Source organism: Enterovirga rhinocerotis (genome assembly GCF_004363955.1).
Lineage (GTDB): Bacteria > Pseudomonadota > Alphaproteobacteria > Rhizobiales > Beijerinckiaceae > Enterovirga > Enterovirga rhinocerotis.
The window spans coordinates 391,479-474,099 of the sequence record NZ_SNZR01000014.1; the positions used below are offsets into that span (position 1 = coordinate 391,479).

Annotated in this window: 73 protein-coding genes, 1 pseudogene and 1 riboswitch (1 of these 75 running past the window's edge); of the genes and pseudogenes, 34 read left to right on the forward strand and 40 right to left on the reverse strand. The window is 68.7% G+C overall.

Annotation, left to right across the window (positions count from 1 at the left end; translation table 11 throughout):
- On the forward strand, window positions 1-29 hold the 3' portion of the coding sequence (locus EV668_RS18540; protein WP_133772827.1) for a histidine kinase. Its footprint begins 1,108 nt before the window's first position; the window shows 29 of its 1,137 coding nt (coding positions 1,109-1,137); its start codon lies off the left edge, out of view; its stop codon occupies window positions 27-29.
- Between the two features lie 27 nt (window positions 30-56).
- Here the strand turns inward: EV668_RS18540 and EV668_RS18545 are convergent, their stop codons facing one another.
- Entirely contained in the window at window positions 57-812 is a 756-nt protein-coding gene (locus EV668_RS18545) for a M48 family metallopeptidase (RefSeq protein ID WP_133772830.1), read from the reverse strand.
- Between the two features lie 54 nt (window positions 813-866).
- Window positions 867-2,189 carry a polyhydroxyalkanoate depolymerase gene (locus EV668_RS18550; protein ID WP_133772832.1) on the reverse strand — a complete coding sequence of 441 codons (1,323 nt, stop codon included), beginning with the start codon at window positions 2,187-2,189 and terminating at the stop codon, window positions 867-869.
- Window positions 2,190-2,403: 214 nt separating this feature from the next.
- On the opposite strand from EV668_RS18550, the gene EV668_RS18555 reads away from it, so the two are divergent.
- The 3 genes from EV668_RS18555 to EV668_RS18565 are packed head-to-tail and all read left to right on the forward strand — an operon-like array spanning window position 2,404 to window position 5,238.
- Window positions 2,404-3,258: a prohibitin family protein gene (locus EV668_RS18555; protein ID WP_133772834.1), complete on the forward strand. Its 855-nt coding sequence runs from the start codon at window positions 2,404-2,406 to the stop codon at window positions 3,256-3,258.
- 19 nt (window positions 3,259-3,277) lie between these two features.
- Window positions 3,278-4,639 (forward strand): ActS/PrrB/RegB family redox-sensitive histidine kinase, encoded by a 1,362-nt coding sequence (locus EV668_RS18560; RefSeq protein WP_133772836.1) that lies wholly within the window; start codon window positions 3,278-3,280, stop codon window positions 4,637-4,639.
- Between the two features lie 23 nt (window positions 4,640-4,662).
- Window positions 4,663-5,238 (forward strand): ActR/PrrA/RegA family redox response regulator transcription factor, encoded by a 576-nt coding sequence (locus tag EV668_RS18565; RefSeq protein ID WP_133772838.1) that lies wholly within the window; start codon window positions 4,663-4,665, stop codon window positions 5,236-5,238.
- Between the two features lie 49 nt (window positions 5,239-5,287).
- Here EV668_RS18565 and EV668_RS18570 read toward each other — a convergent pair whose 3' ends face one another.
- Window positions 5,288-6,133 (reverse strand): oxidoreductase, encoded by an 846-nt coding sequence (locus EV668_RS18570; protein WP_133772840.1) that lies wholly within the window; start codon window positions 6,131-6,133, stop codon window positions 5,288-5,290.
- A gap of 110 nt (window positions 6,134-6,243) precedes the next feature.
- Between EV668_RS18570 and EV668_RS18575 the strand changes: the two genes are divergently transcribed.
- On the forward strand, window positions 6,244-7,140 hold the full coding sequence (locus tag EV668_RS18575; protein WP_133772842.1) for a LysR family transcriptional regulator: 897 nt from the start codon (window positions 6,244-6,246) through the stop codon (window positions 7,138-7,140).
- 15 nt (window positions 7,141-7,155) lie between these two features.
- On the opposite strand, the gene EV668_RS18580 is transcribed toward EV668_RS18575, so the two are convergent.
- Window positions 7,156-8,106: an MBL fold metallo-hydrolase gene (locus tag EV668_RS18580; protein WP_133772844.1), complete on the reverse strand. Its 951-nt coding sequence runs from the start codon at window positions 8,104-8,106 to the stop codon at window positions 7,156-7,158.
- Window positions 8,107-8,254: 148 nt separating this feature from the next.
- Here EV668_RS18580 and EV668_RS18585 point away from each other — a divergent pair, with 148 nt between their 5' ends.
- The 3 genes from EV668_RS18585 (at window position 8,255) to EV668_RS24900 (ending at window position 10,242) form a co-directional block, all read left to right on the forward strand.
- Entirely contained in the window at window positions 8,255-9,076 is an 822-nt protein-coding gene (locus EV668_RS18585; protein ID WP_166652542.1) for an outer membrane protein, read from the forward strand.
- A gap of 333 nt (window positions 9,077-9,409) precedes the next feature.
- Complete coding sequence (locus tag EV668_RS18590; RefSeq protein WP_133772848.1) at window positions 9,410-9,844, forward strand: BA14K family protein; 435 nt, start codon at window positions 9,410-9,412, stop codon at window positions 9,842-9,844.
- 254 nt (window positions 9,845-10,098) lie between these two features.
- Complete coding sequence (locus EV668_RS24900) at window positions 10,099-10,242, forward strand: hypothetical protein (RefSeq protein ID WP_166652543.1); 144 nt, start codon at window positions 10,099-10,101, stop codon at window positions 10,240-10,242.
- 108 nt (window positions 10,243-10,350) lie between these two features.
- Here the strand turns inward: EV668_RS24900 and EV668_RS18595 are convergent, their stop codons facing one another.
- From EV668_RS18595 to hemP, 5 genes are all read right to left on the reverse strand, one after another.
- Window positions 10,351-12,624 carry a TonB-dependent hemoglobin/transferrin/lactoferrin family receptor gene (locus EV668_RS18595; protein WP_133772850.1) on the reverse strand — a complete coding sequence of 758 codons (2,274 nt, stop codon included), beginning with the start codon at window positions 12,622-12,624 and terminating at the stop codon, window positions 10,351-10,353.
- A 306-nt stretch (window positions 12,625-12,930) separates the two neighbouring features.
- On the reverse strand, window positions 12,931-13,755 hold the full coding sequence (locus tag EV668_RS18600) for a heme ABC transporter ATP-binding protein (RefSeq protein ID WP_133772852.1): 825 nt from the start codon (window positions 13,753-13,755) through the stop codon (window positions 12,931-12,933).
- A complete protein-coding gene (locus EV668_RS18605) occupies window positions 13,752-14,873 on the reverse strand; it encodes a FecCD family ABC transporter permease (RefSeq protein WP_133772855.1) in 1,122 nt (373 codons plus the stop codon). The genes EV668_RS18600 and EV668_RS18605 overlap by 4 nt, the downstream gene beginning before the upstream one ends.
- On the reverse strand, window positions 14,870-15,757 hold the full coding sequence (locus tag EV668_RS18610) for a heme/hemin ABC transporter substrate-binding protein (RefSeq protein ID WP_133772857.1): 888 nt from the start codon (window positions 15,755-15,757) through the stop codon (window positions 14,870-14,872). Before EV668_RS18610 ends, EV668_RS18605 begins: the two co-directional genes overlap by 4 nt.
- Entirely contained in the window at window positions 15,754-15,936 is a 183-nt protein-coding gene (hemP, locus tag EV668_RS18615; RefSeq protein ID WP_133772859.1) for a hemin uptake protein HemP, read from the reverse strand. The genes EV668_RS18610 and hemP overlap by 4 nt, the downstream gene beginning before the upstream one ends.
- Window positions 15,937-16,097: 161 nt before the next feature.
- Between hemP and hmuQ the strand changes: the two genes are divergently transcribed.
- Window positions 16,098-16,433: a heme-degrading protein HmuQ gene (gene hmuQ, locus EV668_RS18620; RefSeq protein WP_133772861.1), complete on the forward strand. Its 336-nt coding sequence runs from the start codon at window positions 16,098-16,100 to the stop codon at window positions 16,431-16,433.
- Window positions 16,430-16,957, forward strand: coding sequence for a heme utilization cystosolic carrier protein HutX (gene hutX / locus EV668_RS18625; protein ID WP_133772863.1), 528 nt, complete (start codon window positions 16,430-16,432; stop codon window positions 16,955-16,957). The genes hmuQ and hutX overlap by 4 nt, the downstream gene beginning before the upstream one ends.
- A 12-nt stretch (window positions 16,958-16,969) precedes the next feature.
- Here hutX and EV668_RS18630 read toward each other — a convergent pair whose 3' ends face one another.
- Complete coding sequence (locus tag EV668_RS18630) at window positions 16,970-17,530, reverse strand: regulatory protein RecX (protein ID WP_245513302.1); 561 nt, start codon at window positions 17,528-17,530, stop codon at window positions 16,970-16,972.
- A 284-nt stretch (window positions 17,531-17,814) separates the two neighbouring features.
- Here EV668_RS18630 and EV668_RS18635 point away from each other — a divergent pair, with 284 nt between their 5' ends.
- The 3 genes from EV668_RS18635 to EV668_RS18645 all read left to right on the forward strand — a co-directional run bounded on the left by EV668_RS18635 (window position 17,815) and on the right by EV668_RS18645 (window position 20,738).
- On the forward strand, window positions 17,815-18,798 hold the full coding sequence (locus EV668_RS18635; protein ID WP_208111578.1) for a Bug family tripartite tricarboxylate transporter substrate binding protein: 984 nt from the start codon (window positions 17,815-17,817) through the stop codon (window positions 18,796-18,798).
- A gap of 140 nt (window positions 18,799-18,938) precedes the next feature.
- Complete coding sequence (locus tag EV668_RS18640; protein ID WP_133772868.1) at window positions 18,939-19,835, forward strand: NAD(P)-dependent oxidoreductase; 897 nt, start codon at window positions 18,939-18,941, stop codon at window positions 19,833-19,835.
- Between the two features lie 99 nt (window positions 19,836-19,934).
- Window positions 19,935-20,738, forward strand: a complete 804-nt coding sequence (locus EV668_RS18645) for an N-acyl homoserine lactonase family protein (RefSeq protein WP_133772870.1) — start codon at window positions 19,935-19,937, stop codon at window positions 20,736-20,738.
- A gap of 52 nt (window positions 20,739-20,790) precedes the next feature.
- Here the strand turns inward: EV668_RS18645 and EV668_RS18650 are convergent, their stop codons facing one another.
- The 9 genes from EV668_RS18650 to EV668_RS18690 all read right to left on the reverse strand — a co-directional run bounded on the left by EV668_RS18650 (window position 20,791) and on the right by EV668_RS18690 (window position 29,907).
- On the reverse strand, window positions 20,791-21,573 hold the full coding sequence (locus EV668_RS18650; RefSeq protein ID WP_133772872.1) for a VOC family protein: 783 nt from the start codon (window positions 21,571-21,573) through the stop codon (window positions 20,791-20,793).
- A gap of 40 nt (window positions 21,574-21,613) precedes the next feature.
- Complete coding sequence (locus tag EV668_RS18655; protein WP_245513303.1) at window positions 21,614-21,913, reverse strand: type II toxin-antitoxin system RelE/ParE family toxin; 300 nt, start codon at window positions 21,911-21,913, stop codon at window positions 21,614-21,616.
- Window positions 21,910-22,179 (reverse strand): ribbon-helix-helix domain-containing protein, encoded by a 270-nt coding sequence (locus EV668_RS18660; RefSeq protein WP_133772876.1) that lies wholly within the window; start codon window positions 22,177-22,179, stop codon window positions 21,910-21,912. Before EV668_RS18660 ends, EV668_RS18655 begins: the two co-directional genes overlap by 4 nt.
- 34 nt (window positions 22,180-22,213) lie before the next feature.
- On the reverse strand, window positions 22,214-23,875 hold the full coding sequence (locus EV668_RS18665) for an ABC transporter ATP-binding protein (protein ID WP_166652519.1): 1,662 nt from the start codon (window positions 23,873-23,875) through the stop codon (window positions 22,214-22,216).
- The gene (locus EV668_RS18670; protein ID WP_133772880.1) at window positions 23,872-24,714 is read right to left on the reverse strand and encodes an ABC transporter permease; all 843 of its coding nucleotides are present in this window, start codon (window positions 24,712-24,714) and stop codon (window positions 23,872-23,874) included. Before EV668_RS18670 ends, EV668_RS18665 begins: the two co-directional genes overlap by 4 nt.
- A complete protein-coding gene (locus EV668_RS18675) occupies window positions 24,711-25,688 on the reverse strand; it encodes an ABC transporter permease (protein WP_133772883.1) in 978 nt (325 codons plus the stop codon). The genes EV668_RS18670 and EV668_RS18675 overlap by 4 nt, the downstream gene beginning before the upstream one ends.
- A 116-nt stretch (window positions 25,689-25,804) precedes the next feature.
- Window positions 25,805-27,406 carry an ABC transporter substrate-binding protein gene (locus EV668_RS18680; protein WP_133772885.1) on the reverse strand — a complete coding sequence of 534 codons (1,602 nt, stop codon included), beginning with the start codon at window positions 27,404-27,406 and terminating at the stop codon, window positions 25,805-25,807.
- Window positions 27,407-27,695: 289 nt separating this feature from the next.
- On the reverse strand, window positions 27,696-28,838 hold the full coding sequence (locus tag EV668_RS18685) for an acyl-CoA dehydrogenase family protein (RefSeq protein WP_133772886.1): 1,143 nt from the start codon (window positions 28,836-28,838) through the stop codon (window positions 27,696-27,698).
- 13 nt (window positions 28,839-28,851) lie between these two features.
- Window positions 28,852-29,907 carry an acyl-CoA dehydrogenase family protein gene (locus EV668_RS18690; RefSeq protein WP_133772888.1) on the reverse strand — a complete coding sequence of 352 codons (1,056 nt, stop codon included), beginning with the start codon at window positions 29,905-29,907 and terminating at the stop codon, window positions 28,852-28,854.
- A 237-nt stretch (window positions 29,908-30,144) separates the two neighbouring features.
- Between EV668_RS18690 and EV668_RS18695 the strand changes: the two genes are divergently transcribed.
- The 8 genes from EV668_RS18695 to EV668_RS18730 all read left to right on the forward strand — a co-directional run bounded on the left by EV668_RS18695 (window position 30,145) and on the right by EV668_RS18730 (window position 42,796).
- Complete coding sequence (locus tag EV668_RS18695; protein ID WP_133772890.1) at window positions 30,145-31,278, forward strand: CaiB/BaiF CoA transferase family protein; 1,134 nt, start codon at window positions 30,145-30,147, stop codon at window positions 31,276-31,278.
- Entirely contained in the window at window positions 31,278-31,979 is a 702-nt protein-coding gene (locus EV668_RS18700) for a nitroreductase (protein WP_133772892.1), read from the forward strand. Before EV668_RS18695 ends, EV668_RS18700 begins: the two co-directional genes overlap by 1 nt.
- 378 nt (window positions 31,980-32,357) lie before the next feature.
- Complete coding sequence (locus EV668_RS18705; protein WP_133772894.1) at window positions 32,358-32,675, forward strand: hypothetical protein; 318 nt, start codon at window positions 32,358-32,360, stop codon at window positions 32,673-32,675.
- 3 nt (window positions 32,676-32,678) lie between these two features.
- Window positions 32,679-35,135, forward strand: coding sequence for a glycosyltransferase family 4 protein (locus EV668_RS18710; RefSeq protein WP_133772895.1), 2,457 nt, complete (start codon window positions 32,679-32,681; stop codon window positions 35,133-35,135).
- A gap of 122 nt (window positions 35,136-35,257) precedes the next feature.
- Window positions 35,258-36,505 (forward strand): UDP-N-acetyl-D-mannosamine dehydrogenase, encoded by a 1,248-nt coding sequence (gene wecC / locus EV668_RS18715; RefSeq protein WP_133772897.1) that lies wholly within the window; start codon window positions 35,258-35,260, stop codon window positions 36,503-36,505.
- Between the two features lie 111 nt (window positions 36,506-36,616).
- Window positions 36,617-38,350 (forward strand): class I SAM-dependent methyltransferase, encoded by a 1,734-nt coding sequence (locus EV668_RS18720; protein WP_133772899.1) that lies wholly within the window; start codon window positions 36,617-36,619, stop codon window positions 38,348-38,350.
- A gap of 405 nt (window positions 38,351-38,755) precedes the next feature.
- The gene (locus EV668_RS18725) at window positions 38,756-41,974 is read left to right on the forward strand and encodes a glycosyltransferase (protein ID WP_133772901.1); all 3,219 of its coding nucleotides are present in this window, start codon (window positions 38,756-38,758) and stop codon (window positions 41,972-41,974) included.
- On the forward strand, window positions 41,975-42,796 hold the full coding sequence (locus EV668_RS18730) for an ABC transporter permease (protein WP_133772903.1): 822 nt from the start codon (window positions 41,975-41,977) through the stop codon (window positions 42,794-42,796).
- Window positions 42,797-42,821: 25 nt separating this feature from the next.
- On the opposite strand, the gene atzF is transcribed toward EV668_RS18730, so the two are convergent.
- The 7 genes from atzF to EV668_RS18765 form a co-directional block, all read right to left on the reverse strand.
- Window positions 42,822-44,636 (reverse strand): allophanate hydrolase, encoded by a 1,815-nt coding sequence (gene atzF, locus EV668_RS18735; protein WP_133772905.1) that lies wholly within the window; start codon window positions 44,634-44,636, stop codon window positions 42,822-42,824.
- Window positions 44,636-48,235: an urea carboxylase gene (gene uca / locus EV668_RS18740; RefSeq protein WP_133772907.1), complete on the reverse strand. Its 3,600-nt coding sequence runs from the start codon at window positions 48,233-48,235 to the stop codon at window positions 44,636-44,638. Before uca ends, atzF begins: the two co-directional genes overlap by 1 nt.
- A gap of 113 nt (window positions 48,236-48,348) precedes the next feature.
- Window positions 48,349-49,362, reverse strand: coding sequence for a DUF6925 family protein (locus EV668_RS18745; protein ID WP_208111579.1), 1,014 nt, complete (start codon window positions 49,360-49,362; stop codon window positions 48,349-48,351).
- The gene (locus EV668_RS18750; protein ID WP_133773012.1) at window positions 49,343-50,101 is read right to left on the reverse strand and encodes an ABC transporter ATP-binding protein; all 759 of its coding nucleotides are present in this window, start codon (window positions 50,099-50,101) and stop codon (window positions 49,343-49,345) included. Before EV668_RS18750 ends, EV668_RS18745 begins: the two co-directional genes overlap by 20 nt.
- A gap of 47 nt (window positions 50,102-50,148) precedes the next feature.
- Entirely contained in the window at window positions 50,149-51,156 is a 1,008-nt protein-coding gene (locus tag EV668_RS18755) for a FecCD family ABC transporter permease (protein WP_133772909.1), read from the reverse strand.
- Window positions 51,153-52,028: an ABC transporter substrate-binding protein gene (locus EV668_RS18760; RefSeq protein ID WP_133772911.1), complete on the reverse strand. Its 876-nt coding sequence runs from the start codon at window positions 52,026-52,028 to the stop codon at window positions 51,153-51,155. Before EV668_RS18760 ends, EV668_RS18755 begins: the two co-directional genes overlap by 4 nt.
- A gap of 8 nt (window positions 52,029-52,036) precedes the next feature.
- Window positions 52,037-54,136: a TonB-dependent receptor plug domain-containing protein gene (locus EV668_RS18765; protein ID WP_166652544.1), complete on the reverse strand. Its 2,100-nt coding sequence runs from the start codon at window positions 54,134-54,136 to the stop codon at window positions 52,037-52,039.
- A 105-nt stretch (window positions 54,137-54,241) separates the two neighbouring features.
- Window positions 54,242-54,433: riboswitch (cobalamin riboswitch) on the reverse strand.
- 196 nt (window positions 54,434-54,629) lie between these two features.
- Between EV668_RS18765 and EV668_RS25615 the strand changes: the two genes are divergently transcribed.
- Complete coding sequence (locus EV668_RS25615) at window positions 54,630-54,758, forward strand: hypothetical protein (protein ID WP_280960127.1); 129 nt, start codon at window positions 54,630-54,632, stop codon at window positions 54,756-54,758.
- Between the two features lie 211 nt (window positions 54,759-54,969).
- Here EV668_RS25615 and EV668_RS18770 read toward each other — a convergent pair whose 3' ends face one another.
- The gene (locus EV668_RS18770) at window positions 54,970-56,064 is read right to left on the reverse strand and encodes an acyltransferase family protein (protein ID WP_245513305.1); all 1,095 of its coding nucleotides are present in this window, start codon (window positions 56,062-56,064) and stop codon (window positions 54,970-54,972) included.
- Window positions 56,065-56,311: 247 nt separating this feature from the next.
- On the opposite strand from EV668_RS18770, the gene EV668_RS18775 reads away from it, so the two are divergent.
- Window positions 56,312-57,940 (forward strand): AMP-binding protein, encoded by a 1,629-nt coding sequence (locus tag EV668_RS18775; protein WP_208111580.1) that lies wholly within the window; start codon window positions 56,312-56,314, stop codon window positions 57,938-57,940.
- Window positions 57,937-58,542 carry a 2-hydroxychromene-2-carboxylate isomerase gene (locus tag EV668_RS18780; RefSeq protein ID WP_133772914.1) on the forward strand — a complete coding sequence of 202 codons (606 nt, stop codon included), beginning with the start codon at window positions 57,937-57,939 and terminating at the stop codon, window positions 58,540-58,542. Before EV668_RS18775 ends, EV668_RS18780 begins: the two co-directional genes overlap by 4 nt.
- A 55-nt stretch (window positions 58,543-58,597) precedes the next feature.
- On the opposite strand, the gene pyk is transcribed toward EV668_RS18780, so the two are convergent.
- Both pyk and EV668_RS18790 read right to left on the reverse strand, forming a co-directional pair.
- Window positions 58,598-60,019 (reverse strand): pyruvate kinase, encoded by a 1,422-nt coding sequence (pyk, locus tag EV668_RS18785; RefSeq protein WP_133772916.1) that lies wholly within the window; start codon window positions 60,017-60,019, stop codon window positions 58,598-58,600.
- A gap of 26 nt (window positions 60,020-60,045) precedes the next feature.
- Window positions 60,046-60,687 carry a phosphatase PAP2 family protein gene (locus tag EV668_RS18790; RefSeq protein ID WP_133772918.1) on the reverse strand — a complete coding sequence of 214 codons (642 nt, stop codon included), beginning with the start codon at window positions 60,685-60,687 and terminating at the stop codon, window positions 60,046-60,048.
- Between the two features lie 176 nt (window positions 60,688-60,863).
- Here EV668_RS18790 and EV668_RS18795 point away from each other — a divergent pair, with 176 nt between their 5' ends.
- Entirely contained in the window at window positions 60,864-61,370 is a 507-nt protein-coding gene (locus tag EV668_RS18795; protein WP_133772920.1) for a CAP domain-containing protein, read from the forward strand.
- Between the two features lie 12 nt (window positions 61,371-61,382).
- On the opposite strand, the gene EV668_RS18800 is transcribed toward EV668_RS18795, so the two are convergent.
- From EV668_RS18800 to lgt, 6 genes are all read right to left on the reverse strand, one after another.
- Window positions 61,383-62,630 (reverse strand): URC4/urg3 family protein, encoded by a 1,248-nt coding sequence (locus tag EV668_RS18800; RefSeq protein ID WP_133772922.1) that lies wholly within the window; start codon window positions 62,628-62,630, stop codon window positions 61,383-61,385.
- Window positions 62,631-62,688: 58 nt separating this feature from the next.
- Window positions 62,689-64,644, reverse strand: a complete 1,956-nt coding sequence (gene mutL / locus EV668_RS18805) for a DNA mismatch repair endonuclease MutL (protein WP_425359636.1) — start codon at window positions 64,642-64,644, stop codon at window positions 62,689-62,691.
- Between the two features lie 177 nt (window positions 64,645-64,821).
- The gene (locus tag EV668_RS18810) at window positions 64,822-65,412 is read right to left on the reverse strand and encodes a L,D-transpeptidase (protein WP_133772925.1); all 591 of its coding nucleotides are present in this window, start codon (window positions 65,410-65,412) and stop codon (window positions 64,822-64,824) included.
- A 149-nt stretch (window positions 65,413-65,561) separates the two neighbouring features.
- A complete protein-coding gene (pgeF, locus tag EV668_RS18815) occupies window positions 65,562-66,332 on the reverse strand; it encodes a peptidoglycan editing factor PgeF (RefSeq protein ID WP_133772927.1) in 771 nt (256 codons plus the stop codon).
- An 8-nt stretch (window positions 66,333-66,340) separates the two neighbouring features.
- Window positions 66,341-67,444, reverse strand: coding sequence for a class I SAM-dependent methyltransferase (locus EV668_RS18820; protein WP_245513306.1), 1,104 nt, complete (start codon window positions 67,442-67,444; stop codon window positions 66,341-66,343).
- On the reverse strand, window positions 67,441-68,340 hold the full coding sequence (gene lgt / locus EV668_RS18825; RefSeq protein WP_133772929.1) for a prolipoprotein diacylglyceryl transferase: 900 nt from the start codon (window positions 68,338-68,340) through the stop codon (window positions 67,441-67,443). Before lgt ends, EV668_RS18820 begins: the two co-directional genes overlap by 4 nt.
- Window positions 68,341-68,493: 153 nt before the next feature.
- On the opposite strand from lgt, the gene EV668_RS18830 reads away from it, so the two are divergent.
- The 4 genes from EV668_RS18830 to EV668_RS18845 all read left to right on the forward strand — a co-directional run bounded on the left by EV668_RS18830 (window position 68,494) and on the right by EV668_RS18845 (window position 71,557).
- The gene (locus EV668_RS18830) at window positions 68,494-68,787 is read left to right on the forward strand and encodes an accessory factor UbiK family protein (RefSeq protein WP_133772931.1); all 294 of its coding nucleotides are present in this window, start codon (window positions 68,494-68,496) and stop codon (window positions 68,785-68,787) included.
- A gap of 96 nt (window positions 68,788-68,883) precedes the next feature.
- Entirely contained in the window at window positions 68,884-69,681 is a 798-nt protein-coding gene (locus EV668_RS18835; RefSeq protein ID WP_133772933.1) for an outer membrane protein, read from the forward strand.
- A 263-nt stretch (window positions 69,682-69,944) separates the two neighbouring features.
- Window positions 69,945-70,736 carry an outer membrane protein gene (locus EV668_RS18840; protein WP_133772934.1) on the forward strand — a complete coding sequence of 264 codons (792 nt, stop codon included), beginning with the start codon at window positions 69,945-69,947 and terminating at the stop codon, window positions 70,734-70,736.
- A 137-nt stretch (window positions 70,737-70,873) separates the two neighbouring features.
- Complete coding sequence (locus EV668_RS18845) at window positions 70,874-71,557, forward strand: glutathione S-transferase family protein (protein WP_133772936.1); 684 nt, start codon at window positions 70,874-70,876, stop codon at window positions 71,555-71,557.
- A 5-nt stretch (window positions 71,558-71,562) separates the two neighbouring features.
- Here the strand turns inward: EV668_RS18845 and EV668_RS18850 are convergent, their stop codons facing one another.
- From EV668_RS18850 to EV668_RS18860, 3 genes are all read right to left on the reverse strand, one after another.
- Window positions 71,563-71,880 (reverse strand): hypothetical protein, encoded by a 318-nt coding sequence (locus tag EV668_RS18850; RefSeq protein ID WP_133772938.1) that lies wholly within the window; start codon window positions 71,878-71,880, stop codon window positions 71,563-71,565.
- A gap of 128 nt (window positions 71,881-72,008) precedes the next feature.
- Complete coding sequence (locus EV668_RS18855; protein ID WP_133772940.1) at window positions 72,009-72,428, reverse strand: FKBP-type peptidyl-prolyl cis-trans isomerase; 420 nt, start codon at window positions 72,426-72,428, stop codon at window positions 72,009-72,011.
- A gap of 89 nt (window positions 72,429-72,517) precedes the next feature.
- A complete protein-coding gene (locus tag EV668_RS18860) occupies window positions 72,518-74,515 on the reverse strand; it encodes an adenylate/guanylate cyclase domain-containing protein (protein ID WP_166652545.1) in 1,998 nt (665 codons plus the stop codon).
- Between the two features lie 221 nt (window positions 74,516-74,736).
- On the opposite strand from EV668_RS18860, the gene EV668_RS18865 reads away from it, so the two are divergent.
- A complete protein-coding gene (locus tag EV668_RS18865) occupies window positions 74,737-75,909 on the forward strand; it encodes a TRAP transporter substrate-binding protein (protein WP_133772944.1) in 1,173 nt (390 codons plus the stop codon).
- Between the two features lie 28 nt (window positions 75,910-75,937).
- On the opposite strand, the gene EV668_RS18870 is transcribed toward EV668_RS18865, so the two are convergent.
- A complete protein-coding gene (locus EV668_RS18870) occupies window positions 75,938-76,855 on the reverse strand; it encodes a LysR family transcriptional regulator (RefSeq protein ID WP_133772946.1) in 918 nt (305 codons plus the stop codon).
- A gap of 115 nt (window positions 76,856-76,970) precedes the next feature.
- On the opposite strand from EV668_RS18870, the gene EV668_RS18875 reads away from it, so the two are divergent.
- Window positions 76,971-77,513: a GNAT family N-acetyltransferase gene (locus tag EV668_RS18875; RefSeq protein ID WP_133772948.1), complete on the forward strand. Its 543-nt coding sequence runs from the start codon at window positions 76,971-76,973 to the stop codon at window positions 77,511-77,513.
- 10 nt (window positions 77,514-77,523) lie between these two features.
- Window positions 77,524-78,696, forward strand: coding sequence for an MFS transporter (locus EV668_RS18880; RefSeq protein ID WP_133772950.1), 1,173 nt, complete (start codon window positions 77,524-77,526; stop codon window positions 78,694-78,696).
- Between the two features lie 6 nt (window positions 78,697-78,702).
- On the opposite strand, the gene EV668_RS18885 is transcribed toward EV668_RS18880, so the two are convergent.
- A complete protein-coding gene (locus EV668_RS18885; RefSeq protein ID WP_133772952.1) occupies window positions 78,703-80,889 on the reverse strand; it encodes a primosomal protein N' in 2,187 nt (728 codons plus the stop codon).
- A gap of 358 nt (window positions 80,890-81,247) precedes the next feature.
- Here EV668_RS18885 and EV668_RS18890 point away from each other — a divergent pair, with 358 nt between their 5' ends.
- Both EV668_RS18890 and EV668_RS18895 read left to right on the forward strand, forming a co-directional pair.
- Window positions 81,248-82,273, forward strand: a complete 1,026-nt coding sequence (locus tag EV668_RS18890; RefSeq protein ID WP_133772954.1) for a tyrosine recombinase XerC — start codon at window positions 81,248-81,250, stop codon at window positions 82,271-82,273.
- Between the two features lie 92 nt (window positions 82,274-82,365).
- A pseudogene (locus EV668_RS18895) lies at window positions 82,366-82,539 on the forward strand (MaoC family dehydratase); the annotation flags it as partial.
- Window positions 82,540-82,621 lie beyond the last annotated feature (82 nt).

The window sequence follows — 82,621 nt, forward strand, 5'->3', positions numbered from 1 at the left end:
AAGCCTATAAGGCCTGGGGTCAGCCCTGACCGCACGAGGCCGAGGAGCCTGGGTCGTCACCCATATCGGTGCAGCCCGCTCCCGTTGCCATTGAGCCAGGCTTCCGCCTCGTCCGTGCGCGGGCAGAGGCGGTGGACGTGGCGCCAGAACCGCGACGAATGGTTCAGCTCCTTGAGATGCGCCACCTCGTGGGCGGCGAGGTAATCCAGCACGAAGGGCGGCGCCAGGATCAGGCGCCAGGAGAAGCTCAGCGACCCCGTCGAGGAGCACGAGCCCCAGCGGCTGCGGGTATCGCGCAGCGAAAGCCGTGTGAACGAGACCCCGAGCGCGGCGGCGTGGCGGCCGGCCGCCTCCCTGAGATCGGTCTCGGCCTCGGCGGCGAGGAAGCGGCGCACGCGGCCCGGAACCGCGGCTTCCTCGCCCGACACGGCGATCACGATGTCCCCGTCCGGATCGGAGGCAAGCCGCGTCAGCCCCCGGACGCGCGACCAATGAACGATCCGGTGGGGTTCGCCGCGAAGCGGGATGCTGGTTCCCGCCGTGAAGGGCACCCGCTCCGGCACGCGCGCGAGACGGTTGGCGATCCAGCCGCCATGGGCATCGAGGAACGACTGCGCAGAGCGAAGATCGGCGCGCGGCGGCAGCGTCAGCAGCACCTCTCCGGTCGCCGACGAGACGCGCAGGGTGATGCGCCTCGCGCTATCCCGGCGCCGGAGCCCGACGGCGACCGGTCGGCCGCCGGCCGTGACCGTCAGGCTGTCCGGCTCCGCGGGGGAGGCGCCGAATCGCAGGAATCGCCGAAGCCGGAGCATGGCCGGAATCTGCCTTCGGACGCCCGGCTTGTCACCTCGCCCCGTCGGGGCAGGTCAGCGCGAGCCGGCGGCTTCAGCCGGGTGCGGGAACAGTTCCGGCTCGTCCGAGCGAGCCGGCGCCGCGGCACGGATCGGCACGCCCCGCGCCGCCATGTCGTGCGTGATGGTGAAGTCGGTGATGCGCGGCGCGATCTCGGCGCGGAAGCGCGAGCCGTTGAAGACGCCGTAATGGCCGACCCGCGGCTGAAGGTGATACGCCTTCTTGTCCGAGGACAGGTTGGGCGTCAGATCCAGCGCCGCGAGCGTCTGGCCGATCCCCGAGATGTCGTCCTTCTCGCCTTCGACGGCCATGATGGCACAGCGGCGGATGGCCATCAGGTCGATCGGCTGCCCGCGATGCGTCATCTCCCCCTTGGGGAGGCAATGCTCGACGAAGACCTTCTCGACGGTCTCGAGATAGAACTCGGCGGTCAGGTCCATCACGGCGAGATACTCGTCGTAGAACTCGCGGTGCTTCTCCGCCGCGTCGCCGTCGTCCCGCACGAGGTGGTTGAACATGTCCCGGTGCGCCGTCACGTGGCGGTCGAGGTTCATGGCCATGAAGCCCGAGAGCTGGAGGAAGCCCGGATAGACCTGCCGCATCGCGCCCGGATAGCCGAAGGGCACGGTGTGGATGCAATGGCGCTTGAACCAGTCGACCCCGCGCTCCTCCGCGAGCAGGTTCACGGCGGTGGGGGACCGCCTCGTATCGACCGGCCCGCCCATGAGGGTCATGGAGAGCGGAATATGCGGGCTGTCCTCCGCCTCGAGGCGGGCGACGGCCGCGATCACCGGCACCGACGGCTGGCAGACGCCGAGGAGGTGGAGATCCGGACCGAGGTCCCGGCACATCTCCTTGACGTAGTCGATATAGTCGTCGAGCCCGAAGAAGCCGTCCGTCAGCGGCACCATGGACGCGTCGGCCCAGTCCGTGATCATCACGTCGTGGGTCGGCAGGAAGGCCTCGACCGTGCCGCGCAGCAGCGTGGCGTAATGGCCCGACATCGGCGCGACGATCAGGAGCTTCGGCTGCTTGCGGATCCGGCCGCCGCGCCGGAAGCGGATCACGTTGCCGAAGGGCCTCGACCAGACGATCTCCTCGGTCACGGCGACCCGCTCTCCGCCGACCATCGTCGAGGCCAGCCCGAAGGCGGGCTTCTCGTAGCGGCGGGTCATCCGCTCGAACATCTCGCAGGCCGCGAGGAGCGAGCGCGCCGCAGGCGTCCCGCGCAGCGGATTGAGGGGATTGTCGATCATCAGCCGGGCCATGTCGTTGGCCGCACGGGCCGGCGCCAGCCACATCTGGGCGGCGTCGTACCAGAAATACGCGTTGTCCATCTCGACTCCGACTGACGCGCCGTCCGGGCCATCGGAGGCCGGACGGTCAGGAGACCTCAGTTCAGCAAGCCTGTCCAACATCTTTCGCCTTGATCCAAGGTGAACATGGGGGCGGCGCGACATTTCGGTCACGGGATCGCTCAGCAATTTCGCTGACGCGGCCCGGTTCCGCCCTTAAACAGCGCCCGGGTCTTCCAACTGGCCGGGGGGTGGCATGAATCGGATTCTGAGCATCGTCGTTGCGACGGTTGTCGTGCTGGCGGGTCTGTCGGTCCTCTTCGGCACCTGGTACACGATCGACCAGGGTGTCCGTGGCGTCATCTTGCGGAACGGAGCGCTCATCGGCGTCGCGCAGCCGGGGCTCGGCTTCAAGCTCCCGCTGATCGATACGGTCCAGAAGATCTCGGTGCAGACGCATGTCGAGAACTTCGACAACATGCATACCTATTCGAAGGACCAGCAGCCGGCGCTGCTGAAGCTGTCGGTGAACTACCGGGTGTCGCCGGACCGGGTGGCCGACCTGTACTCCCTCTACGGATCGGTCGAGGGGGCGCTGGCCCGCATGATCCGCCCCTACGTCAACCAGCAATCGAAGATCGTCTTCGGCGGCTATACGGCCGTCAGCGCGATCCAGGATCGCGGCAAGCTGAATGCCGAGGTCGCGCAGGCCATCGAGAACTCCGTCAAAGGACCGATCGAGATCGAATCCGTGCAGATCGAGAGCATCGATTTCTCGAAGGCCTACGAACAGTCGATCGAGCAGCGCATGCTGGCGGAGGTCGAGGTGCAGCGGCTGCGCCAGAATGCCGACCGCGAGAAGGTGCAGGCCGAGATCACGGTCACGCAGGCCACGGCCCGCGCCAATGCGGTCCGTGCCCAGGCCCAGGCCGAGGCCGATGCCATCCGGGTGAAGGGTGAGGCCGAGGCGACCGCCATCCGCGCGCGCGGCGCGGCGCTCGGCGACAATCCCCACCTCGTCAATCTCGTCCAGGCCGAGCGGTGGAACGGAGTCCTGCCGACGACGATGGTCCCCGGCGGGGCCGTGCCGATGATCAGCATGAACCGCTGACGGGGAAGGCGAGGGTGTGATGATCGACCACGAGATCCTGGCCTTCGGCCGCGAAGCGCGTCGACTGAAGGTCGACACGCTCGTGCGGCTGCGCTGGCTCGCGGTCACGGGGCAGTGCCTCGCCGTGGCGCTGGTCAAGTTCCAGCTCGGCTACAAGCTGCCCTTCGCCTTCTGCGTGCTCGCGATCGCGGCGTCGGTCGCGGTCAATCTCTGGCTGCAATTGCGCTCGCCGGCGAGCTATCGCCTGAGTGACGATTTTGCCTTCGCGCTGCTCGCCTTCGACATCGTGCAGCTCGCGGTCCTGCTGTTCCTGACCGGCGGGCTGCAGAACCCCTTCGCCATCCTCTTCCTGGCGCCGGTCCTGATGTCCGCCGCCTCGCTCTCGCCGATGCGGACCCTGGGGCTCGGCCTCGTCGCGGCGGCCTGCGCCAGCATCCTCGCGCGCTACCATATGGCGCTGCCCTGGAGCCCGCCCGGGGGCCTCGACCTGCCCTGGATGTATGTCGCCGGGATCTGGGCGGCGATCCTCCTCGGCCTCGCCTTCACTGGAGCCTTCGCCTACCGGATCGCGGAGGAGGCGCGGCAGCTCGGCGACGCGCTCGCCGCGACCGAGCTCGTCCTCGCGCGCGAGCAGCATCTCTCGCAGCTCGACGGCCTCGCGGCGGCGGCGGCGCACGAACTCGGCACGCCGCTGGCGACGATCAGGCTCGTCGCCAAGGAACTCGCCAATCAGGCTGAGCCGGACAGTGCCATCGCCGAGGATATCGCGCTGCTGCGGGGGGAGGTCGAGCGCTGTCGGGTGATCCTGTCGAAACTGACCTCGCTCGGGGACGACGACGAGGCCGGCTTCTTCGCCATCATGTCCCTGGGGCAGCTTCTGGAGGAGGTCGCGGGCCCGGACCGGGCGCTCGATGTCGAGATCGAGGTCGAGCGCTCCGGGGAAGGGACCGAGCCGATGTGCCGACGCTCGCCGGGCCTGATCTACGGACTCGGCAACCTTCTCGACAATGCCGCCGACTTCGCGCGCACGAAGGTGTCGATGACCGCACGCTGGACGGACGAGACCGTGTCGATCGAGATCGCCGATGACGGGCCCGGCTTCGCGCCGGATGTGCTCCTGCGCATCGGAGAGCCCTATGTCACGACGCGCGGACGAGGGCGGGACGGCGAGGGGTCGGGCCTCGGCCTCGGCCTGTTCATCGCGAAGACGCTGATCGAGCGATCGCGGGGCAACCTGACCCTGCTCAATGCCGGCCCGCAGGGCGGTGCCGTGGCCCGCATCGTCTGGGCACGGGAGGAATTCGAACGCGATGTGCGCAGCAACACGGACGATGCGGCCGATGGCCTCACCAACGCCGAAATCGTTCCTATATCTCCGTAAGCTCAGAGCCCAGGAGCGTTCCCATGGCGCAACCGCAGACCCTGATGTCAGAATTGCCGATCCCCTTCTCAGGCACCGAAATGAGCCTTCTCATCGTCGACGATGATCGGCCGTTCTCCAGCCGGCTGGCCCGGGCCATGGAGGGCCGCGGCTACGATGTTCGCGTCGCCGAGAGCGTGCAGGAAGGCCTCACCGCCATCGAGCAGAAGGCCCCGACCTTCGCCGTGATCGACATGCGCCTCGGCGACGGCTCCGGCCTCGACGTGATCGCGAGGCTAAAGGAGCGCCGGCCGGATGCCCGCGGCGTGATCCTCACCGGCTACGGCAATATCGCGACCGCGGTGACGGCCGTGAAGCTCGGCGCGTTCGACTATCTCGCCAAGCCGGCCGATGCCGACGAGATCCACGCCGCGCTGAAGGCCGAGCCGGGCGAGAGGGCGAACCCGCCCGAGAACCCGATGTCGGCCGACCGGGTCCGCTGGGAGCATATCCAGCGCGTGTACGAACTCTGCGGCCGGAACGTCTCGGAAACGGCGCGGCGCCTCAACATGCACCGCCGGACCCTGCAGCGCATCCTGGCGAAGCGCGCACCGCGCTGAAGCCTTCCGGCGGACGGGCGACATCGCCCTCCGCCGCAGCTTGCCGACGTCACACCGCCGCGTCCTGCTCCTGGAAGTCGGTGCTGACCGCGACCTCGCGCCACGTCGCGAGCCCTTCGGCGACGGAGACGTTCTTGGCCTCGATCGCGGCGACGGTGTCGCTGCCGTAGGGCATTCGCAGGGGCGCGTCCGGTCGACCTCCCAGTTCCACCAAGGCGGCCGCGAGCTTGACCGGGTCCCCCGGCTGGCGATGGCTGAGACCGGCCGCGTGCTCGCGGACGGCACCTGCCGTCTCGGCGTAGTCCTCGATACGGTTGCCGCTGACGCTGAGCGAGCGTGCGTCGAGGAAATCCGTGCGGAAATAGCCCGGCTCGACGATCGTGGCCCTGATGCCGAGGGGCGCGAGTTCCGCCGCCAGCGCCTCGGTCAGACCCTCCACGGCGAATTTGGTCGAGCAGTAGACGCCGAAACCCGGGCCGCTGCGATAGCCGCCCACCGACGACATGTTCAGGATGTGGCCGCTGCGAGCGCGCCGCATCGAGGGTAGCACCGCCCGGCAGACGTTGAGGACGCCGAAGACGTTGGTCCGGTAGAGGGCCTCGATCTCCGCGGCGGTGGCTTCCTCGACCGCGCCGAGGAGGCCGAAGCCCGCGTTGTTGAGCAGCACGTCGATGCGGCCGAAGCTCCGGATCGCCTCGCCCGCCGCCGCATGGGCCTGTGCCTCGTCGGTGACGTCGAGGCGCACGGCCAGCAGGTCGGGATGCTCGCCGAGCGCCGCTACGATGCTGCGCGGGTCGCGCGCCGTCGCCACGACGGCGTCTCCCTTCTCCAAAGCGCGTTTCGCGACGAGAGCGCCGAAGCCGCGCGATGCGCCGGTGATGAACCAGGTTCTCATGATCCTCTCTCTCGGATGCTCGGCCCAGCGCCGATGGAGGAAAGGTAGGCCTGCCGCTCAGATGACTGTATCCATTCAATCGTCATCGGCTTGATGAGCTGAGCTCAGCAATGAAAAACGATACGGGATCGCTGTCGCTGTTCATGGCGGTGGCGCGGCATCGCAGCCTTCGGCGTGCGGCCGACGAACTCGGCTGCACGCCCTCCGCCGTCAGCCATGGCCTGAAAGTCCTGGAAGAGCGGTTGCGGGTCAGGCTGGTCAACCGCACCACGCGCAGCGTCGCACTGACGGAAGCCGGAGCGCGGCTCTACGGGCGCATCGAACCCGCCTTCCGCGACATCGCCGATGCGCTGGACGACCTCAACACCTATCGCGACGAGCCGATCGGACATCTACGCCTGAACGCGGCGCATCTGGCGACGCAGATGGTGCTGCTCCCCTATGCGACGCGGTTTCTGGAGCTCCACCCCGCGATGACGCTCGAGATCGTGGCCGACAACGCGCTCGTCGATATGGTGTCGGAGGGTTTCGATGCCGGCATCCGCTTCGGGGAGACGGTCGCGCAGGACATGATCGCGGTGCCGATCGGGCCTCGCCAGCGATCGGCCGTGGTCGCGACGCCGGATCTTTTCGCGCGCCACGGCTTGCCCTCGTCGCCGGAAGACCTGCGCGATCTGCCGTGCCTGCAACTGCGCTTCACGAGCGGCCGCCTCTACGACTGGGAATTCGAGCGGGGCGGCATCGCCTTCAATGTGTCGGTGCAGGGGCCGCTCGTCCTCAGCGACCAGGGCCACATCCTGCAGGCGGCGCTCGAGGGCGCGGGCGTCGCCTATCTGTTCGAGATCCAGGTGGAGCGCCTCGTCGCCGAGGGCCGGCTGATCCGGGTTCTCGAGGATTGGTGTCCCCACTATCCCGGCTTCCATCTGTACTATCCGAGCCGGCGGCAGATGCCGTCGACCCTGCGCGCGTTCATCGACTTCGTTCGCGGCGAGCGCGCCGTGCCGTAGCGGATCGCGTCGTCCTCAATCCTGGAGCTTCGCCCACATCTCGCGGTCGCGCTCGGCCGTCCAGATGATCGGATCGTCGATGCCCGACGCTTCGTCATAGGCGCGGGAGACGTTGAACGGCTGGCAGTGCTCGTAGATGGCGAAGGACGAGAATTTCGGGTCCATCGTCTCCCGGCACGCGGCGAAGGTGTCCTTGAGGCTGCGCCCCCGCGCGACGGCGAGTTCGGCCGTGCCGTAGAGGGTCGAGACGAAATCGCGCGTCATCGCGACCGCCTCGGAGACCTGCCCCTTCCCGACGAGAGCGTCGCCGCGGCCCGGCACGATCGCCTTGGGGTCGAAATCCAGGATGCGGTTCAGGGTCGAGGGCCATTGCCGCAACTTGGCGTCGCCGCAATAGCAGGCGGAATGGTACTCGACGAGATCGCCCGTCAGCATGATCTCCGCGTCCGGCACCCAGGCGACGATGTCCCCCGAGGTGTGGCCGGCCCCGAGACTCATCAGCGTCACCTCGCGCCGGCCGAGATAGAGCGAGAGGGAGCCCGCGAAGGCGAGGCTCGGCCAGGTCAGGCCCGGAATGCTCGACGCGTCGCGGAAGAGGCGCGGAAAGCGGCCGTATTCGGAATCCCAGTCCTCCTTGCCGCGCTCCGCGATCAGCCGATAGGTCTCGGCCGAGGCGACCACGCTCGCGCCGGCGAAGGCCGAGGCGCCGAGCACGCGCACGGCGTGGTAATGCGACAGAACGACGTATTTGATCGGCTTGTCCGTGACCTCCGCGACGCGCGCGATCACCTGCCGCGCCATGGCGGGCGTCGCCTGCGCATCCATGACGAGGCAGGAATCGTCGCCGACGACCACCGCGGTGTTCGGATCGCCCTCGGCCGTGAAGCCGTAGATGCCGGGGCCGATCTCGGTGAACGACACCGTCTTCTCGGCAAGATCGCCCGTCGATGCGAATCCGCGTGCCATGTCGTGTCCTCCGCCTGTTGCCGCCGTTCTGCCATGCCGCGGCGTCGGTGCAAAAGGGGCCGCCGGCAGGGCACGGTTTACAAACCGGAAAGACCTTCGCTCTAATTCCATCGGTCTGACCCCGATGTTGCGTATGGGAACCAGACCGATGACCAAGCTTGCGTTTCTCGCGGGCGCCTCGGCGCTCGTACTCTCGACTGCCGCTTTTGCCGCCGACCTGCCGTATCGTAGCCAGGCGCCCGCCTACGATGCTCCCCCTCCCGTGTTCACCACGGTGGGCTGGAACGGCTTCTATGCCGGCGGCACCTTCGGCTGGCGCGCCGCCAATTTCGATCCCGTCGTCAATTCCTTCGAGAGCGAGGGCAAGACGCGGCACTCGCTCGCCGGCGCGGTCCATGCGGGCTACAACTTCCAGGTCTCGCCGAGCATCGTGCTGGGCGTCGAGGGCGATATCGGCTACGGCCGCAACCGTGCCAGCGGGCCCGGCGCCGTGGGCGCGAGCTCCTTCACGACTCCGGACACGCCGCAGCCGGGCCGCGACACGATCACGACCGTCGGCTCGCAGAGCGGCAGCAAGGCCGAGATCGGCTGGGCCGGATCGGTCCGCGGCCGTATCGGCTATGCCTTCGACCGCGTCATGATCTACGCGACGGGCGGTCTCGCCTTCGCGAACCTGAACCTCCAGGGCACCTCGTCCACCACGGTCACCCAGCAGGTCGTGGCCGGCCAGAACGTGATCTCCACGAGCACCGCGTTCGGGCCGAGCTACATGACCCGGTCCGACAAGTGGACGGCGGGCTACACGGTCGGCGCGGGTATCGAATTCGCGATGACCGAGAATATCCTGCTGCGCGCCGAGTACCTCTATGCCGATTACGGCCGCCACACCGTGACGGTGCCGAGCGGCGCCACCATGGCCGTCGACGTCGACACCCATACGGCCCGCGCCGGCGTCAGCTACAAGTTCTGAACCGTCCGCATCGCGCGGTCTCGGCCCGGCGGAGCGCTCCGCCGGGCCTTTTTCGTTTCTCGGGGACCGCGGGCTGCGGCCCTCGCGCATCGACCGGTCGAACGATGCGCGGTCGATCAGAAGACGGCGGCCTGCTTGGCTATGCCGCGCGCGTCGCCCGTCGACGGCTCAATGTCGGTGAACGAGGCCGGAAATCCGCCACGATGTCGCGCGAAGACATCTGATAGAAACGATCATATGGTGCATTCGCGTGCGAGCCGCGTCGCGAATGATCGAACCATTTTCTTTTTGCGGTATTTCATCATCTTTGGCTAAATCCTGAGGTCATGACAAATGAGACGAGTTTCGGTTCTTGCATCGGCTGCGTTGCTTGGATTCGCGCTGACGAGCGCAGCGTCCGCCGCGCCCGCTCCCCAGGACGTGCTGCGCGGAGCGCAGGCCCAGGCCTATCCGTCTGAGGCGTTCTCGCAGCACCGCCATTACGGTCATCGCCATCACGCCCCGCGCTACCACGCCGCGCCCCGCTATCACGGTCATCGTCATTACGGTCATCGTCATTACCGCCGGAATGGCGGGGCCGTGGCGGCGGGCGTCGCCGGCGGGCTGGCCCTTGGCCTTCTCGGCGCGGCCATCGCCGCACAGCCGGGACCGGCCGTCGCGGGAGGTCCGGGCTGGTACGATTACTGCGCCCGTCGGTTCGGACCGACCTTCGATCCCCGCTCCGGCACCTATCTGGGCGCCGACGGCTACCGTCATCCCTGCCGGTAAACGGTCGATCATCGACGAAACGGGCCCTGCGGGGCCCGTTTCTGTTTCTGCTCCCGATGCCGCTCGCGCGGTTGTCCGGCATCGTCCGCGGGACGAGCATCCCCGGCGAGGGCGCCCCGCCGCGCGGAGCGATTCAAAAATGTTAGTGCCGCTTTGAAACTTCGGTCGAATCTTCCCGTTAAGGGGGGATGAGGACGTTCCGCCCGCGGTTGGATTTCAGCACGACCTCGCCCGAGGCTGCGTGCGAGCATCTGATGCTCGGCCGCATCGGCTCGGAACTTGCCGCGCTTTATCTCGATACCTTCGAATCGTCGCTGCCGCCGCGCCTGAAACGTCTCGTCGAGCGGCTCGAGGACGTGGACGACGTGTCCCACGAGGTGGCCGGGCAGGACGCCTGACCGGCCCTCATGGCGGCCTTGGCGCGCCGGCTCCGCGTCAATAAAAAAAGGGCGACCCGGCCAGCCGGATCGCCCTTTTTGGGTCGGGGCGGTGTCGCCGCGTGTCGTTCAGCGCGTCGCGAACTTGATCGTCAGCGCGCCGCGGGCCTGGAAGCCCGGGCTGGCCAGCGCGTCGAGGTAGCGCGTGTAGCGGACGTCGCCGATATTCGCGAGCACGACATCGCCGCGGATCCAGTCGTTGTACTGGTAGGAGGCGAAGAGATCGACCAGCGCGTATTCCTTGGTCGACGGGAAGGTCGTGTTGATCGACCTGCGGGCGTCGTAATAGGTGACGCGGGTGCCGACCGTCAGCCGGTTGTCGAGGAAGCGCAGGCCGAACGTGCCGCCGACCCGGTCCGGCGGGATCGTCGTCAGCGTCTCGTGGGTCGCTTTGTTCTTGCCCTCGACGTGGGAGTACATGGCGGAGACGAAGCCCGTGCCCCAATCGTAGGCGCCTTCGACCTCGACGCCCGAGATGCGCGCCTTGGCGATGTTCACGAATTGCTGGCTTTGCATCGGCGCGCAGGGCGCATTCGGGACGATCGGGCAGAGGAACGCCGGGAAGCCCGGTGCCACGGGCACTGAGTAATAGGGTCCGACGCCCTGCATGCCGATATAGTTGTCGATGGTGTTCTGGTAGGCGACCACCTTGCCGCGGAACTTGTCGCCTTCCTTCAGGACGTCGTCGAACTTGATGTTGATGCCGCCCTCCCAGTTATGGGCCGTCTCCGGCCGGAGACCGGGATTGGGAAGGATGTTGAAGGCGGGGAAGGGGTGCGTGCCGGAGATCAGCGTCTCGCTGATGGCGGGGGCACGGTAGCCCTCGGCATAGGTGCCGAAGAACTCGATCCACGGGAACGGCGAGACGCCGATCGTGCCGCGCGGGGAGACCCGGTCGCCCTCCGACTTGTAGGCGCCGCCCTTCAGTTCGTACGAATCGTAGCGTACCGCCGCGACGGCCCGCAGCCAGCCGCCATAGCGCATCTCGTCCTGGACGAAGGCACCGAGGAGGGAGCGTTCGCCCGAGGGCGTGAAGGCGCCGGTGAAGCCGCCCGCGTTGTCGCGCGTGCGGACATGGTCGAACACGCCGTCGCCGCCGATCGTCAGCGTATGGCTGATCGGGCCGGTGTCGAAGCGGGAGGTGTTGAAGACGTCGAAGCCCGTGGTCTCGAGATCGACCTTGATCTGGCCGCCGGGCCGGGCTCCGATCGCGGTGTAGGTGCGGGTCGGACTGAGCAGCGTCTGGAGCGAGTCCGTCGTCGAGTAGTAGCCCTTCACGTTGAAGTCGATCAGGGGCATGTCCGGCGGCGTGTAGCGATAGCCGAGCGTGTAGGTCGAGGTGTCGAGCTCGTTCCGGAAGCGCGCGCCGGTGATGGCCGAGCCGTTATTGGTGAAATCGAAGGACTGGATGAGCGCGGTGGCGCTGATCTGGTGTCCCTCGGCCGGGTTGATGTTGACCTTGATGTTGCCGGCGCGCAGCTCTTTGCCGGTATCGGAAATGATCAGGCCCGCGCCGTCCTTGTAGTTGTAGCCGTCGCGCAGGACGAATTGCCCGAACACGTTCGCAGCGTTGTCGGGCAGGCGAAAACCACCGGCCGTCGAGGAGACGATGCCGTAGCCGTTCGTCCCGGCGCCGATGCGCTGCTCGAACCCGGCAGTCTCCTCCGGCTTCAGGATGTCGTCGATCCCGCGCGTCCGGAACGATACGACGCCGCCGATCGCGCCCGAACCGTAAATGGTCGAGACCGGTCCGCGCGTGACGTCGACGCCGCCGATCAGTTCCGGGTCGAGGAAGAAGGTCCCGTTGGGGCCGTGGCCGGTCGACTGGAAGTTCTGGCGGGCGCCGTCGACGAGGACGTTGACGCGCCCGAAATCCTGCATGCCGCGGATGTTGATCGCCTGGCCGGGATTGTTCGAGATCTCCTGGGTCGAGACGCCCGGGATCTGGCGCAGGATGTCCGACACGCGGTCGGGCTGGGTCTGCTGGATCTGCTGCTGCGAGATGACGCTCGTGCCGCCGAGCGAATCGATGACCGGGGTCTCGGTCTTGGTGTTGGTAACGCTGAACTCGTCGAGCGGGTTCGGCGGGAGCGTCGGCACAGCCGCGGGAGACACGGTGGGCGTCCGGCGCTCGCTGACGCGGCCCGCAGGGCGCTGCGAGGCCGGGGCCCTTCTCTCGGCCGAGGCCGGCCTCACGGCGCCTCGGGAGGCCGCGCTCGGCGCGACCGTGACGGGAGGCAGTACGGTGCCGGCGGAATTCGTCGGGCCGGTCTGGGCCTGGGCGGCCGAGACGGCGAGAGCGGACACTCCGACGAGTGCCCAGAAGCGGCGAGCGAGCAGCATGACCCAGGTTCCAAGGGCGAGCGAAAAGGCTGGCTGGCTTGCCGGGGTAGCGGCGTGGCTGGCTGGCGGGACCGCAAAAGCGGCAACAGGGAGGCAGTTGCGCGGCAGCCCCGTGACGGGTCAAGCGTCGTGTTTTTTGTTCAGAATAATTCGAAAGTCTCGATGGGTCCTTATTTAGATTAGACGGACTTCAATTTGCGTCTTAAATCGATGACTTGCATGCGATAATTTTCGTCGCCGGCGACGGCGCTCGCGCCCGCTACGCATGCCGAACCCTTAACATCGCGCGATTGTGTGGCGACGAAGTCACGGCGCAGGGGACGCAGAGGCCGTGCGCCGACGCGGCGGGATCAGGAACGGCTGTCCCGGACCGGGGCTGGCCCCGACCTTGAGCGCGACGTCGAACACCTCCGAGACCATCGAATCGGTGATGATCTCACGCGGGGGACCGAAGGCCGCCGCCCGCCCTCGGGACATGACGAGGACGTCGTCGGCATAGGCCGCCGCGAGGTTGAGGTCGTGCAGCACCGCGAGCACGGCGACGCCGTCCGCGGCGAATTCCGCCGCCGCATCGAGAAGCGCGATCTGATGCTTGAGGTCGAGGCTGGCGATCGGCTCGTCGAGGAGGAGCACCTGCTCGCGCGAGACCGACCTGCCGGCCGCAAGCTGCGCCAGCACGCGCGCGAACTGGGTGCGCTGCTGCTCGCCGCCCGACAGGCTTTGATAGGCGCGGGTCGCCAGATGCGCGACGTCCGCGCGCCGCAGCGCCTCCTCGAGGATCGCGTCGCGGTCGCGCCGGCCGAGGCCCCGTCCGATCCCGTCGATGCCGATCCGCACGACCTCGCCGGCGGTGAACGGGAAGGCTAGACGGGAGGCCTGGGGCAGCACTACCCGAAGGCAGGCGAGGCGCCACGGCTCGATGCTGCGCACGTCCTCTCCGCCATAGAGGACCCGGCCGGAGGCGGGCGCGGTCTCGCCCGACAGCAGCTTGACCAGGGTCGACTTGCCGGCTCCGTTCGGGCCGATGATCACCGTCAGGCGGCCGCTCCCGACGGAGAGCGAGACGTCCTCGAGCAACGTCTTCGCGCCGACGCGAAAAGTCAGCCCGTGGCCTTCGAGCGGAGCCGTCATGCGTCCAGAACCGTGTTGCGGCGAAGCAGGAGCCACAGGAAGTACGGCGCGCCGATCAGGGCGGTGACGATGCCGATGGGAAGCTCTGCGGGAGCGACGACGACGCGCGCCACCATGTCGGAGGCGACGAGCAGAACCGCGCCGCCGAGCGCGGAGGCCGGGAGGAGCAGCCGATGGTCCGGGCCGACCGCGAGGCGGATGAGATGCGGCACCACGAGCCCGACGAACGAGATCAGCCCCGTGACGGCGACCGAGCAGCCGACGCCGACGGCGACGAGCAGGATCAGGAGCCGCTTCGAGCGCTGGACTGCGATGCCGAGATGAAAGGCCTCGGCCTCGCCGAGGACGAGCGCATTCAGGGCACGCGACAGGAACGGGGCTGCGACGAGCACCGCCAGCAGCACGGGCCCCACCATGGAGAACTTGCTCCAGGTCGAGCCGGCCACCGATCCGAGCGTCCAGAAGGTCAGGTCGCGCAACTGGCGGTCATCGCTCATGAAGGCCAGAAGGCCGGTTCCCGCCCCGGCGAGGGCGCTGATCGCGACGCCTGCGAGCAGCATGGTCGCAACGGAGGTGCGTCCCCGCCGCGTCGCGATGGCATACAGGAGCATCGTCGCGCCGAGGCCGCCGACGAAGGCCGCGATCGGCAGCGCGGTGAAGGGAACGGGGCCCGATCCCGAAACGAAGTGATGGCCGAGCACGATCGTGACGGCCGCCGCGAGCGCGGCGCCGGACGAAACACCGACGAGGGCCGGATCGGCGAGGGGGTTGCGGAACAGCCCCTGGAGGAGTGCTCCGCCCGTCGCGAGGGTGGCGCCCACGAGAAGGCCGATCAGGGTTCGAGGCAGGCGGATGTCGAACACGATCACGCCGTCCCGGACGAGCGCCGGATCGCCGAGGACCGCCTCGCGCCCCGCCAGGACGATCGCGGCAACGCGCGCGAGCGGCAGGCTCACTGCGCCCGTCCCGAGCGAGGCGAGCCCGGTCAGCAGGACCAGCAGCGCGAGTGCGAAGAGCACGATCCAGCCCCGGATACGACCCGCCGACGAGCGCCAGCGCGGCGCCGTCCCCGGCAGCGCCGGGCCGGAGGTCGCGATCACAGCGTCGCTCCGGCTCACTCCGAAGGCGTCCCGGGATGGAGCGCGAGGAGGAGTTCGCGCGCCGCATCCGGCGTCCGCGGCCCGAAGCCCAGAAGGTACAGGCCGTTCATCGTCACGAGGCGCTTGTCGCGCGCTGCCGGCGTCTGTGACAGGGCGGCCCCTTCGAACAGACCGGCGGGTGCTCCGCGTCCCGGCCCGTTATCCATCATGACGACGGCTTCAGGCCGGGCGGCGACGATGGCCTCGTCGGTCATCGGCTTGAAGCCCTCGAGGGCGGAGGCGACGTTCTCGGCTCCGGCAAGGGCCAGCATGCCGTCAGCCGAGGTGTTCCTGCCCGCGACCATCGTGCGCCCGTTCTGGAGCGAGAGGATGAACAGCGCGCGCGTGGGCTTCTTGATGCGGCCGCGCAACGTCGTCAGGTCCACGAACCGCTTGGCGACGGACGCGGCGAGAGCCTCGCCCTCGCGATCACGACCGACCGCGTGGGCGACGGTCTTGATCCGGGTGAGGACACCGGCTTCGGTCGGATCCTCGGGCACCGTGACGATGGGAACGCCCGCTTCGCGCACGAGTTTGATCGCGTCCGGAGGACCGGCGCCTTCCGCGGCGATCACGAGCGTCGGGCGGGCCGACAGGACGCCCTCGGCGGACAATTGCCGCATGTAGCCGACATTCGGCTTGGTCTTGAGCGCCTCGGGAGGCTGGACGCTGGTGGTGTCGACGGCGGCGACGGCGCCGCCGAGGCCGAGATCGTACAGGATCTCGGTCACGACCCCGCCGATCGCCACGATGCGGGCGTCGGAGGGAGCGGCGGCGAATGCCGGACCGAGAAGAGCGGCGCCGGAGGCGGCCAGCCCGGAGGCGAGGACCAGGCGGCGGGAGGGGGATACGGTCGTGATCATTTGGTCAGGATCAGCTTTCCGCTCTGGGTTTGGCGCAGGCGGTATTGCTCGCCCTTGTGCACGAGAATCACCTCGCGCCGGGTGCCGAACAGCACGCTTGTGTCGAAAGAGGGCAATTGTTGCGAGCTCGGCGCGGATGGCGGAGCGTCGTTCCGCCGCTCGGGATCATCTTCAGCCATGCCTGCGGCCTGCCTCGTCTCATCCTGCACTCGAAATTTCTATTTAGAATAAACAGAAACAACGATATTGCTGCTTGTCAGCGCATTAGTTCGGCGGCAAAGCGCTGACAAGCGCAACTGAGCTCGCCCCCGTCCGGGTGGCATCGAAGGAGACGATCGGCATGTTCATCGCCATGAATCGGTTCAAGGTCATGAAGGACGCGACCGAGGAATTCGAGGCCGTCTGGAAGAACCGCGACAGCCACCTCGACGAGATGGACGGGTTCGAGGGCTTCCACCTGCTGCGCGGTCCCGAGGCCGAGGACCACGTCCTCTATTCGTCCCACACCACCTGGCGGTCGAAGGCCGATTTCGAGGCCTGGACGAAGTCCGAGCAGTTCCGCAAGGCGCATTCGCGGGCTCCGGGCAGCAAGCCCCTGTTCGCCGGCCACCCCCAGTTCGAGGGCTTCGAGACGATCCAGACGCTGGCGGCCGGCGCGACGAAGAGCGCCGCGTGAGCACGGCCGAGCAAGCCCCCTCGGCGGATCTCGGCGAGCGCCTGAAGCAGGCGATCGCCGCCGATCCCGGCGGTGTGCTGGAGGAGATCGGGCGGCGGGAAGGCGCGCCCTATCGCGCCGTCCTCGACGTCCTGCCGGACGGCCAGGCCGTCGCCGCGCCGGGCTCGTCCTTCGAGGCCCTGTGGGCCGATCTCGCGGCGTGGCCCGGCGAGATCACCTTCATCGTCCATACGCGGGACGGGGTGTTCGAGACGCGCGGGACGATCCCGCCCGGGACTGTCGGTCGTGGCTATTTCAACATCCACAGCGACAGCCCGATCGGCGGCCATATCCGCTTCGAGCGCTGCGCGGCGATCTATTTCGTCGACCGTCCGTTCTTCGGGCGCCGCTCCTGCTCCGTCCAGTTCGTGAACGGCGAGGGCGAGGCGATGTTCAAGATCTTCGTCGGCCGCGGACCGGACCGTGAACTCGATCCGGCCCAGGTGGCCCTGTTCGAAGCGATGAAGGCGAAGGCGGCGGCCTGAGGGCTGCCGCACTCAGCCGGACGGCTCCGTCTCCTCGTCCGTCCGGGGTGCCAGCGCCGCGGTGGCGGCGCGATACGAGAATCCGGCGCGGACGAGGGCGGCGAGGTCCCGGTCTCGCCGCGCGGGATCGGCAAGGCGTCGGAACGGGCCGAGACGGCGCCGCTCGGCATAGCGGCGGGCCTGCGCGAAATCGTCCGGTTCGGCTTCACCCAGCGCCGCCTCGATGGTCCCGCCGGCAATCCCCTTGGCGGCGAGGGCGGCCTTCGCGCGTGAAACCGAGGCGCCGCGCCTCAGCAGGGTACCGAGCCGTGCGCCCGCATAGGCCGCGTCATCGACGAGGCCCGAGCGGATCGCCTTGTCCACGGTCTCATCGATAAGCTTGGCCGTATCCTCGTCCGGCTGGGCTCCGCTGCGGCGCCGCGCCTTGCGCAGGAGAACGCGCCGGAGATTCTCCGACGAGGACGCATAGCGCTCCAGATAGAAGACGGCGGCCCGCTCGAGATAGGCGGCCGTGACCGGCTTTCCGGTGTCGCGCTCGGTGTCGGCTGATCGGGTCACTGTTCGGGACGCCACGTTTCGCTCGTCCGGAGACCCGTCTTCGGTCCTCCGGAACCATTCACGGATTATCCCGCTCCGACCCGATCCTCCAAGCTTTCCTCCGAGCCCGGTCCTTTCTTGCCGTCCGGATGGGAGAGATCCGCCGGAGGCGAGGCGCGGCAAGGCGTCTGTCCCGTTCCGATAGGGCGAATGGTGGAAGCCTGACGCTGCCGCGGCACGCAGAATAGGGCGCCGCCTCTTGCTTGCGAACATGTTGTCTGACAATCTGCCTGTCACGCAAAATGCACGGAGAATGGCGAATGGATTGGGTGGCGCGCGCGATCGGGGGACTTGCTGCACTCGGAATGCTGGCGGCGACGCCGGCGGTGGCGCAGACGTTTCCGACGCGGCCTGTCACGCTGGTGGTGGCAGCGGCGGCGGGAGGCACCACGGACGTGCTGGCGCGCCTTGTCGCGAAGTCGATGAGCGAGGACCTCAAGCAGTCCGTCGTCGTCGAGAACGTGGTCGGCGGCGGCGCGACGGTCGGCACCCGCCGCGTCGTACGGGCGGACCCGGACGGCTACCAGCTGATCTTCGGCAATATGGGATCGCTCGCGGCCAATGTCTGGCTGTTCCCCAATCTCGGCTTCGATCCCCGCAAGGATCTCGCGCCGATCGGGGTGGTCGCGGACGTGCCCATGGTGCTCGCCGTCAGCAACAAATCCGGCGTGAAGGACCTGAAGGGCTTCCTCGCCAAGCTCTCCGAGAAGGAGCGCGGCGTGAACTTCGCCCATGCCGGCCCGGCGACGACGACGCATCTGGCCTGCGTGACCTTCCAGTACGTGACCGACACGAAGGCGACCGACATCCCCTATCGCGGTGTCGGGCCCGCCATCAACGATCTGCTCGCCGGCACCGTCGACGCGCTGTTCGACCAGACCGTGACGATGATCCCGCTCCACACCTCGGGCGGTGCCAGGGCCCTCGCCGTCACCGGCAAGACCCGCCTGCCGCAGATCCCGGACGTGCCGACCTTCGCCGAAGCGGGCGTGCCGAAATTCGACCTCTCGGTCTGGAACGCCATCGCGGCTCCGGCAGCGACGCCCAAGCCCGTGCTCGACCGGCTCGAGGCCTCGCTGAAGGCGGCCCTCGCCGATCCCGAGCTCCAGAAGCGCTTCGCCGATCTCGCGGCCCAGGTTCCGGCGGCCGACCAGCAGGGAGCGGAGCCGCTCCGCGCCCTGATCGCGAAGGATATCGACCGGCTCGGCACCGTCATCAAGGCGGTCGGCCTGAAGGCGGAGTGAGACGTACCGCCGGCTCCGATTTGGGCCGACGAAAGTAGGATGGAGGGATCGACCGACCGGCCGGTTCCGAGCTATCGCGGGACGAGCGCGACGCTCAACTGAACTCTGATCAAACAGACGAAATTCGGGGAGAAGGACACATGGCCGGAACCATCGGCTTCATCGGGCTCGGCAATATGGGAACGCCGATGGCGAGCCGGCTCGTCGATGCGGGCTACGGCCTCGTCGTCCATGACACGCGCGACAACGTCATCGGCCCGTTCCTGGAACGCGGCGCTGCGCGGGCCGGGTCCGCCGAAGACGTCGCCTCGCGCGCCGAGACCGTTCTCGTCAGCCTCCCGACCCCCGATATCGTCGACAAGGTCGTCCTCGGCGAGGGCGGCGTGTCCGGCGGCTCGAAGGTGAAGACGGTCGTCGACCTCTCGACGACCGGACCGCGCGTCGCGGCCGCGATCTCCGAGAAGCTCAAGGCGAAGGGCATCACCTTCGTCGATTGTCCCGTCAGCGGCGGCGTCGGCGGCGCCGTGGCCGGCACGCTGGCCGTGATGGTCTCGGGGCCGCGCCCGACCTATGAGCAGCTGGAGCCGATGCTGAAGAACATCGGCAAGGTCTTCTTCATCGGCGAGGCTCCCGGCTCCGCCCAGATGATGAAGCTCTGCAACAACCTCATGTCCGCGGCCGCCATGGCGATCTCGACCGAGGCCATCGTCGCCGGCACGAAGGCCGGCATCGACCCGCAGGTGATGGTGGACGTGATCAACGTCTCCAGCGGCCAGAACACGGCCACCACGCAGAAATATCCGAAATCGATGCTGAACCGCCGCTTCGATTACGGCTTCGCGACCGGGCTGATGTTCAAGGACGTGCGGCTCTGCCTCGAGGAGATGGAAGGCATGGGCCTCGACCTGGCGACGGCCAAGGCGGTGCGCTCCGTCTGGCAGAAGGTTCAGGACGAGAAGGGCGCCGAGAGCGATTTCACGCGCATCCTCGAAGTGATCGAGACGCCGGCTGGCGTGACGGTCGGCAAGCAAAGCTGACGGCGAAAGCCCAAACCTGCCGAAATCCACCTCCGCTCATCCCGGCGAAAGCCGGAATGAGCGGAGGACCGACCGGCATGACAAAATCAGGAGGAAACGATGGCGGAACTCGAACCCTACGAAATCCACGCTGTCCGCTACGCACATAACGCGAACGCGACGACACGGGAGAACTTCCTCGGCGGCGACCCCCACGAGACGCCGATGCCGCTCGATTACTTCGTCTGGGCGATCCGCGGAAACGGCCGCACCATCATCTTCGATACCGGCTTCGACGAGGCGATGGCCAAGAAGCGCAAGCGTCAGTTCCTGCGCTCGCCGGGAGAGGGACTGAAGTGCATCGGCATCGATCCCGACGGGGTCGAGGATGTCGTCGTCAGCCACATGCATTACGATCATTGCGGCAATTACGACCTGTTCCCGCGGGCCAAATACCATCTGCAGGACACCGAGATGGCCTATTGCACGGGCCGCTGCATGTGCCACCCGACCTTGCGTGTGCCGTTCGAGCTCGACGACGTCGTCTCGATGGTGGGGAAGGTCTTCACCGGCCGTGTCGCCTTCCATGACGGCGACAGCGAATTCGCGCCCGGCATCACGCTGCACAAGGTCGGCGGCCATTCCAAAGGCCTGCAGGTCATGCGCGTCTGGACGCGGCGCGGCTGGATGGTGCTCGCGTCCGATGCCAGCCACTTCTACGCCAATATGGAGAACGGCCGCCCCTTCCACCTCGTCCACAATGTCGAGGAGGTTCTGGAGAGCTACAACCGTTGCTACTCCCTCGCGAGCGAGCGTTCCGGCGTGATCCCGGGGCACGATCCGAAGACGCTGGATCTCTATCCCGCTTCGGCGCCGGGCCTCGAGGGGATTGCCGTCAGGCTCGACGCCGACCCGCGGGGATAGCGATCCCGTCTCGCCGCTCCCCCGGTCTTCCGGAGGAGCGGCCAAGGCGCGATCAGACGATCGCCATGCGAGCCTTGTGGGTCTTGGCGAGGTCGAGTTCGCCGGGCTTGCCGCCCTTGTAGGCGACGGCGACCGGCCCCTGTCCGCGCGCCTCGATGAGGTCGGCGAGCGTGCCGGAGGCGGTGGGCTCGGCCAGCGTGACCTTGGTGCCGCCCGAGAGGGTGAGGGACACGGTTCTCGCCGGAGTGCCGAGAACCGTCGCGGTCACAACATCAGACGGAGCCTCTCCGCCGATCAGCGCCGCATAGCGCTTCGCGGAGGCCGCGACGTCCCGCACGCCGACGGTGATCTCGGCGACCCCGGTCACGCCGTTCGGCTGGCGCCGGATCTCGGCATCCTCCTGCACCCGCAGGCGGCGCGGCGTGACGTCGCCGCAAAGGAAGGGCACGTCCGAGCCGGGCGAGCGCGCGGTCTTCCACACGAGGCGCTCGCCATCCGGCCGGAGACGCCCGCCATCCATCGGATCGCTGATATCGAGCCCGCGCGCCTGGGCCCCCTTCACGACCTCGACGATGTCTCCGGGCAGGAGCGCGTGGTCGATGAAGCCTTCGCCGTCGGCGTGGTAGGTGTCCGACCAGCGCATGCCCTCGTCGGGCCTCTTCCAGGCGATGAGTTCAAGATACGAACCGTCCTCGAAGATCACGAGCACGTTCTGCGTGATGCCGTTCGCATGCTCGCCGCCCTGGATCGGATTGAAGCCGAGCGACTTGTAGTCGTCGAACGCCGTTTTCAGATCCGAGACCGTGATGACGATGTGATCTAATCTCAGGGACATGGTGCCTTCCTGTCGGTCTTGTGGAGATTTGTCTTGTTGGTCAATCTAAAAGCTGGATGTCGTGCCCGCGGGAGTGGATGCCGAGGATCGTGACGGTTTCCGCTTCGGTATCGAAAACGATCGTGACGCTACGACGAAAGCCGATCATTCGCAGTCCGGGCCGGGTGTCGTCTCGCCGTATCCCGCGATGGGGCATGTGACTGAGCTTGGCGCAGTACTCGACGATCGATCGTGCAAATCGGACGGCTCTGTCAGGCGAGGATTGTCGAGCGATATAGGTCGTGAGCGCCTCCAGATGGCGGCGCGCTTCCGGTGAAAAAACGACCCGATAGGACGTCAAGCTGACTTGACCAGGGCTCGGTGCAATTCGGTCAATGATCGCTGCACGTCGTCTATCGCCAAGGCTCGCGACGGGTCTGCCTTCATCGCATCGTAGGCTGGCACGACCTCGCGGCGAAGCCAGTCCTCCAGCGTCTCGTCCTGCTCGCGGAGGAGTTCCAGCCCCTGGCGGACTACGTCGCTGCCGCTGGGATAGGCGCCGGACGCGACCTTCTCGTCGATCAGGTCTGCCAGCTCGTCCGGCAATGTCAGGGTCATCTGCCGCATGGCGATCCCTCTTCGCGAAGCCCGTTCGAGCCTATCACGCCGGCGAGGCCGTCGCCATGCGGCCGGGCTGCCTTGCTCGCTCGGCCGCCTTCGCGCTCCAGTCCCGCCCCGGCACGGCCGCGAGCAGGGCGCGCGTGTAATCGTGCTTCGGGGCGAGGAAGACCTCGGCCGTGATGCCCTCTTCCACCACCACTCCGTCCTTCATCACGGCGATGCGGTCGCAGATCTGGGCCGCGACCCGGAGGTCGTGCGTGATGAAGACCATCGACAGCCCGAGCCTGTCGCGCAGGTCGTCGAGCAGCCGCAGCACCTGCGCCTGGACCGAGACGTCCAGTGCCGAGACGGGTTCGTCCGCCACCAGCACCTCGGGTTCGAGCGCGAGCGCCCTCGCGAGCCCGATCCGCTGGCGCTGACCGCCGGAGAATTCGTGCGGGAATCGGTCGATGGCGGCCGGGTCGAGACCGACGAGCGCGAAGAGGTCGCGGGCCTTGGCGAGCGCTTCCGCCCGCCCCATGCCGTGGACCATCGGCCCCTGCGCCACGAGTTCGCCCGCGCGGCGGCGGGGATTGAGCGACGCGTAGGGGTCCTGGAACACCATCTGGATGCGCCGGGCCTCGCGCCGCATCTCGCTGCGCGAGAGGGCGGCCAGATCGGTGTCGCCGAGCTGGATCGACCCCTCGTCCGTATCGAGCAGACGGATGATGCAGCGGGCGAGCGTCGACTTGCCCGATCCGCTCTCGCCGACGACGCCGAGCGTCGTGCCCTGGGGCAGGGAGAGCGTGACGTCCTTCACCGCATGCGTGACGCGCTTCGTCGCGAAGAGGCCGCCCGAGCGATAGGTCTTCGAGACGTTCTCGATCCGGAGGATCGGCGCGGCATCCGCGCCTTGCGGGCGCCGCTCGGCCGGGGTGAGGGGAGGCACGGCCGCGATCAGGGCCTTGGTGTACTCGGCCTGTGGCCGGTTCAGCACCGCCTCGGCCGGGCCTTCCTCGACGAGGAGGCCATGCTGCATGACCGCGACCCGGTCGGCGATCTCGGCGACGACGCCGAAATCGTGGGTGATGAACAACACGGCCATGCCGCGCCGCTTCTGGATGTCCTCGATCAGGGCGAGGATGCGGGCCTGGGTCGTGACGTCGAGCGCCGTCGTCGGCTCGTCCGCGATCAGGACCGCGGGTTCGAGCGCGAGGGCCATCGCGATCATCACCCGCTGGCGCTGGCCGCCCGACAATTCGTGCGGATAGGCCCGCAGGGCCGCCTCCGGATCGGGCAGACGCACCTCGCGGAAGAGTGCGAGGACCTTCTCGCGGATCGCCGCCTTGTCGAGGTCGGTGTGGATGGCGAACATCTCGCCGACCTGGTCGCCGGCCCGCAGCAGCGGATTGAGCGCCGTCATCGGCTCCTGGAAGATCATGCCGATCCGGGCGCCGCGCACGCGCCGCATCTCGGGCTCGGACAGCGTCAGGAGATCGGTGCCGCCCATGAGAACCCGGCCGGACGAGGCCGTCACGCCGGGCGGCAGGAGGCGCATGACGGTCGAGGCGAGCATGGACTTGCCCGATCCGCTTTCGCCGACGACGCAGAGAATCTCGCCGGCCGACAGGGTCAGCGAGACGTCGTTGAGGGCATGGCTCCGGTCCGCGCCGGAAGGCAGGCGGACCGAGAGGTTTTCGATCGACAGAAGAGGTTCGCTCACGGCTTCGGATTCCGGCGCAGGCGCGGGTTGAGCGCGTCGTTCAGTCCCTGGCCGACGAGGGAGACGGCGAGAACGGTGAGGAGGATCGCGACGCCCGGGATCGCCGAGACGTACCATTGGACCCGCAGGACGTTGCGGCCTGCGCCGATCAGGTTGCCCCAGGAGGCGATGTTCGGATCGGAGAGCGACAGGAAGGCGAGGGCGCTCTCGAGCAGGATCGCGATCGCCATGACGACGCTGGCATAGACGATGACGGGCGGCAGGGCGTTCGGCAGGATCTCGCGGAAGATGATGCGGAGGTCCCCCATGCCGAGCACCCGGCAGGCCTGGACGAATTCGCGGTTGCGCAAGGTCAGGAACTCCGCCCGCGTGAGCCGGGCCGTGGCGGGCCAGGAGACGAGGCCGATCGCGACCGTCACGGTCGTGATGTCCGAGCCGAAGACGGCGACCAGCACGAGCAGCAGCAGGAAGTTCGGCAGCGTCTGGAAGGCTTCGGTGACGCGCATCAGGGCATCGTCGATCCAGCCGCCGTAGAAGCCCGCCAGCGCGCCGACCACGATCCCGATCGCGATCGAGATGGTCGTCGCGACGAGGCCGATCAGGAGCGATACCTGCGCGCCGTGGAAGATCTGCGCGGCGATGTCCCGACCGCTATTGTCGGTGCCGAGCGGGAAGCGGCCGCCGAGATCGGGCCATTGCAGCGGCCGGCCGGCGAGGCTGAGCGGATCCTTCGGAAACAGGATGGGCGCGAGCAGCGCCATCGCGATCACCGCGAGGAGCAGGACCAGCCCGAGCAGAGCGGCGGGGTTCTTGGCGTAGCGCGCCAGGGAGCCGGTCATCGTCCGGCTCCGATCCGCGGGTCGAGCTGGCCGTAGAGCAGGTCGACCAGGAAGTTGATGACGATCACGAGCAGCGCCGAGACGAAGACGATGCCGAGCAGGGTGTTGAGGTCCCGCTGGACGACGGATTCGTAGGCGAGCCGGCCGAGGCCCGGCAGCGCGAAGACGCTCTCGACCACGACCGAGCCGCCGAGCATGGTGCCGGCCTGCAGCCCGATCAGCGTCACCATCGGCAGCATCGCGTTGCGCAGGGCGTGGCGCACGACGACGCCCGTCTCGGCGAGGCCCTTGGCGCGCGCGGTGCGCACGAAGTCGAGGCTCATCACCTCGAGCATCGAGGCCCGCATGATGCGCAGATAGGTCGCGAGGAAGATCAGAGCGAGCGTCACGGTGGGCAGGACGAGATGCCAGGCGATATCGAGGGCGCGGTCGAGGCCGGTCAGACCTGCGCCCACCTCCTCGAAGCCGCCGGAGGGCAGCCAGCCGAGCGTGATCGAGAACAGGACGATGCCCATCAGCCCGAACCAGAAGGACGGCGTCGCGTAGAAGATGAGGCCGAGGGTCGAGATCAGCGTGTCCGGCCAGCGGTCGAGCTGGCGGGCGGCGAGGATGCCGAGCGCGGTCCCGGCTGCGAAGGCCAGCGAGAGCGAACTCCCCATGAGGAGCAGCGTCACCGGCAGCCGCTCGGCGATGACCTGGGCGACGGGCTTGCCGTAGATGGCCGATTGGCCGAGATCGAACTGGACGAGCCGCAGCAGGTAGCGGCCGAGCTGAGCGAGAGCCGAGATGTCGAGGCCGTAGAACCTGCGCAGTTCCTCGGCGAGGGCCGGGTCGCCGCCGCCCATCTGCGCCATCAGCGCGTCGACGGTATCGCCCGGTGCGAGTTGGAGCAGCAGAAACAGCCCGGCAAGGATGATCACGAGCGTCGGAAGGCTCGCGGCGAGACGCCGGAGCGCCAGGGACAAGATGGTCATGCGTACTTCACGATCGAGGCCTTCGTCCCCTCAGGGCTAGCGGGTTTGCTCGGCCCTGCGGAACGGCGCGCTCCGCCCTCCCCGAGAGAGGATGGCGGAGCGGCCCGCAGCCGATCCTAGCTCTCTATCCACGTATCGTGCCAGTCGCCGGAGCCCCAGCGGGGCATGTTGAGGGCGCCCTGGACCTTTTTCGAGATCGCGGTCTGGAAGGTTCGCTCGATCATCATCCAGACCGGAATGTCGGCGTTCACCGCCTTCACCCATTCGGCATAGAGGGCCTTGCGCTTGACCGGATCGAGCTCGGCGGCGGCATCGTCGATCATCTTGTCGACGGCGTCGTTCTTCCAGCCGTACTGGTTGGTCCAGGGCGCGCCCTTCGGCGATCCCGAGCGGTACCAGACCGTGGTCGAGACGGCCGGGTCGCCGCGATACTGGTGCCAGCCGGTGGCGAGGTCGAAGTTCCAGTCGCGATAGACGGTCGCGAGGGCGCCCGCGCTGTCGAGATTGAGAATGTCGACCTTGATGCCGACCTGGCTCAGCGACTGCTGGATGAAGGTCGCGAGCAGCGGCACGTCCTCGCCGTTCTGGATCGGCACGAGCTTGAGCGTGAACCGAGTGCCGCCGGCGCCGCGCTTGTAGCCGGCCTCGTCGAGCAGCGCGTTCGCCTTCTTGACGTCCAGCTTATAGGGCGGCGGCGCCTCGGTGTAGAAGGCCGTCGAGACCGACGGGATCGGGCCCGTGGCCGGCTTGCCCTGCCCGTAGATGAAGTTCTCGATGAAGAAGGGCACGTCGATCGCCTGGGCGATGGCTTGCCGCACGCGCACGTCGGAGAGTTCCTTGCGCCGCGTGTTGAACTCGAGCGTGTTGTTGAAGGCGTTGGCCTCGAGTCCCTTGCTCGTGACGGTGAAGCGCGCGTCGGTCTTCAGCCGATCGAGATCGGCGAGGGAGAGGGCGTTGTAGGTCGAGAGTTGTGTCTGTCCCGTCTCGAGCGCCGCTGCCGCGGCGGCCTTGTCGATGATGAAGCGCCACACGATGCGGTCGAGATAGGGGAAGTCCTTGCGCCAGTAGTTCGGGTTCCGGTCGGCGATGATGAACTGGCCACGCTCGTACTGCACGAACTTGAACGGACCGGTTCCGATCGGCGCGGTATTCGCCGGGTTGTCGAGGATGTTGGTGCCCTCGAAGACGTGGCGCGGCGCGATATAGCCGAGGTCGCAGAGGGCGCGCAGCAGGAGGTTCTGCGGCATGGGCCGGCTGTATTTGAAGACGGCCGTCGTCGCGTCGGGCGTCTCGACCGCCTCGAGGTATTGCTGGAGCTGGGTGCCGTAGTTCAGGTACTTCTTCCACATCTCCATGGCAGTGTACTGGACGTCCGCCGAGGTGAACGGCTTGCCGTCATGCCAGGTGACGCCCTCCCGCAGCTTGAATGTGTGGGTCTTGCCGTCCGGTGCGCTCGTCCAGCTCGTCGCGAGCACGGCGGCCGGGACGCCGCTCGCGTCGAGGTCGACGAGCGGCTCCATGATCTTCGACGTGACGATGTAGACGCCGGTGGAGGCCCGGATCGCCGGGTTGAGCACGCGCTGCTCGCCGCTGAGCTGCACGGTGAGGGTACCGCCCCGCTTCGGCGTTCCGCTCTGGGCGAAGGCGGGACTGCCGGCGGCCGACCCGAGGGCCAGGGCGCCCGCAATCCGGATGGCTTCCCGACGATTGATGATCATGGTGGGTTCCCCGTTTGGTCACCCATTCTTTCTGCATTGCAGCATCGAAGCAATGGAAACGATACCTCGACTAAACAAAACCTGTAGATCAATCGCCTCTTTTGCCGGCATCGGGGGAAATATTTATCTCTTCTGCCTCCGGCGCCCTTCCTTCAAGCGTGGGCGGGCATCGCGGCGGCCGCCGCCGCACCCATCCCAGTCCGGACTCGGCTGACGCGTCACGGGCGCCCCCGTCACCTCTCGGAGGTGTCGGACCATGGCTCGCCCGCGCGGGTCGGGGCCCGATCCATCAGCGCAGGCCGAGGCCGCGTGCGATGATGCCGCGCAGAATCTCGCGCGTGCCGCCGCGCAACGAGAAGGACGGCGCGGTGAGCGTGATGTAGCCGAGGACCTCCGAGAGGTCGTTGCCGGAGGTCAGCGAGGGCTCGATCCCGACGAGCTGGCGCACGACATCCGGCATGGCCTGCTCGTAGAGCGCGCCGAGATCCTTCACGACGGCCGCATGGAGGGCCGGGTTCTCGCCCTTCTGCAGCAGGCCTGCGACGGAGCGCGAGAGATAGCGCAGCGTCATCAGGTGGCCGGTCAGCCGGCCGATCACGGCCTTGGCCTCGTCGGAAGCGTCGGGGCCGAGTTCGCGGATGAGTTCCGTCAGCAGCACGAAGGAGGACAGGAACCTCTCCGGCCCGCTTCGCTCGAAGGCGAGTTCCCCCATCACCTGGTCCCAGCCGTCGCCGAGCTTTCCGACGAGCGCGCTCTGCGGAAGGAAGACGTCTTCCAGCACGATCTCGTTGAAGTGGTGCTCGCCCGCGACGTCGAGGATGGGGCGGATCGTGATCCCCGGGGTCTTGAGGTCGACCAGGAACTGGCTCGTGCCGCCCTTGCGATCCTCCTGCGTGCCGGTGCGGCAGAAGAGGATCATGTAGTGGCACTGGTGCGCCTCGGTGGTCCAGACCTTGGTGCCGTTGACGCGGAACCCGCCCTCGACCGGTGTCGCGCGGGTTCGCGTCGCGGCGAGGTCGGAGCCGGAATCGGGTTCGCTCATGCCGATCGCGAAGAAGCATTCGCCCCGCGCGATCTTCGGCAGGATGGCCTCGCGCTGCGCCTCGGTCCCGACCTTGAGCAAGAGCGGGCCGCTCTGACGGTCGGAGATCCAATGTGCTGCGACGGGTGCGCCCGCGGCCAGCATCTCCTCCATCACGACGTAGCGCTCGAGCGCGCTGCGTTCGTGGCCGCCGTAACGCTTCGGCCAGGTCATGGCGATCCAGCCGCGCTCGCCCATCTTGCGGCTGAAATCGGCGTCGAACCCGGTCCAGGTCCGAGCCCGGTCCATGGGCTTGCGGTCCTTCAGCTCGACGGCGAGGAAGTCGCGGACCTCCCGGCGGAGGGTTTCGATGGCGGATGTGGTCTCGGGGGGAGGGGGGAACGTCAGCATGGATCCATCTGCCTCACAGGCTCGTCACGAAAGGCCAGAGCCCGTCGGCGCCGAGGCCGACCACGTGCTCGCCGAGTTCGCGGCTCCACTCGGCCTCGTTGCCGAACTCGTCCCGCCAGGACCACAGACGCCGGGTGTGGATGTGCAGCGAGTGCTCGTGGGTGCAGCCGATGGCGCCATGCACCTGATGGGCGATCGAGGCGACGATCCCCGCCGCCTCGCCGGTGCGCAGCTTGGCCGCGGCCATGGCGAGGCGCCCGCCCCGGCCGGACACCGCCTCGGCCGCGATCGCCGCCGCGCCGGCCGACGCCGCGGCCTGGCCCGCGACGATGGCGAGGTTCTGCTGGATCGCCTGGAACTTGCCGATGGGCCGGCCGAACTGCACCCGCTCGTTGGCATAGGCGACCGACATCGCGAGGACCCGCCCGATGGAGCCGGCCATCGCCATCGCCCGGAAGGCGGCACCCAGCGCCTTGAGGTCGCGAGCGGCGCAGTCGCCGGGCCGCACGAAGGCGCCGTCGATGGCACCGTCAAGTGCAACATCGTCCCGCGGCTCCCCCGCGAGGTTCTTGCCGGCGCTCACGCGGTAATCGGCAGGTCGCAGGAGGGCGAGGCAGGGCCCTTCCGCCGTATCGGCGACCAGCACGATCCCGGCGGCTTGCGCGCCCCACGGCACGCGCGGCAGCACGCCCGAGAGCCGAAGGCCGGCGCCCTCGCGCGTCGCCTGGATCCGACCGCCGGACGGCGCTGGCGCGATCGACAGTGGGCCCTGCGGCGCCTCGATTCCCGACACGCCCAGGAGCCGCGTCGCGATCATGGTCTCGGCCAGAGGGAGGGGCAGGGCGGCTTCGCCCGCAAGCGCCATGATGCCGGCGAGGGTTTCGGCCGAGAGCCCGAATCCGCCCTGGTCCTCGGAGAGCAGCGCGAGCGGCAATCCGAGTTCTTCGACGCTGGCCCAGGCCTGCGCCGGCCAGGCCGTCTCGTCGCGCCGGCTTGCCTCATCCCTCGGGAAAAGGTCGTCGAACAGCCGCCGCGTCGAATCGAGGACGATCTCGTCGGACTCGCTCACCTGTCTCGTCTCCTCCCGATCTCGACGAGGTGATCCCCGTTCGCCGTCCCGTCCTACCGGCTCTTGTTTCGTCTCGCCATCCCCACCGGCCTCGCCGAGGCGGTGTTTGACGCTCCAGACCCTTGCCCTCGCGGGCCGCATCGGTTCGAGTGTCGTGCGCGGGCTCGCCCCGTGCGTCATCGTCGAACATATAAAGAAGGTCGGCCCGGTCCGGGCCGCGCCGCAGATAGAGGTTGCATGTCAGGACCCCTTTCCGGATTTCGGATCATCGAGATGGCGGGGATCGGACCCGCACCCTTCGCAGGGATGTTGCTCTCGGACATGGGGGCCGAGGTCATCCGCATCGACCGGGCCGCACCGCAGGATCTCGGCATCACGATCCCCGAGAACCTGAACCTCACCAATCGCGGCCGCCGATCGCTCGTGCTCGACCTCAAGTCGCCGGAGGGGATCCGGGCGATGGAGAAGCTCGTGCCGAAGGCCGACGCCCTGATCGAGGGATTCCGGCCCGGCGTGATGGAGCGGCTCGGGCTCGGCCCTGAGCATCTGCTCGGGCTCAATCCGAAGCTCGTCTTCGGCCGCGTGACGGGATGGGGACAGACGGGTCCGCTGGCCCAGGCGGCCGGGCACGACATCAACTACGTCGCGCTGTCGGGCATGCTGCACGCGATCGGCACGCCCGAACGTCCCGTGCCGCCCTTGAACCTCGTCGGGGATTACGGCGGCGGCTCGCTGAACCTGGTGATCGGCGTTCTCGCCGCGCTCCTCGAAGCGCAGCGCTCGGGCAAGGGGCAGGTGGTCGATGCCGCCATGGTGGACGGCGTGGCGCTTCTCGGCTCGCTGTTCTACGGCTTGCTCCAGGCCGGTCTGTGGAGCGATCGGCGCGGCGCGAACGAACTCGACGGCGGCGCGCCCTGGTACGGCACGTACCGCACGCGCGACGGGAGCTGGATCGCGATCGGGCCGGTCGAGCGGCGCTTCTACGAGCTCATGCTGGAGAAGCTGGGTCTCGACGATCCCGCCCTGAAGGACCGCGCTCCGTCGAACTGGGAGTATCTCCGGCAGGCTTTCGAGGCCGCCTTCGCGACGCGCGACCGGGACGAATGGTGCCGGCTCCTCGAAGGGACCGACATCTGCTTCGCCCCCGTCCTGTCGCTCGGCGAGGCGCCGAACCATCCGCATCTCGCCGCGCGGGCGACCTTCGTCGAGTTTGACGGTGTCCTGCATCCCGCGCCGGCCCCGCGGTTCAGCCGGACCGAATCCGCGATCCAGGGGCCACCCCCGGCCGTCGGGGAGCATAGCCGCGCGATCCTGGCCGGATGGGGCTTCTCGGAGGCCGAGATCGCCGAGACGCTGGGAGACGCTTCGTGATGGACGCTTCGCTCTCGCCGCCGGCCGCGGCGGCCGATCTGCTGGAGGCGCTGCTGCGGCAGCGTCACAGCTGCCGTGCCTTCCGGCCCGATCCCGTGCCGCGCCCGCTCATCGAGCGGATGCTCGGGATCGCGCAGCGCGCCGCCTCCTGGTGCAACTCGCAGCCCTGGCAGGTCGTCGTGACGAGCGGCGCGGAAACCGAGCGCTTCCGCGAAGCCTTCGCGGCGGCCTTCGCGGCAGGCGAGGACGACGCGCCCGATATCCCATGGCCGAGCGCCTATGAGGGCGTCTATCTCGCCCGTCGCCGGGAATGCGGCTACCAGCTCTATGACAGCGTCGGCGTCCCGCGGGGCGACCGGGAAGCGGGCGCTCGTCAGGCCGCGGAGAATTTCCGGTTCTTCGGAGCGCCTCACGTCGCGATCGTGACGAGCGATGCCGCGCTCGGGCCCTACGGTGCCGTCGATTGCGGATCGTATGTCGGCCATGTCCTCCTCGCGGCTCAGAGCCTCGGCATCGCGACGATCGCCCAGGCGGCGCTCGCCTCACGCTCGGGACTGATCCGGCGCCATTTCGGGCTGCCGGATGATCGCCGCGTCGTCTGCGGGATCGCGTTCGGCTATGAGGACGAGGCTCATCCGGCCAATGGTTTCCGGACAAGCCGCGCAAGCCTCGAGGAGGCTGTGACGTTTCTCGGCTCGTAAGCGCCGGACCTTCGTCCCGCAGGCCGCGACGGGCCGGCGCACGACACCGGATTGAAACGCGAAAGGGGTGCGGCGCATGCGCGCGGCGCCGCGTCGCAGGCACCCTCTTACGACGGTTCGCGGGGTCGTTTCGGTGCGCGGGAGGCGAGGTTGTCCCGCGCGGTGCGCCTTGACGGTGCCCATTCCTCTTCGGGACCCGAGATGTCCTCGACCGCCGGGATCTGGGATCCGGCGCTCCGGGAGGTGGCGGCTCGACGCCACCACCCTCGCTCCGCTAAAGAGGCGCGCCGGTCGCGGCGGCTAGGGGCGACGCCATCGCGATCCGTGGCTTGCCTGGTTCGCCGCACCCCCGCGAGGCACAACCGAATGTGGGTGAACTTGTCGATCGAGAAGTTTCCTCCCCGCAAACTGGCGGGCTTGCTCCGTTCCGGCTCCGCCATCACGCGCGTGATTGCCGACACCTTGTCGCGCCGCCCGTCCGGTGCGGTTTCCGACACGGAAGCGATCGAGCCTCCCGTGGCCGCCTTGCCGCCGGCTTTGGCCGAACTGGCTTTCGTCCAGGTCGACCGGCTCGTTCTCGAGCGGGTCATTCAGACAGCAGATGCACTTGCCCTTGAGATCGTCTACGAAGATCTCAAGGATCTCTTCAGTACTGTCGATGATCTCGACGCGTCCGAGCAAGACGGGGATTGGTGATCAATGAAAGTTGAGGGCCGCCTCGAACGCGTCTGGTTGCACCAGGCCGAGGGCTGGGCGTGGCTGCCCGCGGAGCCGGGCAAGCGGCTGACGGTGGAGCTCTATGTCGACGACGCGCTCGTCGCCACGGCGCCGGCGGACATCCTCCGAGCCGATCTCGCCCGGAAGTCGATCGGAGACGGGCGCTACGGTTTCAGCCTTCCCCTGCCGGGAAAGGCCGGCTCGGCGGGCGCGGCAAAAAGCGTTTCGGTCAGGATCGTGGACGGGCCCGAATTGCGGGGTCGGATCGACGCGCTGACAGTTCCCCCGAACGGTCGGATCGAGACCCGCAACAACCTCGAGATACGGGGATGGGCGCACGGGCCGAATTACGAGCCGGCCGAGCTCGAAGTCTTCGCAGACGGGGTCCTTCAGGCGACGTGGCCTTGCCGGATGCTGCGCAAGGACCCGGCCTTCAAGCATCTCGGCGCGAATCAATTCGGCTTCAAGATGCCGCTCGATCCGCTCGTCGGTCCGAATGCCGACCGGCTCGAGGTGCGCATCAAGGGAACGTCGATGCGGCTGGACGTGCCCGCGAAGACGCCGGCCCCCGATTACATGCGGGTCCCGGCCGATCTTCCGCGGCAACGCTATGCCTCGGCCTACGATGCGCGCGAAGCGCTTCTGAAGAGCCTCTGCGAAGACGGCGCCGATGGCGGCGCGAACACGGTGACGGTGTCCTGGACCGCCCTCCAGCAGGTCCTGAACCTGCTCTCGGCGCGGGAGAATGCGCTCGAAGAGCGGCGCTTCATGTCCAAGGTCGAGGAGCGCGCGGGAGGCCTGCTGCCGGAGAGCGGGTCGGCGACCGTGGAGAGCGAGAGCCTGAACAAGCTCCTCGCCCTCAGCCGGGAGGCCGCCGGCCTGACGACGGAGCAACTCGTCGAGCGTATCGCCGCCGAACTCGTGCCGGCCTATCGCGAGGATATCGAAGGGCGCCGGTCCTGGCACGCGGCCCTCAGGTCGATCCCTGACAAGCGGTTTCTGCGGAGCCTTGCCCGAGCGTTCCGGCAGTCCGATTTCCTCGAGCTTCCCGGCTTGGCCTACCTCACCAGCATGGCGGGGCGGAGCAGCTTTCCGATCTCGAGCATCCGCTACGCCCGGACGCTGTGGTCCTGGGCCCATGCGTCCCACGAGCAGGGCATCCGGCTTCCGGCCCCGGCGGCCCATGTCCGATCGAACAGGCGTCGCACCGCTTACGTTCTGTGGCGCTCCGTTCCGTACGACACGAACGGCTACGCCATGCGGTCGCATTATCTGCTCCGCTCGCTGAAATCGCTCGACGAGGACGTGCTGGGCGTCACGCGGCTCGGCTATCCGTGGGATGCCGAGAAGAAGAAGCCCGCGACGAGCTATATCGAGGAGATCGACGGGCTGCCCTATATCCATCTCGGCGGCACGGACGCGTCTCGCGACACCATGACCCTCGAGAACTACGTCCTGGAATGCTCGCAGCGGATCGCCCATGTCGCGGCCGCGATGGAGACGGACGTCATCCACAGCGCCTCGAACTGGGTTGCCGGGCTGCCGGCCCTCAGGGCCGCCCGGCTCCTCGGCTTGCCGTTCTGCTACGAGGTCCGGGGCCTGTGGGAGATCACGAGAGCCTCGACCACGCCCGGCTATCGTCAGACGGACCATTTCTCGCTGTTCGAGCGGATGGAGGGTCTGGTGGCCAGGAACGCGGATCGCGTCTTCGCCATCACGGGACAGGTTAAGGCCGAACTGGTTCGGCGTGGCGTGGACGAGAGCAAGATCGTGCTCGCGCCGAACGGCGTCGAGACCGAGCGTTTCACGCCGAGGGCGACGGACGAGGCTCTGAAGCGCGAGCTCGGGATCAAGGACGAGATCGTCTTCGGCTTCATCGGCACCTTCGCGCGTTACGAAGGCCTGATCGATCTCTGCCGTGCCGCGACGGAACTCACGAAGCGCGGCAAGCGGTTCAAGCTCCTCCTCATCGGCGACGGCGGCGTGTTCGACGACGTCGTCGCCTACAAGAAAGAGTTCGATCACGAGAACAACATCATCGTGACCGGGCGCATCCCTTTCGAGCAGGTTCCGTCCTATTACTCGCTCGTGCACGTCGCGGTGTTCCCGCGCGCATCGACCGAGATCACGGAGATGGTCTCTCCGCTGAAGCCGTTCGAGGCCATGGCGATGGCAAAGCCGGTGATCGGCTCCTCCGTCGCCCCCATCGCCGAGTTCGTCGACGAGGGCGAGACCGGCTGGCTGTTCGAGAAGGGCTCCTTGGACGACCTGGTCCGGGTCATGTCGAATGTGATCGACCAGCCGTCCATGGCCGAGCCGATGGGACGGAAGGCGCGTCGCTTCATCGAGGAGAAGCGCGACTGGAAGATCATCGGAAACACGATTGCGACTGGCTGGCAGGACATCCGATCGCGTGGGCCGCACGGGCCGCCGTCATGATGACGTGATCAGGCGCGAGGAAAGCGTCCGTGTGGTTCGCCGGTGAATCGATCGCGCTTCGAACCACATCGCAGCCTCGCTGCAACCGTTCAACCGACAAATCTCGCCGCAGGATTATCTAGATGAGCACCGTTTGCGTCGTCGGACTTGGCTATATCGGATTGCCCGTCGCCTCGATGTTGGCCAGCCGTGGCCACGAGGTGATCGGATACGATATCAACGAGGCTGCGGTTCGGAGCATCAACCAGGGGGTCTCGCACTTCTTCGAGCCTGACCTCGACATGCTTCTCGAGGCGAGCGTCCAGACCGGGCGGCTGCGTGCACAGAGCGAGCCGTCGAAGGCGGAATTCTATGTCCTCGCCGTGCCGACCCCGCTGACCGACGAGCACAAGCCGGACCTGTCGTATGTGATGGCGGCGACCGAGGCCATCGCTTCGTTTCTGGACCGTGGCGCCACGGTCATTCTGGAATCGACCTCTCCCGTCGGCACCACCGAGCGCATCAATGCGCGCCTCGCGGAACTCCGCCCCGACCTGAAATTCGCTCAGTACGGTGTCGATACCGATGGGGCAGACGTCGCCATCGCGCATTGCCCCGAGCGCATCCTGCCGGGCCACATGCTCCGTGAACTCGTCAATAACGACCGGATCGTCGGCGGCATGACCGGCAAGTGTTCGGAGGCGGCGGCGCGGCTCTACCGCACCTTCGTCACCGGCGACATCTTCATGACCGACTGCCGCACCGCCGAATTCGTCAAGCTCGTCGAGAATTCGTACCGCGACGTCAACATCGCCTTCGCCAACGAACTATCGATGATCAGCGAAAGACTGGGCGTCGACGTCTGGAGCGCGATCAAGCTCGCGAACCGCCATCCGCGGGTCTCGATCCTGAATCCCGGAGCGGGCGTCGGTGGGCATTGCATCGCGGTCGATCCCTGGTTCATCGTCGACAGCGCTCCCGAGGAAAGCCGCATCATCAAGGCGGCGCGGATCGTCAATGACGGGAAGGCTCTCTTCGTCGTCGACAAGGTCAAGCAGCATGCGGCCCGTTTCCGTCAGCCGGTGATCGCCTGTTACGGACTGACCTATAAGCCCGATGTCGAAGATCTCCGGGAGAGCCCGGCTCTGGAGATCGCCGAGGAACTGGCGGAGATCGACTCCGCCCTGATCAAGATCTGCGATCCCTGGATCAAGGAACTGCCTCGGAAGCTGGCGGATAACGATCGCGTCGAACTGGTCGATGCAGAACAGGCTCGCGAGGCTTGCGACATCGCTGTGTTCCTTGTCGGACATTCGCAGTTCAAGGGGCTGGACCAGCGGCGTTTCATCAACAAGGTCGTGGTAGACGCGATTGGACTGTTTGCGCGATGAGGCGCAACTTGACGCGCGATAACTGAACGACGTCGGCGCCGAGGCGTGCGAGCGGCTGCCAGGCCGACTTCGCATGCCGGCGGCTTCTGATCGGGATCGAAGGAGTCTAACGTGCTGATAACGTCACTGAACCGTGTTCAGCTGCTTCAGAAGCTGCCGAATGGAGGCGTCTGCGCGGAGATCGGCGTCTATAACGGCGCCTTTGCCTCGCAGATCCTCAAGAACTCGGGCCCGCGAAAGCTGCACCTGATCGATCCGTGGGGCGGTCAGGAGGACGAGTACGTCAGTTCGTATCACATCAAGGGCGAGCTCGAGGAAAAATTCCTTGCCGTCTCGAAGATGTTCGAGAAGAAGATCGAGGATGGGACGGTCGAGATCCATCGAGAGTATTCGACGACCGCTGTGAAGCGCTTCAAGGACAAGTATTTCGACTGGGTTTATATCGACGCAATGCACTCCTATGACGGGGTGCTTTCGGACCTTCGCGCGTTCCGGGACAAGGTCGTCGATGACGGTTTCCTGTTCGGGCATGATTTCTCGAACACGAAGATGTCGAGAGCAAAGAAGTTCGGCGTGATCCCGGCCGTGATCGATTTCGTGAACGAGACGGGCTACAAGCTCATTCTGATGACGAATGAGAGCGCCCCGAGCTATCTCATCGCGAAGAACCCCGAATCCGACCGTTGCCGCGAGCTGATCCAGTCGATCGTGGATTCGAATACGTCGACGATCGATATCGATCCCAAACTGGTCTCGAACCTCCAGCAGTTCGAGGTGTTGCAGACCGGCGGCCGAAAGCTGCAGTTCCTGCAGCTCGGAGCGGGAGTCGCGCCCGGCCATGAGGCGCTGCCGAAAAAGTTCGATCCGAACGCGGGCGAGACCAAGCCTTCGGCTCCCTCGACGCCGGCGGCCGCGAAGCCGGCCGCTGCTCCGGCTGCGGCCCAGGACGTGGCGCCGGCCGACGAGGAGCGGCGCAAGAGCCATCCTCTGCGATCGCTTCTCGACGATGGGATCTTCACCTACGAGAACCCGCGGCCGCAGCTTCCGATCTTCTACGCGCTGCTGACGCGCTTCAACATGTTCCTTCCGCAGTTCCGCGATACCGGCCGGATCCTGTCGGAAGAGGATTTCGCGGTCTGGCTGAAGAAGCGCGCCGCGATTTTCGCGCAGACGTGCCTGCCCTCCGTGGTCGGGCAGGCGCGGCGGCCCGACCGCTGGTTCATCGGCTTCGACGAGACCCGGCGGGATCATATCCAGCCGGTTCTCGATCTCATCAAGCCGTATCCCTGGATCGTGCCGGTCTGGCAGCGGGTCATCAACGGGGAGCACGAAAGCGCGCGCCTCGTCTTCGTCCGCTCGGTGGCCGAGGCCCTGCGCCCCGATCACCGTTACGTGCTGACCTCGCGCGTGGACAACGACGACGCCATCAACAAGCTCTTCTGCGAGGCGGTCGACGATTATGCGGCTGCGGTCTACGAGAAGCTGCCGGACGAGCGGGATTTCTGGATCTCGTTCCCTTACGGCATGCAGTATAACGGCGACACCTGCCGCGTGTTTCCGCTCAACAACAACGCGTTCCTGTCGAAGTTCGAGAGGGCCGATGCCTTCCCGAAGATGAAGGGCGCGACGGCGCTGTCGGGCAATCACAGCCGGGTGTTCTCGAAGGGGCGCGTCTTCACGCCGATGACCCGCTTCCCGATGTGGATCCAGATGGTGCACGGCTCGAACGTCAGCAACAGCTCGAGCTCGATCCTGTCCGCGCTGGCGGACGAGGCGGCGGAGCTGAAGCGCTTCTCGCTTCGTCCCCTGGGCGGGATGGTCGAGCGCCTGGCGGCCGCGTCCTAACGGACGCGCGGCGACCGGGCTCATGCCTGGGCGCGGTCGTGGGACGGCACGCTTCCATGAGCCGCTATCCTGATCGGCGACCCGCTGGCACGGGCATGGCGACCCGTTGCGGCGGCGCGCGTGAGGCTGGCGCCGGGTGGGACGGCGCCATATCGTGTCCGCGCCTGCGGCGTGCGGGCGCCGTCATCGTGCCGGTGCCTGTCGCCGGCGGTGGTCGATATCGGGTGGTTCGGGAGAATGGGCCCCGATGGGATCGAGGAAATCGCGGTGACGGCGCAAGGACCGCGCCTTGCATCGACGACAGCCCCTCGCGGAACCTGGGAATGAGGCGGTACGCCATTCGCACTGTCCGGCCGTCTTGCGGCTCCCTTCGCCGTGGTCGCTCGCCGAGAAGGCCCGCTTCCGTTGCGTGATCTGCTCGACCGCTCCGGGAACCTCATCCAGGCGTTGCGCGGTGAGGTGGCCCGTTACCGCACCCGCCTCCTGACGTCGCTCGAGGGGCATATCGACGAGATCGAGATCACCGATGCCGAGATCGTGGTCTCGGGATGGATCGTCGACCGGCGGCTCGGCTCGGCTCCGGACGGGGCAGCCGTGTTCGAGAAGGGCGCCCGTCTCCAGGACCTGACCTTGCTCGAGCGAGGCGACCTGCCCGTCGCGCGCTTCGGCAGGGCGGCGCTCGGCTTCGTCGCCCGGATGCCGCGGCAAGCCGTCGGTCGGCCGGAGCGGCTGACCGTCGGGACGGCGCGCCTTCCGGGCGCCTTGCGGGCCTCCCGCAAGACGCGGATCGGCCAGCCGAGATCGAGAGGCGCGCTGGACGGCATCGGTCCGGGGGGCGTTTCGGGATGGGTCGATGTGGATCCCCGCGACGCCGCGCTCGGCCCGGAACTGGTGATCGACGGCTCGGCGTCGTTTCCCCTCGCGATCGACATCGACCGGCCCGACGTGGTCCGGGCGGGGCGTTCAGGGCAACTCGGATGCGGGTTCTACCTCCCCGCCGAGAATCTCGCCGACCTGTTCTCCCCCGATCGCCGCTCGCGTTTCGGTCTGCCGTCGCGCCACACCTTCGATCTGCGGCTTGGTCCGCATCTGATCGACCGCAAGGTCGTCTCGACGGCGATCTCGGTGGACGGACGGGTCGAGCGCGCCGATCGCGGCGTGGTCGAGGGCTGGGCCGGCTCGAAGCCCGTCGCGAGCGAAGGCGTCGCCCTCGAAATGCTCGTCGACGGTGTGTTCTTCGCCCGCGCCAATGCCGACAGGCGGCGGGAGGATCTGAAGGCGCTGCGCGCGTCCCGAGCCTATCGCGGCTTCGAGTTCCCGCTCCCGCTTCTGTCGCGCCGCAAGCCCATGACGGTCGTTGTCCGCAGTGCCGTGTCGCGCCAGCCGGTCGGCGCGCCGATGGAGCTGCCCCCGCGCGCAGAGGCGTCACGCAGCGCGGTCGTGTTCGACCGCATCGCGGCGGGCGACGCCGAGACTCCCGTCTGCGTCATCGTGCCGATCCACAATGCCGTGGATCAGGTGGCCGACTGCCTCGCATCTGTGGTGGCCCACAGCGATCTCCCCGGCCTCCGTCTTCTCCTGCTCGACGACAACAGCTCGGACCCCGCCATGGGAATCCTGCTGGATGCCTATGGCGGGCGCGAGAACGTCGATCTCCATCGGAACCCCGAGACGCTCGGTTTCTCCGACACGGTCAATCGCGGCGTCGCGCTCGCGGGCGAGGCCGACGTCGTGATCCTGAACTCCGATACGGTCGTCTCCCCCCGCTGGCTCCAGAACCTGCGGGCGGCGGCCTATTCAGACCGCCGGATCGCGACGGCGACCCCGATGTCGGACAATGCCGGAGCGTTCTCGGTGCCCGAGCCGGGCCGCGTCAACCGGCTTCCGGCCGGGGTGGATCGAGATGCCTATGCGCGCCTGCTGACGCAGCAATCGGAGCTGGTCTACCCGCATGTGCCGACGGGGCACGGCTTCTGCCTCTACGTCAAACGCGCCGCGATCCGCGATGTCGGCACCTTCGATGCCGCCTCCTTCCCGCGCGGCTATGGCGAGGAGACCGATTTCTGCATGCGGGCGACGCGAGCCGGCTGGCAGCACGTCATCGATGACCGCACGATCGTCTACCACCATGGCGCGGCGAGCTTCGGCGGTGATCGGCTCGAACTCAACCGGAACGCCCAGCGCCTCCTCGCGGAGCGCTATCCGGAATTCGAGCCCCTCGCGGTGGCCGCCTTCGAGCGCGGCGCCGAACTCGCGACGATGCGCTATGTCGCGAGGCGCGCGCACGCCCTTTGCGGCAGGACGGATGTGCCCGCTCCCGCGAAGCCGCGCATCCTGTTCGTCCTCGCGGCGGCGAGCGGCGGGACGCCGCTGACCAATCGCGACCTGATGGGCGAGGTGCTGTCCACCTACGACGTCTGGCTGCTCCGGTCGGAGCCGAGGGCGGTCGAGCTCCTCCATGTCGGGAAGGACGAGATCGAGGTCGAGGCGCGGCATGTCTTCACGCGTCCCGTCGAACTCGGGACCCATCGGTCGGACGAATACGATCGCGAAGTCGGAGGCTGGCTGCTCGACCATGCGATCGAGCTGATCCATATCCGCCATCTGTGCTGGCACGGGCTCGGGCTGATCGATGCCGCCAGGCGGCTCTCGATCCCGATCGTGCTCTCCTTCCACGATTTCTACACGGTCTGCCCGTCCATCAAGCTCCTCGATCGGATGAACAGGTATTGCGGCGGAACGTGCACTGCCGGGGATGACGATTGCTCCGTCGAACTCTGGTCCCGGCAGACGGCCCCGCCGCTGAAGCATCGGTTCGTGCGACGCTGGCGCGAGATGATGGCCGACGCCCTTCCGAAGTGCGATGCCTTCGTGACGACCTCGGCGGGAGCGGCAGAGGTCATCGCCGACAACTTCCCCGCGATCGGCGAGAGGGGCATCCAGGTCATCCCGCATGGCCGGACCTTCGAGCGTTTCCTGCCGCCCGGACCGGCTCCCCGCACGGGCGAGCGGATCCGCATCCTCGTCCCGGGCAATATCGGCGTCGCCAAGGGCGCCCGCGAGATCCTGGCTTTGCGGGATCGCGACAGGGACGGCATCTTCGAATTCCACGTGCTCGGCGTCGCGTCCGAGATCCTGAAGGGTGAGCGCATCATCCAGCACGGCCGATACGAGCGGGAGGAGTTCGACAGGCGCGCGAAGGAGATCGCGCCGCATTTCGGGGCCGTTCTCTCGATCTGGCCGGAGACCTATTCGCATACGCTGACGGAACTCTGGGCCGCCGGCCTGCCCGTTCTCGCGTTCGATTTCGGCGCGGTCGCAGAGCGGATCCGGACGCATGGCGGCGGCTGGCTGCTTCCGCACCCCGATGCGGACGCGATGTCCGCGCGCCTCGTCGAGATCGCGCGGAGCGAGATGGAGTATCTCGCGAGAGCCGAGGAGGTCCGGCATTGGCAGGAGGGCGAGGGGCGCGCCAACACGGTGCCGCAGATGGCGGGCCGATATCTGGACTTGTATGACAGCGTGAGAGGCGCCCGCTTGTCCTTTCCCCCCGGTTCCGCCGCTGGCGATATCGCGGTCCGGGATGGAGCGGGGCTGCGGCCGCGCCGATCGTCGGAGGTCTGAATGGGCTGGTTCCGCGGAAATCCGATCGCCCGCAGCGTCGAGGTCGATCGGACCCAATGGTTTCAGATCGTGCGCCGGCGCGTGAGCATCCTGCTGTTGTTGACGCGTCGGACGCTCGGAGAGCGCTTCAGTCGCAGTCGCTTTGCTGGTCTCGTGTCGGTCTTCGAGCCGCTGGGCATGATCTTGATGTTCACCCTCCTGCACAGCCTCGTGCCGGGTCCGCCTCCGTTCGGCTCGTCGGGTCTCCTGTTCTTCGCATCAGGCGTGATGCCGTTTTATTTGTTCTTCCATCTGTCGAGTCGCATCAGAAACATCGACAATTACCGTCCGTTCCCTGGCGCGACTCGTATAGACCATGTTGTGGCGAGGGCTATCGGAGAAGTATTCACAAAATTTACGATCTTTTTCGCTTTTGTCATTATCACAAGTTTCTTCGATCCCGCTGTCAATTTTCCAGTGAATCCGTTTATCTGCATGGCGGCGATGGCGTCGATGGCCACTCTTGGATGCGCGATCGGCCTGGTCAACGCAACCATCGTGTCGATGTTCTCGAGCTGGGTGTACATCTATGCCCTGATCGGGCGGATCCCTCTTTTCCTGTCAGGTATTCCGTTCGTTCAGGACAGGGCGCCCGTCTATATCCGAGATCTGATCGCGTCCACGCCGTTCTCTCATCTGATTACCTGGTTTCGATCAGGCTATTACGTGGGTTATCCGACCAAGACGATGGACCTTCCGTTTGCGCTTTCGATCTGCGCCATCGCGTTGTTCATCGGGATTCTGATCGACGACAACACGCGCGAGTACCGGTCGACGGACTGACCGACCGGCATCGGCGCTCCGGCGGTCAGGCCGCGCGGTTCCGCTCGGCCATGTAGGCGCGCCAGCCGCCGAGATGCGAGATGTCGGTCGCGCCGCGCACGCCCTCGGCCTCGACGATGAAGCCCTTGGGGGTCGTGCCGTCGGCCAGCCGGGTCGTGCCGATCCCGAGCGGGGCCGGGATGCCGGCGACGAAGGTTCCGAAGGCCTCGGGGCTCAGCGCCCAGGTCTCGGTCTGGATGGCGAAGCCGGTGCCGTCGGCGACCCGCATCAGGCCGGGACGATAGGGAGGCCCCCCGGAAAGGGCGAACAGGCGGTAATCGGGCGTCGTCGGTCCGGCTCGGAGAAGACGCCCGTCGCGGCTCGTGAGTTCGTGATTGAGCGCCATGCCGGAGAGGTGCGCGCCGACGACCACGACTTCGATCTCGCCCGCCGCCGCGCGTCCGCCCGAATCCGAGATGGATGGAACGGCCTCCTTGCTCGCTCCGATCGTGCCGCCTGCGGCGGCGTGGATCCGGGCGCCGAGCGCCGCCAGGAGCCCGTCCCGGCCTCGCGGAGCGATGAGTGTCACCCCGGACGGGAAGCCGTCCTGCCGCGCGCGGGAGGGCACGGCGAGGGCACTGAGATCGAGCAGGTTGACGAAGTTCGTATAGGTGCCGAGCTCGCTGTTCGGCCCGATCGGATCGGCTTCGAGATCGGCGACGGTGCGCGGCCTGGGATAGGTCGGGACCACGAGGACGTCGATCTGCGACCAGAGCCCCTCGGCCGCGCGGCGGAGATCCGCGAGGCGGTAGAGGCCCGCGAAGGCGTCGGCGGCGCTGTAGGCCGTCGCGCCGCCGATGATCGTGCGGGTGACGGGGTGCAGGACCTCGGGTCGCGTCTCGATCACCTCGCGGATGGCCTGGTAGCGCTCGGCGACCCATGGGCCGGTATAGAGCAGGGCCGCGACCGCGAAGAGCGGCGCGAGATCGACGGAGGCGGGCTTGCCGGGTGCGACCGAGGCGAGATCGGCCAGCGCGCGGTCGAAAGCCGCCTCCGCATCGGCATCGCCGGCGAAGACGCGGCTCGCTGCGTCCGGGATGCCGACCCGGAGACCCGGCGGCAGGATGCCGGGTGCGGGCGGCAGGGGCAGCGGGCGAGAATAGGCGTCGGCGGGGTCGTAGACCGCCATGACGCGGAAGGCCGCATCGGCATCGGCGACCGTGCCGGCGAAGATCGAGATGGTGTCGAGCGTGCGGCAGGCCGGCACCATGCCGGACCCGGACACGGCGCCGAGGGACGGCTTCAATCCGACGATGTTGTTGAGCGCGGCGGGGACGCGGCCCGATCCGGCAGTGTCGGTCCCGAGCGCGAAGGCGACTATCCCCCGCGCCACCGCGACCGCCGATCCCGAGGACGATCCGCCCGGCACGTAGCGCGGGTCGATCGCGTTCTTCGGGACCGGATAGGGGCTGCGCACGCCGACGAGCCCGGTCGCGAACTGGTCGAGATTGGTCTTTCCGATCAGGATCGCGCCCGCATCGAGCAGGCGGCGGACGGCGAAGGCCGTCTCGCTGGCGACATGCTCGAAGGCGGGGCAGGCGGCCGTCGTCGGCAGGCCGGCGACGTCGATGTTGTCCTTCACCGCGAAGGGGACGCCCCAGAGCGGCTTCGAGACGGGATCGAAGGGCCCGAGAGCGGCCGCGGCCGCTTTCGCCTGGTCCTCCGGCACGAGGGTGATGAAGATACCGGGATCGCCGGCCTCCGCGATCTTGCGGTAGATCTCGGCGACGACCGCGCCGGCATCGAGCCCCTTGGAATAGGCCTCGTGCAGTGCCGGGATGGTGGGAAACGCGAACGGCATCAGGCGGCCTCGATCATGAGCAGACGGTCGCCCGCTGCGACCTGCCGACCCGGCCGGCAATAGAGCGACGTGACCGTGCCGCCAACGGGGGCGACGATGCTGAGCTCGGTCTTCATCGCCTCGAGGATCACGATGGGCATCCCCGCCTCGACGGTCTCGCCTTCCTGCACGAGCACCTTCCAGACGCTGCCATGGATGTCGGAGGCCACCAGATGTCCGTCGAGGTCGTCCTCGACGGCGAGGATCTCCTCCTCCAGCGTGACCGCGACCGCTTCGTCCGCCTGCCAGAGCGCGACCTCCTCGCGGAACGCCTCCTGCTGGCGCGCCTTGAAGGCGTCGATCGACTCCTTCTCGGCGTCCAGGAACGCCTCGTAGGCGCCTAGATCGAAGATCTCCTCCTCGATCCGGATGCTCGCGCGTCCTTCGCGGAACTCCTCCCTCAGCCGGGTCAGCTCGGCTTCGTCGACGGGATAGAAGCGCACCTGGTCGAAGAATTTCAGGAGCCACGGCTCGCCGGGGGCGAAGACGGGGTTCTTCAGGAACTTGTTCCAGATCGGCAGCGTGCGGCCGACGAGCTGGTACCCGCCGGGGGAATCCATCCCGTAGATGCACATATAGACCCCGCCGATGCCGACGGTGCCCTCCGCCGTGAAGGTCCGGGCGGGGTTGTATTTCGAGGTCAGCAGGCGATGGCGCGGATCGACCGGCACCGCGCAGGGCGCACCGAGATAGACATCGCCGAGGCCGAGCACGAGATAGCTCGCCTTGAAGATCGTGTCGGCGACCTCCTCGACGCTGTCGAGCCCGTTGATGCGGCGCATGAACTCCGCGTTGCGCGGCAGCCAGGGCGCCGTCGAGCGCACGGTTTCGCTATAGCGCGTGACCGCGTCGAGCGTCGCCGAATCCTCGAAGGTCATCGGCAGATACACGACGCGGGTCTTCACCTTCATCGTGTCGACCGGCGGCAGGCGCATCTCGGCCGCGAGCAGGGCGTCCAGGAGCGCCCGCTGGTGGATGGTGCGGCTGTCGTAGTTCACCTGGAGCGAGCGCACGCCCGGGGACAGTTCCAGGATGCCTGGAACGGGATTGCCCTTCAGTTCCTCCATCAGGGCGTGGACGCGGAAGCGGTAGCGCAGGTCGAGTTCGTTCGGCCCGTATTCGATCAGGATGTATTTGTCTCCGGCCTGCCGGTAGGCGACGGCGGGCCGCCCGGCCTCGGCGGGGAGCGCCGCGAGGACCGTCGCCGAGACCGTCTCCGCCGGCTGGAGCGCCGGTGCCTTGACCGGCGGGAGGGCCGGCATCGGGGCGAGGGCCGCGATCGCCGCATCCTGCGCCGTCTCGAGCGCGAGGGCATCGTCGAAGCTCATCGGCACGAATCGGATCGTGTCGCCGGGCCGCGCCTGGCCGACCTTCCAGAGTTCCGCCTTCACGATGGTGACGGGGCAGACGAAGCCGCCGAGGCTCGGCCCGTCGCGGGTGAGGATGACGGGGAGGTCGCCCGTGAAGTTGACCGAGCCGATCGCGTATTCGCAATCGTGGATGTTCGAGGGGTGAAGCCCGGCCTCTCCGCCGTCCGACCGCGTCCAGCTCGGCTTCGGTCCGATCAGCCGGATGCCGAGACGGTTCGAGTTGTAATGGACCTCGTAGGAGGAGGCGAAGAAGGTCTCGATCGCCTCGTCCTGGAAGAAGTCGGGTGCGCCGTGCGGGCCGTAGAGCACGCCGACATCCCAATGGGCGGCATAGGCCGGCACGAGCGAGGCCGGCGCGGCGCCCGCCTCAGGGGCCGCTTCCGGCGCGGCTCCGAGCGGCAGCATGTCGCCGGGCCGGAGCGTCCGTCCGGCATGGCCGCCGAATTGGCCGAGCACGAAGGTCGAGCGGCTGCCGAGATAGAGCGGCACGTCGAAGCCGCCGCGGATGGCGAGATAGGTGCGCACGCCGGACGTCGCCTTGCCGATCGCCAGGACCTGCCCGGCCTTGACCGGCACCGGCTCCCAATAGGCGACCGGCGCGCCGTCGAGCGTGGCCTCGGCGACGGCGCCGGTGAGCGCGACGAGCCCGTCCGTGTGGAACTTCAGCGTCGGCCCGGCGAGCGTGCATTCGATGCCCGCCGCGGAATCCTCGTTGCCGACGATGCGGTTCGCGAGCCGGAAGGCGTAGTCGTCCATCGGGCCGGACGGCGGCACGCCGACGTCCCAATGCCCGACGCGGCCCGGATAATCCTGGATCGTGGTGAAGGTGCCGGGCGCCAGGACCTCGACCGCCTTGGCCGCGTAGGCGAAGCGCGACAGGGCCTTCGTCGAGACGTCGCCCGCGGCGAACATCGGCGAGCCGATGACCTCGCGCAGATAGTCGAGATTGGTGGCGATGCCGGAGAGGCGCGTCGCGGCGAGGGCCGCCTCCATCTTGGCGATCGCCTCAGCGCGGTCGGCACCGTGCACGATGAGCTTCGCCAGCATCGGATCGTAATAGGGCGAGACCTCCGTACCCGTCGCGATCCAGCCGTCGATCCGGGCGTCGGCGGGAAGGACGACCTCGGTCAGGGTTCCGGGCGAAGGCTGGAAATCGTGGGCGGGGTCCTCGGCATAGAGGCGCACCTCGATCGAGGCGCCCTTCGCCTCGGGGAGCGCGGTCAGGTCCGGCGGATCGCCCGCGGCGGTGCGCAGCATCCAGTCGACAAGGTCGATGCCGAGCACGGCCTCCGTCACCGGGTGCTCGACCTGGAGGCGCGTATTGACCTCGAGGAAATAGAACGCGTCGCGGGCCCGGTCGTAGATGAACTCGACGGTGCCGGCCGAGCGGTAGCCGACGGCCATGCCGAGCCGCTCGGCCGCGTCCAGAAGGCTCGCACGCGTCGCCGGCGGCAGATCGGGAGCCGGCGTTTCCTCGACGACCTTCTGGTTCCGGCGCTGGAGGGAGCAATCCCGCTCTCCGAGCGCCCGGACCGTACCGCGACCGTCGCCGAAGATCTGGACCTCGACATGCCGGGCATCGTCGATGCAGCGTTCGAGGAAGACGCCCGAGTCCTTGAAGAAATTCTCGGCAAGTCGCTGGACGGTGCCGTAAACTTGGGCAAGTTCTGCTGCGTCTGCGCAACGCGTGAGCCCGATCCCACCGCCGCCTGCCGTCGATTTGAGCATGACCGGGTAGCCGATCCCCTCGGCGGCGGCCAAGGCCTCGTCGAGGCTCGACAGGAGGCCCGTGCCGGGGACGAGCGGCACGCCCGCCGCTTCCGCGATCTCGCGCGAGGCGTGTTTCAGCCCGAAGCGGCGGATCTGGTCCGCGGTCGGGCCGACGAAGGCGATGCCCGCAGCCTCGCATTCCTCCGCGAAATCGGCGTTCTCCGCCAGGAACCCGTAGCCGGGGATGATCGCCTCGGCCCCCGTCGCCTTGGCGGCCGCGATGATGAGGTCGCCGCGCAGATAGGTTTCGGACGCCGTGCTGCCGGGAAGGTGGATCGCTTCATCCGCCTCGACGGCGTGAGGGGCCGTGCGGTCCGGGTCCGAATAGACGCTGACGGAGCGGATGCCGCTCGCCTTGAGCGTGCGGATGATACGGGCGGCGATTTCGCCGCGATTCGCGATCAGGACGGTCTTGAACATGGATCGCCGAGCACTCCGAGCGGGTTGCCGGCAATTTTGTGAGTTGTCCGGCGCATGAGGCTCCGGATCGCAAGCGCCGTACCAGACCCGCCGGTGCGGGCGGCCCGCCTCGGTCAGTGGGGCGGCTGTTCGTCCGTTTCGTCCGCCGTCGCGTCCTTCTGTCGGTCGAAGGCGGCGGCCCAGCGTTCGATCGGCTCGCTCGATCCTCCCGCCATCCGCGCCTGCCGGATCGCGACCCGCAGAGCCGCCCGCTGGTGCCGGCCCTCCGGCTCGCCGAAATCCTCCGGCGGCGTGGCTTTCGCCAGAGCCGCGGCGACGGCGGCCTTGAGGCCGAGCGTCTCGCGATCCCCGAACCTCTCCATCAGGTGCGCAAAGGCCTCGTGGCGTGCGCCATCATAGGGGATGCGCCGGCCCATGGCGTCCTTGACCGGGCTCGGAGGGAAGAGATGCGCGCCGGGGACGAGGCCGTCGGGGATCGGCGTCGTCGCCGAATGCGTCCGGCCGGTGCGCAGGACCTTCGGCAAGACGTGGGTGTGCGGCCCTTCCGGCGAGCGCCCATCGGGCGGCGGGATCGGCTGGAAGACCTCGCAGCGTCCGAACCCGCAGGTGAAGACGCGATGCGGGCCGAAGCGGATGATGGCCGGCATGGCCGGATGCCCGGCCTCGAAGATCGGGCGCCCGAGCCCGGATCGCAGGATGCCGATGAGTTCGGGTTTGTGCGTGCGGATGCAGATGTCGGATTGAGGGACGCCGAGGCCCATGTCGAAGACGATGGCGTCGCGATCCTCGGCACGGATGGCCTCCGTGTCGGGTCCGAGTTCGGTCAGCACGATCCGCCGGTTCATCGCGCTCGCGGCCTTGGGAAGGCAGAGCGCGATGGCCTGGCTCCAGGTCTCGCCGTCCCGGTTCGGCGTCTCGTAGGCGACGGGCACGAGGTCGTCGCGAAGCGTGATCCGGACCCCGCCTCGCGAGGTGGCGGCCGAGGCCGACGAGCCGGTCCGCTCGGTGACGGCGGCTTCGCCGGGGTCGCGGACGAATTCGGCGATGGCGCCGAAGGTCCCGACGGCCCAGCCATTCGTCTCGTCGGCCACGGCATCGAGCAGCCAGCTATGGTGATGGTCTGTCATCGGAGGACCTCGCGATGGGCGGGGCGCGCGGGCGCCGGGGGATGACGAAGGTCTCTCCGTCATGGAGGTGGCGGATCACGTCAATGCCGAAGGCCTCGGCCACCGGCGCGTCGCCGAGCGCCACGGCGGGAGGAGCGTCGGCGAGAGCGCGTCCGCCGGCCAGTAGAACGATCCGGTCGCAGAAGCGGGCCGCGAGCGAGAGGTCGTGCAGGACGACGGCGACGCCGCTCCCGGCCCGTGCGATCGATCCGAGAAGCTCCATCGTACGCAATTGAAGAAGCGGGTCGAGCGCCGCCACGGGCTCGTCCGCGAGCAGGAATCGGCCTCGCACGGCCAGGGCGCGTGCCAGGAGGACGCGGGCGCGTTCACCTCCCGACAGCGTGGCGCAGGACCTGTCGGCGAGATGCGGCACGTCGGCCTGCCGGAGGGCTTCGGCTACCGCCGTCTCGTCGTCGCGGCTCTTCGGGTGGCCGCGATGGGGAAGGCGCCCGAGGGCCACGACGGCTCTCGCCGTCATTTCCCAATTCACCTCGGCGCCCTGGGCGAGATAGGCGATCGCCCGCGCGCGGTCGCGATCCGCGATGCGGGCGAACGGCGTGCCGTCGAGCGCGAGGCTGCCCGCCATCGGCGGCGCAAGGCCGGCCAGCGCGCGCAGGAGCGTGGTCTTGCCGGCCCCGTTCGGTCCGAGGATGCCGACCATCTCGCCGCTCGCGAGACGAAGATCGACGCCTGCGAGCATCGTCCGACCGCCATGGCCGAGCGCGAGGCCGCGCGCCTCGAGCCCGCTCACGTCATCCTCCGGCGGAGGCGCCAGATCAGATGGAACAGGAACGGGGCGCCGACGATCGAGGTGACGACGCCGAGCTTCAGCTCCGGCCGGATCCCGCTCGTCCGGACGGCGATGTCCGCGGCCAGCACCATCACCCCGCCTCCGAAGGCGCTCGGCAGGAGGAGCGCGCCGGGACGCGATCCGACGAGGCGACGCAGAAGGTGCGGCACCACGAGCCCGACGAAGCCGATCGCGCCCGTGACGGCGACGGCCGTGCCGACGGCGAGGGCCGAGCCGGTGATGACCCAGAGCCGGAGCGAGGACAGGCGGAAGCCGAGACTCGTCGCCGTATCCTCCCCGAGCGTCAGGGCGTCGAGACCGGGAGCGGCGGCGAGGAGCGCGAGCCATCCGATCGCCATGAGGGGGGCGGCGAGCCAGACATGGGCGAGGCTGCGATCGGCGAGCGAGCCCATCAGCCAGAACACGACCTCGAGCGCGGCATAAGGGTTGGGGGCGAGGTTCAGCGCCAGGGCCGTGGCCGAGCCGGCGAAGGCGTTGATCGCGACGCCGGCGAGGATCAGCGTCGTCGTGCCCGCACCGCGCCCTGCCAGGGCGAAGAGGACGATGGTCGCGAGGGCGGCCCCGGCGATACCGCCGAGCGGCAGCGTCAGTTGGGTGAGGTTGGTGCCGAAATAGAAGACCAGCACGGCTCCCAGCGCGGCCGCTCCCGAGATGCCGACGATGCCGGGCTCCGCGAGGGGATTGCGCAGGAGACCCTGCATCGCGGCGCCGGCGAGGCCGAGGCTCATCCCGACGAGGAGGCCGAGGATGGCCCGGGGCAGACGGAGTTCGAGGAGGACGAGGGCCTCGGGCGTGTTCCGTCCGGCCCAGGCATCGGTGATCGCGGCCGTGAGGTCGAGAGGGGCGTAGCCGATCCCGACCGAGGCCGCCGTCAGCGCGAGGGCCGCCACGGCGAGCGCGGGCACCAGCAGGCGCTCGGGGACGGTGCGGCTCGCTCCGCTCATGGCCGGCCGCCCTTCTGGAGGTCGGCCGCGGCGCTGCGCAGTCTCGCGATCGCCGCGACGACGCTCGGGCCGGCGCAGGTCCATAGACGCGACGGGATCGAGATCAGGCGCGGCCGGGGCGAGAGGGCGCGGAGGATCGGATGCGTCAGCACGGCCGTCGCGAGGGAGGGCGGGCCGTCCGGCTCGGTATCGACGATGAGGGCGTCAGCGCGCTCCAGCACCACGCGTTCGAGCGGCACCTGGGCATAGGCGCCGAGATCGAGGCTCGCGCCGAGATTGTCGAAGCCGGCCGCGGTCAGCACGTCGTCGACGAGGGAGCCCCGGCCTGGCGTGAATCCGTTCGGCCGCAGCACGAAGGCGCGGGGCACCGCTGCCCGCGGATCGGAGAGGGCGAGGCGCGCCAGTTCCGCATCCATCTGCGCGACGAGCGCACGGCCTCGGGCCGGCTCGCCGATCGCGGCGGCGAAGTCGACGATCTGCGCCTTCACGCCGGTGAGGTCCTTCGGGATGTCGAATTCGACGACCCGGATCCCGGCGCGTTTCAGCATCGCCACCGCATGCCGCGTCGTGTAGCGCCCGGCGACCACGAGGTCGGGCGCGAGGGGAAGGATCTCCTCGACGAGCCCGTGATTGGCGCGGTGGCGTCGTGCGGCTTCGGCGAGATTGCCGTTCCGGGGATCCTGCGACAGCCAGGTCACGGAGACGAGCCGGTCGGGATCGGCGAGGCGCAGTGCGAGTTCGTCCGTGCAGAGGTTCAGCGACACGATCCGCGCAGGACGCCCGTCAGGCGCGCCAGCAAGCGCGGCCGACAGGGCGACCGGCACCAGAACGGCGCCGGCCAGGGCGGCTCGAAAGCCGGCCGAAACGGCCATGCGCTCGTTCAGTTCGTGACGCGGATCCCGCCATAGGCCGCGAAGCCCGGCCGGAGATAGCCGGTCGGGTCCTCGACGCGGGCGTTGAACAGGTTGTCCAGCCGGCCGAAGACGTTGACCTGATCGGTGAGCTGATAATTCGCCGCCGCGTTCACGAGCGCGTAGGGGGCGGTGCGCAGCCGGGGGATCGAGAAGTCACGGTTGCCGTCGACTTGCGAGCCGACGACGATCACCGTGCCCGACAGCGTCAGCTTGTCGATCGGCTTCCACGTCGCCGAGACGCCGCCCTTGTGGCGCGGCCGCCGCAGGAGTTCCTGGCGCGCGATCTCGTCCTTCGCGATGGTGTTCGTGTAGGTGAGCTGGAACTGCAGGGCGTCCGAGACGATGAAGGTCGCAAAGGTCTCGAAGCCGTGGGTCGAGGCCCGCCCGACATTGACGTTGGTGCTGATGAAGTTGGCGGACCGCGACTGGATCAGGTTCTTGATGTCGTTGTCGAAATAGGTGACGCCGAACCGCACCCGGTCGTTGAAGAGCGGCTGCTCGAAGCCGACATCCCAGCCGAAGCTCTCCTCGGGCTTGAGGTTCGGATTGCCGAAGAAGCCGAAGGCCGGATAGCTCTGATAGAGCTGGCTGAGCGTCGGGGCCTTGAAACCGGTGCCGACGCTGGCCTTCAGCTTGGTCTCCGCGCCCGGCACGATGAAGACGGGCGCGACGCGGTAGGTCCAGGATTCGCCGAACTGATCGTTCGAATCGTAGCGGACGTTCGAGGTCAGGAAGATGCGGTCCGTGAACTGCGACTGCAGCTGGAGATAGGCGCCCGTATTGCCGTTCTCGGCCCGGAGCGTCTTGGTGTTCAGGCTCTCGTCCGATCGCTCGACGCCGAAAACGAGCGTCTGCCCGTCGATCACCTGGAACTCGCCCCGGTAATCGTACTTCGTCCGGATGCCGATATTGGTGGTCGGGTCCGGCCTGCCAAACGCCGTCGCGGGCTGCTGGTTCTTGGTGTCGAGATTGGCGTAGCCGACGCCGAAGACGTTCCGGAAGCGGCCGTCGAGAAGGTTGATCACCGCCTCGCCGCGATGGAAGTGGAAGAGATCGTCCTGGGTCGAGCGGAAGCCGTTGGGGAAGGACGGCCAGCCGCCGTCGCCGGTGTAGAGCAGCCGTGAATTGATCAGCCGGCCCGTGTAGTTGAGGCTGAAATACTCGTTGAAGTCGTAGCCGAGCTTCGTCGAGAGGCTGAGATTGTCGTAGAAGTTGGGATTGATGCGACGCCCGTACGGCACGAGGTCGCGCGGCGTCACCGGCGTGTGCTCAGAGCGGTAATGGCCGATCGAGAACAGGTAGTTGAAGCCGCCATGGGAGCCGGACAGGGTCCCGAACTGGTTGAAGGTGCCGTGGGAGCCGCCTTCCGCCGTCACGGCGATCTTGGGCGGGCCCTCGCCCTTCTTGGTGAGAATCGAGATCACGCCGCCGATGGCGTCGGCCCCGTAGAGGCCCGATTGCGGCCCGCGCAGCACCTCGATCTGCGCGATGTCCTGCGTCAGGAGCTGGCCGAGATCGAAGGAGCGGTTCGGGTTCGAGGGATCCGAGACCTCGATGCCGTCGATCAGGACCTTGGTGTGGTTCGAGTTGGTGCCGCGCGTGAACACCGAGGTCTGCCCGCCCGGGCCGCCGGACTGCACGACGTTGAGGCCCATGACCTGCTGCAGAGCGTCCGGCACGGTGCGGCGCTGCTCGCGTTCGATATCGGCCGCCGTCAGGATCGTGACCGAGCTGCCGATCTGGGCGGTCGGCGTGGCGTTCGAGGTCGCCGAGACGCTGACGCCCGGCACCGAGCCGTTCTGGCTGGCGAGGTCCGCCTGCGGGGCCTCGCCGGGACGGGCGACGGTCGCGCGCTGCGGCCTCGTCTGGCTGCGGCGGGCGGGTGCGCGCACGTCCGAGCGCGTCTCGCGCCGGGCCGTCGCGGCGCGGGACGGCGTCGGCGGCTCGATGCTGATCGCCGGAAGCCGGTTGGCGTCCTCGATCGTCTGCTGAGCGGAGGCGGGGAGGGCGGCGAGGATCAGCGCCGCCGTCGAGAGGAGGGCCGTTCTGAGGCTGGAAGCGGGCACTGGGAGATTCCGGAAACGTGGTGGCACGTCACCGCGAACCCAGTCTCCCCGGCCCGAAAGGGACCGGCTCGGCTGCCATCAGGACACCCCGCCCGACGCGCTCGCGTGTGACCACGGCTGACGGCAGGTCTCCTGACTCGCGGGTCGTCGCTTCCCATCGCCTTCCCAGGCCGAGGCCCAGTGGCACGATGACGAGAAACTCGCCGCTCACAGTTGCGGGGGCAGTTGCGGGTTCGGGCAGGCCCTCACCGCATTCCCTGTTCGTCCCTTGCGGGAACCGTCGCGCGCAGAATGACGCAGCGCCCGTAAAGGTTAAAGAGCTTTCCTGGAGCCGGGCCAAGGAGAGCCGGGCGCCGTGGCAATTGCGTCACAAGAGGATGCGCTCGCTCCTGACGCCATGACCGAAAATAGGGTGTCGGCCCCGCGCACCGTCGAAGACGAGCCGTTTCGCGTGTAAGCGTCGGGTGCGCACGACGCGCGGGGGGATGCTGCGGTGAGGCTGGGCAGGTTCGAGATTTCGATTCGTGCGGTGATCGCGATCGTGGCCGTTGTCGCGATCCTGGCCTGGCTGGTCCTGTTCGACGAAACGGCTCTCGGATTGCTGCGGTCGGGGCAGCCCTGACGCGCGACCGGCAGCCGGAGCCGGCTGCCGTGTTCAGCCTGCCGGTGCGGCCGGGGGCCAGCGGCGGTCCCAGGAACTCGACGCCCCATCTGGTCGATGAAGCGGAACTCGCCTTCGCTCGCCGCGGGCGGAAGGCGGACGAACAGGTCCAGTCCGATGGCCGGGATCTAGATCGGCGCCTGCATCCCGCCCGAATGAGTGAAGGACACGGTCATCTCGATGCTCCCTGGACCGGAGGCGGGTCCCGCCGACGCGTCTCGAGCAGGGACCGGCCGAGGCGCGTGAGCGGCCTCTCGACGATCCGGTAGGAGGCGAGCCCGACCGCGATCGTCGCGAGGAGCGCCAAGGCGGCGGACCCGAGCGGGCCGAGCGCAGGACCGAGATGGAGCGCTTCGATCGCCTTCAGCGTGCCCCGGATGGCGAAGGGATGCAGCAGGTAGATCGCATAGGAGGCGTCGCCGATCGCTTCCCCGATCCGGCCCGCGAGGCCGGCGAAGCCCGGCTCGCGTGTGAGCTGGCCCGGCGCGAGGCCGCAGGCGGCGACGAGGCAGGCCGCCGGCGGCCCGTAGAGAAGCGCGCGGGCTTCGAGCGTCTGGCCGGCGAGGACGGGGTCGGCGATCGCGAAGAGCCCGAGTCCGATGGCCGCGAGAAGCAGGCGCGCCCACGGGCCGAGCGTCACGTCTTCGGCCCTGAGGAGGCCGAGCGCCATGCCGAGCGCGAATTCCAGCAGCAGGGCGCCGGTCCAGAAACCGAGAGGCTGCGGCAGCGGGCGGAACGCGATGCCGGCCACGACGAGCGCGATCAGGACGGCCGCCACGGCGGCCACCGCCAAACGCCGCCGCAATCCGAGCGCGAGGGCGAAGACGACGTAGAAGAACATCTCGTAATTCAGCGTCCAGCCCAGCGAATATACCGGCAGCGGCAGCCCGTCCGGGCGGGCCATCGGGATGAAGAGATACGACGCCGCGAGCGAGAGCGGATCCATCACGGCGCTGCGCAGCCAATCCGGCCGGGCCAGCGCGATGAGGACGAACAGCGTCGTCGTCAGCCAATAGAGCGGGGCGATGCGCGAGATGCGCCGCGTGAGGAACAGCCGCGCCGCGCCGGGCCGTCCGAACAGACCGGCCGAGGCATAGACCATCACGAAGCCGGAGATCACGAAGAAGACGTCGACGCCGGCTTCGAGCGGCAGGGCCGCGCTCCATCCGCCCGGCCCGCCGAGCGGTCCTTCCGCCCGCAGGTGGAACAGCGCGATCGCGAGGGCCGCGAAGCCGCGCAGGGCTTGAATCGCAACGAGGGTGGGCACGATGGCGGTCCGGGCGTCTCGGCGAAAGGGTGACGGCGGGTGGATCGGCGGCGAGGCCGCATCACCGCCCTTTCGACTCGCACGGCCCGGCTGGCAAGCCCGGAGCTGGCCGCCGGCTGCTTGACAGGTGGGGAGGGGCGGGGTTCCTCGCGCGGAAGTCCGGCAACGATCCGGAAAGGGGCGCACCGGTCGCCCGGGAGGAGTGCGAGATGGGAGAGGGCTTGCCTCTCGGGGCGGATATCCGCCCATGATGTCGGCCGGGAGCGACGTGACGGCGCGCGACATCTGCGTGCCGCGCTACGGGCTCGAGCGCCACGCGGCCGAGCGGCCTGCGGCCATTTTCGCCGCCTTCGAGACGGGCGAGCGCTGGAGTTTCGCCGACACGTTGGCCATTGCCCGAAGGAGCGCGGCAGGCCTGCACGCGCTCGGCGTGCGGCGGGGCGACCCTGTCCTCGTGATGCTGCCGAACGATGCGAGCGCGATCCGGGCGATGGTCGGCATCGGTTGGCTCGGCGCGGTCTTCGTGCCCGTCAACATCGCCTATCGCGGCGCGATCCTCGACCATGTGGTGCGCGACAGCGGGGCGCGGGTCGCGATCGTGCATCCGCAACTCGCCGAGCGGCTCCTCGCGGTCGAGACGAGCCCCCTCCGCAGCGTCGTCGTCGTGGACGGCGAGCCGTCCGTGTGCGTCCCCGACGGCATCGTCGTCCACGGGATCGGCGCGCTCGACGGCGACCCGGCGAGCCTGCCGGAGCTCGGCGCCCCGATCGAGCCGTGGGACCTTCAGTCGATCATCTACACGTCGGGCACGACGGGCCGCTCGAAGGGCGTTCTGTCGAGCCATATGCACGCCTTCACGGCCGTGAATCCCGGGACCTGGACCTGCCTCAGGCCCGACGACCGGCAATTGCTGCATATGCCGATCTTCCATATCGGCGGCGCCTTCGTCGCCAGCACGGCGCTCTGCGTCGGCGGCTCGATCGCGGTCGTGCCGTCCTTCCGGACGGAGACGTTCTGGGAGACGTTGCGCGCGCTCGAGGTGACGTCGGTCTTCCTGCTCGGGGCGATGGCGACCTTCCTCCTCAAGCGGCCGCCGGATCCGCGCGACCGCGAGCATCCGTTGCGCCACGTCATGATCGTGCCGCTCGGCGCGAATGGCCCACCCTTCCGCGAACGGTTCGGCGTCGACGTGTTCACGCTCTTCAACATGACCGAGATCTCGACCCCGCTGATGTCGGGGCCCAATCCGGCCAAGCCGAATGTCTGCGGCCGCGTGCGGCCGGGCGTCGAGGTACGGCTCGTCGATGCGCATGACCGGCCCGTGCCGCTCGGCACCGTCGGCGAACTCGTCATCCGTGCCGATGCGCCCTGGGCCATGAGCCACGGCTATCACGGCGATCCCGCGGCGACCGCGGCCGCCTGGCGCAACGGCTGGTTCCACACGGGCGATGCCTTCACCTGCGATGCGGATGGCGATTTCAGCTTCGTCGACCGCCTGAAGGACGCGATCCGGCGGCGCGGCGAGAACATCTCGTCCTTCGAGGTCGAAACGGAGCTCCTGTCGCATCCGGACGTGCGTGAGGCGGCGGCGGTCGCCGTGCCGAGCCCCGATGGCGAGGACGAGGTTCTGGCCGTGCTGGCCCCTCAGCCGGACCGCGCGATCGATCCGGTCGGCATTCTCGACCATCTTCGCGGGAGGCTGCCGCATTTCATGCTGCCACGCTTCATCCGCATCGTGCCGGACCTGCCGAAGACGCCGACCGCGAAGGTCGAGAAGCATCTGCTTCGCTCGCAAGGGCTGACGCCCGAAACCTGGGATCGCGAGACGGCGGGCATCAGGATCCGTCGTGAGGATATCGGAGGACATCGTACGTGAGCCGCACGGTCATTCGCACCTATACCGACTACAAGAGCCCCTACGCCTTCGTCGCCGTCGCGCCGACCTGGCAACTGGAAGACGAGTTCGACATCGCGCTCGAGTGGCTGCCCTACACGCTGCAGATCGCGGGCTATCTCGGCTCGGTCGAGGAGCGGTCCGAGCATCAATGGCGGCGGGTCCGGTATTCGTACATGGACGCGCGGCGCTTCGCGAACCAGCAGGGCCTGACGCTGCGCGGGCCGAAGAAGATCTACGATGCCTATTACGCCAGCGCCGGCATGAACTTCGCCCAGCGTGCCGGGATCTTCAGGGATTACAACGACATCGTCTTCCGGCGGTTCTGGAGCCACGAGCTGGACGTCGATTCGGTCGACGACATCACGGCCGTGATCGTCGGCCTCGGCGGTGACGGCGCGGCGTTCCAAGCCTACGCGGAGGGCACAGGCCGGGCCGAACACGAGCGCATCTGCCTCGAGGCCGAGGCGATGGGTGTGTTCGGCGTGCCCATGTACGTCCTCGACGGAGAGCTGTTCTGGGGCGGAGACCGCTTGCCGCTGCTGAAGGAACGGCTGCGGGAGCGCGGCCTGTCGCGCCGGTAGCGGCCGCCCGCCGGCGCCCTGCGACGGATAGCGGGAGGCCGGAACCGGCGTTCGGCTAGTTGCGCGGGACGCGGGCGATGCGGAGCGTGTTCGTCGCACCCGGCGTGCCGAGGGGCACGCCCATGACGACGATCAGCCGGTCTCCCGGTTCGGCGAAGCCCTCGGCGACCGTCGTGAGGCAGGAGCGCTCGACCATGTCCTCGAGGTCCCGCGCATCGTCGGCCCGCATCGCGTGGACGCCCCAGGACAGCGCGAGCCGCCGCGCGGTCGAGAGGTTCGGCGACAGGGCCACGACCGGCGGCTTCGGCCGTTCGCGGGCGACGCGGAGCGCGGTCGATCCCGTCGAGGTCCAGCAGACGATCGCAGCCATGTCGAGGTCCTCGGCGATGACGCGTGCGGCATCCGCGATCGCATCCGCGCCCGTACCGTCCGATTCGGGCTGCTGGTTGGCGATGACGCCGCGATAGGTGCGGTCGCGTTCGACCTCGCAGGCGATCTTGTTCATCATCGCGACGGCCTCGACCGGATATTTTCCGGCCGCGCTCTCGGCCGAAAGCATGATCGCATCGGTCCCCTCGAAGATCGCGGCGGAGACGTCCGAGACCTCGGCCCGCGTCGGGACGGGGCTCGTGATCATCGATTCCAGCATCTGCGTCGCGACGACGACGGGCTTGCCGAAGCGGCGCGCCATGCGGGTGATGCGCTTCTGGATGCCCGGCACGCGCTCGAGCGGAAGCTCGACGCCGAGATCGCCGCGGGCGACCATCACGCCGTCGGCGAGTTCCATGATCTCCTCGAGCCGCTCGACGCCCTGAGGCTTCTCGATCTTGGCCATGACGCCGGCCCTGCCGCGTGCAGCCTTCTTCACCTCCGCCACGTCCTCCGGCCGCTGCACGAAGGAGACCGCGATCCAGTCGACGCCGGCGCCGAGCGCCGCGTCGAGATCCGAGCGGTCCTTCGGCGTCATCGCCGAGACGGGAATGACGGTGTCCGGCACCGAGACGCCCTTGCGGTCGGAGACGGTGCCCGCGACGACGACCTCCGTCACTGCCCGGGTCGGGCTCGCCTCCTTGATGACGAGCCGGACCTTGCCGTCGTCGACCAGGAGCGCATGGCCGACCTCGAGCGCTTCGAGGATCTCGGGGTGCGGAAGATGGACGCGCTTCGAATCGCCCGGCTTCGGGTCGGCGTCGAGGATGAAGCTCTGGCCCTGCTTCAGATCCTCCTTGCCCTTGGCGAAGGTGCCGAGCCGCAGCTTCGGACCCTGAAGGTCGGCCAGGATGGCGATCGGCCGGTCGACCGCCTTCTCGATCCCGCGAATCGCGGCCACGAAGTCGCGCATCTTGTCGTGCGGCGTGTGGCTCATGTTGATGCGGAACACGTCGGCCCCGGCTTCGAACAGCCTTTCGATCATCGGCGCATCCGACGAAGCGGGGCCGAGCGTGGCCACGATCCGGGTTCGTCTCGAGCGTCGCATGGATCCTCCTCCTCGAGCGTGGCTCCTCAGGATGGGTCAGAGAGGCCCGGAAAGATACCTCCCCCGCGCCATCCCGCCGGGGCCTCGCAGATATCGAGCGTCGATGACAGCTTTCGGGCGGTGGCGGCGATTCGGTGCTCGAGCGAGAAATGGTCGCCGCCGAGAAGGATCACGGCCACGGCGAAACCAGCCGCGATCGGGATCCAGGAAATGGCGGGCTTGCCCAGGCGGGCGTGCAGGACGGCGAAGAGCGCCAGCGCGCCGCCCCCCACCATGAAGCCGATCACCACTTCCGAACGGGTATGTGCACCGAGCCGCACCCGGCTGATCGCCACGGCGAGAGCGAGAAGAAGGACGCCGATCTGGGCGAGGCGACGCAGGAGCAGAGGCCGGTCTGCGGTCAGCAGAAGAGCGAGGGCGCCGTAGAAGAAGGTGGCGAAGGCGACATGGCCGCTGGGGCTGACCACGCGCGCATTGGCGATCGCGTGGCCGCAGGCATGGAAGACGAGCTTCAGCGCGACCGTCGCGCCGCCCGCCGCCGCGAGACACAAGGCGAAGGCGAGTGCGAGCCGCCACTCGCGCAGGACCGCGAGATAGAGAAACAGCAGCGCCGAAGCGGGGAGCAGCAGGGCCGAATCGGCCATCGCGGAGACGAGGGGGCTGATCATCGCATTCCCTCAAGGCGCTGCGGATGGCGGGGGCGGAGGCGGAGCGAACGGCGTCCCGTCATCCTCTCCGAGGCTGCCCGTCCATACGCTGCCCGAGGCCGTCGCGCGAGACGAGGCGGTGGGATGAGGCCCATTGCCGCAAAGCCGCCGTCATCGGGCGTCATCGCCGGATCACCATGTCGGGCTTCACCATCGTGTTCCGATCTCTGCGCCGTCTCGTCCTGCTCGCCGCTCCGACGCTCGGCCTCGCGCTTCTCGCCGGCTGTGCGGGCGATCTCGCGAAGCTCGTGCCGGGCGACCGTGTCACGACGAGCGTGGCCGGTGCCGAGGAGGCCGCCCGCCTCGTCTCGGAGTACCGGCGCGAGAGGGGGCTGCCGGCCGTCGTCGTCGATCGCACGCTGAACGAGGCCGCGGAGGAACAGGCCCGTGCGGTGGCCGAGGCCGGAAAGCTCAGCCATGGCGATTTCGCCGGTCGGATGGCGCGCTATGCCGTCGGGGCGAGGGCGGCCGAGAATCTCAGTGCCGGGCCGGACAGCGTGTCGAGCGTGGTGATGCGCTGGCGCAAGTCGCCCTCGCATGATCGCAACCTCCTCATGCCCGGCGCGCGGCGCATCGGCCTCGCCCGCGCCGACAGCCCCGGCCACGGCTATCGCCAGTACTGGGCGATGGTCGTCGCGGAGTGAGAGGCGGACGCCTCAGAACACCGTCCCGTCGCTGATCACCGTGAGGGGCGGCGCGCCGCGGCGCCGCCGCGCATGGGCGAGGCGACGTCCCGTGGCCCAGGTCCCGCCCTCCAGCACCTTCGCGAGCGGGAAGTCGGCCGCGCTCCGGCCGAGCTTCGAGCGGATGCGGGCCGCGACCAGGTCGAGCAGGGCGACGGTCAGCGCGCGCCATTCCACGACAAGGGTCGAGGAGACCTCCTGCGGCCGCGTCGCCGCGCCGGGATCGCGCAGTTGCAGGACGCCGGTATCGAGGAAGAGGCCGCCGTTGCGGTATTCCGGCAGGCCCGTCAGCCCGTCGAGATCCGTGACGGTGATCCCGGCCGCCTCCAGCGGCTCGATCAGCGAATAGGCGAGCCATTGCGAGAGCTTGTGGAAGGGGATGAGCCCGTCCGTGTCGTCGCCCGTCACGATCGCGGGATGGTGCCAGGTATCGCCGAGGTCGAGGCCTCCCAGCGTGAGACGTCCGGGCCAGACCGGGCCGAGATGGACGAGCAGGGCTTCGAGGATCGCCGTCGCCGGCAGGGTCTCCTTCACCGCGAGGCTTGCGAGATGATCGAAGAGCCCTCCCGGCCGCGGATCGTCGCGCGTCGCGAAGATGTCGGGCGCCATCGCGACGGTACGGCCGAGCCGGTTCAGGATGTCGGCCCGCCCGGCGAGACCGACCAGCGGATTGTCGACCCGGACCTGGAACCCGCGGGCGAGCTCGCATGCGTCCATGACCGTCAGGATGCCGGCATCGGCCCGGAACGGCTCGCTGGGCCGGCCGGAGAAGGCGCCGGAGACGAACATGTCGAAACTCGCGACCGCGAGCCCTTCCGAGCGTGAGAAGGTCTCGCCCGTCCGCCCTTCCTCGTAGCGCCAGTCCGGTCCGGCTCCGGCATCGAGCAGGACGCTGACGATGGCGAGGTCGAAGGAGGCGCGCGCGCGGTCCCTGCCGTCGGCCCAGCGCACGGTCTGGTTCAGCGCCTCCCAGCGGTCGAGGCCGCCCGCCACGAAATGGCGCCAGCGGGCGTGGAAGGGGATGTCGAGGGTCGGATAGCCGCTCCGCATCGTCGCGAGGACCTCGTCGGCCGCCCTGCCCAGCCGGTCGAGATCGACCCGGAAATGCGCGAGGTCGTCCGCGAGCCCGCGCTCCAGAAGGAGATGGGCGCGTTCGCGGACGGCCCGGGCCGTGAGGAGGCGACGGGCCGGGGAGACGTCTTGGGTCAAGGCGGGTTCCATGCGGATCGTCACAGATATGATCCGAACGCGCGAGCCTTGACCAGGGTTCTCTGGCTTCTCAGCGCCGTCCGAACAGCTTCTCGATATCGGCGAGCTTCAGCTCGACGAAGGTCGGGCGGCCGTGGTTGCACTGGCCGGAGAAGGGCGTCGCCTCCATCTCGCGCAGCAGCGCATCCATCTCGGGAGCGGTGAGGCGGCGGCCGGCGCGGATCGAGCCGTGGCAGGAGATGCGCGACAGCACGGCGTCGAGCCGCCGCTCGAGGGGCGAGGCGCCGTCGTGCCCGGTGCCCTCCATCAGGCCCTGGTCCTCGGCGAGCGCATCGGCCGCGTCGCGCACGAGGCGGCCGAGATTGCCCGATGCCAGAGCCGCCGGGACCTCGCGCAGGATCACCGCGGCGGGGCCGAAGGGCTCGAGCACGAGGCCCAGCGAGGCGAGCGCCTCGGTCGCCCCCGCGAGCCGCTCGACCTCGACCGCGTCGAGCTCGACGACCTCGGGGATGAGGAGGATCTGGCGCGAGATGCCGCGTCCGGCCCGCTCGCGCTTGAGCCGCTCGTAGACGAGCCGCTCATGGGCGGCGTGCTGGTCGACGAGCACGATTCCGTCCCGCGTCTGGGCGACGATGTAGGTCTCGTGGAGCTGCGCCCGCGCCGCGCCGAGCGGATGGGTTTCGGCATCGGCCGAACCGTCGGGCTCGGCCTGCCGCGCGGTCGGCATCGCGACGCCGTCGAACCCGGCCTGTCCGTCTTCGCCGAAACCGCCGGAGGACGGCGGCGTTTCGAGGCCGCCGGCCGGCGAGGTATCGGGCGGAGCCTGCCAGCCGGCGAAGGCGCCGGGGCGCGGCGCCGCGGGGATCCAGGCGCCGGACCCGCCGGGGCGGCGCATCATCGAGAGCGCGGAGGCGGCTCCGGTCGTCGCGCCCCGCACGCCCGCGCGCCCCAGTGCGTCGCGGATGGCGGAGAGGACGAGGCTTCGCACGAGGCCGGGATCGCGGAAGCGCACCTCGGTCTTGGCCGGATGGACGTTCACATCGACGAAGGCCGGCGCGCAATCGAGCCGCAGCGCGAGAACGGGGTGGCGGTCGCCCGCCATGACGTCGGCATAGGCTCCCCGCACCGCCGAGAGCAGCAGCTTGTCGCGGACCGGCCGCCCGTTGACGACCATGTGGATATGGCCGGCCGTGCCGCGATGGAAGGTCGGCAGGCCGACATGGCCTTCGAGGGCGAGGCCCTCGCGCGACGCGGAGACGGGAGCGGCGTTCGCCGTGAACTCCGCACCGAACAGCCGTGCGGCGCGGCGCAGGAACCCGGCCGCATCGTCGGTTTCGGCCGGGTAGGTCCCGCCCGAGAGGTGATCGCCCGCGAGCGTGAACCGGATGGCGGGATGGGCGAGGGCGAGCCGGCGCACGATCTCGGCGGCCGCCTGGGCCTCCGCGCGCGGGCTCTTCAGGAATTTCAGCCGGGCCGGCGTCGCGAAGAAGAGGTCGCGGATCTCGACGCGCGTGCCGGGCGGCGCGGCGGCGGGCCGCACGGGCCCGGTGCGGCCGCCCTCGACGAGAATGGCGTGGGCCGCCTCGTCCCCGGCCCGGCGGGAGGTGATGGAGAGGTGAGCCACCGCGCCGATCGAGGGCAGGGCCTCGCCGCGGAAGCCCAGCGTGCGGATGTCGGACAGGTCGCCGTCGGGCAGTTTCGAGGTCGCGTGGCGCAGGACCGCGAGGGCGAGGTCGTCCGGTCCCATGCCGTGGCCGTCATCGGCGACCCGGATCAGTTTCGCGCCGCCGCCCTCCAGCGTGATCTCGATCGCGCGAGCGCCGGCATCGATCGCATTCTCGACGAGTTCCTTCAGGGCCGAAGCCGGCCGTTCCACGACCTCGCCCGCCGCGATCCGATCGACGAGGACCGGGTCGAGCCGGCGTACGCCGGCGAGCACGCCCGCCTTGCGGGTTGGCCCAGGCGCCTCGGCGTCCGGCTCCTCGTCGAACAGGGTGGCGCGATGGCCGAAGGCGGTCTCGTTCACCTCGCCGACTCCGCGGCTGCCGTCCGGATCGTCCCGTCCGGCCATCGGCGAGCGATACGGGGCGGGTGGTGCGGCGGCAAGGCCGTCAGGCGGGGAGCGCCGCTCCGTCCGAGCCTTCCCCACACGAAAAAGGCCGCGGCAATGCCGCGGCCAAAGCTCGTCCGCTCTCGGGATCGATCACATGACGACGACCCTCGTGCCGACGCGCACGCGGCGATAGAGGTCGATCACGTCCTCGTTCGTCATCCGGATGCAGCCCGACGAGACCGCCTGGCCGATCGTGTCCGGCTCGTTCGAGCCGTGGATCCGGTACAGCGAGGAGCCGAGATAGAGCGCGCGGGCGCCGAGCGGATTGTTCACGCCCCCCGACATGTAGGTCGGCAGATCGGGCCGACGCTTCAGCATCGCGGCCGGCGGGCGCCAGGACGGCCATTCCGCCTTGCGGGTGATGGTCTTCGTCCCCTTCCAGTCGAAGCCGGGCCGGCCGACGCCGACCGCGTATTCGATCGCTTGGCCGCGTCCGGTCACGTAGTAGAGCCGCCGCGCCTGCGTCGAGATCACGATCATGCCGGGCGAATATTGCGCCGGGAAGGACACCGTACGGGCGCCGGTCGGGGCCTGCTGGGGCCGCGCATCGTAGCGCGGCTGCGGGCCGAGATACTGCATCGGCTCCTCGTCCAGCGGGTCGTACCAGAACTGGGCCGAAGCCGGCTGGGAGACCGCGAGGGAGGCGGCGAGGCCGAGTAGGCCGAGCGTCAGACGTCGCATGGTTTGATGCCTCGTTCTCGGGGCGGGGCCCCATGTGTGATTCCCAGAACGCTACAGCCACGCTTCGGTTTCATGCGACGAGTCGATGGGGGTGCGGAGGGGCACGGAAAAGCCGCGCCGCAGCACGGGCGAGGCCGGACGTCCAGCCCTCAGCGCGTCAGGGCGATGGCCGAGATCTGGCGGCCGTAATCCGGCTCGCGCCGATGCGTGGTGCGGCGGTAGCTGAAGAAGCTCTCCTCGTCTGCATAGGTGCATAGGCCGAGATCGCTGCTCTCGCCGAGCCCGGCGGCGGACAGGCGCGCCATGATGTAGCCCGGCAGGTCGAACAGGGCGTGGCCCTCGCGCCCGCTCGGCCGGAAATGGCGCTCATTCGCGGGGTCGTCCGCCAGGAAGCGGTCCTTGAATTCCGGCCCCGTCTCGTAGGAAAGCGGCCCGATGGTCGGCCCCAGCACGGCGACGATGGCCTCGCGCTGGGCACCGAGTCCGATCATCGCCTCGACCGTCGCCTCGAGCACGCCGCCGAGCGCACCCTGCCAGCCGGCATGAGCGGCACCGATGACGCCCGCTTCGTGGTCGGCGAAGAGGACGGGGCCGCAATCGGCCGTGGTGATGGCGAGGGCGAGGTCCGGCGTCGCGGTGACGATGGCATCGGCCCGCGGCCGCTCGTCGCGCGCCCAGGCCCGCGTCGCGACCACGGCCGTCGGGGAGGCGACCTGATGCACCGTGACGAGGTTTTCGGGCGCGACGCCGATTCTCTCGGCCATGAGCGACCGGTTCGTCGCGACGCGCTCGGGATCGTCCTTCGATCCGACGCCGCCGTTCAGGGAGGCATAGACGCCCTCCGATACGCCGCCCCGCCGCGTGAAGAAGGCGTGGCGGATCCGCGGGAAGGACGAGAGCTCGGGGGCTTCGATCAGCATGCCGAATCCTAACCGGACGGAAGCGCGCCGTCACGGGGCGGCAGGCCGGGGAGGGGGCCGAGACGGGGATCGGCGATCGCCATCGCCTGGAACAGCTCGCCCATCTCCTGAGCAGTCCGCCCGGTCAGCCGCGCGAGCGCTGCGGCGATCGTCTGCCGCATGGCGCCGTCGCGGCCCCGCGCGAGGGCCTCGGCCCGCTCGCGGATCCCGAGCGCCTCGAGGAAAGGGCCCTGACCGAGGGGGCCGTGAACGGCGGCGCCGGCCGCGACCGCGATCCGTGCGAGGCGTCCGAAGCGGACATGGGCCGTCAGGTCCTGCTCGCCCGGAGAAGAGAGAGGGTCGGCGAAGCGGTGGTCGCGGACGGCCTGGAGCGTGTCGCCGAACCCGTCTCCCGCCGGGCCGTAATCGATGAGGAGCGCCGCGCCGCCGCTGTCCCGCAGCCGCTTCGCGAGGGCGGCGACGATCGCGTCCGCTGCGGGACAGATTTCGGCGATGTCGCCGGGCTCCCCGCGCAGGGGAGCGAGGCCCGGCTCGGCGTCCGGGGCGAGGCCGAAGCTCAGCCCGCCGCCGGGCGCGAGGCCGACCAGGCGCTCGTGCCAACCGGTCGCGCCGCGCACGATTTGCCGGATCGGCAGGGCATCGAGGAATTCGTTGGCGAGGACGATGGCGGCGCCCTCGGGCAGGTCCGAGAGGCCGTCGTGCCAGCTCGGCGCGAGGCCTGAGCCGGCCACGGCGTCGCGCTGGCGGGATCGAAGCACGGGGCTCGTCTCGACGAAATGCAGGAAGGCCGCATCGAGGAAGCCCGGAACGGCGCGCGCGGCCCGCAGGGCATCGGCCATGAGCGTTCCGCGTCCGGGGCCGAGTTCGGCGAGCACGAAGCGGGACGGGCGGCCCATCTGCATCCAGACGGCGCAGGCCCAGAGCCCGAGAAGCTCCCCGAACATCTGGCTGATCTCGGGGGCCGTGGTGAAGTCGCCGGCCCCGCCGAGCGGATCACGGGTGACGTAATAGCCGTGTTCGGGGTGGCCGAGCGCGAGGGCCATGTAGCGATCGACGCCGATCGGCCCTTCCGCCGCGATGATCGCCTCGATCTCGCGGAGCAGGGCGCTCACGTGCGGGGGGACGGATCTGCGGCCGCGTCTCCGGCGGCATCGCCGCCCTGCGCCCGTCGGCGCGTCCACCCCTGACGCGCCGCCCAGAGCAGGAGAAGGCCGGCCAGCACCATCGGCACCGAGAGGACCTGGCCCATCGTGATGCCGCCGATGGCGGAGAAGGCGCCGCCGAAGAGGAATCCGAGCTGCTCGTCCGGCTCGCGGAACACCTCGCAGACGATGCGGGCGATGCCGTAGCCGATGGCGAAGAGGGCCGCGAGCGTGCCGGGCTTGCGGAAGCCGACCCGGCGGGCGACGAGGCCGAGCAGGAGGAGAAGCACCAGCCCCTCGCCGAAGGCTTCGTAGAACTGGCTCGGGTGGCGGGGCTCCGGCCCCGCGCCGGGGAAGACGACGCCCCAGGGCAGATCTGGCGCCGGCCGGCCCCAGAGTTCGCCGTTGATGAAATTCGCGATCCGGCCGGTGAACAGGCCGATCGGCGCCACCACCGCGCCGAGATCGAGGAGGGAGAGCAGGTTCAGCTTCTTCACCTTCGCGAAGATCGCCATGACGACGACGACGCCGAGGAAGCCGCCGTGGAAGGACATGCCGCCTCGCCAGATCGTCAGGATCTCCAGGGGGTCGGCGAGATAGCTGTCGAAATTGTAGAAGAGGACGTAGCCGATCCGGCCTCCGAGCACGATGCCGAGCGCGACCCAGACGATGAGGTCGTCCATGTCGGCGAGCGTCGGCCGCCGGACATCGCCCCAGAGGGCGGCATTGGCCACCAGCCGCCGCGAATACCACCAGCCGCCGAGGATGCCGGCCACGTAGGCGAGGGCATACCAGCGGATGGCGAAGGGCCCGATCTCGAGCGCGATCGGGTCGATATGGGGGAAGGGGATGGCGAGGAGTGGCATCGGGTTCGACCGGCGGAACGGCCGGGGTGTCGGCCCGGCGCGCCAGCGCGTCAAGCCCGCGCCGCCGTCCGCACGCCCTCTGCCGCGATCGGCCGCAATTGCGTCGGCCGTGCTCCTCGCGCATGGAGGTCGCACCTCCGGAGCAAAGCGGCCATGGCCAACAAGACCCTTCTCGACGATTTCGCACGCCTCGTGACCGATGCGGCAGGTGCGGCCAGCGGCGTCAGGCGCGAGGTCGAGACGGCCGTCAGGACGCAGGTCGAGCGGCTGCTGCGCGACATGGACGTCGCCACGCGCGAGGATGTGGAGGTCCTGCGGGATCTTGTCGCGAGCCTTCGGGACGACAATGCGCGTCTCGCCCGGCGTCTCGAGGCGCTCGAGCGTCAAGGGACCGTAAATCGGCCCGAATCAAACGACACCTCGTTTGAGACCGGTTCGAAAGGATGACTGATTCTTAAGAAAGTCCGGTGCAATTTCAGGTCAGGACAGAGACGGCTCCGTGATGGCGCCGGTCCTGGCGTTCCAGCGTAAGGGTCATTCGCCGTGAAGAAGGTTCTTCTTTCCACCGTTGCCGCTCTGTCGGCCCTCTCGGGGGCGGCGCTCGCGGCCGATCTTCCCTATCGTCGGGCCGCTCCGGCTCCGGCCCCGGCCTTCGTGGCCGTCCCGGTCTTCACCTGGACCGGCCTCTATCTCGGCGGCAATGCCGGTTACGGCTTCTCGCAGGGCAACGCGACCACGGCCGGCCTGACGCCGGTCGGTCAGAGCGCGATCAATGCGGGCGCCGTCGCTGGCGGCGCCAAGATCGAGCCGGACGGCTTCGTCGGCGGCGGCCAGATCGGCTATAACTGGCAGGTCGGCTCGGTGGTCCTCGGCCTCGAGACGGACATCCAGTATACCGGCTTCAAGAAGACGGTCGGCTATCAGGCGCTCGGCCTCGACACCTCGTCGCGCTCGACGACGGATTATCTCGGCACCGTCCGCGGCCGCGTCGGCTACGCCTTCGATCGCTGGATGATCTACGCCACCGGCGGTCTCGCCTACGGCAACGTGTTCAATAGCCACTCGGTCTCTGCGATCGGCAGCGTGGCTCCGCTGACCTACGGCTCCAAGGACGGCATGAAGACCGGCTACACGGTCGGCGGCGGTATCGAATACGCGATGCCCGTGTTCAACTTCGGCGCTTCGGCGGCGACGGTGAAGCTCGAGTACCTGTACTACGACCTCGGCGATCGCACCGTGACCTCGTCGAATGCGAACGGCGCTCCGATCTTCGCGACGAAGTTCCAGAACGACGGCCACATCGTCCGGGCCGGCCTGAACTGGAAGTTCGGCGGCTTCTGAGCCACGCTCAAAGCAACGAATGCCGAAGGGGTGGTCCGAAAGGATCGCCCCTTTTGCGTTGAGGATTGGGCTGCATCGAAGATCGGGCGGCTGCGGACCGTCTGCGCGACGTTAACGATTTGATGACAATTGTCTTGACGGATAATGTCCGACATCGGACACTAACTGTCCGGTCAGTCCTGGCTCGAGGGTGTTGCTCAACTGCACTGGCGCGCGCCTGCTCCGCCGTTATGGTGCCGCCTAAGTTCAGGAGGTGCCTCCCAATGAAGAAAGTTCTTCTTTCCACCGTTGCCGCTCTGTCCGTCCTCTCGGGCGCGGCGCTTGCGGCCGATCTTCCCTACCGTCAGGCTGCGCCTGCGCCGGCCTTCGTCGCGGTTCCGGTCTTCACCTGGACGGGCCTCTATCTCGGCGGCAATGCCGGCTACGGCTTCTCGCAGGGCAACGCGACCACGGCCGGCCTGACGCCGTTCGCCCAGGGCGCGATCAATGCGGGCGCCATCGCGCACGGCGCCAAGATCGAGCCGGACGGCTTCGTCGGCGGCGGCCAGATCGGCTATAACTGGCAGGTCGGCTCGGTGGTCCTCGGCCTCGAGACGGACATCCAGTACACCGGCTTCAAGAAGACGGTCGGCTACCAGGCGCTCGGCTTCGACACCTCGTCGCGCTCGACGACGGATTATCTCGGCACCGTCCGCGGCCGCGTCGGCTACGCCTTCGATCGCTGGATGATCTACGCCACCGGCGGTCTCGCCTACGGCAACGTGTTCAACAGCCACTCGGTCTCCGCGATCGGCGGCGTGGCTCCGCTGACCTACGGCGCCAAGGACGACATGAAGACCGGCTACACGGTCGGCGGCGGTATCGAATACGCGATGCCCGTGTTCAACTTCGGCGCTTCGGCGGCGACGGTGAAGCTCGAGTACCTGTACTACGACCTCGGCGATCGCACCGTGACCTCGCTGAACGGGAACGGCACCCCGATCTTCGCGACGAAGTTCCAGAACGACGGCCACATCGTTCGCGCCGGTCTGAACTGGAAGTTCGGCGGCTTCTGAGCCACGCTCAAAGCAACGAATGCCGAAGGGGCGGTCCGAACGGATCGCCCCTTTTGCGTTGCGCTCCCGCCCGGACCCTTTAGAGCAGGTCGCGGATGAGGCGTCGGCGCAGCCGACCGGACGTCGGGATGGCTCGCATGATGAAGCTCTACTTCAACCTCTCACCGAACCCGATGAAGGTCGTGCTCGCCCTCGAGGAGATGGACCTCGCCTACGAGCCGGCGGTGGTCGACACCCGCAAGGGAGCGCAGTTCAGGCCTGATTATCTCGCGCTCAATCCCAACGCCAAGGTCCCCGCCCTCGTCGACGGCGATGCGGTGGTGTTCGATTCGAACGCGATCCTTCTCTATCTCGCGCAGAAGACCGGCCGCTTCTCGCCGGCTGCCGGGGACAAGGCGCAGGGCGAATTTCTGTCCTGGCTGATGTTCGTGGCGACCGGGATCGGCCCGTTCTCGGGCCAGGCCGTCCATTTCCGGCATTTCGCGCCCGAACAGGTGCCCTACGCCCATCGTCGCTACCAGTACGAGGCCGAGCGCCATTACCGCGTCCTCGACGAACGCCTCTCAGGCCGCGAGTTCATCGCCGGCGACGCCTATACGATCGTCGACATGGCGGCCTGGGGTTGGGCGCGGATGGTGCCCTTCGTCCTCGGAGAGGATGCCTGGGCGAAGTTCCCGAACGTGAAGCGGCACCTCGATGCGATCTCCGCGCGTCCGGCGGCGGCAAGGGTCGAGGCCCTGCGGGGGCAATTCGCCTCGGCCTTCAAGGCCGACATGGATGACGAAGCGCGCGGTTACATGTTCAAGCACCTGACCGCCTGAGGCGGTCAGAGCGGGGTGCGCCTGGCGGAGCGCGGCGCCAGCTTGTGCCACAACCGCTCGCAGAAGCGGGCTGCGCTTTCGAGCCGCGGCTTGAGGCCCGGCGAATCCTCCGCGATCAGCGCGAGGCCGAGCGGCAGCATCCAGATGCCGAGAACCGGAAGGATCGACAGGCAGCCGCCGATGACCAGGAGGATCCCGGCGGTGAGGCGCAGAAGCCGCCGGTCCGGGTGCCGCAGCCACACGATCCGTGCGGAGACACGGGCCGGGAGGCGGCGGAGAAGCCCTGCGATGCGTCTGTCCCAGGCCTCGGCGCGATCGTCCATGCAACCCTCCTGCCGGCGGAATGCGGCAGCAGGAGGGAAGATGGCGCCGGGCGCCGATATTGCGACCGGCGCGCGACGAGAGGTCTCACGTCGGGAGCCGAGGGCGTGCCCTCGGCCGGACGCTCGTCTCAGCGGACGCCGAGCAGCTCGACGTCGAAGATCAGCGTTGCGTTCGGCGGAATGACGCCGCCGGCGCCGCGCGCGCCGTAGCCGAGGCTCGCCGGGATGATCAGCGTGCGCTTGCCGCCGACCTTCATCGTCGCGACGCCCTCGTCCCAGCCGGCGATCACCTGGCCTTTGCCGAGCGGGAAGGAGAAGGGCTGGCCGCGATCGCGGGACGAATCGAACTTCGCGCCCTTCTTGCCGCCCTGGTCGAGCCAGCCGGTATAGTGGACCTGGACGTTCTGGCCCGCCTGCGGCTGGGCCCCGGTGCCGACGACTTCGTCGGTGTAGCGCAGGCCGGTCGTCGTCGTGACGGGGCTGGCGGCGGAAGCGGCGATGGTCATGGCGAGAACGGCGGCTCCGGTCAGAGTGGTCAGGCGGGACATGAGGGCTCCGGTCCTGGCAGGAGGCCTCGCCTCCTGGATCGGCCGTGCTGGTAGCATCGCCTTGCGGCGGAGGCGAGGCCGGTCTCGCATCACGTCGGGCCGGGCAGACTCGGTTCGCACGGCTGGTCGGTCCGGGGCGGAGCCAAATCCGGCTCGCCCTCGATGTCGGCTCCGACCAGTTCGTAGAGCGTCATCGGGCGGGTCGCGCCACGCGGAACCGTCTCGCCGACAGGCCGGAAGACGAAACCTTCGCCGGCCGCCGCGACGACCGCCTCGCTGACGAGGATGGTCGTTCCGAACTGCCGATTGAGGCCTTCCAGCCGGGAGGCGAGGTTCACCGTATGGCCGAGGGCGGTGTAGTTCATCCGGTCGACCGTCCCGACATTGCCGACCACCGCCTCGCCCGCATGCAGGCCGAAGCGCGTGACCATCGTCGGCGCGCCTTCGGCCACGAAGGCGGCATTCAGCCGGTCGATGCGGCGTGCGGCCCTCAGAACGCCGATGCAGGCGAGCCGGACATAGTCCTCCTGCGGATCGGGCGCGTTCCAGAAGGCCATCACCGCATCGCCGATATACTTGTCGATCGTCGCCTCGGCCCGGACCAGCTCGTCCCCCAACTCGCCGAAATAGCGCGAGGTCTGATGCATCAGGTCGTCGGGGTCGAGCGTCTCGGCGAGCCGGGTGAAGGCCTCGATGTCGGAGAACATGACGCAGATCGGCTGCCGCCGACCGCCGAGCGCGGTCGAGAAGCTCCTGTCGACGACGCCACGGACGAGCGAGAAGGGCACGTAGCGGACGAAGGTCTGGAGGACGTGCTCCAAGGTCCGAATGGCCCGGCCGAGATCCTCGACCTCCGTGATGTTCGATCGCACCGGCCTCACGCCGCCGAAGCGCAGGGCGACGATATGGTCGAGGTCATGGGTGGCGAGCTTGAGCGGCGCCACGAGACGGCGCGCCGCCAGAAAGATGAGGAGCAGAGACGGGATCAGTGCGGCTGCCGACCCGGCGAGCAGGATGGCGCGGATCCGGTTCGCCTCGCCCATCATCACGGCTTCCGGAACCGCAAGGGCGACGACGAAGTCGCTGTCCTCGGGGCCGGCGGTGCCGAAACGCGCGAAATAGGTCTGGCCGTCGAAGTCGAACCGCGCGTCCTTGTTCAGGCCGGTCTCGGCGAAGCTGCGCCCCATGGCGGCGAGGAGCGGTGAACCGACGTCGGAGAGCTTCGGCAGGAGAGCGCCGTCGTCGAGCTTCGCGCGTCGGCGCAACTCCTCCCCGTCCGGATGGGCGACGAGATGGCCGCCGATATCGAACACCGCGGGGATGATCCACGGAAGTCGATGACGCCCCTCAGCCAGGACCGCGTCGAGCCCCTCGAGCGTGATGTCGAGCCCGAACACGACGCCCGGTCGGGAGGGTGCGGCGCGGGCGAGGGTGATGCCGACGGTCTTGACGTTCGCGAAGGCGTAGGGCGGGGTCAGAATGGTCTGCCGACTGGCTTGGGCCTGTTGATACCAGGTCCGTTTCCGCGCGTCGAAGTCGGTCGCCACCTTGGGCGTCCGGCCGACTTCGCGTCCTGCGGCATCGTAGACGATCCAGTACTGCGTCGCGCCCGCCCCCGCGCGCTCGATGATGTTGAGGCCGAGGACGCCCTTGTCTCCCGCGATGCGGGTGACGGCGTCGGCTCGCGGTCCCGTCAGGTCCTGGGCTTCGATGAGGCTGCCGTCGGGGCGGCCGATGAAGATGCCGAAGGTTGCCGGAAGGGAGCGATCGACCTGCCGCATCAGGTTCAGGAGGAGCGGATGAAGCTCCTCCGGCGGCAGATCGGGATCGAGGGCGAGGCCCATCGTCTCCAGCAGCATCTCCGATGTCTTCGACGTGCTCGCCCGGTCGGCGCGGATCAGATGATTGACCGCGTCGAAATTCCGCCGGGCCTCGCGCTCCGCGAGCTTGGTCAGCTGCGTATGGTTGAACAGCACGAGGCCGCCCGCGATCAGCACGGTCAGGACGGTGAAGACCATGGCGACGGCCGCTTGGAGCGGCACGAGGCGCGAGGCCGGACGCGGGGCTGGGTGTGCTGTCTCGATCATCGGGGCGCGCCCCTTGTGACTGTTTAGCGCCGCGCCGTCCATCACTCGTCCGCGACCATCGAGGCGAAGGGGGGCGGAGCGACGTTCCGCGACCCGGGCGATCGACGAAAGGGGAGGCTCCCGCCCCTTGGACGTGACCTGTTCCGAAGGTAAGAGGACCCCAGCAGGGGTTGCCTGTGGTCGATGGTCCCCTTCGCCATGATCGCCCTCTCGGAGGAAACATGAAGCGTCGTCAATTTATCGCGGCAGGCGCCGTCACAGTTGCGGCCGCGCCGGCCTTCGCTCAGAGCCCCGCCGCAACGCCTGCCGCCCCCGAGGCGACCCCGGCCGCGCCCGCGGCCAGCCCGGCAGCCCCCGCCGTCGTCTCGTCGAATCCCGAGATCAAGTGGCGTCTCACCTCGGGCTTCCCCAAATCGCTCGACACGCTCTACGGGGCATCCGAGCTCTTCGCGCGCTACGTGTCCGAGGCGACGGACGGTCGCTTCCAGATCCAGCCCTTCGCGGCGGGCGAGATCGTCGGCACGCCCCAGGCTCTCGACGCCGTCGGCAACAACACCGTCGAGATGGCGCATACCGCGTCCTACTACTATGTCGGCAAGGATCCGACCTACGGCATCCTGACCGCCGCGCCGTTCGGGCTGAACACCCGCCAGCAGAACGCCTGGTACTACCAGCACGGCGGCCTCGCCCTCGCCAACGAGTTCTACGGCAAGGCCGGCCTCTACGCGCTCCCCGCCGGCAACACGGCCGCGCAGATGGGCGGCTGGTTCCGCAAGGAGATCAAGACCGTCCAGGACCTGCAAGGCCTCAAGATGCGGATCGCGGGTCTCGCGGGCGCCGTGATGCAGAAGCTCGGCGTCGTGCCGCAGCAGATCCCGGGCGGCGACATCTACCCGGCGCTCGAGCGGGGCACGATCGATGCGGCCGAATGGGTCGGCCCCTACGACGACGAGAAGCTCGGCTTCGCCAAGGTCGCGCCCTACTACTACTATCCGGGCTGGTGGGAAGGCGGGGCGATGACCCAGTTCTTCTTCAACAAGGACAAGCTTGCCGGATTGCCGAAGAGCTATCGCGCGATCATCGAGACGGCGGCAGCCTACGCCAATATCGACATGACGGCGAAGTACGACGCCCGGAACCCGGGTGCTCTGCGGCGTCTCGTGGCCAGCGGCGCCCAGCTTCGCCCGTTCAGCCAGGACATCCTCGAAGCCTGCCTGAAGGCCTCGAACGAGTTCTACGACGAGACCTCCGCCAAGAATCCGGAGTTCAAGAAGATCTGGGACAACATGGTCGCCTTCCGGAACGAAGAGTACCTCTGGTTCCAAGTCGCCGAATACACCTACGACAACTTCATGATCCGGGCGCGTGCCAGGATGGTGGCGGGCGGCAAGTAACGCCGTCGCGCCGTCGCGCCGTCGCGGCTCAGGGGCCGGTCCGAACTATCGGGCCGGCCCTTTTTGCATTCGGGAGGCTCCGGAACAGGCCGAGCATCTCGCGCAGGCCCCGGTCGAGCCGCTTGTCGCGGCGTATGACGAGGCCGAGCATCCGGCTGGCCCGCGGAGCGAGCGGCCGGCTGACGAGATCCTGCGGCTCCGGACCCAGCGAGAGGCTCGGCACCACTGCGGCGCACAGCCCCGCTCCCACCAGCTTCTTGATCGCCTCGATGGAGCCGAGTTCCATGATCGGCCGGGGGCGCACCCCGCCCGCCAGCAGCCATTCATCGATCAGGCGCCGCGTCTCGCCGCCGGGCTCGTAGACCGCGATGGGTCGCGCGGCGAGGGTGGAGGCCGACACCGCGCCCGGGCCCGGCGCGCTGTCCACCGGGAAGATCGCGACGAGCTCGTCCTCCAGCAGCGGCGCGATCTCCAGAGCCCGATGCCGAGCCGGCAGCGTGACGAGCCCGAGATCGAGCGCGTTCTCCTCGACGAGATGGAGGATGTCCGGCGTGTTCGCCGTCCGGACCACGATTTCGACTCCCGGCATGCGCTCGCGCAGGCGCCGAAGGAGGGGAGGCAGGAGGTAGATGCAGGCCGTGGCACCCGTGCCGAGCCTGATCCGGCCGGCATGCCCGTCACGATAGGGCGCGACGGTGTCGGTGGCGGCGGTCATCGCCTCCTCGATCGCCGCCAGGCGCCCGACGAGTTCCCGCCCGGCCGCCGTGGGCTGGGCCTTCCGGCCGATCCGCTCGATCAGTCGCACGCCGAGCCGCGCCTCGAACTGCCGCACCTGCATGCTGACCGCCGGCTGGGTCACGCCCCGCGCTGCGGCGGCGGCCGTGAAGCTGCCCAGCGCGACGACGCTGGCGACGAGGCGAAGCTGGTCGAGGTCCTGGCCCGTCATCACCAAAGCCTGTGCTGATGATTGAAATAAGCCGCATCAGCTTACCCTTCAGCATGCGCCATGCGAGAAGAATCGTGGCCGACCGGTAGCGGCATCCGAGAAGGGGAGGGCGGGATTGGATCTGCGGACCAGCGAACTCCCCGATGTCGTGGCGATCACGGCCATCTATCGGGAGGCCGTCCTGACGGGGACGGCGAGCTTCGAGCTCGAGCCCCCCGGCCTTTCCGAGATGCAGGCCCGACGAGCCGCGCTTCTCGAGGCCGGCTATCCCTATCTCGTCATGGAATCCGACGGCAGCGTCGCCGGCTACGCCTATGCGGCACCCTACCGGGCACGCCCCGCCTATCGCTCGACGGTCGAGAACTCGGTCTACGTGGACATGCGCTTCCGCGGCCGGGGCGTGGCGCGGCGCCTCCTCGACGCGCTCGTCGCGGAGACGGCCTCGCGAGGCTACCGCCAGATGATCGCCGTGATCGGGGATTCGGCCAATCTCGCCTCGATCCGCCTGCACGAGGTGGCCGGCTTCTCCCATGCGGGCATCCTGCGCTCGGTCGGCTGGAAACACGGGCGCTGGCTCGACACGGTGCTGATGCAGCGCGAACTCGGCCGCGGGGACGGCGCGCCGAGCGCTCTCGCTCCCCATGCAGCCTCCCGTTGACGGTCGCCGCATGATCGCGGGTCGCCTCGTCTGGGCGCTGGGTTTCTCCCAGCTCGCGATGTGGGGCATCACCTTCTACATGGTCGCCATCGTCGGCGAGCCGATCGTGCGCGAGACGGGCTGGTCGCGGACGGAGGTCTATGGCGGCTTCTCCGCGGCCCTGGTCGTGATGGGCGTCGTGTCCGGCCGGATCGGACGCCTCATCGACCGGATCGGCGGGCGGCCCGTCATGACGGCGGGATCCTGCATCGGCGCGGCCGGCTGCCTGATCCTCGCGGCCGCGCATCATCTGGCGGTCTATTACCTCGGCTGGATCGTCCTCGGCCTCGCCATGCGGATGACGCTCTACGACGCCGCCTTCGCGGCGCTGGCCCGCGTCGGCGGCCCGGAAGCCCGTCGGCCGATCGCCCAGATCACGCTGCTCGGCGGTCTCGCCTCGACCGTGCTGTGGCCGATCGGCCAGTTCCTGATCCAGGAGGCAGGCTGGCGCTGGACGCTCGTCGCCTATGCCGGGATCGCCCTCGCGACGATCCCGCTTCACCTCATGATCCCCGCGGCCCGCTACGCCTTCGACCCGAAGCCCGGAGCGGGGACGACGGCCCCGCGGGCGGACACGCCGGCCCGGATCGCCATCGCCGGGTTCCTCTACGGCACGATGGTGACGTTCACCTCGGCGCTGAACTCGGCCATGTCGGCCCACATGATCGCGATCCTGACCTCGCTCGGCCTCGCGGCCGGTGTGGCGGTGGGGATCGGCACGCTGCGGGGCATCGGGCAATCGGCCTCGCGCGGGGCCGAGATCCTGTTCGGGCGCCGGCTCGATCCGATCGCGCTCGGCGTCCTCGCCACGGCGATCATGCCCGTCGGCTTCGTGATCGGGCTCTGGAGCGGCGCTTCGCCCGCCGCAGGGATCGCCTTCGCCCTGCTCTATGGAGCCGGGAACGGCCTCGTGACCATCGTGCGCGGCACCCAGCCTCTCGTCCTGTTCGATCCGGCCGCCTACGGACAGATCGTCGGACGCCTGATCGGGCCGAGCTTCATCGTCTCGGCGCTGGCGCCGGCGCTCCTTGCCTTCCTCATCGAGCGCTACGGGCCGGCTTCCGCGCTCTACGTCTCGACGGGGGCCGCGATGATCGTCTTTGCGAGTTCGCTGGGGCTGTGGCTGCTGTTCCGCAGGCGCTGACAGCCCTCACAGGAAGCTCATCGGGTCGATATCGACCGCGACCCGCACCGAGCCGCGCGGCTTCCCGGCCCGGGCGAGCCAGGCCCGCAGATAGGCCTGGAGGTTCACCTCCCGCACCGCCTTCACGAGCAGCCGGAAGCGGTAGCGGCTGCGGATCAGGGCGAGCGGCGCCTCGGCCGGACCGAGCACCATCACGCCCGGCGGAGGCTCCGAGACCTGCGCGAGGGCCCGCCCATGCGCCTCGGCCGCGGCTCGGTCCTCGCCCGAGACGATGAGGGCGGCGAGACGCCCGAAGGGCGGCAGCCCCGCCGCCTCGCGCGCCGCCGTCTCCTCGGCGTAGAAGCGCTCCGCCTCGCCCGAGACGAGGGCCGCGATGACGGGATGCTCGGGCTGGTAGGTCTGCACGAGGGCGCGGCCGGGCTTGGCGCCACGGCCCGCGCGCCCCGTCACCTGCTGCAGAAGCTGGAAGGTGCGCTCGGAGGCACGCGGATCGCCCGAGGTGAGGCCGATATCGGCGTCGAGCACGCCGACCAGCGTCATGCCGGGAAAGTTATGCCCCTTGGCGACGAGCTGCGTCCCGATGACGATGTCGGCCTCGCCTTTCGCGACCGCTTCGAGCTCGGTCCGCAGACGCTCGGTGCCGCCGGGGAAATCGCTCGACAGCACGATGCGCCGCGCCTCCGGCAGGCATTGCGCGACCTCCTCGGCGATGCGCTCGACGCCCGGCCCGCAGGGCACGAGCGAGCCGACCGAGCCGCAGGCGACGCAGGCTTCCGGCACCCGCTCGGTATGGCCGCAATGATGGCAGACGAGCGCGCGGCGGAAGCGATGCTCGACGAGCCAGGCCGAGCAGTTCGGGCAGGACGTGCGATGGCCGCAGGCCCGGCAGAGGGTGAGCGGGGCGAAGCCGCGCCGGTTGAGAAAGAGCAGAGCCTGCTCGCCGGCCGCGACCGTGCGCTCGACCTCGCGGAGCAGAAGCGGCGAGAGGAAGCGCCCCTGGGAGGGCGGATCGCGCCGCATGTCGATGGTCGTGATCGAGGGCAGCGAGCGTCCGCCGAAGCGCTCCGGCAGCGCCACCCGGCGGAACCGGCCCCAGCCGACATTGACGCGCGTCTCGATCGAGGGCGTCGCGGAGGCGAGAAGGACCGGCGCCGCTTCGAGCCGACCGCGCACGATCGCCATGTCGCGCGTGTGGTAGCAGACGCCGTCTTCCTGCTTGTAGGCCTGCTCGTGCTCCTCGTCGACGACGACGAGGCCGAGATCGCGGAAGGGGAGGAACAGGGCCGAGCGCGCGCCCGCGACCACCTTCACGCTGCCTGCCTCGACGCCGGTCAGGATGCGGTCCCGCCGCCGGGTCCCGACCGCCGAATGCCAGGCTGCCGGCCGCACGCCGAAGCGGGCGGCGAAGCGTTCGAGGAAGGCCGAGGTCAGCGCGATCTCGGGCATCAGGATCAGCGCCTGCCGCCCGAGCCGCAGGGCTTCGGCGACGGCCTCGAAATAGACCTCCGTCTTGCCCGATCCGGTGACGCCGTCGATGAGGATCACGGGAGGCGGAGGGGCGGTGCCCGCTCGCTCGGCCGCGGCCGTCGCGACCGCGGCCGCGAGGGTCTGCGCGGCCGCTCGCTGGTCGGGCGAGAGGTCCGGCCGCGCGAAGGCGGGGTCGGGATCCTCGACCACGGGAGCGGCCGTGAGCGCCAGGGTCTCGAGCGTACCCGCATCGACGAGCCCGTCGATCACGCCGGTCGAGACATCGGCGAGTTTCGCGAGGTCGCGCTTCGTATGGACGAGCCCGCCCGCGGCGGCCTCGATGACCCGGTGCCGGGCCGGCGTCATCCGTTCGGGCGGAGGCCCCGCGAGGCGCACGCCGACCCGCGTGACGTCCGGCGCATCGCCCGGTAGGCGCAGGGCGAGGCCGAGCGCCGAGCCTTTCGGGGCGAGGGTGTAGCGGGCGACGAAATCCACGAGCTTGCGCAGGGCGGGCCGCATCGGCGGCACGTCGATCCGCCCCTCGACCGGCTTCAGGTTGCCGCCCGAGCCGGGCCGCATCTCCCACACGACGCCGATCCGGCTGCGCGGTCCGAGCGGCACGGCGACGACATCCCCGGCCGCGAGATCGAGCCCCGCCGGGACGGCGTAGCTATAGGTCTGGTCGAGGGCGAGCGGGATCAGGACCTCGGCGATTCGCGCCGTCATTGTCGAAACACTAACCTCGATGGCGCAGCGTGGCGCGAAATGCCGGCAAGAGGCGGGCCTGGACGAAACGGGAACATGACGGCTTCGGCATGACAGCGCAACGCCAGGGCAGGCAAGGCTCCCAGGCCCTCTCGATTCTCGCACAGGCTGAAGCCGGCCCCAACCCTCCCCTGGAGGGGGAGGGGCGACGGCGGAGCCGGCGGGGTGGGGTGAAATCCGCTCTCCGCATCTCCGGCATCTGCGAGGCGCAACCCGCGCATCACCCGATCCCGGACCTTCGGTCCGACCCTCCCCCTCCAGGGGAGGGTGGCCCGGCTTGGGGCGCGAAGCGCAAATCTGCTCCGGCCGCTGCATGTCCATGACCTCCGCTCCGCCGCGCCAGAACCGCGTCGCCGCCCGCCTCGCACGGGCGGGCCTCGCGACCGACGAGGTCGCAGCCGATCCGGCCGCCGCGCTTCTCGGCACGAAGGCGCTGCGCGACGCCACGGCTTCCTGGCTGACGTCCTTGTCCTCCGAGCGCCGGCTGTCGCCCAAGACCGTCGAGGCCTATGGCCGGGATCTGCGGCAATTCACGGCCTTCCTGGCCGGGCATCTCGGGGAGGCCGTCTCGCCCGCGCTCGTCGTCGGGCTGAAGCCGCTCGACATCCGCGCCTTCCTGGCGGCGCGCCGGGCCGAGGGGATCGAGAGCCGCTCCCTGATGCGCCAGCTCGCGGCACTCCGCTCCTTCGCTCGCCACCTCGAAGCCGAGGGCCACGGTGCGGCCGCCGCCTTCTCCGCGATCCGGGGCCCGCGCCTGTCGAAATCCCTGCCGAAGCCGCTGCCGGCCGCTGCTGCCATCGCGATGACCGACGAGGCGACGCGGGCCGGCGAGCCGCGCGAAGCCTGGGTGCTGGCGAGGGACGCCGCGGTGCTCTCGCTCCTCTACGGCTGCGGGCTGCGCATCTCGGAGGCTCTCGGCATCCGGCGGATCGATGCGCCGATCGGCGGCCAGGATGGACTCCGCGTCATCGGCAAGGGCGGCAAGACGCGCGAGGTCCCGGTCATCGCGCCGGTCTCCCGCGCCATCGAGGATTACCTGGCCGTCTGCCCTTATCTTCTCGCTCCCGACGGCCCGCTCTTCGTCGGCGTGAAGGGCGGCCCCCTGTCGCCGCGCATCATCCAGCTCGCCGTGGCCGGCCTTCGGGGGGCGCTCGGTCTTCCAGACAGCGCGACGCCTCATGCGCTGCGTCATTCCTTCGCCACCCATCTCCTCGCGAGAGGGGGCGAGCTGCGGTCGATCCAGGACCTGCTCGGCCACGCCTCGCTCTCGACGACGCAGATCTACACGCAGGTCGACGCCTCGCGCCTCCTTGCCGCCTACCGCTCCGCTCATCCGAGAGCCTGACGGCGACAAGGCCGCCGATCCGCCCTTGGTCGTGGTGGACATCGGGCTCGCGCCGCGCTCAAACCCCGCCTCCCGATCCAGAGAGGGTGAGGATGTTCCTCGAATTGCGGAACCTCGATTTCGAGGATTTGACCATCGGCCTCGCCGAGACCCTGTCGAAGAGGATCGAATCCTCCGACGTCGTCGGCTTCGCCGAAGTGACGGGCGATCGGAACCCGATCCATCTCTCGGAGCATTTCGCCGCGAAGACGCCTGTGAATCGGCGTGCAACTTTGACCCCCTGAGCCGGGGGATCGGCGTCCAATCTTGACCCCCCATAGTGCGGCTTACGCAGTCTGTTCGTCCTCA

Bases quoted from the DNA above. Each gene is read 5' to 3' on its own strand.
- EV668_RS18730 (WP_133772903.1), top strand. From the start codon at position 41,975: ATGGGCTGGTTCCGCGGAAATCCGATCGCCCGCAGCGTCGAGGTCGAT.
- EV668_RS18570 (WP_133772840.1), bottom strand. From the start codon at position 6,133: ATGAGAACCTGGTTCATCACCGGCGCATCGCGCGGCTTCGGCGCTCTC.
- EV668_RS18675 (WP_133772883.1), bottom strand. From the start codon at position 25,688: ATGACCATCTTGTCCCTGGCGCTCCGGCGTCTCGCCGCGAGCCTTCCG.
- EV668_RS18840 (WP_133772934.1), top strand. From the start codon at position 69,945: ATGAAGAAAGTTCTTCTTTCCACCGTTGCCGCTCTGTCCGTCCTCTCG.
- EV668_RS18830 (WP_133772931.1), top strand. From the start codon at position 68,494: ATGGCCAACAAGACCCTTCTCGACGATTTCGCACGCCTCGTGACCGAT.
- EV668_RS24900 (WP_166652543.1), top strand. From the start codon at position 10,099: ATGCTCGGCCGCATCGGCTCGGAACTTGCCGCGCTTTATCTCGATACC.
- EV668_RS18800 (WP_133772922.1), bottom strand. From the start codon at position 62,630: ATGGAACCCGCCTTGACCCAAGACGTCTCCCCGGCCCGTCGCCTCCTC.
- EV668_RS18565 (WP_133772838.1), top strand. From the start codon at position 4,663: ATGGCGCAACCGCAGACCCTGATGTCAGAATTGCCGATCCCCTTCTCA.
- pyk (WP_133772916.1), bottom strand. From the start codon at position 60,019: ATGCGACGCTCGAGACGAACCCGGATCGTGGCCACGCTCGGCCCCGCT.
- EV668_RS18795 (WP_133772920.1), top strand. From the start codon at position 60,864: ATGTCGGGCTTCACCATCGTGTTCCGATCTCTGCGCCGTCTCGTCCTG.
- EV668_RS18640 (WP_133772868.1), top strand. From the start codon at position 18,939: ATGGCCGGAACCATCGGCTTCATCGGGCTCGGCAATATGGGAACGCCG.
- EV668_RS18610 (WP_133772857.1), bottom strand. From the start codon at position 15,757: ATGATCACGACCGTATCCCCCTCCCGCCGCCTGGTCCTCGCCTCCGGG.
- EV668_RS18700 (WP_133772892.1), top strand. From the start codon at position 31,278: ATGGACGCTTCGCTCTCGCCGCCGGCCGCGGCGGCCGATCTGCTGGAG.
- atzF (WP_133772905.1), bottom strand. From the start codon at position 44,636: ATGCCGTTCGCGTTTCCCACCATCCCGGCACTGCACGAGGCCTATTCC.
- EV668_RS18560 (WP_133772836.1), top strand. From the start codon at position 3,278: ATGATCGACCACGAGATCCTGGCCTTCGGCCGCGAAGCGCGTCGACTG.
- pgeF (WP_133772927.1), bottom strand. From the start codon at position 66,332: ATGCTGATCGAAGCCCCCGAGCTCTCGTCCTTCCCGCGGATCCGCCAC.
- EV668_RS18880 (WP_133772950.1), top strand. From the start codon at position 77,524: ATGATCGCGGGTCGCCTCGTCTGGGCGCTGGGTTTCTCCCAGCTCGCG.
- EV668_RS18695 (WP_133772890.1), top strand. From the start codon at position 30,145: ATGTCAGGACCCCTTTCCGGATTTCGGATCATCGAGATGGCGGGGATC.
- EV668_RS18595 (WP_133772850.1), bottom strand. From the start codon at position 12,624: ATGCTGCTCGCTCGCCGCTTCTGGGCACTCGTCGGAGTGTCCGCTCTC.
- EV668_RS18670 (WP_133772880.1), bottom strand. From the start codon at position 24,714: ATGACCGGCTCCCTGGCGCGCTACGCCAAGAACCCCGCCGCTCTGCTC.
- EV668_RS18635 (WP_208111578.1), top strand. From the start codon at position 17,815: ATGGATTGGGTGGCGCGCGCGATCGGGGGACTTGCTGCACTCGGAATG.
- EV668_RS18590 (WP_133772848.1), top strand. From the start codon at position 9,410: ATGAGACGAGTTTCGGTTCTTGCATCGGCTGCGTTGCTTGGATTCGCG.
- EV668_RS18890 (WP_133772954.1), top strand. From the start codon at position 81,248: ATGACCTCCGCTCCGCCGCGCCAGAACCGCGTCGCCGCCCGCCTCGCA.
- EV668_RS18860 (WP_166652545.1), bottom strand. From the start codon at position 74,515: ATGATCGAGACAGCACACCCAGCCCCGCGTCCGGCCTCGCGCCTCGTG.
- EV668_RS18660 (WP_133772876.1), bottom strand. From the start codon at position 22,179: ATGCGGCAGATGACCCTGACATTGCCGGACGAGCTGGCAGACCTGATC.
- EV668_RS18680 (WP_133772885.1), bottom strand. From the start codon at position 27,406: ATGATCATCAATCGTCGGGAAGCCATCCGGATTGCGGGCGCCCTGGCC.
- hmuQ (WP_133772861.1), top strand. From the start codon at position 16,098: ATGTTCATCGCCATGAATCGGTTCAAGGTCATGAAGGACGCGACCGAG.
- hemP (WP_133772859.1), bottom strand. From the start codon at position 15,936: ATGGCTGAAGATGATCCCGAGCGGCGGAACGACGCTCCGCCATCCGCG.
- EV668_RS18845 (WP_133772936.1), top strand. From the start codon at position 70,874: ATGATGAAGCTCTACTTCAACCTCTCACCGAACCCGATGAAGGTCGTG.
- EV668_RS18585 (WP_166652542.1), top strand. From the start codon at position 8,255: ATGACCAAGCTTGCGTTTCTCGCGGGCGCCTCGGCGCTCGTACTCTCG.
- EV668_RS18685 (WP_133772886.1), bottom strand. From the start codon at position 28,838: ATGCTGACGTTCCCCCCTCCCCCCGAGACCACATCCGCCATCGAAACC.
- EV668_RS18760 (WP_133772911.1), bottom strand. From the start codon at position 52,028: ATGGCCGTTTCGGCCGGCTTTCGAGCCGCCCTGGCCGGCGCCGTTCTG.
- EV668_RS18710 (WP_133772895.1), top strand. From the start codon at position 32,679: ATGAAAGTTGAGGGCCGCCTCGAACGCGTCTGGTTGCACCAGGCCGAG.
- EV668_RS18580 (WP_133772844.1), bottom strand. From the start codon at position 8,106: ATGGCACGCGGATTCGCATCGACGGGCGATCTTGCCGAGAAGACGGTG.
- EV668_RS18870 (WP_133772946.1), bottom strand. From the start codon at position 76,855: ATGACGGGCCAGGACCTCGACCAGCTTCGCCTCGTCGCCAGCGTCGTC.
- uca (WP_133772907.1), bottom strand. From the start codon at position 48,235: ATGTTCAAGACCGTCCTGATCGCGAATCGCGGCGAAATCGCCGCCCGT.
- EV668_RS18545 (WP_133772830.1), bottom strand. From the start codon at position 812: ATGCTCCGGCTTCGGCGATTCCTGCGATTCGGCGCCTCCCCCGCGGAG.
- EV668_RS18745 (WP_208111579.1), bottom strand. From the start codon at position 49,362: ATGACAGACCATCACCATAGCTGGCTGCTCGATGCCGTGGCCGACGAG.
- EV668_RS18775 (WP_208111580.1), top strand. From the start codon at position 56,312: ATGATGTCGGCCGGGAGCGACGTGACGGCGCGCGACATCTGCGTGCCG.
- EV668_RS18575 (WP_133772842.1), top strand. From the start codon at position 6,244: ATGAAAAACGATACGGGATCGCTGTCGCTGTTCATGGCGGTGGCGCGG.
- EV668_RS18750 (WP_133773012.1), bottom strand. From the start codon at position 50,101: ATGCTCGCAGGCGTCGATCTTCGTCTCGCGAGCGGCGAGATGGTCGGC.
- EV668_RS18600 (WP_133772852.1), bottom strand. From the start codon at position 13,755: ATGACGGCTCCGCTCGAAGGCCACGGGCTGACTTTTCGCGTCGGCGCG.
- EV668_RS18885 (WP_133772952.1), bottom strand. From the start codon at position 80,889: ATGACGGCGCGAATCGCCGAGGTCCTGATCCCGCTCGCCCTCGACCAG.
- EV668_RS18810 (WP_133772925.1), bottom strand. From the start codon at position 65,412: ATGCGACGTCTGACGCTCGGCCTACTCGGCCTCGCCGCCTCCCTCGCG.
- EV668_RS18855 (WP_133772940.1), bottom strand. From the start codon at position 72,428: ATGTCCCGCCTGACCACTCTGACCGGAGCCGCCGTTCTCGCCATGACC.
- EV668_RS18790 (WP_133772918.1), bottom strand. From the start codon at position 60,687: ATGATCAGCCCCCTCGTCTCCGCGATGGCCGATTCGGCCCTGCTGCTC.
- EV668_RS18645 (WP_133772870.1), top strand. From the start codon at position 19,935: ATGGCGGAACTCGAACCCTACGAAATCCACGCTGTCCGCTACGCACAT.
- EV668_RS18550 (WP_133772832.1), bottom strand. From the start codon at position 2,189: ATGGACAACGCGTATTTCTGGTACGACGCCGCCCAGATGTGGCTGGCG.
- EV668_RS18650 (WP_133772872.1), bottom strand. From the start codon at position 21,573: ATGTCCCTGAGATTAGATCACATCGTCATCACGGTCTCGGATCTGAAA.
- lgt (WP_133772929.1), bottom strand. From the start codon at position 68,340: ATGCCACTCCTCGCCATCCCCTTCCCCCATATCGACCCGATCGCGCTC.
- EV668_RS18850 (WP_133772938.1), bottom strand. From the start codon at position 71,880: ATGGACGATCGCGCCGAGGCCTGGGACAGACGCATCGCAGGGCTTCTC.
- EV668_RS18865 (WP_133772944.1), top strand. From the start codon at position 74,737: ATGAAGCGTCGTCAATTTATCGCGGCAGGCGCCGTCACAGTTGCGGCC.
- wecC (WP_133772897.1), top strand. From the start codon at position 35,258: ATGAGCACCGTTTGCGTCGTCGGACTTGGCTATATCGGATTGCCCGTC.
- EV668_RS18755 (WP_133772909.1), bottom strand. From the start codon at position 51,156: ATGAGCGGAGCGAGCCGCACCGTCCCCGAGCGCCTGCTGGTGCCCGCG.
- EV668_RS18555 (WP_133772834.1), top strand. From the start codon at position 2,404: ATGAATCGGATTCTGAGCATCGTCGTTGCGACGGTTGTCGTGCTGGCG.